This is a genomic window from Flavobacteriales bacterium (genome assembly GCA_020635795.1).
In the GTDB taxonomy this organism is placed as follows: Bacteria; Bacteroidota; Bacteroidia; order Flavobacteriales_E; family Vicingaceae; genus Vicingus.
Window position 1 is genome coordinate 57672 of the sequence record JACJZD010000002.1, and the last position, 115343, is coordinate 173014.

The 115343-nt window shown below is 33.2% G+C and carries 102 protein-coding genes, 1 tRNA gene and 3 pseudogenes (2 of these 106 cut by a window edge); 62 read left to right on the plus strand and 44 right to left on the minus strand.

What is annotated here, in order from left to right; translation table 11 throughout:
• Positions 1 to 602, plus strand: the end of a protein-coding gene (locus tag H6589_07880) for a hypothetical protein (GenBank protein ID MCB9174514.1). 670 nt of this gene lie to the left of the window's left edge; the window shows 602 of its 1272 coding nt (coding positions 671-1272); its start codon lies beyond the left edge, outside the window; it ends in the stop codon at positions 600 to 602.
• A gap of 1 nt (position 603) precedes the next feature.
• Here H6589_07880 and H6589_07885 read toward each other — a convergent pair whose 3' ends face one another.
• Positions 604 to 2460, minus strand: coding sequence for a hypothetical protein (locus H6589_07885; GenBank protein MCB9174515.1), 1857 nt, complete (start codon positions 2458 to 2460; stop codon positions 604 to 606).
• An 89-nt stretch (positions 2461 to 2549) separates the two neighbouring features.
• Positions 2550 to 3197 (minus strand): hypothetical protein, encoded by a 648-nt coding sequence (locus tag H6589_07890; GenBank protein ID MCB9174516.1) that lies wholly within the window; start codon positions 3195 to 3197, stop codon positions 2550 to 2552.
• Between the two features lie 203 nt (positions 3198 to 3400).
• On the opposite strand from H6589_07890, the gene H6589_07895 reads away from it, so the two are divergent.
• The 9 genes and pseudogenes from H6589_07895 (at position 3401) to H6589_07935 (ending at position 13567) form a co-directional block, all read left to right on the plus strand.
• The gene (locus tag H6589_07895; protein MCB9174517.1) at positions 3401 to 4090 is read left to right on the plus strand and encodes a succinate dehydrogenase cytochrome b subunit; all 690 of its coding nucleotides are present in this window, start codon (positions 3401 to 3403) and stop codon (positions 4088 to 4090) included.
• A 12-nt stretch (positions 4091 to 4102) separates the two neighbouring features.
• Entirely contained in the window at positions 4103 to 6118 is a 2016-nt protein-coding gene (locus tag H6589_07900) for a fumarate reductase/succinate dehydrogenase flavoprotein subunit (GenBank protein MCB9174518.1), read from the plus strand.
• Positions 6119 to 6143: 25 nt separating this feature from the next.
• Positions 6144 to 6523 (plus strand): annotated as a pseudogene (locus tag H6589_07905) (four helix bundle protein).
• 64 nt (positions 6524 to 6587) lie between these two features.
• Complete coding sequence (locus H6589_07910) at positions 6588 to 7340, plus strand: succinate dehydrogenase/fumarate reductase iron-sulfur subunit (GenBank protein MCB9174519.1); 753 nt, start codon at positions 6588 to 6590, stop codon at positions 7338 to 7340.
• 70 nt (positions 7341 to 7410) lie between these two features.
• On the plus strand, positions 7411 to 7773 hold the full coding sequence (locus H6589_07915) for a CoA-binding protein (GenBank protein MCB9174520.1): 363 nt from the start codon (positions 7411 to 7413) through the stop codon (positions 7771 to 7773).
• A gap of 327 nt (positions 7774 to 8100) precedes the next feature.
• A complete protein-coding gene (locus H6589_07920) occupies positions 8101 to 8736 on the plus strand; it encodes a response regulator transcription factor (GenBank protein MCB9174521.1) in 636 nt (211 codons plus the stop codon).
• A gap of 80 nt (positions 8737 to 8816) precedes the next feature.
• On the plus strand, positions 8817 to 10649 hold the full coding sequence (locus tag H6589_07925; GenBank protein ID MCB9174522.1) for a sensor histidine kinase: 1833 nt from the start codon (positions 8817 to 8819) through the stop codon (positions 10647 to 10649).
• A 94-nt stretch (positions 10650 to 10743) separates the two neighbouring features.
• On the plus strand, positions 10744 to 12078 hold the full coding sequence (locus H6589_07930; GenBank protein MCB9174523.1) for a T9SS type A sorting domain-containing protein: 1335 nt from the start codon (positions 10744 to 10746) through the stop codon (positions 12076 to 12078).
• A 166-nt stretch (positions 12079 to 12244) separates the two neighbouring features.
• Complete coding sequence (locus tag H6589_07935) at positions 12245 to 13567, plus strand: T9SS type A sorting domain-containing protein (protein MCB9174524.1); 1323 nt, start codon at positions 12245 to 12247, stop codon at positions 13565 to 13567.
• Between the two features lie 213 nt (positions 13568 to 13780).
• Here H6589_07935 and H6589_07940 read toward each other — a convergent pair whose 3' ends face one another.
• A complete protein-coding gene (locus tag H6589_07940) occupies positions 13781 to 14833 on the minus strand; it encodes an FAD-binding oxidoreductase (GenBank protein MCB9174525.1) in 1053 nt (350 codons plus the stop codon).
• Between the two features lie 227 nt (positions 14834 to 15060).
• On the opposite strand from H6589_07940, the gene H6589_07945 reads away from it, so the two are divergent.
• The 3 genes from H6589_07945 to H6589_07955 all read left to right on the plus strand — a co-directional run bounded on the left by H6589_07945 (position 15061) and on the right by H6589_07955 (position 22129).
• Positions 15061 to 16983 carry a von Willebrand factor type A domain-containing protein gene (locus H6589_07945; protein MCB9174526.1) on the plus strand — a complete coding sequence of 641 codons (1923 nt, stop codon included), beginning with the start codon at positions 15061 to 15063 and terminating at the stop codon, positions 16981 to 16983.
• Between the two features lie 101 nt (positions 16984 to 17084).
• Positions 17085 to 17573 (plus strand): hypothetical protein, encoded by a 489-nt coding sequence (locus H6589_07950; GenBank protein ID MCB9174527.1) that lies wholly within the window; start codon positions 17085 to 17087, stop codon positions 17571 to 17573.
• A gap of 311 nt (positions 17574 to 17884) precedes the next feature.
• Positions 17885 to 22129 (plus strand): gliding motility-associated C-terminal domain-containing protein, encoded by a 4245-nt coding sequence (locus H6589_07955; GenBank protein ID MCB9174528.1) that lies wholly within the window; start codon positions 17885 to 17887, stop codon positions 22127 to 22129.
• Between the two features lie 48 nt (positions 22130 to 22177).
• Here H6589_07955 and porU read toward each other — a convergent pair whose 3' ends face one another.
• Positions 22178 to 25105, minus strand: a complete 2928-nt coding sequence (gene porU, locus H6589_07960; GenBank protein ID MCB9174529.1) for a type IX secretion system sortase PorU — start codon at positions 25103 to 25105, stop codon at positions 22178 to 22180.
• A gap of 117 nt (positions 25106 to 25222) precedes the next feature.
• Positions 25223 to 25296, minus strand: a tRNA-Arg gene (locus tag H6589_07965).
• 67 nt (positions 25297 to 25363) lie between these two features.
• Between H6589_07965 and H6589_07970 the strand changes: the two genes are divergently transcribed.
• From H6589_07970 to H6589_08020, 11 genes are all read left to right on the plus strand, one after another.
• Positions 25364 to 27649 carry a T9SS type A sorting domain-containing protein gene (locus H6589_07970; protein MCB9174530.1) on the plus strand — a complete coding sequence of 762 codons (2286 nt, stop codon included), beginning with the start codon at positions 25364 to 25366 and terminating at the stop codon, positions 27647 to 27649.
• Positions 27649 to 28374, plus strand: coding sequence for a DNA repair protein RecO (recO, locus tag H6589_07975; GenBank protein MCB9174531.1), 726 nt, complete (start codon positions 27649 to 27651; stop codon positions 28372 to 28374). The genes H6589_07970 and recO overlap by 1 nt, the downstream gene beginning before the upstream one ends.
• A 102-nt stretch (positions 28375 to 28476) precedes the next feature.
• A complete protein-coding gene (locus tag H6589_07980) occupies positions 28477 to 29253 on the plus strand; it encodes an enoyl-CoA hydratase/isomerase family protein (GenBank protein MCB9174532.1) in 777 nt (258 codons plus the stop codon).
• Between the two features lie 140 nt (positions 29254 to 29393).
• On the plus strand, positions 29394 to 30884 hold the full coding sequence (locus tag H6589_07985; GenBank protein ID MCB9174533.1) for a polysaccharide biosynthesis protein: 1491 nt from the start codon (positions 29394 to 29396) through the stop codon (positions 30882 to 30884).
• 42 nt (positions 30885 to 30926) lie between these two features.
• Complete coding sequence (locus tag H6589_07990) at positions 30927 to 31289, plus strand: four helix bundle protein (protein MCB9174534.1); 363 nt, start codon at positions 30927 to 30929, stop codon at positions 31287 to 31289.
• A gap of 25 nt (positions 31290 to 31314) precedes the next feature.
• The gene (gene dut, locus H6589_07995; protein MCB9174535.1) at positions 31315 to 31749 is read left to right on the plus strand and encodes a dUTP diphosphatase; all 435 of its coding nucleotides are present in this window, start codon (positions 31315 to 31317) and stop codon (positions 31747 to 31749) included.
• 91 nt (positions 31750 to 31840) lie between these two features.
• On the plus strand, positions 31841 to 32842 hold the full coding sequence (locus H6589_08000) for an NTP transferase domain-containing protein (GenBank protein ID MCB9174536.1): 1002 nt from the start codon (positions 31841 to 31843) through the stop codon (positions 32840 to 32842).
• A gap of 66 nt (positions 32843 to 32908) precedes the next feature.
• Positions 32909 to 34657, plus strand: a complete 1749-nt coding sequence (locus H6589_08005) for a tetratricopeptide repeat protein (GenBank protein MCB9174537.1) — start codon at positions 32909 to 32911, stop codon at positions 34655 to 34657.
• Positions 34650 to 35576 (plus strand): DUF4292 domain-containing protein, encoded by a 927-nt coding sequence (locus H6589_08010; GenBank protein ID MCB9174538.1) that lies wholly within the window; start codon positions 34650 to 34652, stop codon positions 35574 to 35576. The genes H6589_08005 and H6589_08010 overlap by 8 nt, the downstream gene beginning before the upstream one ends.
• Positions 35560 to 36810, plus strand: coding sequence for a peptidoglycan DD-metalloendopeptidase family protein (locus tag H6589_08015; GenBank protein ID MCB9174539.1), 1251 nt, complete (start codon positions 35560 to 35562; stop codon positions 36808 to 36810). Before H6589_08010 ends, H6589_08015 begins: the two co-directional genes overlap by 17 nt.
• Before the next feature lie 169 nt (positions 36811 to 36979).
• Positions 36980 to 37951, plus strand: a complete 972-nt coding sequence (locus H6589_08020) for a GSCFA domain-containing protein (GenBank protein ID MCB9174540.1) — start codon at positions 36980 to 36982, stop codon at positions 37949 to 37951.
• Positions 37952 to 38099: 148 nt separating this feature from the next.
• Here the strand turns inward: H6589_08020 and H6589_08025 are convergent, their stop codons facing one another.
• Positions 38100 to 39050, minus strand: a complete 951-nt coding sequence (locus H6589_08025; GenBank protein MCB9174541.1) for a restriction endonuclease — start codon at positions 39048 to 39050, stop codon at positions 38100 to 38102.
• Positions 39051 to 39231: 181 nt separating this feature from the next.
• On the opposite strand from H6589_08025, the gene rseP reads away from it, so the two are divergent.
• From rseP to H6589_08045, 4 genes are all read left to right on the plus strand, one after another.
• On the plus strand, positions 39232 to 40566 hold the full coding sequence (gene rseP, locus H6589_08030; GenBank protein MCB9174542.1) for an RIP metalloprotease RseP: 1335 nt from the start codon (positions 39232 to 39234) through the stop codon (positions 40564 to 40566).
• A 139-nt stretch (positions 40567 to 40705) separates the two neighbouring features.
• Complete coding sequence (locus H6589_08035) at positions 40706 to 41512, plus strand: hypothetical protein (GenBank protein ID MCB9174543.1); 807 nt, start codon at positions 40706 to 40708, stop codon at positions 41510 to 41512.
• A gap of 15 nt (positions 41513 to 41527) precedes the next feature.
• Positions 41528 to 42139 (plus strand): polysaccharide deacetylase family protein, encoded by a 612-nt coding sequence (locus H6589_08040; GenBank protein ID MCB9174544.1) that lies wholly within the window; start codon positions 41528 to 41530, stop codon positions 42137 to 42139.
• Positions 42140 to 42146: 7 nt separating this feature from the next.
• Positions 42147 to 42347 (plus strand): DUF2892 domain-containing protein, encoded by a 201-nt coding sequence (locus tag H6589_08045; protein ID MCB9174545.1) that lies wholly within the window; start codon positions 42147 to 42149, stop codon positions 42345 to 42347.
• 205 nt (positions 42348 to 42552) lie between these two features.
• On the opposite strand, the gene purN is transcribed toward H6589_08045, so the two are convergent.
• Entirely contained in the window at positions 42553 to 43125 is a 573-nt protein-coding gene (gene purN, locus H6589_08050) for a phosphoribosylglycinamide formyltransferase (GenBank protein ID MCB9174546.1), read from the minus strand.
• A 40-nt stretch (positions 43126 to 43165) separates the two neighbouring features.
• Between purN and H6589_08055 the strand changes: the two genes are divergently transcribed.
• The 4 genes from H6589_08055 to rnc all read left to right on the plus strand — a co-directional run bounded on the left by H6589_08055 (position 43166) and on the right by rnc (position 46208).
• Positions 43166 to 43828 carry a nitroreductase family protein gene (locus tag H6589_08055; protein ID MCB9174547.1) on the plus strand — a complete coding sequence of 221 codons (663 nt, stop codon included), beginning with the start codon at positions 43166 to 43168 and terminating at the stop codon, positions 43826 to 43828.
• 84 nt (positions 43829 to 43912) lie between these two features.
• Positions 43913 to 44149: an acyl carrier protein gene (locus tag H6589_08060; GenBank protein MCB9174548.1), complete on the plus strand. Its 237-nt coding sequence runs from the start codon at positions 43913 to 43915 to the stop codon at positions 44147 to 44149.
• A gap of 82 nt (positions 44150 to 44231) precedes the next feature.
• Positions 44232 to 45485, plus strand: a complete 1254-nt coding sequence (gene fabF / locus H6589_08065) for a beta-ketoacyl-ACP synthase II (GenBank protein ID MCB9174549.1) — start codon at positions 44232 to 44234, stop codon at positions 45483 to 45485.
• Between the two features lie 27 nt (positions 45486 to 45512).
• Positions 45513 to 46208 (plus strand): ribonuclease III, encoded by a 696-nt coding sequence (gene rnc / locus H6589_08070; protein ID MCB9174550.1) that lies wholly within the window; start codon positions 45513 to 45515, stop codon positions 46206 to 46208.
• Here the strand turns inward: rnc and H6589_08075 are convergent.
• Positions 46205 to 46960, minus strand: coding sequence for a 1-acyl-sn-glycerol-3-phosphate acyltransferase (locus H6589_08075; GenBank protein MCB9174551.1), 756 nt, complete (start codon positions 46958 to 46960; stop codon positions 46205 to 46207). The genes rnc and H6589_08075 overlap by 4 nt on opposite strands.
• A 290-nt stretch (positions 46961 to 47250) precedes the next feature.
• Here H6589_08075 and trpS point away from each other — a divergent pair, with 290 nt between their 5' ends.
• Together trpS and H6589_08085 are read left to right on the plus strand one after the other, a co-directional pair.
• Entirely contained in the window at positions 47251 to 48219 is a 969-nt protein-coding gene (trpS, locus tag H6589_08080) for a tryptophan--tRNA ligase (GenBank protein ID MCB9174552.1), read from the plus strand.
• A 108-nt stretch (positions 48220 to 48327) separates the two neighbouring features.
• A complete protein-coding gene (locus H6589_08085; protein ID MCB9174553.1) occupies positions 48328 to 48957 on the plus strand; it encodes an NYN domain-containing protein in 630 nt (209 codons plus the stop codon).
• A gap of 10 nt (positions 48958 to 48967) precedes the next feature.
• Here H6589_08085 and H6589_08090 read toward each other — a convergent pair whose 3' ends face one another.
• The 3 genes from H6589_08090 to H6589_08100 form a co-directional block, all read right to left on the minus strand.
• Complete coding sequence (locus H6589_08090; protein ID MCB9174554.1) at positions 48968 to 49972, minus strand: M42 family metallopeptidase; 1005 nt, start codon at positions 49970 to 49972, stop codon at positions 48968 to 48970.
• A 152-nt stretch (positions 49973 to 50124) separates the two neighbouring features.
• Complete coding sequence (locus H6589_08095; GenBank protein MCB9174555.1) at positions 50125 to 50418, minus strand: GIY-YIG nuclease family protein; 294 nt, start codon at positions 50416 to 50418, stop codon at positions 50125 to 50127.
• A 122-nt stretch (positions 50419 to 50540) separates the two neighbouring features.
• Complete coding sequence (locus H6589_08100; protein MCB9174556.1) at positions 50541 to 51530, minus strand: aspartate-semialdehyde dehydrogenase; 990 nt, start codon at positions 51528 to 51530, stop codon at positions 50541 to 50543.
• A gap of 204 nt (positions 51531 to 51734) precedes the next feature.
• Here H6589_08100 and H6589_08105 point away from each other — a divergent pair, with 204 nt between their 5' ends.
• Both H6589_08105 and H6589_08110 read left to right on the plus strand, forming a co-directional pair.
• A complete protein-coding gene (locus tag H6589_08105) occupies positions 51735 to 52505 on the plus strand; it encodes a TatD family hydrolase (protein MCB9174557.1) in 771 nt (256 codons plus the stop codon).
• A gap of 15 nt (positions 52506 to 52520) precedes the next feature.
• Complete coding sequence (locus tag H6589_08110; GenBank protein MCB9174558.1) at positions 52521 to 53540, plus strand: asparaginase; 1020 nt, start codon at positions 52521 to 52523, stop codon at positions 53538 to 53540.
• A gap of 1 nt (position 53541) precedes the next feature.
• Here H6589_08110 and H6589_08115 read toward each other — a convergent pair whose 3' ends face one another.
• On the minus strand, positions 53542 to 55668 hold the full coding sequence (locus H6589_08115; protein MCB9174559.1) for an RNA-binding transcriptional accessory protein: 2127 nt from the start codon (positions 55666 to 55668) through the stop codon (positions 53542 to 53544).
• 212 nt (positions 55669 to 55880) lie between these two features.
• Here H6589_08115 and H6589_08120 point away from each other — a divergent pair, with 212 nt between their 5' ends.
• Positions 55881 to 58403 (plus strand): fibronectin type III domain-containing protein, encoded by a 2523-nt coding sequence (locus H6589_08120; GenBank protein MCB9174560.1) that lies wholly within the window; start codon positions 55881 to 55883, stop codon positions 58401 to 58403.
• Between the two features lie 427 nt (positions 58404 to 58830).
• Entirely contained in the window at positions 58831 to 60462 is a 1632-nt protein-coding gene (locus H6589_08125; protein ID MCB9174561.1) for a T9SS type A sorting domain-containing protein, read from the plus strand.
• A 14-nt stretch (positions 60463 to 60476) separates the two neighbouring features.
• On the opposite strand, the gene H6589_08130 is transcribed toward H6589_08125, so the two are convergent.
• The 8 genes from H6589_08130 to H6589_08165 all read right to left on the minus strand — a co-directional run bounded on the left by H6589_08130 (position 60477) and on the right by H6589_08165 (position 70466).
• Positions 60477 to 61823, minus strand: coding sequence for a dihydroorotase (locus tag H6589_08130; GenBank protein MCB9174562.1), 1347 nt, complete (start codon positions 61821 to 61823; stop codon positions 60477 to 60479).
• Positions 61824 to 61832: 9 nt separating this feature from the next.
• A complete protein-coding gene (gene rlmN / locus H6589_08135; GenBank protein MCB9174563.1) occupies positions 61833 to 62885 on the minus strand; it encodes a 23S rRNA (adenine(2503)-C(2))-methyltransferase RlmN in 1053 nt (350 codons plus the stop codon).
• Between the two features lie 62 nt (positions 62886 to 62947).
• Positions 62948 to 64201, minus strand: coding sequence for a peptidoglycan DD-metalloendopeptidase family protein (locus H6589_08140; protein ID MCB9174564.1), 1254 nt, complete (start codon positions 64199 to 64201; stop codon positions 62948 to 62950).
• 85 nt (positions 64202 to 64286) lie between these two features.
• Complete coding sequence (locus H6589_08145) at positions 64287 to 65105, minus strand: DUF3108 domain-containing protein (GenBank protein MCB9174565.1); 819 nt, start codon at positions 65103 to 65105, stop codon at positions 64287 to 64289.
• Between the two features lie 127 nt (positions 65106 to 65232).
• Positions 65233 to 68508, minus strand: a complete 3276-nt coding sequence (locus H6589_08150) for a proprotein convertase P-domain-containing protein (GenBank protein MCB9174566.1) — start codon at positions 68506 to 68508, stop codon at positions 65233 to 65235.
• Between the two features lie 123 nt (positions 68509 to 68631).
• Positions 68632 to 69282 (minus strand): tRNA (guanosine(46)-N7)-methyltransferase TrmB, encoded by a 651-nt coding sequence (trmB, locus tag H6589_08155; GenBank protein ID MCB9174567.1) that lies wholly within the window; start codon positions 69280 to 69282, stop codon positions 68632 to 68634.
• A gap of 39 nt (positions 69283 to 69321) precedes the next feature.
• Positions 69322 to 69768: a heme-binding domain-containing protein gene (locus H6589_08160; GenBank protein ID MCB9174568.1), complete on the minus strand. Its 447-nt coding sequence runs from the start codon at positions 69766 to 69768 to the stop codon at positions 69322 to 69324.
• A 2-nt stretch (positions 69769 to 69770) separates the two neighbouring features.
• Complete coding sequence (locus H6589_08165; protein MCB9174569.1) at positions 69771 to 70466, minus strand: SDR family NAD(P)-dependent oxidoreductase; 696 nt, start codon at positions 70464 to 70466, stop codon at positions 69771 to 69773.
• 56 nt (positions 70467 to 70522) lie between these two features.
• Between H6589_08165 and H6589_08170 the strand changes: the two genes are divergently transcribed.
• The 3 genes from H6589_08170 to H6589_08180 are packed head-to-tail and all read left to right on the plus strand — an operon-like array spanning position 70523 to position 73093.
• On the plus strand, positions 70523 to 71443 hold the full coding sequence (locus tag H6589_08170; protein MCB9174570.1) for a lysophospholipid acyltransferase family protein: 921 nt from the start codon (positions 70523 to 70525) through the stop codon (positions 71441 to 71443).
• Complete coding sequence (locus tag H6589_08175; protein ID MCB9174571.1) at positions 71440 to 71997, plus strand: DUF1697 domain-containing protein; 558 nt, start codon at positions 71440 to 71442, stop codon at positions 71995 to 71997. The genes H6589_08170 and H6589_08175 overlap by 4 nt, the downstream gene beginning before the upstream one ends.
• Complete coding sequence (locus tag H6589_08180) at positions 71990 to 73093, plus strand: glycosyltransferase (protein ID MCB9174572.1); 1104 nt, start codon at positions 71990 to 71992, stop codon at positions 73091 to 73093. The genes H6589_08175 and H6589_08180 overlap by 8 nt, the downstream gene beginning before the upstream one ends.
• On the opposite strand, the gene H6589_08185 is transcribed toward H6589_08180, so the two are convergent.
• The 10 genes from H6589_08185 to H6589_08230 all read right to left on the minus strand — a co-directional run bounded on the left by H6589_08185 (position 73036) and on the right by H6589_08230 (position 81713).
• Positions 73036 to 74259, minus strand: a complete 1224-nt coding sequence (locus tag H6589_08185) for a 1-deoxy-D-xylulose-5-phosphate reductoisomerase (protein ID MCB9174573.1) — start codon at positions 74257 to 74259, stop codon at positions 73036 to 73038. The two genes, H6589_08180 and H6589_08185, sit on opposite strands and share 58 nt — an antisense overlap.
• A gap of 81 nt (positions 74260 to 74340) precedes the next feature.
• Positions 74341 to 75666 (minus strand): VWA domain-containing protein, encoded by a 1326-nt coding sequence (locus tag H6589_08190; GenBank protein MCB9174574.1) that lies wholly within the window; start codon positions 75664 to 75666, stop codon positions 74341 to 74343.
• Between the two features lie 79 nt (positions 75667 to 75745).
• Complete coding sequence (locus H6589_08195) at positions 75746 to 77251, minus strand: GH3 auxin-responsive promoter family protein (GenBank protein ID MCB9174575.1); 1506 nt, start codon at positions 77249 to 77251, stop codon at positions 75746 to 75748.
• 92 nt (positions 77252 to 77343) lie between these two features.
• Positions 77344 to 77907: a ribosome recycling factor gene (gene frr / locus H6589_08200; GenBank protein MCB9174576.1), complete on the minus strand. Its 564-nt coding sequence runs from the start codon at positions 77905 to 77907 to the stop codon at positions 77344 to 77346.
• Positions 77908 to 77936: 29 nt separating this feature from the next.
• Positions 77937 to 78647, minus strand: a complete 711-nt coding sequence (locus H6589_08205) for a UMP kinase (GenBank protein ID MCB9174577.1) — start codon at positions 78645 to 78647, stop codon at positions 77937 to 77939.
• 64 nt (positions 78648 to 78711) lie between these two features.
• Positions 78712 to 79548, minus strand: coding sequence for an elongation factor Ts (locus H6589_08210; GenBank protein ID MCB9174578.1), 837 nt, complete (start codon positions 79546 to 79548; stop codon positions 78712 to 78714).
• 32 nt (positions 79549 to 79580) lie between these two features.
• A complete protein-coding gene (rpsB, locus tag H6589_08215; protein MCB9174579.1) occupies positions 79581 to 80354 on the minus strand; it encodes a 30S ribosomal protein S2 in 774 nt (257 codons plus the stop codon).
• Between the two features lie 121 nt (positions 80355 to 80475).
• A complete protein-coding gene (rpsI, locus tag H6589_08220; protein ID MCB9174580.1) occupies positions 80476 to 80862 on the minus strand; it encodes a 30S ribosomal protein S9 in 387 nt (128 codons plus the stop codon).
• A 5-nt stretch (positions 80863 to 80867) separates the two neighbouring features.
• Positions 80868 to 81323: a 50S ribosomal protein L13 gene (rplM, locus tag H6589_08225; protein MCB9174581.1), complete on the minus strand. Its 456-nt coding sequence runs from the start codon at positions 81321 to 81323 to the stop codon at positions 80868 to 80870.
• 210 nt (positions 81324 to 81533) lie between these two features.
• On the minus strand, positions 81534 to 81713 hold the full coding sequence (locus tag H6589_08230) for a hypothetical protein (GenBank protein ID MCB9174582.1): 180 nt from the start codon (positions 81711 to 81713) through the stop codon (positions 81534 to 81536).
• A 72-nt stretch (positions 81714 to 81785) separates the two neighbouring features.
• On the opposite strand from H6589_08230, the gene H6589_08235 reads away from it, so the two are divergent.
• The gene (locus tag H6589_08235) at positions 81786 to 82754 is read left to right on the plus strand and encodes a hypothetical protein (protein ID MCB9174583.1); all 969 of its coding nucleotides are present in this window, start codon (positions 81786 to 81788) and stop codon (positions 82752 to 82754) included.
• Here the strand turns inward: H6589_08235 and H6589_08240 are convergent.
• The 5 genes from H6589_08240 to H6589_08260 all read right to left on the minus strand — a co-directional run bounded on the left by H6589_08240 (position 82742) and on the right by H6589_08260 (position 86123).
• Entirely contained in the window at positions 82742 to 83347 is a 606-nt protein-coding gene (locus tag H6589_08240; protein ID MCB9174584.1) for a nicotinate-nucleotide adenylyltransferase, read from the minus strand. The genes H6589_08235 and H6589_08240 overlap by 13 nt on opposite strands.
• 1 nt (position 83348) lies before the next feature.
• On the minus strand, positions 83349 to 83915 hold the full coding sequence (gene gmk, locus H6589_08245) for a guanylate kinase (GenBank protein MCB9174585.1): 567 nt from the start codon (positions 83913 to 83915) through the stop codon (positions 83349 to 83351).
• Positions 83916 to 83985: 70 nt separating this feature from the next.
• Positions 83986 to 84846 carry a YicC family protein gene (locus H6589_08250; GenBank protein ID MCB9174586.1) on the minus strand — a complete coding sequence of 287 codons (861 nt, stop codon included), beginning with the start codon at positions 84844 to 84846 and terminating at the stop codon, positions 83986 to 83988.
• Positions 84847 to 84888: 42 nt separating this feature from the next.
• A complete protein-coding gene (locus tag H6589_08255; protein ID MCB9174587.1) occupies positions 84889 to 85782 on the minus strand; it encodes a DMT family transporter in 894 nt (297 codons plus the stop codon).
• Positions 85782 to 86123, minus strand: a complete 342-nt coding sequence (locus H6589_08260) for a hypothetical protein (GenBank protein MCB9174588.1) — start codon at positions 86121 to 86123, stop codon at positions 85782 to 85784. Before H6589_08260 ends, H6589_08255 begins: the two co-directional genes overlap by 1 nt.
• Positions 86124 to 86297: 174 nt before the next feature.
• On the opposite strand from H6589_08260, the gene H6589_08265 reads away from it, so the two are divergent.
• From H6589_08265 to H6589_08280, 4 genes are all read left to right on the plus strand, one after another.
• Positions 86298 to 87338, plus strand: coding sequence for a flippase-like domain-containing protein (locus H6589_08265; GenBank protein ID MCB9174589.1), 1041 nt, complete (start codon positions 86298 to 86300; stop codon positions 87336 to 87338).
• A gap of 43 nt (positions 87339 to 87381) precedes the next feature.
• Positions 87382 to 88359, plus strand: a complete 978-nt coding sequence (locus H6589_08270) for a polyprenyl synthetase family protein (protein MCB9174590.1) — start codon at positions 87382 to 87384, stop codon at positions 88357 to 88359.
• Positions 88360 to 88535: 176 nt separating this feature from the next.
• Entirely contained in the window at positions 88536 to 88955 is a 420-nt protein-coding gene (locus H6589_08275; protein ID MCB9174591.1) for a hypothetical protein, read from the plus strand.
• A 54-nt stretch (positions 88956 to 89009) separates the two neighbouring features.
• Complete coding sequence (locus tag H6589_08280; GenBank protein MCB9174592.1) at positions 89010 to 90956, plus strand: DNA primase; 1947 nt, start codon at positions 89010 to 89012, stop codon at positions 90954 to 90956.
• A 199-nt stretch (positions 90957 to 91155) separates the two neighbouring features.
• Here H6589_08280 and H6589_08285 read toward each other — a convergent pair whose 3' ends face one another.
• The 3 genes from H6589_08285 to H6589_08295 form a co-directional block, all read right to left on the minus strand.
• Positions 91156 to 91968, minus strand: coding sequence for a purine-nucleoside phosphorylase (locus tag H6589_08285; protein MCB9174593.1), 813 nt, complete (start codon positions 91966 to 91968; stop codon positions 91156 to 91158).
• Positions 91969 to 92040: 72 nt separating this feature from the next.
• On the minus strand, positions 92041 to 92589 hold the full coding sequence (locus tag H6589_08290) for a hypothetical protein (GenBank protein MCB9174594.1): 549 nt from the start codon (positions 92587 to 92589) through the stop codon (positions 92041 to 92043).
• Between the two features lie 63 nt (positions 92590 to 92652).
• Entirely contained in the window at positions 92653 to 93627 is a 975-nt protein-coding gene (locus tag H6589_08295; protein ID MCB9174595.1) for an acyl transferase, read from the minus strand.
• A gap of 25 nt (positions 93628 to 93652) precedes the next feature.
• On the opposite strand from H6589_08295, the gene H6589_08300 reads away from it, so the two are divergent.
• Positions 93653 to 94147, plus strand: a complete 495-nt coding sequence (locus tag H6589_08300) for a hypothetical protein (GenBank protein MCB9174596.1) — start codon at positions 93653 to 93655, stop codon at positions 94145 to 94147.
• 1 nt (position 94148) lies between these two features.
• On the opposite strand, the gene H6589_08305 is transcribed toward H6589_08300, so the two are convergent.
• Together H6589_08305 and H6589_08310 are read right to left on the minus strand one after the other, a co-directional pair.
• On the minus strand, positions 94149 to 94964 hold the full coding sequence (locus H6589_08305; GenBank protein ID MCB9174597.1) for a DUF4249 domain-containing protein: 816 nt from the start codon (positions 94962 to 94964) through the stop codon (positions 94149 to 94151).
• Positions 94965 to 94968: 4 nt separating this feature from the next.
• Positions 94969 to 97326: a TonB-dependent receptor gene (locus tag H6589_08310; protein MCB9174598.1), complete on the minus strand. Its 2358-nt coding sequence runs from the start codon at positions 97324 to 97326 to the stop codon at positions 94969 to 94971.
• Between the two features lie 152 nt (positions 97327 to 97478).
• Between H6589_08310 and H6589_08315 the strand changes: the two genes are divergently transcribed.
• From H6589_08315 to H6589_08365, 11 genes and pseudogenes are all read left to right on the plus strand, one after another.
• Positions 97479 to 101099, plus strand: a complete 3621-nt coding sequence (locus tag H6589_08315) for a GHKL domain-containing protein (GenBank protein MCB9174599.1) — start codon at positions 97479 to 97481, stop codon at positions 101097 to 101099.
• Between the two features lie 46 nt (positions 101100 to 101145).
• Positions 101146 to 102330 carry a radical SAM protein gene (locus H6589_08320; GenBank protein ID MCB9174600.1) on the plus strand — a complete coding sequence of 395 codons (1185 nt, stop codon included), beginning with the start codon at positions 101146 to 101148 and terminating at the stop codon, positions 102328 to 102330.
• Between the two features lie 144 nt (positions 102331 to 102474).
• A pseudogene (locus H6589_08325) lies at positions 102475 to 102759 on the plus strand (helix-turn-helix transcriptional regulator).
• Positions 102760 to 103563, plus strand: a pseudogene (locus tag H6589_08330) (sulfite exporter TauE/SafE family protein).
• 17 nt (positions 103564 to 103580) lie between these two features.
• A complete protein-coding gene (locus H6589_08335; protein MCB9174601.1) occupies positions 103581 to 104984 on the plus strand; it encodes an MBL fold metallo-hydrolase in 1404 nt (467 codons plus the stop codon).
• 22 nt (positions 104985 to 105006) lie between these two features.
• Complete coding sequence (locus H6589_08340) at positions 105007 to 105282, plus strand: rhodanese-like domain-containing protein (GenBank protein MCB9174602.1); 276 nt, start codon at positions 105007 to 105009, stop codon at positions 105280 to 105282.
• Between the two features lie 74 nt (positions 105283 to 105356).
• Entirely contained in the window at positions 105357 to 105659 is a 303-nt protein-coding gene (locus H6589_08345; GenBank protein ID MCB9174603.1) for a rhodanese-like domain-containing protein, read from the plus strand.
• On the plus strand, positions 105659 to 105886 hold the full coding sequence (locus H6589_08350; GenBank protein MCB9174604.1) for a hypothetical protein: 228 nt from the start codon (positions 105659 to 105661) through the stop codon (positions 105884 to 105886). Before H6589_08345 ends, H6589_08350 begins: the two co-directional genes overlap by 1 nt.
• Positions 105876 to 106910: a cytochrome-c peroxidase gene (locus H6589_08355; protein ID MCB9174605.1), complete on the plus strand. Its 1035-nt coding sequence runs from the start codon at positions 105876 to 105878 to the stop codon at positions 106908 to 106910. The genes H6589_08350 and H6589_08355 overlap by 11 nt, the downstream gene beginning before the upstream one ends.
• 4 nt (positions 106911 to 106914) lie before the next feature.
• Complete coding sequence (trxA, locus tag H6589_08360) at positions 106915 to 107211, plus strand: thioredoxin (protein ID MCB9174606.1); 297 nt, start codon at positions 106915 to 106917, stop codon at positions 107209 to 107211.
• A gap of 12 nt (positions 107212 to 107223) precedes the next feature.
• Positions 107224 to 107649: a rhodanese-like domain-containing protein gene (locus tag H6589_08365; protein ID MCB9174607.1), complete on the plus strand. Its 426-nt coding sequence runs from the start codon at positions 107224 to 107226 to the stop codon at positions 107647 to 107649.
• 514 nt (positions 107650 to 108163) lie between these two features.
• Here the strand turns inward: H6589_08365 and H6589_08370 are convergent.
• A complete protein-coding gene (locus H6589_08370) occupies positions 108164 to 108553 on the minus strand; it encodes a hypothetical protein (protein ID MCB9174608.1) in 390 nt (129 codons plus the stop codon).
• Positions 108554 to 108736: 183 nt separating this feature from the next.
• On the opposite strand from H6589_08370, the gene H6589_08375 reads away from it, so the two are divergent.
• Together H6589_08375 and corA are read left to right on the plus strand one after the other, a co-directional pair.
• Positions 108737 to 109633 (plus strand): mechanosensitive ion channel family protein, encoded by an 897-nt coding sequence (locus H6589_08375; protein ID MCB9174609.1) that lies wholly within the window; start codon positions 108737 to 108739, stop codon positions 109631 to 109633.
• A gap of 25 nt (positions 109634 to 109658) precedes the next feature.
• Positions 109659 to 110681, plus strand: a complete 1023-nt coding sequence (corA, locus tag H6589_08380; GenBank protein ID MCB9174610.1) for a magnesium/cobalt transporter CorA — start codon at positions 109659 to 109661, stop codon at positions 110679 to 110681.
• Here corA and H6589_08385 read toward each other — a convergent pair.
• Positions 110678 to 111514 (minus strand): SPOR domain-containing protein, encoded by an 837-nt coding sequence (locus tag H6589_08385; GenBank protein MCB9174611.1) that lies wholly within the window; start codon positions 111512 to 111514, stop codon positions 110678 to 110680. The genes corA and H6589_08385 overlap by 4 nt on opposite strands.
• 115 nt (positions 111515 to 111629) lie before the next feature.
• Here H6589_08385 and H6589_08390 point away from each other — a divergent pair, with 115 nt between their 5' ends.
• Complete coding sequence (locus H6589_08390; GenBank protein ID MCB9174612.1) at positions 111630 to 112466, plus strand: gliding motility-associated C-terminal domain-containing protein; 837 nt, start codon at positions 111630 to 111632, stop codon at positions 112464 to 112466.
• Positions 112467 to 113402, plus strand: a complete 936-nt coding sequence (locus H6589_08395; GenBank protein MCB9174613.1) for a PorP/SprF family type IX secretion system membrane protein — start codon at positions 112467 to 112469, stop codon at positions 113400 to 113402.
• Here the strand turns inward: H6589_08395 and H6589_08400 are convergent, their stop codons facing one another.
• Together H6589_08400 and H6589_08405 are read right to left on the minus strand one after the other, a co-directional pair.
• Positions 113403 to 113573 carry a hypothetical protein gene (locus tag H6589_08400; GenBank protein MCB9174614.1) on the minus strand — a complete coding sequence of 57 codons (171 nt, stop codon included), beginning with the start codon at positions 113571 to 113573 and terminating at the stop codon, positions 113403 to 113405.
• Positions 113570 to 115343 carry the 3' portion of a YgiQ family radical SAM protein gene (locus H6589_08405; GenBank protein ID MCB9174615.1) on the minus strand. The gene runs 143 nt beyond the window's last position, so only the last 1774 of its 1917 coding nucleotides appear in the window; its start codon lies beyond the right edge, outside the window; its stop codon occupies positions 113570 to 113572. The genes H6589_08400 and H6589_08405 overlap by 4 nt, the downstream gene beginning before the upstream one ends.

Below are 115343 nucleotides of genomic sequence, written 5' to 3' on the forward strand. Positions count from 1 at the left end.
TTAACCGAAACAATTCTTGGAAAAATTTTATTGTGGTAACCGATGTAACAGGGAGTATGTCGCCATACATTGCTCAAGTTTTTGTTTGGTTAAAAGAACAAGCTGAAAACAATGAGGCAAAATATTTTGTGTTTTTTAACGATGGTGATGCTAAATCGTCAAGAGAAAAGAAGCCTTTAAAAACAGAAGGAATTTATGGAGGTTCAAACAGAGGGCTGGATGCGGTAATGCAAAAAGCGGCGTTGTGTATGAAAAATGGTTCTGGTGGTGGTGAAGGTTTAGAAAATGATGTGGAAGCAATTTTATTTGGACAAGAGGCTTATGAAAGTGCTGATGAAATCATTTTAATTGCCGATAATTTTGAAAGTATGCGCGATTACAAGTTTTTAGACCAAATTAAAAAACCAGTTAGAATAATTATTTGTGGTGCAAAAACAAGAGTAAATATTGAATATTTAGACTTAGCGAGAATCACTAAGGGGTCTATTCACACCTCCAAATCAGATGTATTTGATTTATATTCAGTCAAAAAAAATCAAACCATTACCATTGATGGACGAAGTTATTTGTTTTATAACGATAGGTTTAATTTTGTGTATTGAATTAATTAATTTGCTTTATCAATTGTCCAGGATAGTAGTCTCCAGAGCCTTTAAACACAGTGTATTGTTGTTCAGTAAGTCTGCCTTGTTGTCTTAATGCTTCGGTTTCTTCGGGGCTTAAACTGTTATCCCAAATTTGTGAGCCATCAACTGTAATTATACCAACTCGTTTATAAAAAGTTTTACCAGTTTCTACATCTAGTACTTGTTCTAAAACCTCAAATTTATCACCAGCCTCTAAACCTTCTTTAACTCCAATTTTAGCAGCTAAAGGATTAACAGAGTATAAAGGAATTTTAGTCCTAAATTCCTCATACTGTCTTTCCAATTTAGCAATAGCTCTATCTGTTGCCTTTATTGTTGCCATTCTAATAAGATCTTCTTCACTTTTGTTGGTAAAAATAGAAGATTGCACATCAGCTCCAGCTGATTGCATACCAACAAAACGTAATTTAAAGTTTTGAGCATTATTAAAAGCTTCAACTTTGGCTGGATCATAATTGTTTTCATCCGTCCAATAATTGTTGTAGAATATGGCAGCAGCTTCTTCATCCCAAACCAATCGATACAAGTAAGAGGTAGTTTTTACCCAATAACCCTTGCCAGCGACACTAACTCCTGCTGCAGCAACAGTAGTGTAAGTACTGACATCGTACCCCATTAAAGAACTTGCACTTCCTAAGACATTTAAAACACCACTAGTTTTTTTGGCAACCTCTTCTTTGTTGGTGAATTTATAGTCATTAATTATTACAAATGTATTTCCTATTAATTCTTCACCTGCATCAGAAAGCATGGCGTCACCTCTTAAAGCTGAATTTGCTATTAGCTTGTCCATTGCAGATGCATCGTACATTCCTCGAGCAGCAATTAAATCCATATTAAAATTTCCCATACCATCTCTGTTAAACCATTTTGCAACAAGGTCTTTTGCTACATTTGTAGTAGATAAATAATTGGTGATAATATATGATTGGTCATCATAATTTGCTTGTCCGTTTATTAAATATGGCCCAATGTTGTGGTCGTTAAATTTTTGAGGAATAACAGCGTTTCCAAAAGCATCTAAAATAACGTTGGCATGAAGTCGTGATGGATCGTTTACCATCAAAGTATACAATGAACTTCTTCTATATTTTAAATCTTTTGCTAAAGAGTTATCGGTTGAGCTTTTTACTTTAACAAAATCATTATTAATAATTGTGTTATTTGCATGAGATGGAGTGTTGGTAGAAGCAAAGTCTTGATTTTCCATGTTAAGCAATGTCGTTTCTCTTAAATTACTGCCTTTTTTAAGATTTGCCATTGGATTTTCAAGTTGCTCAATTTGCTGCTTTAATTTATTAGCTAAAACCCAGTCTTGTTTTGCTTTTGCTTCATCTTTTTGTTTTTCTAACAAAGCAATTTTAGCTGCATTAGGATTTGCAGGCGGATTTTCCAGTCGCTCGATTTGTTGTTTTAACTTATTTGCAAGCGCCCAATCTTGTTTTTCGATAGCGATAGTTTTTTGTTTTTCTAGGGCTTCAATTTTTTCTGTGTTTTGATTGGTACTAGGATTTTCTAATCGTTCAATTTGCTGTTTTAATGTATTAGCTAAAGCCCAGTCTTGTTTTTCAACAGCAACAGCCTTTTGTTTTTCCAAGGCTTCAATTTTCGCAGCATTTGGGTTCGCCTTGGGGTTTTGAAGTTGTTCAATTTGCTGTTTAACTTTGTTTGCAAGCGCCCAATCTTGTTTTTCGACAGCGATAGCTTTTTGTTTTTCTAATGCTTTAATTTTATCGGTATTCGCATCAATATTTTGTGCTTGAATATTCCAAACAAACAGAGCCAAAAATAAGAATAGTGCTGTTTTTTTCATCTTTTTTTAAAGTGTAAGGGTTCACTTGTAAAGGGTTGGCTGTTAAGTTATTCTAGATTAGAAAAAACGATGTCTCTTAACCGATTTGATTATAATTCATCGAGAACAAGTAATAACACTAATACCGCAGCTATAGGAATTAATATCGCCGCTACAATTGCTCCACCTTTAGATTTTTTCTTTGAATCGTTTTTGGTTGATGGATTTTGAACAGAAGACATTAACGACCCAATTGAAGCATTGTTGGTTGGTGGAGATTGATTAGTATATGCAGTTGTGGTGGCTGGGGTTGTTGTATTTGCAGAACGTTGAGTAGTTGTTATTTGCTCAGTCTTTTTATCACTTTTTAAATCTGCAATTTGTTTTTCTAATGCTAAAACTTTTTCAAAATCTTCAATTTGAATAGCTGCCTTTTTCTCTTCTTCTAACCTAGCTATGGTTACTTTTTTCTCCTCTAACCTGTTAATCTCTTTTTGTAATCTTTCAGCTTCGGTAAAATCTTCTTTTGCGGCTGCAATTTTTAGGTTTTCTTTATGTTCTTTTATCAAGTCATCAATACTTACTCTCGACTTTTGTTCAGCGCTTATTTTACCAGCCAATTCAAAATTGTCAGTTTTAATAGCTTCTTTTTTCATTTGCTCTAATTCTTCATTTGATTTACTTGTTAACGACTGAGCAAAGGAAGTAAATGAAATTAAACTGATTATTATAAGTAGCACTATTTTAGATAGTTTCATAGTTTTGGTGTAAATTTTATTTCTAGCGAAATTATATAATATTTAGTTTGAAAGAGTTGTTCGTTAACTATTTTTTATTTCAATTAACCGAACCCCTTATTAAGAATCATTCTAAATAAAAAATCAACCATTTTTTAAGTTGCTTCATCGCCAACAATGTATAAATTTGTGTTTTCAAAAAATTAATCTTTTAAACTAACATTATGAGTCAAGGATTTTCAAAATCTTCAGTGGGAAGAAAAATTTTGATGGCCCTTTCTGGGTTTTTCTTGTTGTTCTTTTTATTCCAACATTTTATCATCAATTTTCTTTCAGTAATTAGCCCGAACGCTTTTAACGAAGCATCTTATTTTATGGGAACTAACCCGCTAATTCAGTATTTAATGCAGCCAGTTTTGTTGTTTGGTGTAATCTTCCATTTAATTATGGGAATTACGTTAGAGCTTAAAAACAAAAGTGCTCGACCAATACAATATGCCATGAGCAAGCCAAGCGAAAATGCTTCATGGATGAGCAGAAACATGATTGTTACTGGAGTAATGGTAATGTTGTTTTTAGCACTTCATTTTTATGATTTTTGGATTCCAGAAATCAAAACCAAATTTATTGAAGGCAACATGAGCGGGTTAAATGCAAATGGTGAGTTACGTTTTCACGAAGAGTTGGTTCACAAATTTGTTAGTCCAGTTCGTGTAGGAATTTATGTGTTAGCATTTGTGTTTCTATCGTTGCACTTGTTGCACGGGTTTCAATCGGCATTTCAATCGGTTGGATTTAACCACAAAAAATATACACCAACAATAAAAAAATTAGGAACAATTTACGCCATTGTAATTCCAGCAGGATTTATTTTTATTGCATTGTTTCATCATTTTATCAATCACGCGCATTAATCTATTTTAATTATGTCAAAATTAGATTCAAAAATACCTGAAGGTCCAATAGCTGAAAAATGGACCAATTATAAAAACCACATTGAGTTAGTAAATCCAGCAAACAAACGTTCAATCGATGTTATCATTGTTGGAACAGGATTAGCAGGAGGTTCTGCTGCGGCTTCATTGGCTGAGATGGGATATAATGTAAAAGCATTTGCTTATCAAGATTCACCTCGTAGGGCTCACTCTATTGCTGCACAAGGAGGTATTAACGCTGCAAAAAATTACATGAATGATGGCGATTCAACCTATCGTTTGTTTTATGATACCGTAAAAGGTGGTGATTACCGTTCGAGAGAAGCTAACGTTTATCGTTTAGCAGAAGTTTCGGCAAACATTATCGACCAATGTGTTGCTCAAGGAGTACCGTTTGCAAGAGATTATGGTGGTTTGTTAGACAATCGTTCGTTTGGTGGAGTGTTGGTTTCAAGAACATTTTATGCAAAAGGACAAACCGGACAACAATTGTTGTTAGGAGCTTATTCTGCAATGAATCGTCAAATTGCTAAAGGAAAAATTACCATGTACAACCGTCATGAAATGATGGATTTAGTTGTAGTTGATGGTAAAGCAAGAGGAATTATTGCTCGTAACATGATTACTGGCGAAATTGAAAAACATTCTGCACATGCGGTTGTTATTGCTTCGGGTGGTTACGGTAATGTGTTCTTTTTATCTACCAACGCAATGGGCTCTAATGTTAGTGCTGCATGGAAAATTCACAAAAAAGGTGCATTCTTCGCAAATCCTTGCTATACGCAAATTCACCCTACTTGTGTGCCTCGTTCAGGTGAACACCAATCTAAATTGACCTTGATGTCAGAATCGTTAAGAAACGATGGTAGAATTTGGGTGCCTAAAAAGATGGAAGACGTGATGGCGATTAGAGAAGGAAGAAAAAAACCTACTGATTTAAGTGAAGAAGAAAGAGATTATTATTTAGAAAGAAGATATCCTGCCTTTGGAAATTTAGTTCCAAGAGACGTAGCTTCACGTGCAGCAAAAGAAAGATGTGATGCTGGTTTTGGGGTTAATGCAACGGGAGAAGCTGTTTATCTAGATTTTAAATCTGCTATACACCGATATGGTTCACAAAAAGCCAAAATATTAGGGATGGAAAATCCTACACAAGAACAAATTATCGAGTTAGGCGAGGCAGTAGTGGAAGAGAAATACGGCAATTTATTCCAGATGTATGAGAAAATTGTTGACCAAAATCCATACAAAACACCAATGATGATTTACCCTGCGGTACATTATACCATGGGTGGAATTTGGGTTGATTACAATTTAATGACCACAATTCCTGGTTGTTACGCTGCTGGTGAAGCAAACTTCTCAGACCACGGTGCAAACAGATTAGGAGCTTCTGCATTAATGCAGGGGTTAGCTGACGGTTACTTTGTATTGCCTTACACCATTGGCGATTATTTATCTCACGACATTAGAACAGGAAAAATACCTACTGATTCTCCTGAATTTAATGCTGCTGAAAAAGAAGTAAAAGATCGTTTAGAAAAATTGATTAACATTAAAGGTTCTAAATCAGTTGATTATTTCCATAAACGTTTAGGAAAAGTAATGTGGGATAAAGTTGGAATGGCAAGAAACGAAAAAGGGTTGAAAGAAGCCATGGACGAAATCAAGCAAATTCGTGAAGAATTTTGGAAAGATGTTCGTGTGCCAGGTGGAATGAATGAATTAAATCCTGAATTGGAAAAAGCAACAAGAGTAGCAGATTTCTTAGAATTGGGAGAATTGTTTGCAAAAGATGCTTTACACAGAAACGAATCTTGTGGAGGTCACTTTAGAGAAGAATCGGTTGAGATGGACGGTGAACAAGAAGGAGAAGCTAAAAGAGATGATAAAAACTTTGCTTATGTAGCTGCTTGGGAATATACAGGCGACCCAAGAGAAGCTGTTTTACACAAAGAAGAATTAACATTTAATGATATAGAGTTAAAACAAAGAAGTTATAAGTAGTTAATCGTTATTGGTTAATTGTTTTATGGATAATAAAATAAGGAGTTTTGAAGATTTAGAATGTTGGAAAACTTGTACAGAGTTGAGACGATATGATTCTAAACTTATCAAGAAATTCCCTAAAAACGAACAGTACGAGTTAATTTCTCAAATGAAAAGAGCATCAAGGTCGGTAACACACAATATTGCAGAAGGTTATGGTAGATTCATCATCAAGAAAACATTCAGTATTGTAGACAATCAAGAGGTTCTTTATATGAACTTATAGACCAATTTATAGTTGCATTTGATGAAGATTATATTACGGATGATGAATTAACAACAGGTAGAGAACAAATTAATAAATGTTTAGCATTGTTAAATGGTTATATAAAATATTTAATAAAGGCAAAAGACAATAAATAAAAATACAACTAACGGTTAAGAGACTATCAACTAATAACTTTTAACCATTAACAAATAACAAACTATGAACTTAACATTAAAAGTTTGGCGTCAAAAAGATGCAAAGGCTAAAGGTGGTTTAGAAACTTACCAAATTAAAGACGTATCAGAACATTCTTCGTTTTTAGAAATGTTAGATATGTTAAACGAACAGTTGATTAACGAGGGTAAAGAACCGGTTGCATTCGACCACGATTGTAGAGAAGGTATTTGCGGGATGTGTTCGTTATACATTAACGGAGAAGCACATGGACCCGACAGAGCAGTTACCACTTGTCAATTACACATGCGTATGTTTAAAGATGGTGATACCATTTTTATTGAACCATTTAGATCGAAAGCATTTCCAGTATTAAAAGATTTAATTGTTGATAGAGGTTCGTTTGAAAGAATTCAACAAGCTGGTGGATTTATTTCGGTAAATACTTCAGGAAATACTCAAGATGCGAATGCATTGCCAATTCCAAAACCAGATGCTGATAAAGCAATGGATGCGGCAACTTGTATTGGTTGTGGAGCTTGTGTAGCTACTTGTAAAAACTCTTCTGCAATGTTGTTTGTGGCGGCTAAAGTTTCACAATATTCATATTTGCCGCAAGGACAAGTTGAACGTAAAGAACGTGTGTTAAACATGGTAGAGCAAATGGATAAAGAGGGTTTTGGTAACTGTACCAATACTGGAGCTTGTGAGGTAGAATGTCCGAAAGGAATTTCATTAGAGTTTATTGCTCGTATGAATCGAGAATATTTTGGAGCCTCAATAAAATCTGAAAATTAACAGTAGAGACGCACAATTGTGCGTCTAAATAACTGTATAAAACAAGACGCACAATTGTGCGTCTCTACGGATGAAAAAAACATTAATACTTGGAGCAAGTTCAAATCCAGAACGATATGCATACAAGGCTACCGTTAAGTTAGCTCAACATGGTCATGAAGTTTGTCCTGTTGGGCTTAGAGTTGGAAATATTGAGGGACATGAAATCTTGATAAACAACCCTATAATTAAAGATATTGATACTGTTACACTTTATGTTGGGCCGCAAAATCAGCCAGTATATTACGATTACATCTTAAATCAAATCAAACCAAAACGTATTATTTTTAATCCTGGAACCGAAAACCCTGAATTGGAAAAGTTGGCGAAAGAACAAGGAATAGTAACAGAAATTGCTTGTACCTTGGTGTTGTTGTCTCTTGATAGCTATTAATCAGTTAGTTTGTTTTAAAATCTTGTTTAACACTATTTAATTGATAATCAAATAAAGCAATATCACCAAGTTCATAAAAGGTTATCAATTCAACCACATTTACTTTTAATCTAAAAACCACTGTCCATGCTTTTAAAATGAATGGACAATTTTAATTTTGAAAAATTTATTGGAAAAGCAATAAAAATATTTAAAACACACACATTATTTTTTTAAAAAAAGGAAGGTGGCATGAGATATATTATAGCTTTAATTTTTTTGCTGAAAAAAATGCTTTAATATTGCAAGAGAGGATTAAGATTCAATACAAAAGAATAATTGAAAACAATGTTAAAAGTATATCTTGCTGACGACCATAACATTGTAGCACAAGGGCTAGCTTCATTAATTCGTCAAATTTCTACTGTTGACGAATTAAAAGTTTTTCAGAATGGAAAAAATTTGTTCGATGCTTGTTTGCATGAACAACCAGATGTAGTTTTTTTAGATATTGAAATGCCCATTTGGGATGGCAGAAAAACACTTGTTGAATTAAGAAACAAGTTTCCAATTATACGCTGCAATATGCTTTCGATGAACAACGAAAAAGCAATTATTGACGATTGTATTAGTAAAGGAGCATTAGGTTATTTAAGTAAAGATTGTACTATAGATGAACTAAAAGAAGCAATACTTAATACCTCAGAAGTTTATTTTTCGAAAGACGTACTAAAGCATCTTAGTGGTTATGGAAAAACAAGAGAAGATCAAAAATTTTTATTGAACGAACCTTTAACAGAAAGAGAAGTTGAAGTGCTTACACTTTTGTGTGATGGCTTATCTCCAAAAGAAATTGCCAATAAAATCCATTTAAGTCCTAGAACTGTAGAAACACACAAAACAGCCATTATGCAAAAATTTGAAGTTAATTCGGTTGGCAAGCTAATTAGTGTAGCAATAAAAAACAAAGTGATTTCAATTTAACAGGTGTGGTAAAAGGTTTTTTTCTAATAGTATCTATTTTTATTTTTTCTGGTGTTAATGGTCAGAAAATAGACAGTTTAATGAGTCTATTGCCAAACTCAAAGGGCATCGAAAAAATTGAAATCTATAATGAATTAGCGTTTTTAACCAATAAAATTGAGCCAGCAAAATCAATTGATTGGAGTTATAAATCCTTAGCATTATCCAAAAAACAACACCATGATAAAGGATTGTTTGATGCTTATACCAATCTTGGTATCGTTTACATAAATTTAGGTAAATACGATAGCTCGGTTGTCTTTTTAAATCACGCTTTAGTAAAGGCTAAAAAATTAAACGATGAGGTATTAAAGGCATCTACTTTTCATAATCTTAGCTCAAATTATATTGCAATGGGCGATTATACGTTGGCTTTAAACTATTTAACACAAGCTGCAACCATTTTTGAGAAAGAGCATAATCAACAAAAATTTGCAAAGACTTGTATCAACTTAGGCGATTTATACCAGAAAATTGGAGATAAAAAATCTGCAGAGAAATTTCTGTTGAAAGCAATTAAAATAGCTGAAGATTCAAAAGACAAGTCGTTATTTGCTGCAGCACAAAACACTTACGGTATCTATTTAGCAGGAGAAGGCAGTTTTGATAGTGCTTTGGTTTACTTTTCAAACTCAGCCATTATTAGAGAAGAAATAAAACAGTTTTCGGAGTTATATTGGAACTATAATAACATGGGAGGTATTTATTACTATCTAAATCAACTTGATAAGGCTCTTTATTACTTTAATAAAAGTTTAGAAATTGCAAAAATTATGAATTCAGATGCGGTAATTGCTACTGTTTACAATAATATAGGTTCTGTATTAAATCAAATGAAACAGTTTGACAAGGCAATTGAGCAACATTCATTGGCATTAGATTTATCCGATAAAATAAACAACAGTACTGTTAAAAAAGATGCTTTAGAAAACCTATACCTAGCCTATCAAAATAAAGGAGATTATAAAAAAGCACTAGAATATCATGAACAATTTACCAACTATTCAGATAGTATTTTTTCAATAGAAAAAACGGAGCAATTGGCGAATATTCAAACAAAATATGAAACAGAATATAAAGTAAAAGAGATAGAGCAAGAAAGAGAAGTTGCTAAAGCAAATGCTGTAGCAGAAGGACAGAAAAAAAGGATGTTGCTGCTTGTTTTAATTGCAGTGATATTAATTGCGGTTTTTGTATTAGTACTAATTGCATTAAATAACAAAAAGAAGAAAGCAGAGTTAGAGATTACTGCACAGAAAAAAATAGTTGAGGCTATTTTTGAAGCTGAGGAAAAGGAACGAACTCGAATTGCTAAAGATTTACATGATGGTATTGTGCAAAATTTAACCGCACTAAAATTAGCAGTGAATAATGCTGCCAAAAATAGCCCAACACAATTTGTTGAATTGGAAAATATTGGTGGAGATTTAGAAAAAACCACTAAAGAAGTTCGTGAAATTTCTTACCAAATGATGCCTGTTACCTTAAAAGAATTGGGTTTAATAAAAGCTTTGGAGGAGTTGCTACAACGAAACTTAACCAATGTTGATATTCAGTTTGAGTTTAATCATTTTGGATTAGAGCACCGATTGCCTGAAAAAATAGAAGTGAATGTTTATAGAATATGTCAAGAATTAATTAATAACTCTATTAAGCACAGTCGCGCCACCAATATATCCATTTTGTTACAAATACGAAACAACATACTTCAGCTTACTTATGAAGACAATGGGGTAGGTTTTGATTCCAATAAAGTAAGAAAAGGTATTGGATTAAACAGTCTTAACAGTAGAGTAGAAATGGTAAAAGGTTCATTAGAATTTAACGAAACAGAAGTTTCGGGTACCACCGCTTACATTAGGATTCCGCTTTAAACTACGAAAATTTACGTAGTTAATTTCAGTTAATTTACGCTTTTACAACAATTGTATTTCATGGAATTTAGCCTAAAATTTAAAACAAAATACTATGAAAAGAATTATTACTCAATTTATTGCAATTGCATTATTTCCAACACTGGGAAATGCACAAATTACCATAACGCAGAGCGATCTTCCTGTCCTTTTTAGCACTTGGGTAGAACACGAAGATACTACAACACATGCTGCTATTACTCCAGCTGGGCCTAGTCAAACATGGGATTACTCAAATTTTACAATTGTTGAAACAGAGGTGTCAAATTTACAACCGTTAACAGCTACCAACTCCAATTGGAATGCTAATTTTCCAACTGCACAAATGGTGCATTACGATTACATGGATAGTACTGCAGTTTACTATTCTAGTAATTCAACGGGATTTTATTTGGATGGATTTTATGATAATCGATCAGAAGCAGACATCAATGCATTTAGTTACCAGAATAAACGATTGTTGTTCCCTGTTCCTTTTACATATTTAAACACCACATCCAATCTTGCTTCTTTTTCTATTGAAGTTAACCAAGGTTTTATGGTAAAAGTGGCGAGTTATACGCATACTGATTTTACCTGTGATGCATATGGAAGTATAACAACTCCCGCGGGAACTTTTTCTAATACCATAAGAATTAAGTCGATTTCATATAATTATGACTCAACATTTGCTGATTTTGGTACAGGTTATCAACTCCTTGATTTTTCAGAGCCTAATGATACTTCTATAACCTATACGTGGATGCAAAATGGATCTAACTCAATTGTTTTTACAGCTGACGAATTGATGAATGGTCCTACACCAACTGGAATAATAGAAGATGCATCATATTATGATGTTACACCACCAGCAGCACCAAACCCACCAACAAACCTTACAGTGAATCCAACTACGCTTAAAACCACATTTGATAAAATGCAATTGAATTGGTCCGACAACTCTAACAATGAGTTAGGGTTTAATATTGAAAGAAGTATAGATAGCACCAACTGGTCGGTAATTACAACTGTTGGCGCAGATGAGACTTCATATTTAGATATGGGATTAAGTCCGATGACAATTTATTACTACAGAGTTTCAGCCTATAATGGTGTAGGAACCTCTATCTATTCAAATACTGTTTCTGGTAATACCGATGGGTCAACTTCAATTAACAATGATTTAGCTGAGGAAAAATTACAAGTGTATCCAAATCCTACCAATGGAATAGTTTCTATTCAGCTTACAAATAATAATTCTACAACCATTGAACTGTATAATGTAATAGGAGAGCGTTTAATGTCAGAGCAAATCAATCAATCAAAACATACCATTGATATAAGTAATTATCCGAATGGAGTATATTTCCTAAAAGCTGATGGAAGTATTGCAAAGATTATCAAACAATAAACTAAAAACAAAACAATTGCTTAAACCGTCTTTGGCATTGCTAAAGGCGGTTTTTGTTTTACAAAAGTTCTAAGTAATTTTTCGTAGATAAAATACGAAATATGTCGTATTCATTTTTTTTAACTGTTTGATATTTTTGTGCTGTTAAACAATAAAAAAATGACTTATGATTAAAAATTACAAATTAGCATTAGCTGCACTATTTTTATCGGGTAGCTTAACATTAAACGCCCAAACATGGGAGCCTGTAGGACCAGGAAATTATACATCATCGGTAAGTAGCATTGTTTTTGATGGAACAGACATTTATGCAAATGGAAACTATCAAAATGGTTCTGATGTTTTTTCATACGGAAAATTCTCAGGAGGTCAGTGGCATGCACTAGGAAGTTGGAAAGGAGTTCCTGGAGGAATAGGAGTTGTAAACTGTGCTTTAAAAGTAGGTGATGATATTTATGTAGGTGGGGTTTTTACTGATGGAGCTGGAAATCCTAATATGGATAGAATTGCAAGATGGAACATCTCCACTCAAACTTGGCATCCTTTAGGAACTGGTCTAAATCAATATGTAAATAGTATTGTTCAAATGGGTTCAGACATTATTGTTGGAGGAAAATTTACAAATGCTGGTGGAGATCCCAATGCTGATTTTATTGCAAAATGGGATGGTGTTTCTTGGAGTGCGATTAGTCCAGTAGTTATCAGCACAAGCTCTTTTACTTCTGTGAATGCTTTAGCAGTAAATGGAAATGATTTATACATTGGAGGAAACTTCGAAAACGCTGCCGGTAACCCTGCAATTGATTACTTAACAAGATGGGATGGAAATTCGTTTAATAATGTAGGAGGTTGGGCTGGTCAAGTTGGTGCAGTGTTTTCAATGGATATTGCAAGCAATGGAGATTTATATATTGGAGGAGAGTTTCCTTTAAAAGCAGCCAAGTTTGATGGTGCCAATTGGACTTCTTTGGGAAGTCCAACAGCAATCAACCAATTGGTAAGAGAAATTAAGGTTATTGGTTCTGATGTTTATATAGGCGGAAATTTTACTGATGTTGAAGGTATCGCAACAGCAGACTACATAGCTAAATTTGATGGGACAAATTGGAGTGATGTTGGAGGCGGTTTAAATGCATATGTTTCTAAAATTGTTTCATATTCTGGTAATTTATACGTAGGCGGTAACTTTACAGATGCTGGTGGAGATGTCACAGCAGATAAATTCGTAAAGTTGGGAATATCTACCTCTATACTAGAAGAACAAAATAAAACCAACACCATTATATATCCAAACCCAACCAACGGAATAGTTTCTATTCAGTTTACAAATAATAGTTCTACAACTATTGAATTGTATAATGTAATAGGAGAACGTTTAATATCAAATCAAACCAATCAATCAAAACATAGCATTGATATAAGTAATTATCCGAATGGAGTATATTTCTTAAAAGTTGATGGAAATATTACAAAGATTATCAAACAGTAAACTAAAAAAAACAATTGCTTAAACCGTCTTTGGCATTGCTAAAGGCGGTTTTTGTTTTTAATAATTTTTATTCAGCTTTATTTTTTATTTGATGTTTTAGTATATCGTAAATTTGCATGTTTAATAACATAAGTATAATGTCAGAAAATATAGCAGAATTAGATAGTGTAGTCATCAGTTTTGTTGGATTCCTTCTTTCTAAGGAATGAGTAATTAAAAGTGATAAAACCGATTAATGTCAACCTCTTTTGAAAGCGGTTTGTTTTCTAACAAGTGTTTCGCAAGAATTTTAGCAAAATAAGGAGCAATTATTACTCCTTTAGTACCCATACCATTAAATACTGCTAGTTGTTTATGTTTAGGATGTATTCCCAATAACGGTCTTCTATCTGAAACGGTGGGGCGAATTCCGGCTTTGTGCGATTTTACTACAATTTCATCTTTAATAAATGCACTAGCTTTTTTTAATAATTCGGCTTTGCCTATTTCAGTTGTTTCTTCGTTTAAATGATCCCAATCGTAGGTAGCCCCGAGTTTGTATTCGTTGCTGTAAGGTAAAACAAAAACACCTTTGTTAATTGCTGAGCTTAATTGCAAACGTTTAAAATCAACCGTTAAAACTTCACCTTTAGTAAGTTTTAACGATAGCCAATTAAAATAAGGGTTGTGTATGGTTTGATAGCCTTCGCAGAAGATGATTTTTTTGGCTTGAATTTTATTCCAAGTAATACCATCACGTTCAAAAGTGATGTTGTTATAATCAAATTTTTCTCCCAAAAATGAATCGTTGTTTTTCAAATAAGTTTTAAAAGCATCTAACCATTTGGCAGTTTGCAGAAAGCCAGATTGTAAAGTACTCGCTGCTCCAAAAGGATAATCAACCAATGTTTTGTCAAAAGGAAATTCTACTTTGTGACTAACCCAATCCATTATTTCCGGTTCGTTACATCGTTGTCGCCAAAATTCCTTTTCTTCTTCGCCAACAAACAATTTGTAAATGGGTAAAGGATAATAAAATTGATTTTGTAATAATTTTTCTTGATGTTGATAAAACGCTAAAGCAGTTGGCATCAACTCATCAACCATCCAACTTTTGGTAAGCCTTTTAAACACAACAGGATTGCATAAGCCAGCAGCTATTTTAGATGAAGTATTTTCCTTTTCTTCATCCACAACCAAAACACTTTGTTGGTGCTGCATTAAGGTATAAGCCAAAACCGAACCAGCTATTCCTTGCCCTACAATGATGTAATCTACTTTTTTCACACTTCGAAATTAAGCAAATGTCTGTTCGAGTAGTTTTTGTGTATTGAAAAGAAACTTAAATACATTTTTCTGTTCTCGATATTTTCCGAGATTCTTCGGAAAACTCGAACGGACAAAATTTATTTAATCGGTTTTATGGAATTAGTTTTCACTTCACATCAATTAAACAAAAACGAACTATTCACATAAAAATTGATAAAATGAAAACAGCCACAAAAAAATCCAAAATGATAACCCTACTATTAGGCGTTATTTTCATGAGTATAATTAATCTAGCTCATGCACAACAAACCACAAAAGCATCTTTAAAAGGAATGGTTACCGATAAGGTTTCTAAACGTAGCATTCCCTCGGCAGATATTAAAATAAAAACCACCGAAGGGAAAATAATTAAAACCGCTACTACCGATGTTAATGGTAAATTTTTGATTACAGATATTGTAGCTGGAAAATATAATATTTCGGTTGATATGATTGGCTACAAAACATTTACAAAAACCAATATCGTTTTCGCAAATGCGGAGGTTAAAACTTTAATGGTGGAGCTGGAAAAACCAGTGTTGCACAAAAATTTAGAAACAAAAGCAGAAGAAACCATTCTGCGATCGCCTATGCCAGTAGAAAAGGAAAGAGCAAAAAAGGACTATACATCACAAGATTATAAAGCTGCATGTGGTTCAGTAATGAACATGAGTTATAATTCACAAGATAATTTTAATACGGAAGCTTATAGTCCAATTACGGAAAACGATTTTAAAAATGCACTGATGAATCCTTTGTCTACGTTTTCGATTGATGTAGATGCAGCTTCGTATTCGAACATGAGAAGGTTTATCAATAGCGGACAAAACCCTCCAGCCGATGCAGTAAGAATTGAGGAAATGATTAACTACTTTACTTACGATTATCCTCAACCAAAAGGCGAGCATCCATTTTCGATTACTACCGAAGTAAGTGATTGCCCTTGGAATAAAAACAACAAATTGGTACACATCGGTTTGCAAGGTAAAAATATTGACATGAGTGAATTACCAGCAAGTAACTTGGTTTTTTTGTTAGATGTTTCAGGGTCGATGAGTTCGCCAAACAAATTGCCCTTACTTAAAAAATCGTTTAACCTTTTAATCGATAATTTAAGAGAAGATGATAGAGTAGCTATTGTTGTTTATGCTGGCGCTGCAGGGTTGGTATTACCATCAACATCGGGAGCCGATAAAAACAAAATTTTAGAAGCCTTAAACAATTTAAATGCAGGAGGTTCAACAGCTGGTGGAGCAGGGATTAAGTTGGCATACAAAGTGGCTCAAGATAACTTTATAAAAGGCGGTAACAATCGAATTATTTTAGCCACCGATGGCGATTTTAACATTGGAGCAAGTAGCGATGGAGAGATGACGAGATTGATTGAGGAAAAAAGAAAAACGGGGGTTTATTTAACATGTTTGGGTTTTGGAATGGGCAACTACAAAGATTCTAAAATGGAAACGCTTGCCGATAAGGGGAATGGTAATTATGCTTACATCGATAATATTTTAGAAGCTAAAAAAGTATTGGTTACTGAAATGGGGGGAACACTTTTTACCATTGCTAAAGATGTGAAATTGCAATTGGAATTTAATCCAAACAAAGTAGAATCGTACAAATTAATTGGCTATGAAAACCGTTTATTAAACTCCGAAGATTTTAATGATGATACTAAAGATGCCGGCGAATTGGGTGCAGGACATACGGTTACGGCTTTGTACGAAATAGTTTTAAAAGGAAACGGTTCAGCGCCAGCTATCGACCCATTGCGTTACCAAAATTTAACGGAACTAATACCAAAAAACAACTCTGACGAATTGTTAACGGTAAAATTCAGGTATAAAAAACCAGAGGAAGAAACCAGTAAATTAATTGTAAACCATTTAATGGATAAATCGGTTTCGTTAAGCAAGTCGAGTGATAATTTTAGGTTCTCAGCAGCAGTTGCAGAGTTTGGAATGTTGTTGCGTAACTCTAAACATAAAGCCAATGCCAATTTTAAACAAGTGATAGAGTTAGCAAAAGCAAGCAAAGGAAAAGATGAAAATGGCTACAGAGCCGAATTTATAAGGTTAGTAGAAATGAGTGAGATGCAAGCAAGTGCGTTTTTAAAAGAAGAAGAGTAATTTAAAACCACATCACTTACTAACTTTTAAGCCTCCATTTTAATTAATGGGGGTTTTTCTATTTTAAGATTGTGTAATTTAGGTTTTTAATTTTGTTAATAATGAAAACTCTGATATCAGCTATTTGTACTATTTTGTTTCTAAGTTCTTTTTACTCAAAGAATGAATTACTAGATTGTCCAACATATATATTTAAGGGAGTTTTTCTTTATGAAATTTCTGAAGAAGCAAGGAGTTTAGACGATATGATTTTTAGAAAAAGAGGTATTGTTTTTCAGTATGATAATGAACCATTATATAGACAAGGTCTATTCTTATTTGAAGAAAATAAGGATTCAATGATAAAAGAAATTTATGGAGATTGTAAGAAATTAGATTATTACTCTACTTTTTTATCAGATAGTGTACATACATTTTTAGATGCTATACATGGACCAATTGTAGAATATAATAAAATCCTTTATAAAAAATTAAGCTTAAGTATAGAGGCAATTCCTCTTGGACATCAAAAAGTATATTTTTATCAAAATAGTTGTATAAGGGAAGAGTTAATTCCCAATTTTATCGTTAAAAAAATCACGGTTGATTGACTATATATTTTGTCAATAAAGGCATAATGATTTAATTTTTTATTTTTCAAAAATAAATTTAATCGAAACTATATTTTGAATAATTCATATTATTATTACTATAAATATTGATTTGTCATATTTTATCAACATTTTAGAAACCTTGTTAAATTTTTATCCGTAAGAATATACAGGTTTACACCAACAATGTTCTTTGCCTTATTTACAAATACCTGAAGCCATGAAATGCCGATAAGTAAATTGGTCGTTAATCAAAATTGAACATCAGGCATTCCATCTGACAGATTTAATAATCATTAAAACTTAAACAGATGAAACAAATTTCCTATTTCACTCAGCTAAAGTATCTAGTAGTTATTTTAGCTTTTTCCCTACTAAGTGGCAATTTATTTGCTACACACGCCCAAAGTGCTGATATTACTTACCAATGCCTTGGCGGTAATCAATATAGAATAAATGTATCGTTCTATAGAGATTGTGCTGGTGTTGCTGCCCCAAACACTGTTGGTGTAAATCTTTCTTCAGCTTCTTGTAATCAAAATTCAAATGTTACCTTAACACGTGTTGCAGGAACTGGGCAAGACGTTACCCAAGTTTGTAATACCATCACTACCCAATGTAATGGCGGTAATTATCCGGGAGTACAAGAATATAAATATTCAACGGTTGTTACTTTAGCTGCACAATGCACCGATTGGGTGTTTAGTTTTTCACTATGTTGTAGAAACAACGCTATTAACACCATTAATAACCCAGGAGGTGAAAACATTTATGTTCAAGCTCAACTTAATAACTTAAATTTCCCGTGTAATAATTCCCCAAGTTTTACTATTCCTCCAGTTTCTTACCCATGCATTGGACAAACCTCTTGTTTTAATCATGGTGTTATCGAACCTGATGGCGATTCATTGTATTATTCATTACAAAGTCCAGCAACAGGTCCAACAACAGCGGTTACGTATGTAAACGGATATTCAGCTGCTCAACCATTAATTTCTAGCCCTGCAGTTTCTTTTAACCCTTATACTGGAGATATTTGTATGACTCCTTCAATGCTTGAAGTAACTGTTTTAGCGGTTCGCGTTGAAGAATGGCGAAATGGAGTTTTTGTAGGAAGTGTTGTTCGCGATATTCAATTGAGAACGGTTTTGTGCAATAACAATGTTCCTACCGTTTCTGGTATAAATGGAACAGGACAATTTTCTACAACGGCTTGTGTTGGGTCAAATTTATCGTTTACTATTCCTGCTCAAGATATAAACGCTGGTCAAACTGTTACCATAACTTGGAATAACGGTATTCCTGGTGCAACTTTCACATCAAACAACCAACAAATACCAACAGCTACATTTAATTGGACTCCAACCCAAGCAGATGCAGGTTCAATTCCTCATTGTTTTACAGCTACTGTTCGTGATAATAATTGTCCATTAAATGGAGTGCAAGTCTATTCGTTTTGTATAACGGTTAATGCATTAAATATTAGTACAACGTCTTCATCTGCAAATTGTGGTGCTTCAAATGGTTCGGCTACGGTTTCTGTTTTAAACGGAGTCCCTCCTTATACATATCAATGGTTACCAAATGGAGGGAATAACGCAAATGCCAACGGCTTACAAGCAGGTGTTTATACGGTAAATGTTACCGATGCTTCGGGATGTACAGCTTCTCAAAATGTAACCATAGGTAGCGGAGCTGCTCCAGGTAATATCAATATGTTAAGTACTAATGTTTCTTGTTTTAATGGATCAAACGGTACAGCAACAGTGAATGCAAATGGTGGTCAACAACCTTATACTTATTTGTGGTCGAACGGAACAACTACTCAAACCATTCAAAATTTAACTGCAGGAACATACCAAGTTACGGTTACTACTGCTAACGGTTGCGTGTCTAATGGTTCTGTAACATTAACACAGCCGCAAACACCAATATCATTGGTTTCTAGTGGAACAAACGTAAGTTGTTTTGGTGGAAACAATGGTACTACCAATGTTGTTGCAACAGGCGGTACTATGCCTTATTCATATAGTTGGAACGTAGCGCCAATTCAAACTACAGCAACAGCCACAGGTTTAACAGCAAACAGTTATATTGTTACGGTTACCGATAACAACGGATGTGCGGCAACCGATGAGGTTACTATTACTCAACCAAACCAATTGTCGATTACTTTAGCCAATCAACAACAAGTAACTTGTAATGGATTTACAAATGGTAGTTTAACTGTAAACGCAACAGGAGGGACTATTCCTTACAATTTTAATTGGAACAATGGGGTATTGCCAAATTCATCATCTCAAAATAATTTAGGTGCAGGTACTTATAATTTAATGGTTACGGATGCTAATGGATGTAGTCAAAATTCAACCTATACAATAAGTGAACCTACTGCCTTAAATTTAACCATTAGCAATCAGAACAATGTTTCGTGTTATGGATTATTAAACGGAAGTATAACAACTAATACAACAGGCGGAACTTTACCTTACACTTACCAATGGAATAATGGAGCAAATACAGCTAATCTTAATAATGTAGGTCAAGGTTCTTATGCTTTAAATGTTACTGATGGAAATGGGTGTTTAGCCACAATTTCAACAACTATAGCTCAACCTTCAGCACCGTTGAGCTCAAGAATTAATTCAAATCAAGTTAATTGTTTTGGAGGTACAAACGGACAAATTACTGCAACTCCATCAGGAGGAACAGCACCATATACTTATCAATGGAGTAATGGAGCTAACACAGCTACTATAAATAACTTATCCGCAAATACATATAATGTTACTATTACTGATGCAAATGGATGCACAACAAACAATACAACAACCATTTCTCAACCCAATTTGTTACAAATTAATTTAAATAATTTGCAAAATATAACGTGCAACGGATTAGCTAATGGTTCAATATCTCTTGCTACTATTGGAGGAACTCAACCCTATCAATACCAATGGAGTAATGGCGCTTCAACGAGTAACTTATCCAATCTAAATACAGGAAATTACAATTTGACAGTTACTGATGCTAATGGATGTAGTCAAACTTCTAATTATACCATTATCGAACCTGTACAGTTAAGTTCTTCAATTACCAATCAAATCAATATTACTTGTTATGGATTAACGAATGGTGCAATTACAACCAATTCTCAGGGCGGAACAGCGCCGTATAGTTACCAATGGAGTAATGGAGCTTCAACGGCTAGTATAGCTAATTTAAGTCAAGGTAATTATTCGTTAAATGTTACAGATGCTAATGGTTGTCAAACAACGCTAAATAGTATTATAACACAACCCCAAGCTATTACCACAACAATTATGGGTAGTTCAATGGTTTGTCCTAATGAAAGCGTTGTATTAACTGCTAATTCAACTGGTGGTACAGGAAACATTACTTACCATTGGAGCAATGGAGTTACAACTTCTACAAATACCATTTCTACCAATGTAAATACATCGTATCAAGTTTATAGTATTGATGCAAATGGTTGTCAAGGTCCAACAATCAATCATAACATTACAGTTAATGATATTAATTTAGCTCAGTTAAATGTTTTTGGAGATGATGAAATTTGTGAAGGTGAAACGGCTGAAATTTTTGCCACCTTTAAAGCAGGGGTGGGTACCTATACATTTAATTGGAACAATGGTTTGGGAACGGCGTTAATCCCTCCCGCTATAACTCCAAATACAACCACAAATTATATGATAACCGTTACTGACAATTGTGGAAACACACTTGCAGATGATATCACTGTTCAAGTAAATCCATTACCAGAAGTGGCGTTAACTCCACAAAATGGAATTGGTTGTGGAGAGGTTGGGTTTAACTTTCAAAACAATTTTAGTAATCCTACAGGGGCAACTTACAATTGGAATTTTGGTGACAATACCTTCTCTACAACAGAAACACCTACGAAAGCCTACAGTCAATCAGGAACATATACGGTAATGTTAGTGGTAACCAATCCTTTTGGATGTACAGAATTATCTACAACAACAATTAATGCAATTGTTAATCCTGTTGCTACAGCAAGTTTTGATTTTTCTCCAAACGAAGATATTACCACAAATAATGCAACACTTTATTTTTATAACAGTTCATCAAACACCACATCATACCGATGGAGTTTTGGAGATGGAGAAACATCAATAGAAATAGAACCTGTTCATACTTATCAAGATAAAGGAAACTATGACATTACTTTAATTACCAACAATAATTTTAATTGTGCAGATACATTAGTAAAAGAGGTAAAAGTTGACCCAGCTTACAATTTTTATATTCCAAATGCTTTTACTCCAGATAATGATGGGTTAAATGAGGTGTTTACTGCAGTTGGAGAAGAAATAAAAGAATTCAGCATGAAAATATTTAACCGTTGGGGAGAAAAAATATTTGAAACCAACGATTTACAAAGGGGTTGGAATGGTAAGGATAAAAATGGTAATGAAATTGTTCAGCAAGATGTGTTTGTGTACGACATCAGATTAAAAGATTTTACTGGAAAATTACACACCATGCAAGGTAAAGTAACATTGATTAAGTAATACAAGTCTGTATCAAACTATAACATAGTTTGATACAGACTTACAAAATTAGTGTTGCACAACCAGTTTGCCAGACGTTAACTTGTTTGTATTGTTTGACAATTGGTAAAAATATATACCATTTTTAAAGTTTTCAACAGAGAATGTAAAGGTGTTGTTTGTCGATAATTTTTCTTCAAAAACTAACTGACCAACATTGTTATATATGCTAAAATGATAAGTTTCATTTTCTTCTTCTCTAAAAGAAATAGACACCTTACCTGAGCTTGGATTTGGGAAAACAGTAGCATTAACTTCTGTTGCTTTAACGGCATTAATTCCAGCTAAAATATCGTTAACAAAAACATTGTCTTTACAGCCTGTAGCATCAGCATTAGCATTAAAAGCATAGTAGTTAATTATAGCATCGCCTACAATATGTTGTTGTGCGTTGGTGAGGTTTAAATTGTAATTAAACAACCCATTAATAACCGAAACAGTATCATAAATAACTGTATCTCTTCTATCATAGAACGTAAAAGGAGCACCTCCATCATTTGCTAGTGTTATTATCGTGTCCTTTTTACCTTGAACAAATACAATTAAATTACCATTAAACCATGTTTGAATAGCTCCGTTCTCATCTTCAATTTGTCCTGTAATAAAATTAGAAGTGTTTGATGATAGGGTATCAGGATGAATGGCATTAATTACAAATTCTGGAAAATTTAATGTAAGAGCTGGGTCTCCTAATAAGGTGAAATTTCTATTGTTAGAGTTTGTGGCATTAAGATTTTTTACTTTTCGAAAAACTTCGCCTAAAGTTTGATGTTTTCCGTTTATCTTATCAAAAATAGTATTGTATACACTTTGATTTAACGCAAAATTTGGGCTTGAAAAAGATAGCCGAGTTGTAGCAAATGTTGCAATACTACCTGCGTTTGGGGTTAATAAAAATTTCTCGCCTAGAGAAGTAAAACTAGGCTCGTCAAATCGGCTAGATTCACTTGATGCTAAAATCATTAATGGATAGTTGGTGTTATTTAATGTGTCGATTGAACTTGCATTAAATACATTTTCATGAGCTAACACTGAATTTCCACCATGCCCAGTATAGTTAATAATTAAAGAGCCTCTTCTAAATGAATTTACAATTTTTTGCTCAACTTCTGGATAGCTTTGTTGAGTTCCAATTACGACTTGTTGATATTCATCAAAATAAATCTTCTCGATCAAAGACTCACAAGAAGTGGTATCTACAATCTTTGTAAGATAATCGGTTTGTGCCATATGATTATTACCATCTTCGTCATCACCAATAAATGTGAGGGTTTTCCGCCAATTACCAAACGAGCTTAAATTTGTTTTGTAATAGATTATTTTATTTACCACATCGGTTGCTTCTTGTGTTGTTTTTACTGGCAATCTACCAACAGCAATATCTAAAAACTCTGTTCCAGCCCACGTCCCTTCATTTGAATCTAGCAAAGCATAGTAATCATCAGAAACTATTGAGCCAATAACATCAAGAGAGTTTTTGGTTTGATATGATGGAACAAAATTGGTGTTTGGATTAATCCTATTTTTATAATCGTAACTGGCATCACCAAACAATAACAAATACTTTAATGATGAACTAGGCTGATGATACAGATATTCCATAAAATCGTTAATGGCAGTGATATCTTGAACACCAGATGAAAATTCGTTGTACACTTGTTCAGTTGTAACTATTTCGGTAGTTAATCCATCATTTGTGAGGTGAAAATTTGCAAGTGAATTTGCTGCAGCTATAAAGTTTGGATGCGTAACAATAACCATGTCTGGAGCTGAAATCCCATGTAAATTTTGGTTTGGAACTTGTCCTTCGAAAGTTGGAATTAACAAATTAGACAAATCAAACACAACAAATTCTTTTAAAGAGTCTGTGTTTAGAATAAATTCGGTTATACCTGCGTTAAATGTTTTGTTTTGTTCAACCACATTGTTCTGGTTGGATATTTCCCAAATAATATCTGACGACAAGGTGTTGCCGATTTGGAATTTGGTAATATTTCCATTTCCAACAGAATTTTTATCTCTAAATAATAATTGATTATTGTTTTTTGATAAATTGTTTCGAGTAATCAATTCAAAGTAATCGAGCCAGGCAACTGAAGTAGAATTGGGTTTTGTATAAGATAAATCAATTGAAATAGTTGTTGAACTTGGGATAAAATTTATTGAGGTTGTTCCTTCATTAGCATATTTACATGAGTAACAACTTGCAACAATTGAGTTAATATTAAGAGAGGAAGTGTTGCCGTCAACAACAACATTAATTTGACTTGAAGATGATGAACGAGCTGTTCCAAAAACACTTAAATTGGCTAAAGCACTTAAATCGACATTAGGAAGGTTATAAGTAAAATTTAATGGATTGTCGATTACTTCTCCCAACCATTTTCTACCAGATTGAATAAGATTAATGCTGTCCAACTCATGAAAAATTAACATGTCGAATTTGTCAGTTGTATGAGTAATTGTAGATGAAGATGAGTTTTGGTTGACGATTCTTTTTCCATTTGTACTTCCAACGGTTATAAAATAGCTGACGTTATTGGTGTATATATTTTTTTTATGAGAATAAGTTTGAGTGGTGTTATCGAAATTCCATTTATCGGGTGATTGCCCATAAAACAAAATATAATCTGATGGATCAAATACGCCATCGTTTTCACCAATTATTTTAATTGCAATTTCTTGTAAGTCGTTTGTTTTTGGAGCATTGTTCGCTTCGGGCAACATGCCATTACCGTTTCCAAACAGTTTTATGTTTCTTGGGTCAATTCCTGAAGGATTTATGCCATAACTCTGCAAATCTGTATACGATATTTTATAAACACCATTACTTGTAGTGTTAATTTTATACCAATTACCTGTAGTTAAAACAGAATTTTGAGATAAAGCATTTAGCGTTACCGTGAACAATAAGATACCAAAAACAGAATTTTTCATAATGTGGTTAAATAAATTTTTGCAGAATAACGGTATGATTTGCAGAATATTGTAGCTAGAGTGGTTTTCTCAGAAATATCAAATATGAGTGAGATAAAGACATATTTGATTAAAAAGTGACCTCGGAGGGGTTCGAACCCCCAACCATCAGAGCCGAAATCTGATATTCTATCCAGTTGAACTACGAGGCCATTTAATTTGTCGCAAATATATCATATTTTTACACAATAAACATTGCCCAATAGAGTTTAGAGCATCATGAAATTTATTTCTCGATTTCTTATAGTTGTTTCAATTAATTTGTCATTAGGAGTGTTTGCACAAGAAATCCCTATAGGCACTTGGCGTGATCATCTTTCTTATAACAACAGTACAGCTGTTACCTACGGTAACGGAAAGGTTTATTGTTCCTCGGAATCAGCATTATTTAGTTACGATACACAAGAAAAAACCATAGAAAGAATGACGTTAATAACTGGTTTATCAGATATTGAGGTTGTTCAAGTAAAATTTAACCCTTATAACAATAAATTAATTATTGCTTATAAAAATGGAAATATTGATATTATAGATGATAATAATAACATTACTAATTTATCCTTCATAAAAAACAATACCAGTCTTACGGGTAGTAAGTCGGTAAATCATATTTATTTAGTTAATCAGTTTGCCTATCTTTCAACAGGTTTTGGTATTGTTGTTTTAAATACGGATAAAAATGAAGTAGCAGACACTTATTTTTATGGTTTATTAGGAGCTTCTATAAATACTAATGCTGTTGCATTTGATAATACAAACATTTATGCCGCTGCTGATGATGGGATATATTTTGCAGATAAAAACAACACAAATCTTGCCGATTATAATCAGTGGACAAAACGCTCGGATTTACCCTCGGCTAAATATTCTAATATTGTTTATTATAGCAACACATTAGTTGTTAGTAAAGATTTACCTGTTTGGGAATCTGATAGTGTATTTTATTTTAATGGATCAAGTTGGCAAAATCTTCTTCCGCAAGGATTGAATATTAATAAGTTGGAAGTATATAATAATAAGTTGATTGTGGCAGGGTCTGGTTTAAATATTGTTGATAATAGTTTTAATGTTATCGACCAAATCTATACTCATGCCGGGGCATTTGGACTAGATGTAAAAGGAGTACATTTAGACCCTAATGGAATATATTGGATTGCTGAAGCATCAAATGGATTATTAAAACAGTATGATAATTGGAGCGTAAGTAAAATATTACCAAATGGTCCGAATACGTCGAGTGCATTTGCTCTAGATGTTATAGATGGAAATATTTGGATAACTTCTGGTGGATATGGAAATTATAGAAGTAATAGACCCTACAATTATAGAGTAAAAGGTGAATGGAAAACAGTTCCAACAGAAGTTAGTAATCCAGTTGGTGGAGGTAATTTGTATAGTTTTGTTTCAGTTGCTATTAATCCAACAAACGTTAATCAAGTATACGTAGGTAGTTGGGGTAATGGATTATTGGAGTTTAATAATGCTTCAGTATCTACTGTTTATAACGCCCAGAATTCAGTTTTAGATAGTACTTTTTTTGGAACAACGAATATTTCAGGAATGGATTTTGATCAAAACAATAATTTTTGGGTTTCGAGCTCTTATGGTAATGATATTTTAGCGGTAAAAACACCTACTAACAATTGGTATAATTTTAGTCTTCCTGGATTTTCTACTGGTACATCTGAATATACAAAACTCCTAGTAGATAAAAATGATTTTGTTTGGATACTAGACTCAAAACACTTGAAAATATCGGTTTTTGATTATAATAAAACCTTAGGAACAACTACTGATGATAGGTTTATAACGTTTCAGAATGGTGGAGGTGAAATTGTTACATTTCAAGAGGATTTGGATGGAGAAATATGGTTTGGAGCAAATCCAGGGGTTGGTGTTATTTATAACCCAGTAAATGTTTTTTCTGGAAATGAACAAATACAACCTGTTTACATTCAACAAGATGGGCAAACTCAGTTACTACTTGAAACCGAAACGGTTAAATGTATTGCAATTGATGGTGCCAACAGAAAATGGTTTGGAACAGAAAACTCTGGTGTGTATTTAATGAGTGAAGATGGAACTGAAGAAATTGAACATTTTACAACCGATAATAGCCCGTTGTTTTCTAATAATATATACGACATCAAGATAGATGGAAAAACAGGAGAAGTATATATTGCCACCGAAAAAGGGTTGATTTCATACAAAGGAACTGCAACCGATGCTGAAGATGATTTTAGTAATGTATTTGTTTATCCTAATCCAGTTCGTGAGACCTATCATGGAGTAATTGCCATAAGGGGCTTGGTAGAAGATACAGATGTTAGAATTACAGACATAAGTGGTAACTTGGTTTCTCAAACAAAATCGTTGGGTGGTCAAGCCATTTGGGACGGTAAAGATTTAAATGGTAATAGAGTTCAAACAGGTGTTTACATGGTTTTTAATGCTAGACAAGATGGGGAGCTTAAACAAGCAGCAAAAATTTTATTTATTCACTAATGTTACACGTAACAAAAGGGATTGTTTTACATTATTTTAAATATTCCGATAACAGTGTAATCATTAAAATTTTCACAAAGCATTTTGGTATTCAATCCTTTATTTTAAAAGGAATTCATTCAAAAAAAAATAAAGCGCAAAAAGCGTATCTCCAACCCTTATCAATTGTTGAAGTTGAATCCACTCAAAAAGAAAACAAAACACTTCACACATTAAAATCGATAAAAATTGACGCCCCATTTCAATCTATTCCATTTAATGTATATAAATCGGCAATGGCATTTTTTATTGCAGAGTTTCTGTACAAGGTAATCAAAGAAGAAGAATCGAACCAAAACTTGTTCAACTTTGTAAAATCTTCGTTGTTATTTTTTGATGAAAAACCAGAAAAATTCTCCAATTTTCATTTGATATTTCTTGCTCAGTTAACTGGATATTTTGGGTTTCAACCACAGTTAGAAACATATCAACCAAATAGTTATTTTAACTTGCAAGACGGTGATTTTTCAACCATTCAACCCAACCATCCTTTTTACATTGGTGTTTTTAATTCCGCATTACTTAACGAAGTTTTTGAGTTAGATTTTGAACAAATAGACAAATTGGTGATTACTAAATCACAACGAAAAGAGGTGTTATCAGCGTTAATTGATTATTATTCTATCCATGTAAATAATTTATCCAATTTAAAATCCAGACAAATTTTAGAAGAAATTTTTTCATAAAAAATAATTTACTCTAACTTCTGTCTTCCGACCTCCAACTTCTGTCTTTCCAACTTCCAACTTTATAATTACATTTGCTACATAATCAGTAAAACTTTAAAAATGAACTACAACAACATCTTAATTGAGCAAAAAGATACCATTGCAATAATTACAATTAACAGACCTAATCAATTAAATGCTTTAAACAAAGAAACCATTTTAGAATTAAGTGATGTGTTTAAAAGTATTGAGGGCAATAAATCGGTTCGAGCAATTATATTAACAGGTTCTGGCGAAAAAGCCTTTGTAGCAGGTGCAGACATTAAAGAATTTTTTGAGTTTGATGTTGATCAAGGTAAACAATTGAGTGCTCACGGACATAAAATTTTATTTGATTTAGTAGAAAAATCAACTACTCCTGTTATTGCAGCTGTTAATGGCTTTGCTTTAGGGGGAGGATTAGAATTGGCTATGAGTTGTCATTTTAGAGTGGTTTCTGATAATGCAAAACTTGGCTTGCCAGAAGTAACGTTAGGTGTAATTCCTGGTTATGGAGGTACACAACGTTTGGCTCAATTGGTAGGAAAAGGTCGTGCCATGGAAATGATTATGACTGCCAAAATGATTTCTGCTCAGGAAGCTGTAAGTTATGGTTTAGCTAATCATGTAGTACCTCAAGATCAATTGCTTTCAACTTGTTTAGATATTGCTACAAAAATTGCAAGAAATTCATCAACAGCTATAGCAGGAGCAATAAATGCTGTTAATGCAGGATTTAAACATGGTGTTAATGGTTTCGAAACAGAAATAAATGAATTTGGTAAATGCTTTGGTACTCCCGATTTTGTTGAAGGAACAACGGCATTTATTGAAAAACGCAAACCAGCTTTTAAGTAGCCCCCTAAATCCACGAAGGGGGACGAATGTTAAATGGTTAAAAAAATTAAAAAAGTACTCATAAAGCCAATATTGTTATGCTATGGATGTAGCTGGCGAGTTGGAAGCTCCTCCCCTTCGGGGAGGTTGGGAGGGACTATATGAGTAACCCTTTAAAAAAATTAGCCGGTCAAACTGCCATTTATGGTCTTACCACTATTATTGGGAGATTACTCACGTGGTTTTTAGTTCCAATTTATATTGGGGCTGCAAAATTTACAACCGACCAATACGGAATTATTACTGAAATGTATTCCTATGTTGCCTTTTTGGTGGTGTTTCTAACCTATGGTATGGAAACCGCTTATTTTCGGTTTTCCACCCAAAAAGATGAAGACAAAAAAAAGGTTTATACTACTATAGTTAGTGCTCTTTTGGCAACATCCTTTCTTTTTATCACGACAGCTTTTTTATTTAATCAACCAATAGCCGATTGGTTAAAATATCCAAACAACAAGGAGTTTGTTACTTGGTTTGCCATAATTGTTGGGTTAGATGCTGTTTCATCTATTCCTTTAGCAAAATTAAGAGCAGAGAATAAGTCGGCTAAATTTGTCTTTGTAAACTTTGCAAACATTATTGTATTTGTTGGGTTAAACTTATTTTTTTTAGCGTATTGTCGCCCCCTACATGCTTCTGGGAAAACCAACTGGATAATAGAAACTTTTTATAATCCTCACATTGGTGTTGGGTATGTTTTTATTTCAAATTTAATAGCCAGTATAGTTAAGTTTATTCTTTTGTTGCCAGAAATGATAAGCACACGGTATTCGTTTGAGATAGCTTTACTTAAAAAAATGTTTGTTTATGCATTGCCTCTTTTAGTGTTTGGGTTGGCCGGTATTGTAAACGAAACCATCGACAGAATAATGTTAAAAAGAATGTTGTTTGATGTTTTAGGCGAAAAAGAAACACTTTCACAAATTGGAATTTATGGAGCTTGTTATAAAGTTTCAATCATAATTACCTTATTTATACAGGCCTTTCGTTATGCTGCAGAACCCTTCTTTTTTGCTCAAGAAAAAGAGGTGGATGCAAAAGAAACTTACTCTAAAGTAATGACTTATTTTGTTATTGTTTGTGCAACAATATTTTTGGGAGTAATGTTATTTATTGATGTGGTAAAATATTTTATCCCAAATAAAGCATTTTGGGAGGGATTAACAGTGGTTCCAATTTTAATGTTTGCAAACATCAGTTTAGGTATTTACTACAATCAATCCATTTGGTATAAGTTAAGCGGAAAAACAAAATACGGGGCGTATATTGGCATTTTTGGTGCAATTATTACCGTGCTTTTAAACTTTATTTGGATACCAATTTATGGGTATGTTGGTTCGGCTTGGGCAACATTAATTTGCTATACCTCAATGATGGTTTTATCGTTTGTTTTGAGCAGAAAACATTATCCCATAAAATACGATTTGTATAAAGTGTTTTTATATCTTGGATTAGCGTTCATCATATATTTGGGAAGTAGCTATTTAATGTTCGATTCAATGGTTGTTAAGTATGCTACTCATAGTATAATTATGATGGCATATTTGGCGATAATTTACTTTTTAGAAAGACCGAAAAAAGTGGTAATTTAGTAAGCTAGTTTAAATGGTTTATAAGGTTAAAAGTTTATGTAGATGAAAATTTATTCATTTGAAAAATTAATTGTTTGGAAGGAATCAAGGAAACTAACAAAAGAAGTGTACCTGCTTTCTAAAAAATTCCCAAAAGAAGAACAATTCGGGCTAACCAGTCAAGTAAGAAGAGCAGCTGTTTCTGTTTGCTCAAACATAGCAGAAGGAAGTTCAAGAAGTAATTCAAAGGATAAAGCCAGATTTACAGAAATATCTTTTGGAAGTCTTTTAGAAGTTTTAAATCAGTTAATTTTGGCAGTTGATTTAGAATTTATTTCAATGGAAGAATTAAACAAATTAAGACCTCAAATTGATGAAATAGCAATGATGCTTAATGGGCTAAAAAAGAGCCAACTAAACTCATAAACTATTAATCTTATAATCTAGATATATGAAAATTAAAATTGTAAATCAATCAAAACATGCTTTGCCAGAGTATGCTACTGAAGCATCTGCAGGGTTAGATTTAAGAGCTAATATTGACTCACCAATAACACTTAACTCGTTAGAAAGAGTTTTAGTAAAAACAGGGTTATTGATTGAATTACCTATTGGGTACGAGGCTCAAGTCCGTCCTCGTAGTGGCTTGGCGTATAAAAATGGTGTAACCGTATTAAATACGCCTGGTACAATTGATGCTGATTACCGAGGTGAAATAGGAGTGATATTAGTAAACTTATCCAACACGCCATTTGTAATTGAAGATGGAGAAAGAGTTGCTCAATTGGTAATAGCTAAACACGAACAAGCTGAATGGAGCTTGGTTGAAGAATTAGGAACAACCGAAAGAGGTGCTGGAGGGTTTGGAAGTACAGGAAAGAAATAAAAGCCTCCCCAACCCCTCCGAAGGAGGGGCTAAATTCCCCTCTTGAGAGGGTTTAGGGGTGTGTAGATTGTTAAATTAAGAAGTCGAAATAATGAAAATAATAGTACCAATGGCAGGAAGAGGTTCTCGATTAAGACCTCACACGCTAACCATACCAAAACCATTATTGCCAGTTGGAGGAAAACCAATTGTACAACGATTAGTTGAAGACATTACTAAAGTTTGTGGCGAACCCGTTGATGAAATTGCTTTTATTATTGGCGATTTTGGTGTTGAAGTAGAAAAAAACTTAGTGGCTGTTGCCGAAAGTTTAGGGGCAAAAGGGAGTATATATTACCAAGAAGAAGCGTTGGGAACAGCTCACGCTATTTTGTGCGCAAAAGACAGTTTAAAAGGTAACGTTGTTGTTGCTTTTGCCGACACACTTTTTAGAGCCGATTTTACTTTAGATAGCAGTGCTGATGGAATAATTTGGGTAAATCAAATTGACGACCCAAGTGCTTTTGGTGTGGTAAAATTAAATAGCGACAATGTGATAACAGATTTTGTAGAAAAACCAACAGAATTTGTATCGGATTTGGCAATTATTGGAATTTATTATTTTAAAGATGGTGCTTACCTTAAAGATGAGCTACAATATTTAATAGATAATAACATCAAAGAAAAAGGCGAGTTTCAATTGACCAATGCTTTGGAGAACATGAAACAAAAAGGCACAAAATTTGTCCCTGGTAAAGTAGATGAATGGTTAGATTGTGGCAATTATAAGGCGACTGTTTATACTAATCAACGTGTTTTGGAGTTTATTAAGAATGATTTAAAGCATGATTCATCACTTGTTAAAGACAATAGTGTGATAATTGAGCCATGTTACATCGGTAAAAATGTGAAATTAAAAAATGCGGTAGTTGGTCCACACGTTTCTATTGGCGATAATGTTGAAATTAGTCATTCTGTAATTGAAAACACCATTATACAATCGAATACTAAAATCAAAAATGCTAACATTGCAGCTTCGATGATAGGAAACCATGTAAAAGTGGAACAAAAACAACAAGAAATTAGTATTGGCGATTATACAGAGTTGTATTAGTTGATAGTGTTAAGTAAATAAGAAAAAACTTGCGAACTTTGCGGCTTTGCGAGAAAAAACAAATAAATGAAATTACAATCCATAATAATAGTTGTCATCAGCATTGCGTTGTTTGGATGTAGTTCATCTAAAAATACCGAAAAATCGGTTACTCAACACCCAAAAACAAAAAAAACAAGCACTTTATCGGAGCAAGATAAAATGAAATACGATTTTATGTATTTCAATGCCAATAAAGAACGAATGATTGGTAATTATCAGTTGTCAGCTGGGTTGTTTTTGCAGTGTGCAGAGTTAGACCCAACACAACCAGCAGCTTATTACGAATTGGCTAATATTTTTGATTTAACCAATCAAACTACCGAAGCAATTGCTTATGCACAAAAAGCGGTTAGTTTGAATGATGATAATTACTGGTACCGATTTTTATACGCACATCTTTTGCAAAAAAGCAATAGAATTGATGAAGCAGTAAAACAATATCAAATTCTAATACAGAAAAACCCACACAATCCAGAATTGTTGTACAACTTGGCGGGCACACAATTGTATTCGGGTAAATACGAAGAAGCCTTAAAAACCTACAATAAATTAGAATCAGAAATTGGAGTAAATGAAGAAATTTCGCTTCAGAAACAAAAAATTTACATCAAATTAAATAACATTGATAAAGCTGGTGAAGAGATTCAGAAATTAATAAAAGCATTTCCTGAAGAAACCAAGTATCAAGGTTATTTAGCCGATATGTATTTGGCGAATAACATGCCCGATAAAGCCTTTGAAATTTATCAACGAATTTTAGAAAAAGACCCTACCGATGCTTTTTCGCACTTAGCACTTTACGAATATTATCGTAATAAAGGAGAAAAGGATAAAGCATTATCCGAATTGAAATTGGTATTTGAAAATCCTGATTTTAATATCGATACTAAAATGCAAATTTTGTTGTCGTATTATGCTGATTCGGAAAAGAAACCAGAACTAAAACAAGATGCTTATGATTTAAGCAGACTGTTAATTGCAACTCATCCAAAAGATGCAAAATCGTACACCATTTATGCCGATTTTTTATATCGCGACAAGAAGAATGACGGAGCAAAAGAAAACTATTTAAAAGCGATTGAATTAGATAGCTCTAAGTTTGCAATTTGGAGTCAAGTGGTTTTTATTGAATCAGAAATGCAAGATTTTGATGGGATGTTGATACATAGTAAAATGGCATTAGAGCTTTTCCCAAATCAAGCCCTATTTTATTTCTTTTATGGAGTGGCAAACATTCAAAAACAAAAATTCCAAGAAGCGGTTGACTACTTAACAATAGGTAAAGATTTTGTAGTGAAAAATCCACCTTTATTATCGCAGTTTTATGCCAATTTGGGCGACAGTTATTACCGCTTAAAAGACCATAAAAATTCTGATAAATACTACGAAAAAGCGTTGGAAATAGAGCCGAACAATATTTATGTGTTGAACAACTATAGTTATTATCTGTCGTTGAGAAACGAAAACCTCGAAAGAGCAGAAAAATTATCGGCTAAAGCAAATGAAATTGAGCCTAACCAACCAAACTATGAAGATACTTACGCGTGGATTTTGTACAAACAAGGAAAATACATTGCCGCGAAAGAATGGTTAGAAAAAGCACTAGAAAATGGAGGGAAATCTAATGCTGTTATTGTAGAGCATTTAGGCGATGTGCATGCCAAATTAGGTAACATTGATAAAGCACTTGAGTTGTGGAATCAAGCTAAAACTTTAGGAGAAACCTCCGAATTTATTGATAAGAAAATTGCAGACAAACAACTCTATGAATAATCCAGTTGGAAGTTGGAAGTTGGAAGTTGGAAGTTTTCTGATTTCTGTTCGTTGGTACTTGTTCGGGCAGTTTTTCAAATTTCGGACTTCTAGTTTCGGTCTCCTAACTTCAGTCTTTCTCCTGTTTTTATTTTCTTGTAAAGCTCCAAAAGAAGTTGAAAAAATTAAGTTAGATCATTATTCCACTAAAGAGTTATTACAAAAATTAGAAACCAACGAATTTCAATTTGAATCGCTTTCTACAAAAGCTGATATTACCTTTACCGACGAAAAATCGACCTCATTTAAAGCCAACCTTCGTATTAGAAAAGATAGCGCAATTTGGCTATCCATAACACCAGCTCTTGGTATTGAAATGGCGAGAGTGTTGATTACAACCGACAGTGTATTGTTTATGGATAGAATACACAACAAGTATTTTATGGGCGATTTTGCTTTTATTAATAAAATGTTTGATGTTGATTTAGACTACAACATGCTTGAAGCCTTATTGGTTGGTAATAGTATTGAATTTGAAAAAGACGAAAAAATACGCACATCAATTGACCGAAAAAAAGACTATTATTATATTGGAACAGAGAAAAAGCGTAAAGTAAAAAAAGACATCAAAAAAGAAAAAGAAGTAATTAAAAGCCAATCTCAAATTTTATGGATTTATCCCGAAACCTTTAAAATTGCTGAATTACTGCTGTTCGACCCTGAAAAAGACCAATCTTTAACTGGATTGTTTTCAAATCATAAATTGGTATCAGGAAAAGATGAGGTTGATGAGAATGGACAATTATTCCCTTTTAATTTAAATTTTAAGGTAGAATCAAAGAAAAACCTTAAAATTGATGTGGAATATGGTAAGGTAACATTAAACAAGGAACTAAATCTTTCATTTAAAATACCTGAAAAGTATGAGCAAATACAGTAAAACAAGCTATTTGTTTTTAGTGTTGATGTTGTTTTTTACAGCATCACAAACTGGCTTTGCTCAAAATAAAAACGAACTTGAGGAAAAGAAAAAAGAACTCCAAAAAGAGATTTCGTTAACCAATAAGCTATTAAACGAAACCAAGAAAAATAAAGAACTTACGCTTGATGAGGTTTTAAAACTAAAAAGTAAAATTTCGTTACGGGTGGAGTTAATATCTGCCATTGACCAAGAAATACGGTTTGTAAACAAGCAAATTAATCGTAATCAAGATGTGATTTTATCCTTACAAAAGGATTTGGAAAAATTAAAGCAAGAATATGCTAAAATGATTTATTATGCTTTTAAAAACAAAAGCACGTACAACAAAATCATGTTTGTATTCTCATCGAGTAGCTTTAACCAGGCTTACAAGCGTTTAAAATACATTCAACAATATTCCGAATACCGTAAAAAACAAGGTGCCGCTATTGTTGAAACACAGCGAGAATTGATTGCTAAAATAGCGGAGCTGGAAAAATCAAAACAAGAAAAATCGGCCCTACTTTCGTTAGAACAACAAGAAAAGCAAAAGCTAGCTGTAGAACAAGCAGAGCAAGAAACCAATGTTAAAAAATTGCAATCGAAAGAACAAGAATTACGTTCGGATTTAAATAAAAAACAAGAAGCTGAACGTAAATTACAAAAGGCGATTGAGCGTATAATTGAAGAGGAGATAAGAAAAGCACGAGAAGCCGCTGCTAAAGCAAACAAAGGTTCTTCTACTACTTCTGAGTCAAAAACAAGTTTCCCGATGACTCCAGAAGCCTTAAAGTTGTCGAATTCGTTTGCATCTAACAAAGGGAGCTTGCCTTGGCCAGTTGCTGAAGGTATTATCACCGACCGATTTGGTCAACATCCTCACCCAGTATTAAGCGGAATTATAATCAATAACAACGGGATTGACATTAGTACTACAAAAGGCGCAATTGCTAGAGCTATTTTTGATGGAGAGGTGAGTTCTGTGGCAATAATTCCTGGAGGTGGTAAAGTGGTAATGATTAGACACGGAGAATATTTATCGGTGTATTCGTATTTGAGTGAGGTTTATGTAAACAAAGGCGATAAAATTTCTACCAAACAACATTTAGGCACATTAATTAGTGAGCCCGACAAAGCCAAAACCAATGTCCATTTAGAAATTTGGAAAGGCATGACCAAGCTAAATCCTGAATATTGGATTTTTAGAAAATAATTACTTATCATTTTCTTAAAACCACATAGATACATAGATAAAATATTTAAAGAGAGTGATAGAAATAAATTTTTAACATAGTATTTCTATATTGTAAGCAAGGCGCCTATGAATTTCTTTAAAAAAGAAACTATGTTCCTATGTGGTTAAAAAAATAGTGAAATAAAAAATGAACTCCTTTTTCTTAAATAACCCAGTTTTTAAATCTGATGTGTCTATCTCGCACCAAGAACAGGTGCTTTTATTAGGCTCTTGTTTTACCGAAAACATTGGTGAGAAACTAACCAACCATAAATTTAAAGCAACCACCAACCCTTTTGGGATTATTTACAACCCAATTTCGTTGGCTAATGCGTTACATAAAATTATTGAGGGCAACACCTATACCGAAAACGATTTAACTCAACACCAAACCAAGTATGTTAGTTTCGACCACCACGGTAGCTTTTCGTCGTTTGATAAAACAGAGTGTCTGGATAAGATAAATAAGGAACTAAAATCGGCTCACAAACAATTACCGAACACTAAAACCATAATAATTACATTGGGTACAGCTTGGGTGTATGAATTAATTGGAAGCAATAAAATTGTAGCCAATTGCCATAAAATACCAGCAAAACAGTTTAATAAAAGATTGTTGTCGGTTGATGAGGTGGTGTTTGCTTTTGACAAAATAATTGATCAATTAAAAAATGTAAATGTTGTTTTTACCGTAAGCCCAGTTCGGCACATTAGCGATGGTTTATACGAAAACAACATCAGTAAATCGGTATTGCATTTGACCATTCATCAGTTAACCAATAAACACAACAATTGCCATTATTTTGGTGCTTACGAAATGGTAATGGACGAATTACGCGATTACCGCTTTTTTAAAGAAGACATGATACACCCCACCAGCCAAGCCATTGATTATGTTTGGGAAAAGTTTGCTGACACTTATTTCTCTACCGAAACAAAAACCTTAAACCAAAAAATTGAGAAAATTATAAGCGCAGCAAAACACAAACCCTTTGATTTTAAAAGCGAAGCCCACCAAAAATTTATTACCGACCAACTCAACCAAATGGATGAATTAACCAAGAACCATTCATTTTTGAATTTTGAGAAAGAAAAAGAGGTGATTCAACTGTTGAAATAATTTTTTATTCTTAAAATAACCGTTGAGGTACGAATGGGTTGTTTTAAAGCTAAGTCATCCGAAACGAAGTGAGAAATATTTTATTATTAACGGTTTGGCTATGCGCAGTGTCCCGAAGGGCATTGCGTATAGGTGTTGTTGTGGCCAGTTATTTTATTAATTCAAATATTGGTTCAGTCGGATTGGTTTTGTTTCTATCTGGATCAGTTAGGCACAAGTGGTATCTGTGGGTCGAATTGTTTTTAACTACGTTTTCTATCAATTCTTCTTTTGATTCATAATTCCCCTTTGTCGGAGACATCAAAACCTTAGTCAAAACATCACCTAGACTTCCCTGCAAGTTGACATATCGGATTTCGTCAGTGTTTAAATGTCTTAAAACGCCCGTTGGCAAAAATTCATAGAAATAATCCCAGGTAAGCTCTATATCAACCTTGAAGTCTCCATTGTATTTATATCCTTCTTTTTGCTTTAATTCATATAGTACATTGCTGTCTGTGACTTGAGTCTTGGATAAGTCTGTGTCTAAAGTAATTCCAGGGGTGCTTTTCAGATTTGCAGCTACATGTCTTTTCATGTTCTGTTGAAAACTGATTTGCTCTTCACCTTTTAGAATTACATAGTCTTCAACATTTATTGCCATTAAATTTTGTTGAGGACTTTTGTGAGAGACTTTAACTATCATTTGTCCCAAGTACCCCACTCCAACAATATGTGGTATTTTTTGAATTGGATTTCCTAAGTCCGCAGGTTCTAAAAGTTCAATTCCTAGCGTTTTGGCTCTTGTTATGGCTGGTTCCGTAAAACCCTGAATTGAAAAGCAAATTACTTTATTCGCTCGAATTTCTCCAGAAAGATACTTTCCGACTAATCCATCAATAGTTTCGCTACCGACCTTATTGGACCAATTCTTCGCTTCTCCGCAAATCAAAATATCTGAAACACCAAGTTTTCCAGAGATCTTTGTGTCGATTTGTCTCTTGTTCTCACTTTCACCGCCAACATCCTTAATATCGTGTTCAACCTTGAAAGTCGGTGGTAAATCTTGTTGACAAAACTGACACAGCAATATTTCAAATTCTTCAGCAGATATATCCATCGTTTATTTTAATTGGCCACAAACATGCGAATAAACACAATTGTACTTATTCGCAATATACGTTTAACCAAATATACAATAATTCGACATTATTATATGTTTTTTAAGCTCTTGTAAAACCACCAATTTATTTCAATCGTCTATTCAAACAAAAAAAGTAACTTCGCTAAAAAATAAATAAATGGATTACGTTATACAGGCAGGACAATTATTATTAAGTATATCAATATTGGTGGTATTGCACGAAGGAGGTCACTTTTTTGCTGCAAAACTGTTTAAAACAAGAGTAGAAAGTTTCTATTTGTTTTTTAATCCTTGGTTTTCGGTTTTTAAAAAGAAAATTGGTGAAACCGAATACGGTATTGGTTGGTTGCCATTAGGGGGTTATGTAAAAATATCGGGAATGATAGATGAGAGCATGGACAAAGAGCAAATGAAATTACCTGCTCAACCATGGGAATTTAGAGCAAAACCAACTTGGCAACGTTTAATCATCATGCTGGGTGGTATTATTGTAAATGTAATTGTTGGGTTTTTAATTTACAGCTTTGTGTTAATGGGCTATGGTGAAAAGTATCTGCCAGCCAGCGAATTAAAAAATGGAGTTTGGTGTGTAAATGATGTGGTTACCGATAACATTGGCTTAAAAACTGGCGATAAAATCGTAACCATTAATGGTGTTGCCCCTGCTACTTTCGAAGAAATGCAAGAGCAGATTTTTTATGCTACAAAACTAGAAGTAGATAGAAATGGAGAGAAAATTAGTTTAGACATCCCTACCGATTTAATTGGCAAATTAATTGAAGGTTCAAGAGGGCCAATGTTTTTACCTCGTATTCCGTTTACTGTTGGCGGTATTAAAGATGATTACGTTGCAGGAAAATCTGATTTAAAACTGAAAGATCAAATTGTTGGTATCAACAACCAAGAAGTTAAATATTACGACGAGTACAAAACGGCTTTAATGGCTGTTGCCAATCAAAATGTAGAATTAAATGTAATTAGAGATGGACAAAAAATAACTGTACCCATTTTTGTTCCCGATTCGGCAATTTTAGGTGTTGCACCTTATGCGTATTCGGTGTTAGAACTAGAAAAAGCAGGTATATATCAAACCAAAACAGTTACTTATTCGTTTTTTGCAGCTTTCCCACGTGGTGTTGAAATTGCTACCGAAAAATTGGTGAATTACTATAAACAATTTAAGTTAATGCTTAACCCAGAAACGGGTGCTTACAAAGGTATGGGTGGTTTTGCAACCATCAGTAAATTGTTTGGTTCGGAATGGATTTGGCAAAATTTCTGGGAAAAAACAGCGTGGATTTCATTGGTATTAGCTTTTATGAACTTGTTGCCAATACCAGCTTTAGATGGTGGGCACGTAATGTTTTTAATGTACGAAATGATTACCCGTAGAAAACCAAACGAAAAAGCCATGGAATATGCTCAAATGGCTGGTATGATTTTATTGTTGGCGTTTATGATTTATGCCAATACCGATTTCTTGAGGTTTTAGTGCTGGTTACTTAGTTCTTGTTTTTGAAGACAGAAGACTGAGAACTGAAGACTGTTAACTCCCTCTTGTTCAAAAACACTTTTTTTTGGCGTATTTCTTGATTCTTAATTGAATAGTTTTACGTTAAAGAACAGCAATTATGACCATTCGAATACTATTTTTTGTAGCAATATTTTCCATTTCATTCAACTCCTTTTCGCAAGAAACCACTACTGGAGATGCTCCAGCAAAGAATGTAAGCAACAAGGGCAGTGTATTAATAGTCCCTTTCGAGCCACGTTTGTACATTTCTGATATCGATAATCAGATAGCGGTAAAGAATGAAATGAATTATCAGGATATTAAAGCAAAGTTTAGAGCAGCTTTAGATCAAAATTTGTTTATTACCCTAAAACCTTATTTTTCTCCGTTGTCGTTTTATACTTTGCAGGAAGAAGAGGCGAGAATGGAACTTTCGTACATCTACAATTCGATTGGATACAAGTATGAAGTGTTGCCAATGGAAGAAGAGGAAGAAACTAAAGGCAACAAACTCTTAAACAAGTTTAAGAAAAAAGAGAAAAACGACGAATACACTGAGGCAGGCATCAACAACGGACAAATTGTTAGCCAAGTGGATAACCGAGAAAAATACATGAAAACAGTTATTTCGAACGATGAACTGTTAGCTACCTTAAACAAAAAATACCAAGCCCAATATTACATCTTTATTAATGAGTTAGACATCAAACGTGGAATGGAGTTTCAATACGTAAATTCGAGTAAAGTGGAAGACCGAACCATAAAAGTGCACTACACCATTTTTAACAACAAAGAAGAAGTTAGCTCTGGAGCCATTATTACAACTTTTGAAGGTAACGAAAACGACATCAACAAAATCATCAAATCTCAATTTGGGGTAATTGCCGAGAAAATTGTAAATAAAATAATTCCCATCGAAAAATAAATATTGTTGGTTGCTATGTACGTAGTTAAAACACCTAAAATTCTAAAACGAACCTATCCAAAATACGTTTGGGATATTCCTACAGTAGAAAAAGTAATTTATTTAACATTTGATGATGGTCCAACGCCAACAATAACCGATTGGGTGTTGGATGAATTAAAAAAGTACCATGCTAAAGCTACTTTCTTTTGTATTGGTAAAAACGTAGTTGAAAACCAAGTGTTGTTTAATCGAATTGTTGGCGAAGGACATGCCGTAGGCAATCACACCTATAACCATTTAAACGGTTGGGAAAACAAACCGTATACGTATTTAAAAAATGTGTTGCAATGTCAACAAGTGTTCCATTCAACATTGTTCCGACCTCCTTATGGTAAACTTACTAGGCAACAAGCCAAAGCAATTGGTAAACATTATGATATTATTATGTGGGATGTATTGAGTGCCGATTTTGACGCTAACAATACCGTTGAAAAGTGTTACGAAAACGTGATTAAAAACACTAAAAAAGGTTCAATCATTGTTTTTCACGACAGTAAAAAAGCAGAGAAAAATTTAAGATATGTTTTGCCTAAAGTATTGGCTAATTTTGCTGAGCAAGGCTATCAGTTTAAATCAATTAAATAAAAAGGTTATGAAAAAAAATATGGGTAACATCGACAGAATTGTTAGAATTATTTTAGCAATCGCATTTTCAGTAGCATACTTTACCAAAGCTGTTGAAGGTACATTAGGGTATGTGTTGTTAGGTTTAGGAGCAATATTTTTAATAACGAGTATTATTAGTTTTTGCCCGCTTTACACCATTTTTGGCATCAATACTTGCAAAAAATAACTAGCATTACTTCAATTGGTATCATTCTATACACTACTCTATTTTACCACATAGGTACATAGGTCTTAGCAAATCAAAAACTTTTAATTAACTAGCTACACAATAGTTATTTCTCCGATATATCGGAGAAAGCTGTGTGTAACTTATGATTTCCTTAAATGAAATAATAAGACTATGTATCTATGTGGTTTAAATCGAGTTAACTTTACAAATCTTTTAAAACTTGTTCTACTATTTTAGGAAAGTGTTCATACTCTAAAGCATGAATTTTGTTGGCTAAATCTTCGTAATTATCGGTTGGTAAAATAGTACATTTTGCTTGGAAGATAATTTTACCTTCGTCGTACTTTTCATTTACAAAGTGAATCGTAATACCCGATCCAGCTTCTTTGTTTTCTATAACAGCTTTATGTACGTTGTCGCCATACATGCCTTTTCCACCATATTTGGGCAATAAAGCTGGGTGAATGTTGATGATTTTATTAGGATATGCCTTGATTAAGTTTTCAGGAATCATCCATAAAAAACCAGCCAATACCACCAAGTCAATTTGTTTAGCTTTTAAATAATCTACAATTTCTGATGTGTTATAAAAGCTTGTTCGGTCAAAGACTTTGCAGTCAATGTTTAATCGGTTAGCACGTTCAATAACCTTTGCATTAGGGTTGTTGGTTAAAATAGAAGCAATTTCAACAGTTTTATTAGAGCCAAAATATTGATGAATATTTTCAGCGTTAGAACCACTCCCTGATGCAAATATGGCTATTCGTTTTGTCATGATAAATTATTAATTTTCCTAAAAATCAAAAGTAACTATTATGGCAGAGAAATTTATTCCTTACCAAAGAAAAGAGTACTCACCCGAAGAACAATTAAAAAGAAGCCAAGAGTATTTTTTGTGGTCGAACGAAAGAAGAACTGTTCGAGAGTTTTCTGATAGACCAGTTGATATTAAAGTAATAGAAAACATTATAAAAGCAGCATCAACAGCTCCTTCAGGAGCAAACAAACAACCTTGGACGTTTTGTGTGGTATCGAGCCCAGAAATGAAGAAAAAAATACGCGAAGCTGCTGAAATTGAAGAAAAAGAAAATTATTCGGGACGAATGAGTGAGCGTTGGATAAAGGATTTAGAGCACTTTGATACCAATTGGGAAAAACCTTTTTTGGAAACAGCTCCATACCTAATAGTGGTGTGTAAAAGAGCTTACGAAATGGAAGAAGGAGAAAAGGTAAACAACTATTACGTAACAGAATCGGTAGGGTTGGCAGCAGGAATGTTGTTAAGTGCCATCCATCATGCAGGATTGGTTTCGTTAACACACACGCCAAGTCCAATGAATTTTTTAACAAAAGTGTTAAATAGACCCGAAAATGAGCGTCCATTTTTACTTATTCCCGTTGGATATGCTGCCGAAAATGCAAAAGTTCCTAATATTGGTCGTAAAGAACTGAATGAAGTGATGATTAAGTACGAATAATCGTAAAAATATTTGATTATATTGATAGAAATAATTTTCTTTGCAGACTTAAATAAGAAATAAAACAATTTAAAATTAAATAACATGTCAGATATTAAAGGAAGAGTAGTATCAATCATCGTTGACAAATTAGGCGTTGATGAAAAAGAAGTAACAGCTGAAGCTAGTTTTACAAACGATTTAGGAGCAGATTCTCTTGATACTGTGGAATTAATTATGGAATTCGAAAAAGAATTTAACATTGCTATTCCAGACGATCAGGCAGAAAAAATTGCTACTGTTGGAGATGCTGTAAAATACATCGAAAGCAACGCAAAGTAAAAATCTTTACAATTTAATTGAAATTGCTTTGGATAAAATTCAAAGCTTTTTCTGTTTATATTCATATTGTTAATCCGCTTATATGGAATTAAAAAGAGTTGTTGTTACAGGGATTGGAGCTATCACTCCACTTGGAAAAACATTTCCTGAAACATGGGAAAATTTGAAGAATGGCGTGAGCGGTTGTGCTCCAATTACAAGATTTGATGCTTCAAAATTTAAGACTCAGTTCGCCTGCGAAGTAAAAGACTATAATGCTGAAGACTATTTTGACAGAAAAGAAGGTCGTAAAATTGACCCATATACTCAGTTTGCACTTATCGCTGCTCGAGAAGCAGTTAAAGATGCGAACCTTGACGTGCAAAAGTTAAATTTAGACCGAATTGGAGTGATTTGGGGTTCAGGTATTGGAGGTTTAAAAACCTTTCAAGATGAAGTAACTGGCTTTGCTCAAGGCGATGGTACTCCTCGATTTAATCCATTCTTTATTCCTAAAATGATTGCTGATATTGCATCAGGAATGATTTCGATGGAATATGGTTTTAGAGGGCCTAACTTTACTACAGTTGCTGCTTGTGCCTCATCTACTAATGCTTTAATTGATGCATTTAACTACATCAGATTAGGCAAGGCAGATGTTTTTGTTTCGGGTGGTTCAGAAGCTTCTATTGCAGAAGCAGGTATGGGTGGTTTTAATGCCATGCATGCACTTTCAACAAGAAACGATTCACCAGAAACAGCTTCTCGTCCGTTTGATAAAGAACGTGATGGATTTGTGATGGGTGAAGGTGGAGTTTCGGTAATATTAGAAGAATACAATTACGCCATAAAAAGAGGGGCTAAAATTTATGCTGAAGTAGTTGGTGGTGGAATGTCTGCCGATGCTCATCACATGACAGCTCCACATCCAGAAGGCTTAGGTGCTAAAAATGTAATGATTTCGGCATTGGATGATGCTGGGTTAAAACCTGAAGATATTGATTACATCAATGTACACGGAACATCTACTCCGTTGGGAGATATTGCAGAATCGCAAGCCATTATGAATGTGTTTGGCGACCACGCATTTAAATTAAACATCAGTTCAACAAAATCAATGACAGGGCATTTATTGGGTGCTGCTGGTGCTTTAGAAGCAGTAGCAACATTAATGGCTGTTAAAGAAGATATTGTACCTCCAACCATTAACCATTTTACTGATGATGAAGCTTTTGACCCAAGGTTAAACTTCACTTTTAACAAAGCTCAAAAACGCGAAGTTAGAGCAGCGTTAAGTAATACTTTTGGTTTTGGTGGTCATAATGCATCGGTGGTATTTAAAAAATACAAAGGGTAACTTCAATTGTTGGAGTTATAATACACCATGGCACTAAAAATTTTTCGTAAAAAATCTGAGTATGCGTTCAAACTTGAACGCATACTCGGTTTTAAACCCGACCGAATTTCGTTGTATGAACAAGCTTTTACCCACAAATCGATGTTGTTGGGAACCGAAAAACAAGCTTACGAAAGCAATGAACGATTAGAGTTTCTGGGTGATTCAATTCTTGGTACAATTACTTCAGTTTATATTTTTAAAAAATTTCCGTTTAAGGATGAAGGATTTTTAACGCAGTTGCGTTCTAAATTAGTGAGTCGTCAATTTTTAAATAATTTAGCCTATAAAATTGGTATTGACACCTTTGTTCAGTCGAATATAGATAGAGAATCCAAAACCATCATGGGCGACGCTCTAGAAGCTTTAATTGGAGCTATCTATTTGGATAAAGGATTTAAAAAAACGGAAAAATTTGTTTTGCAACAATTGTTTGAGCACCATGTGGTTATTGAAGATGTGTTGGATAAAGAAACAGACTTTAAAAGTAGAACCATTGAGTATGCTCAAAAAGGTAAACACAAAATTGAGTTTGAAACTGAAGAATTAGGCGAAGTAAACAAGAGGTTTTATAAAACTAAATTGTTTATCGACAATCAATTGGTTGGAGTGGGTGAAGCGGCTAACAAAAAAACCTCCGAGCAAATTGCTTGCGAGCAGTTTTTTAAAGAGAGAGAGAACTAAGATTTTTTCTTGTTGTGTTTCTCAACTTCTTTATTAATAATATCAAACACTTTTTCTGATAAAGGAATTAAATCAGCCTCAGTTAACCCTACTGTTGGAATGGGTTCGTGAATAATGGCTTTTGCCATTCCTGGACCCGCTTTACCTGAAAACAAACCACTCATTTCCAATCTTCTATAATTACTTAAAAAAGTGATGGGCACAACAGGTATTTGTTTTTCTATGGCTAATTTAAATGCGCCTAATTTGAATTTCCCAAGTTCAGGACAAGATTTAGGTATAGTACCTTCTGGAAACAACACAACAGAATTTCCTTTGTCTAACTCCCTCCCACAACGTTCTAGGGCAAGTTTTCCTGATGTTGCACTTTTTCTATTTACGCCAATGTTCATGTCTTTAAAAAAGATGTTGAACAGCGGAATTTTTTTCAATTCTTCTTTTCCTAAAAACACAAAATAATTGGGAACGATATGATATAAAATTAAAATATCAGCATAAGAAGTATGGTTGGGAGTAATAATGTAAGCTTTGTTTTTATCCATTAAATGACGATTTTTAACAATCAGCTTAATCCCGGTAACAACCATTAATAAACGAGTATGCCATTTTAAAAGCATCATGGCTTTACGGAAGTTTTTTTCTTTCTTTAACCATATTTTATAAACTGGATATAAAATAACGAGTAAACCTGTAAACCAAAGGGCAGCATAAATTTTCCATAAGCCACCTAATATTTCTCTTGTTTTTTTCATGTTGTTCAACAAAGGTATAAAAAAGCGTTGTTCTAAGGCGGATTAAAATTTAACATTACCAACTAAATTCAAAAAAATAATAAACCACACAGATACATAGCTATTTTATCGAATAAAGACCGACATAAATTAGCATAGTTTTCACGCAAAGCGTGAAATAACTATTGTGATACTATTTCGTATGTTTTTAGAATTAGCCGTGTAATTATATCTCCTATTTATCTATGTGGTTAGTTGGTTAGATATTTCTTTTTTCGTATAATTCGTGCCAAAAAAATTACTTTTGTATTATGGCAAGAATTTTAACAGGAGTACAAAGTACAGGAACTCCACATTTAGGAAATTTATTAGGGGCAATTTTGCCTGCAATAGAAATGGCAAACGATCCTAAAAACGACGCTTTTCTGTTTATTGCAGATTTGCACTCGTTAACACAAATTAAGGATGCAAAAACCTTACGTGAAAACACCAACAATACTGCTGCAGTTTGGTTAGCTTGCGGATTAAATCCTGCTTCAACAGTTTTTTATCGCCAATCTGATGTCGCTGAAGTTGCAGAATTATCGTGGTATTTGAGTTGTTTTTTCCCTTACCAACGACTAATGTTAGCTCATTCGTTTAAAGATAAAGCAGACAGACTAGAAGATATTAATGCTGGACTATTTACTTATCCCATGTTAATGGCTGCTGATATCTTATTGTACGATGCTGAATTGGTTCCTGTAGGAAAAGATCAATTACAACATTTAGAAATGGCTAGAGATGTCGCTAATCGATTTAATCACCAAATGGGAGATACCTTGGTGCCGCCACAAGCCAAAATACAGGAAGATACCATGTTGATACCTGGAACTGATGGGGATAAAATGAGTAAATCGAAAAACAATACCATTAATATTTTCTTGTCGGACAAAGAGTTGAAAAAGCAAATAATGGGAATAGAAACCGATAGCACACCACTTGAAGAACCAAAAAATCCAGACACATGTAATGTATTTGCGTTGTATAAATTGGTTGCTAAACCAGAACAAACAGAAGAATTGAGAAAAAAATATTTAGCTGGAAACTTTGGTTATGGTCATGCAAAAACGGCCTTGTTTGAATTGTTGTTAGAACGTTTTTCAAAAGAACGAGAGAAGTTTAATTATTATACACAAAACTTACCTGAACTAGAAAAAGAATTACAAATTGGAGCAGAAAAAGCAAGAAAAGTGGCTCAACCTGTTTTGCAACGAGTGAGAGAAAAGTTGGGGTATTAAAATGAAAATTACTTAAAAAAGAAACGTCCCAATTACTCGGGACGTCAGACCAAGGATACTATCCTTAGTGTTGTTCATGAGTACAAATGTAAACAAAGTAAAATATTTATGCAAATAGAAAATAAAAATTATGAACGTGTAATTGTTTATATTGATGGCTTTAATCTTTATTTTGGAATACGAGAGGCAGGATTCGATAATTGTAGATGGTTAAATTTAAAAGTGTTGATAGAGAATTTATTACAATCCAATCAAAAACTTGTTCAAATAAAATATTTTACCAGTAGAGTAAGTAATAATTTAGACAAACAAAAAAGGCAATCCACTTATATTGATGCTATAGAGACAATTGATGTAAAGGTGATTTATGGAAATTATCAGGATGGATCTGAAGAATGTAAACGATGTGGAAATATTTGGCGAACTGCTAAAGAAAAGATGACTGATGTTAATATTGCAACATCAATGATTATAGATGCTTACAAAGATGAGTTTGATATGGCAATGTTAATTTCAGGAGATAGTGATTTAGTTCCTCCGATTAAGTCTATTCATGAGAATTTTAAAAATAAAAGAGTGTTTATTGCATTTCCTCCCAAAAGACATAATTCATCAATGGCGTTAGTTGCAAAAGGATCGATGACTATTGGACGCAAGAAACTTGTTGATAGTCAATTTGATGAAGAAGTAATTAGTAAGACTGGATTTAAATTAAAAATACCTAGTACTTGGCGATAGTATACGAACTTCAATCATTGATATAAGCCAAACACAAATCAATAGTGGCTTCTATACCTTTAACATGTGTTCGTTCTGTACCATGTGATGCTGCAACACCCATACCGATTAATGCTACTCTAAAATCGTTTCCTGCACGTAAAGCAGCAGAACCATCAGAGCCATAAAAAGGGTAAACGTCAACTTTGTACGGTATTTTGTTTTTTTGTGCTAAATCAACCAGTTTTTTTCTAAAATTATAATCGTAAGGACCAGAGCTGTCTTTTGCACAAATGGAGCAACTTACTTCGTTCCCTTGGCAATCATCTCCCAAGACACCCATGTCTATAACCAACAATTCTTCAATGGTTTCAGAGTAACCAACTGTTCCACCGTGCCCAACTTCTTCGTAGTTTGAAAAGAAAATTTCTACTGGCACTTCTTTCTTTTGTTCTTTTAATCGGCGAGCCAATTCAAACAATACATAGCAACCCGCTTTATTGTCTAAGAAACGAGATTTAATGAAACCACTTTTTAACTCTTGGTATTTAACATCAACACAAATAATATCGCCCACTTCAATACCCAGTTTGCTTACATCTTCCTTAGAATAGACTTCTTCGTCTAGGCGAATGTGCATACTTTTTATGGTACGGTCGGTTTTTTCTTTTTCGTTGTTAGCATGTACTGAAGGGTTGTTCAATAAAATAGTACCCGTAAAGGTTTTATTGTTGTGCGTAATAATTTTAACATATTCACCCTCTGCACCTGTTAACGATAAACCTCCTAATAGTGAAAAAGATAATGTTCCGTTTGGTTTTATACCCGAAACGATAGCACCTAAAGTATCAACGTGGGCAGCAATGGCTAGTGTAGGTTTTTTACCTAACGCACATTTAACAGCACCTTTATTGGTGTATTCTGGCTGATATCCGTAACTTTTTAATAAATCGAAAATATATTTAGAAGCATTATCGGTGTAACCCGATGGAGAATCAATTGCAATGAGTTCTTTTAATGTTTTGTATTTGCTCATGGTATTAAATTAAAAAATAAATGTAGTACTTTTCTCTTTGTCATTCAGAGCAAAATTTTACATAAAATTTATTTTATTGTAAAATGTAGCGAAGAATCTCTTTTTCTTTTATAACTAGATTCATCACTTCAATTTGTAGTTCCTAATGACAATTAATCTATCTTATCATTTAAGAAATCCCAATTGGGATTAAATGAATTTATCAATTGCTCTTTTTTATTTCTCGACCACCCTTTTATTCTTTTCTCTTGTTCAATTGCATGATTCACATTTTGAAATCGTTCAAAATAAATCAAATAACAACAGTTGTATTTTGAAGTAAAAGCTAGGCTTTTTACTTTTTCCTGATGTTCAAATAATCGTCTTTTCAAATCATTTGTAACCCCAGTATAAATTACAGTTTTATTGATGTTTGTAAGAACATAAACAAAATAATTATGTTGCATTTAAGGTCTTTTGTCTCTAAAATAAACTAAAAACTTTAAGAATATAGAACAAAACAGATTCATCACTTCAATTTGTAGGGAAAATTAATTTTCCACAAATTATTGTTCTGAATGACAAGAAACTAAACCAGTTTGTTTTTAATTAAATATTCGCCAATTTGTATAGCGTTGGTGGCTGCTCCTTTGCGTAAATTATCTGCAACAATCCATAAATTTAAGGTATTTGGATTTGATTCATCTCTACGAATACGACCAACAAAAACATCGTCTTTATCAGCAGCATAAATAGGCATTGGGTAAGTATTGGTGTCGGGATTATCTTGCAAAGTTACTCCTGGAGTTTCGTGTAAAATTTTACGAACATCCGACAAATCAAAATCGTTTTCGAATTCAATATTTACCGTTTCTGAATGCCCTCCAACAACAGGAACACGAACGGCGGTTGCAGTAATTCTTAAACTGTCGTCACCCATAATTTTTTTAGGTTCGTTTACCAACTTCATTTCTTCTTTGGTATAACCGTTGTCTGTAAACACGTCGCATTGTGGCAAACAGTTTTTATCAATCGGGTAAGGGTAAGCCATTTCGCCTTTTACTCCTGCTTGTTCGTTTTTTAGTTGCTCAACAGCTTTTACGCCAGTACCAGTAATTGATTGGTAAGTAGAAACAATTACTCGTTTTACTTTATATTTTTTGTGTAAAGGATTCAATACCATTACCATTTGTATGGTTGAACAATTTGGGTTGGCAATAATTTTATCAGATGCAGTTAATTCGTGCGCATTAATTTCAGGAACAATTAACTTGTTGTTGGGGTTCATTCTCCAAGCCGAAGAGTTATCTATAACAGTTGTTCCAGCTTCAGCGAATTTTGGAGCCCAATCTAACGATGTTCCGCCACCAGCTGAAAATATAGCGATATCAGCTTTCATGTCAACAGCAGTTTGTAAACCAACAATCTTATACTTCTTACCTTGGTATTCCACTTCTTTTCCTACTGATTTTTCTGATGCAACAGGAATTAATTCTGTTATCGGAAAATTTCTTTCTGCTAAAACTTTTAGCATAACATTGCCTACCATTCCGGTAGCGCCTACAACTGCAACTTTCATTAGTATTGATTTAAGTTTTGAACGACAAAAGTATAATAAAAAATAATGGTCGTTTTAAATTTATCGTCAAAGTTGAAGAGTTTATTCTTTTTTTACATTTAAAGTTAGCTTCATCCCGTGCTTGACACGGGAACTAGTTTTTGGTTGTTTAGCTGGATTCCTTGCTTCGCAGGAATGGAATCTCTTTTTATGTATTTTTGCCACATGATTTTTACTGATACCCATACTCATTTATATAGCGAACAATTTGATGAGGATAGAACAGCAATGATTCAAAAAGCTATTAGTGCTGGAGTAGAGAGGATTTTTTTGCCAAACATTGATAGCTCTTCTATAGTTGGAATGTTGGCTTTACAACAACAATTTCCAACAAATTGTTTTGCCATGATGGGTTTGCATCCAACATCGGTTAAAGAAAATTATTTAGAAGAGCTCCAAATTATTGAACAACACTTAAATCAGCAAAAATTTTGTGCCATTGGCGAAATTGGTATTGATTTGTACTGGGACAAAACTTTTTTACCCCAACAACAAGATGCTTTCCGAACCCAAATTAATTGGGCAAAAGAAAGAAACTTGCCATTCGTTATTCATTGCAGAGATTCGTTTAACGAGATTTTTGAGATTTTAGATGAACTAAACGACGAAAAAATGCGAGGTATTTTTCATTGCTTTACTGGTGATTTATCACAAGCAAATAAAGTGATTGCTTACGGAGGGTTTAAGCTTGGAATAGGAGGGGTAGTTACCTTTAAAAATTCTGGGTTGGAAGAGGTATTCAAACATATTGATATCAAACACTTGGTTTTAGAAACCGACTCTCCCTATTTAGCACCAGTTCCTTATCGTGGAAAACGTAATGAAACGAGCTACATTGTTAATATTGCCGAAAAACTTTCTGACATTTATCAACTACCAATTGAAGATGTGGCAAAAATTACCACTCAAAATTCTATTGAAGTGTTTGGTTTTTAAACTACATTTGTTATTGTGAGTTCAATTTTAATCATATACACTGGCGGAACCATAGGAATGGTGAAGGACGAAAAAACAGGAATGTTAAAGTCGTTCGATTTTGATTCGCTGTTGAAAGAAATTCCTGAAATAAAAAAGTTTGCTCATCAAATCAACATCAAATCGTTTGATGTTCCTATCGATTCTTCGAATATTCAATTGGAGAATTGGGTTCGATTAACCGAAATTATTTACGATAATTATCAAACAAACGATGGTTTTGTTATTTTACATGGTTCAGACACCATGTCGTTTACAGCTTCGGCATTAAGTTTTATGTTAGAAAACTTGAACAAACCAGTAGTGTTAACCGGCTCGCAGTTGCCAATTGGTGTGATGCGAACGGATGCTAAAGAAAACTTATTGACAGCCATAGAAATTGCTACTACACAAATTAACAACAGGCCTGCAGTACCAGAAGTTTCGGTGTATTTTGAGTACAACTTGTATCGAGGAAATCGATCAACTAAAACAAGTGCAGAAGAGTTTAAAGCATTTACATCGCCCAATTATCCTGTTTTAGCTGAAGCTGGCGTAAACCTAAAATTTAACTCCGATAAAATTCAAAACTACTCTAATAAAGAGTTGGTTAAACGAATTAATTTGAACGACAACATTGCTACATTAAAAATGTATCCAGGTATCTCGAAACAATTTATTGAATCGGTAATCAATACAAAAGGATTAAAAGCAATAGTGATGGAAACTTTTGGAGCAGGAAACGCTACTACTCAAATTTGGTTTATCGACTTATTAAGCGAAGCCATAAAGAAAGGCATCATTATTTTAAACATTAGTCAATGCCAAGGAGGCTCGGTTGAGCAAGGCAAATACGAAACCAGCTCATTTTTTAATAAAATTGGTGTTGTTAGCGGAAAAGACATGACTTTTGAAGCCGCTACCACCAAATTAATGTATGTATTGGGATTGAATTTATCGAAGGAAGAAACGATAAAATTGTTACAACAAAATTTAAGAGGGGAGTTGACAGCGTAAATCAATCTTTCAAACTCAATCCAATTCGTTTACGTTCTTTATCTACTTCCAATACTTTAACCATAACGTGTTGATGCAAACTAATCACATCAGATGGATTGGCAACATAATCGTTCGCTAAATTAGAAATGTGTATCAACCCGTTTTCTTTAATCCCGATATCTACAAAAGCTCCAAAATTGGTCACATTATTCACTATTCCAGGAATTTTCATACCAACAATTACATCGTTAATTGATTTTAAATTTTTGTCGAATTCAAAAACTTTAGCAGTTTTTCGAGGATCTCTTCCAGGTTTTAACAACTCATTTTTAATATCAGTTAATGTCAACTCTCCAATCGTTTCGCTAACATAATTGTTCCAATTAATTTGATTGATAAGCTCTTCATTCCCAATAATTTTCTCTACAGTTGTTTTGGCGTCTTTGCAAATTTGTTGTACCAATTTATAACTTTCGGGATGAACAGCACTGTTGTCGAGAGGGTTTTTGGCGTTTGCCAATCGTAAAAAACCAGCAGCTTGTTCAAAAGCTTTTGGACCAAGTTTGGCTACTTTTTTTAATTCTTCTCTACTTGTAAAACCACCGTGTTCTTTTCTATAATTTACGATATTTTCAGCCAATTGAGGTCCAATTCCTGAAATGTAAGTCAATAAATATTTACTGGCTACATTCAAATCTACGCCAACTTTATTTACACAGCTTATTACTACATTGTCTAGTTGTTGTTGTAACAACTTTTGGTCAACATCGTGTTGATATTGTCCTACACCAATACTCTTAGGGTCAATTTTTACCAATTCAGCTAAAGGGTCCATCAATCGACGACCAATTGAAACAGAGCCTCGCACAGTTACGTCGTAATTTGGAAATTCTTCGCGAGCAATGCTAGAAGCAGAATAAATAGAAGCACCAGCTTCATTAACTACAAACACTTTTACCTCTGTAGAAAAAGGCGTGTATTTGATAAAATTTTCAGTCTCGCGACTAGCTGTTCCATTGCCAATTGCTATGGCTTCAATTTTATATTGATTGGCAAGTGTTGCAATTTTATTTTGTGCTTTTTTGGTTTCGTTTTGTGGTGCATGTGGATAAATGGTTTCATTATGCAACAAATCTCCATTTTCGTTTAAACAAACCACTTTACAGCCCGTTCTAAATCCAGGGTCAATAGCTAAAACTCTTTTTCCTCCTAAAGGCGATTGTAGTAAAAGTTGACGTAAATTATCGGCAAAAACATTGATGGCTTCTTCATCCGCTTTTGTTTTCAGTTCGTTTCGTATTTCTGTTTCAATAGAAGTTTTAATAAGTCTTGTGTAAGAGTCTTTAATACAATCTTTCAATTCTTCTTCGAAAGGTGAATTGGGTTTAATTACGTTTTGTTCTATTATCGAAAGAGCCGTTTTTTTGTCGGGTTCAATATTTACTTTTAGTAAACTGTCGTTTTGAGCACGAAATAGTGCCAAAATTCGGTGCGATTTTATTTTTTTGATGGATTCCTCAAAATCAAAATAGTCTTTGTATTTCTCGGCTTCATCCTCTTTTCCTTTTACCAATTTTGACGAGATGAATCCCGAATTCCAAAACAATGCTCTCATTTTTTGACGAATAATTTGTCTTTCAGCAATCCATTGTGAAGCGATGTCTTTAGCCCCAGAAATGGCTGTTTCAACATCAGTAACTTTTGAGTTTACATATTTTTGAGCTATCGAATCAAAATCATAACCAATTTGCGACATTAAGATTTTTGCTAAAGGTTCTAAACCTAAGGCAACGGCTTTGTCAGCTTTGGTTTCTCTACGTGGTTTAAAAGGCAAATAAATATCTTCCAATTCTTGAATTTCGGTACAAGAATCAATTTTCAGTTTGATGTCGGCACTTAACTTTCCTTGTTCGGTAATTGAAGCAATGATAAACTCTTTTCGTTTTTCAAAATCCAACATTTTCTGGTAGTTGATAGCAATAGCCTCAATTTGTACTTCGTCCAAATTATTTGTAGCTTCTTTTCGATACCTTGATATAAATGGAATTGTAGCTCCATTATTGAGTAACTCAAGTGTGTTTTTTACTTGTTTTGAAGTTAAGTTTAACTTTTTTGCAAGATCATTTATTTTAATAATTTCTTCCATTTATGCTATTTATGTTAAAATCTACGCATTTTCACGCAACCAATTTAGGTATAAATACGTATTAGTACCTACTAAAAATTAAGTATTTTCGCTAAAAACCATAGGTTAATCTACGGTATTAAGCTGTTTATCTAAATATTAAAATTTAACAATTAAATAGAATTAAATTTGATTTTGTAACAATTACCATTGTTTAACTTAAAAAAAATCCTATGCGAACAAAATTACTTTCTTTATTTCTAATATTTTCTTTAGGAATTCAAACTGTTGTTATTGCACAAAGTTGTGCTAATTATGCTCCGGTAACTCGTCAAACGGGAATATCATACAATTCAATTGCAGCAAGTAGTCCATCTTATTTTATTTGGAGAAATACATCATCTAATCAAAATGATGATAACAGAAGCTACCAAGTTCCTATTGGGTTTGATTTTTGGTATTTAGGTGTTCGATATTCAAATTTCAGTGTTAGTTTAAATGGTGTAATTGATTTTTCTGCCTCAACCTCACAAGGAAATACGCCTTCGGGATCCTCACCTTATGGTTCTCATTGGAGTAATCAATTTTCAACTGCAAATAGTACAATGCTAGCTTTAGCACCTCTTTACGGAGACTTATGGACAGGAAATGGTGGTACAAATCCTATTGCAACAAGTATCTTTTATAATGTTACAGGAACTGCTCCAAACCGAGTGTTAACTGTAGAGTGGTTAAACTTTGACCATTGGAACTCACCAACAAATACTCCAAATGCTAATTATAATTTTCAAGTAAAACTGTATGAAACTACTGGAGTTATTGAATTTGTTTATGGTGCCATGACAGGCGTTGCAGGAGGAAGTTATCCTTTACGTTATGCTTGTGGAATAAACAACAATTGGACATCAGGTGGTGCAAATGCAACTAGATTGTTAACTCAACAAACAGCAAATACTACAACATTTAGTAGCACTGCAAAAAATAATTTAACAACAGTTCCTACATCAAATTCAAAACTAGCGTTTACACCTCCTACCCCCAATGGAACTCCACCAGCCGCTCTTTCATTTTCAGGAATTTCTTCTTCTGGAATGACTGTAAATTGGGCAAACTGGTGTTCTAACGAAGTAGGATATGTATTATATAATTCGACCGACAATATAAATTTTAATTTTATTACTCAAACTGGTGCAAATACAACTAGCTATGCTTCAACAGGTTTGCTACCCGGAACAACGTATTATTGGAAAGTTTATGCCGTAAGTGATGGTAGGTTAAGTTCTGCTGTTTTAGGCAACCAAGCGACTAATGCTGCTGGCAATAAAATTTCTGTGAGCTCAGGTAATTGGAATCAAGCATCTCGTTGGTCGCCATCTGGTGTTCCGACAGCTGGAGATAATGTTATTATTGCCAATGGGCATACTGTAACCATTAATGCGAATGCAACTTGTAATAATTTAACAGTAGGGCAAGGAACCTCAGGGATTTTACGAATAGGTAATAATAATACAGCAAGAACTGTAACTGTAAATAACGATTTAGCTATAAATAGTGGTGCCCAATTTATTGCAAATACTGGCTCAAACACATCACATAATGTTACGCTAAAAGGAAATATTACCAATAACGGAACTCTCAACTTTGCTTCTGATGGAAATAGTTTTGCTAATACCACATTTAACAAAAATGGTAATCAAACTATTTCTGGAACAGGAGGGATGCTTCGTTTTAATAATATAAATGTAAACATGGGGACTGTAAGTAGTAATACATTGGATATTACGGCTTCAAATTTTACGGTAGCCTCATCTAATTTTCTAACGCTGACCAACGGGACATTTAAACTATCAAGTGCAGCCAATATCACACCTTTTACAGGAGGCGTAACATTGCCATTATCAACAGGTTTATGGGTAAACAATGCTTCGGCTATCATTAATACAACTGGAGGCACACTAACATTGTACGGAGTGATTAGAGTAAATTCTGGAACATTAAACATTGGAAATGCTACAAACAATAATTTAACCTCAATAGGAGGAAAAGTATATTTTAATGGTGGGAATATTAATATAGCTGGAAGGTTAGATAAAGCTGGAACTCCAGTAATTTCGTTTTACAATATGACTGGAGGAACATTAACATTGAACACTGTTGGTTCTACTACTGCTGGAGCAGCTCCATTTAGAATGGATGAAGTTGGTTCAACTTTTAACATGAGTGGTGGAACAATTATCATTAGACGTTCTGGAGCTGGAAATTTGGGATATTTGAATACTGGGTCAACAGGGAGTGTAACAGGAGGTGTTTTACAAATTGGAGATGCCTCTACCCCAGCAGGACAAACCATGCAAATTAATTCTACAAAAGAAATAGGTGGATTGGTTGTGAATAATGGAGCAACAGCCCTTTTAAACACCAATCCATTAATAATTGCAAACGGAGTTACTGTTAATTCAGGAGTTTTAAATGCAAACAATTTAAACATTACATTAGGAGGTAACTGGCTGAATGCAGGAACATTTACCCCAGGAACAGCTACGGTAAATTTTAATGGAGTTAATCAAAGCATTACAAAAACTACTGGTGAAACCTTTAACCATTTAATGCTAAGTGGTTCTGGCACAAAAACATTAGGAGGAGCAATTACTACCAATGGTAATTTAACGATAGGTTCTGGCGTAACACTTGATGTTACCACAAATAATTATGGGGTGAACGTAAAAAGAAACTGGACAAATAATGGTACTTTTTAGCTCAAAATGGAACCGTAACATTTAATGGATCTGCAACTCAAACTATTGGAGGATCAGCAGTTACTAATTTTAGAAACATCACTTTAAGTAATACAGCTGGGGCATCTTTATCTCAAGCACAAAATTTAATTGGAACGTTAACACTTACATCAGGGACTTTTAATACCAACAGTCAAGTATTTACTTTGATTTCAGATATTAGTGGTACTGCAAGAATTGCCACTATTCCTAGGGATCAGATATTATAGGAAACATTACCATGCAGCGTTATATTGGTGCTGGTGCAACCAATTGGAGATTTTTAACTACAGCACAAGCGGTACAACTATCGCCGATTGGAAGATGATTTTATTATGAGTGGATTTACTGGTAGCCAATATCCAAATTACCTAACAGCGCAAACCTATAGTAAGTATTTATTTTTATAATGAATCCAAACCGATTATTCAAGATAGCGGATATGTTGCTGCAACAAATATTACAAATACAATTAGTAGGTCAAGGATTATGGGTATGGAGTGGGGATACCATTACAGGAACACAAGCTTTTACAGTTGATGTAACAGGACCATCTAATAAAGGAAATATTAATTTGCCTGTAACATTTACAAGTAGTGCCGGTGCTGCAAATGATGGTTGGAATATGGTTGGAAATCCTTATCCAAGCACTATAGATTGGAATTCTGCAAATTGGACGAAAACAAGAATAAATAATGCCATTTATATTTGGAATCCTCAAAACCAACAATTTTCGTCATACGTTTCAGGAATTGGAACAAATGGAGGTTCTAGATACATAGCTTCTTCACAAGCCTTTTGGGTGCAATCAAATGCAGCATCACCAGTTTTAACTGTTAGAGAAACTTGTAAATCAGCAGTTGACCAAGCTTTTATAAGAGATGCCATTGCTAATCAACAACTATTAACTTTTGGTGTTCAAAAAGGATCAAAGCATGATGAATCTGTATTACGATTTATTGAAGGATCTACCGATAGTTTTGATGCAGATTTTGATGCATACAAATTAGCAAGCGCCGATGTAGATATGCCTTATATAGCATTAATAAACAACAATGATGAGTTATCTGTAAATAGTTATGAATTAGGAACAAGTCTTACTATGCCAGTAAAAGTGTTGGCATCTTCAAATGGGTTGATTACAATGACGTTTGACAAAAACAATTTAACAGATTTATCGTGTGCAATATTAGAGGATTTACAAACAGGAACTAAAACAAATGTTATAACAAGTAGTTCATATACGTTTTACCACACTAGTGCAACCGACTCAGCAAGATTTTTATTACACATTTGGAATAATAAAACAAAGGAGGTAATTAATCCAACCTGTTTTGAATCAACTGACGCACAAATAATTGCACAAACCTCTGGAAATGGTCCTTGGAATTTTAACCTATCAAATAACAACGGAACAATTTCAACTTTTAATACTACGATAGATAGTAATGCAATAACTAGTTTAGGTGCGGACACCTATTATTTGCAAATTACCGACCAATCGTCTACTTGTGGTGCAACAATGGATACAATTGTTATTACAAACCCACCATTACTTACAACCAGTTATACCGTAACTACTCCTAGTTCAGCTTTAGTTAATGATGGAGAAATAGATTATACTGTTTCTGGAGGTGTTGCACCTTATACTTACTATTGGTCAACTACTGACACTACTGAAGATTTATCGAGCATTAATTCAGGAACATATACAGTAACAGTAACTGATGCAAACGGTTGTAGTTTGAATGAAACCATTGTTCTTGATATTTCTACTGGAGTTGTTTCAGTTCTTAATGATGGAGCCTTTTTAATCTATCCTAATCCAGCAAAAGATTGGATAACAATTGAAAGTAAAAACTTAAACAACACTATTTTCACAATTACTACAATTAATGGGCAATTGTTGATGTCAGAGAAGTTGAGTTCAACTAAATCAACATTCAATATTAGCTCATTAAGTTCAGGAATTTATTTCTATGAGATTAGTAATGAGAATGAATCAACCTTTAAGGGAAAACTGATTATCGTAAATAAATAATAAAGAGAAAGCGATTAATGATTAAAAGTTAATCGTTTTCCTCTATAATTTTCATTGAATTTACCGTTAGTATAAACAACCGAACCGTTGATAATGGTTGTTAAAACCTTGCTTTTAAAAGTAGTTCCTTCAAAAGGAGACCAACCACATTTGTATAAAAGATTGTCTTTGTTAACAGTCCAAGGATTATTTAAATCAACTACAACAAAATCAGCAAAATAACCTTCTCGGATAAAACCACGGTTTTCAATTTTAAAACAATCAGCAACAGCGTGGCTCATTTTTTCAACCATTTTTTCTAAACTAATTTTTCCATTGTGGTAGTGTTCTAACATTGCAACTAAGGCATGTTGAACCAACGGACCACCCGATGGAGCAGAAAAATAGGTATTGTTTTTTTCTTCTAACGTATGAGGAGCATGGTCGGTAGCTATTACATCAATAGTTCCATCAATAACAGCTTGTAAAATAGCATCTCTGTCGGTAGCTTTTTTAACTGCAGGGTTCCATTTAATAAAGTTGCCTTTGGTTTTATAATCTTCATCACTGAACCACATGTGATGCACACAAGCTTCAGCTGTTATTCGTTTTTCTTTTAAAGGTGTTTTGTTTTCTAACAACCCAAGCTCTTTGGCTGTAGAGAGGTGAAATAAATGAAAGCGAGTATTGTGTTTTTTAGCTAATTGAATGGCAAGTGAAGATGACTTGTAACAAGCTTCTTCATTACGTATTTCTGGATGACAAGTAACAGGAACGTCTTCTCCGTATTTTTCTTTGTAAATAGCCATGTTTTTTTTGATGGTATCTTCATCTTCACAATGCGCAGCTATTAGCAATTTACATTTTGAGAACAATTCTTCTAATGTTTCAGGATTGTCGACCAACATATTGCCTGTTGATGAACCCATAAACACTTTTACTCCACAAACCGTTTTCGGGTCAGTTTTTAAAACCTCATCAATATTATCGTTCGATGCACCCATGTAAAAGGAGTAATTTGCATAAGATGTTTTCTCGGCAATATTATATTTATCTTGTAGTAATTCTTGAGTAAGTGTATTTGGAAAGGTGTTTGGCATTTCCATAAAAGAAGTAATTCCACCAGCAACAGCTGCCCTTGATTCTGTTTGTATGGTTGCTTTATGAGTTAATCCCGGTTCACGGAAATGCACTTGATCATCAATTACGCCTGGTAATAAATACTTTCCATTAATATCAATGACTTGATTCATTTTTTCAAATGCAGTGATATTAGAATCTTCATTAAAAATTTTAGCAATCAATTCTTTTTCAATCAAAACATGACCTTTAAAAATTTTGCCTTCGTTAACAATAGTGGCATTTTTAATTAAGATACCCATAAGTATAATTTAGTTTATTGCTTTGTTTTTATTTGCTAACTGACCGCAAGCTGCATCAATATCTTTTCCTCTACTTCGTCTAACGTTGACTACCAACTTGCATTTCTCTTCTAAATATTTGGCAAAATCATCCGTTTTTTTGCTGTCAGCCTTCTGAAATTCTGCATCATCAATAGGGTTGTATTCAATAATGTTGATTTTACAAGGTACTTGTTTGCAAAATTTAGCTAATTGTTGAGCATCTTCAATACCATCGTTAAAATCTTTAAAGATAATGTATTCAAAGGTTATTCTAGAGCCTGTTTTTTCATGAAAATATTGAATAGCCTCACCCAAAACTTCCAAATTATTTTGGTCGTTTATGGGCATAATTTGACTTCTTTTTTCATCGGTAGCTGCGTGTAAAGAAAGAGCAAGGTTGAATTTCACTTGGTCATCACCTAATTTTTTAATCATTTTAGCAATACCTGCTGTAGATATAGTTATTCTTTTTGGCGACATCCCTAATCCTTCATCTGCACAAATTAAGTCAACAGATTGAAGTACGTTTTTGTAGTTCAACAACGGTTCACCCATACCCATATAAACAATATTGGTTAAAGGTGTTTGATACTTTTCTTCTGCTTGTTTTTTAATTAAAGCAACTTGATCAAAAATTTCGTCGGCATCAATGTTCCTTAAACGCTCCAGTTTACCAGTTGCACAAAATTTACAGGTTAAACTACATCCCACTTGCGATGAAATACAGGCTGTCATTCTTGTTTTTGTTGGAATTAAAACACCTTCGGTAATTTTACCATCATGTAACCGAAAAGCATTTTTTATGGTTTTATCGGAGCTTATTTGAGACTCGGCAATGGTTACATGGTTTAAGGTAAAATGGCTTTTTAATAGCTCTCGAATGGATAGAGATAAACTTGTCATTTCATCGAAGTTAGTAGCTGTTTTTTTCCACAACCATTCGTAAACTTGATTTGCTCTAAAAGGTTTTTCATGGTGCTGTATGAAAAAGTCTTTGATTTCCTCTTTGCTTAAACTTTTTATGTTTTTAAGTGCCGACATTCGTCTGCAAAGGTAGTTAAAGAACTCCGATTTAGTTGTTCACCAGTTAAATAAACCAGAACTTATTTTTTCTTTTTAACGGTTATTGCATCAAGTTTTTTGATGTTTTCTTTCATCACCAAGTTGAAGCTATCTTTATAGTTTGGCTTAATAGGGTCAGATGTTGGAAATTCTTCAGCTAAATGATTGGTTTGTTTTCCATTTTTCCAGAAACGGTAACATACGTGAGGTCCAGTAGCTAAACCTGTACTGCCTACATAGCCAATTACATCTCCTTGCTTAACACTTTGTCCTTTATTAACCCCTCTTTTACTCATGTGTAAATATTGAGTGGTATAGGTACTGTTGTGCTTTATTTTTACATAATTACCATTAAAAACGCCATAAGCAGATTCGATAACAGTTCCGTTTCCAGTTGCTAAAATTGGAGTGCCTTTTGGAGCTGCGTAATCAGTTCCTAAATGTGCTTTGTTAATTTTTTGAACAGGATGAAAACGTTTCATGGTAAATCCAGATGTTAAACGCCCAAATTTAAGGGGCGATTTTAAAAACGCTTTACGTAAGCTTTTGGCTTTTTCATCGAAATAATCAGGAATGCCATCTTGATTAAATAAATGAGCATAAAAATCTTTACCACCATGATTAAATTGAGCTGAAATAATTCGACCTATGCCAATTGATTTTCCTTCAACCGATTTTTCTTCATACACCACTTTAAACCAATCGTTTTTTTGAATACGATAAAAATCAATTGCCCAAGCATAAACATTTGATAATTCTATGGCTAGAACTGGCGAAATGTTTGCATCTTGTAAAGTTTTGTACAAAGAGGATGTAATGACTCCAGAGGCTGTTTTTATCTCTTTTTTTATCTCTTTTTTTTTCTTGTAAACTTGAATAGAATCTCTTAAATCAAAAACAACATATTCAATGGCATTAGGTTCGTAAATAAAACACTGCGCCTTTCCGAGCGAATCTTTTGAGCAAAAAACGGTATATTTTTTTCCTGCAATTAAGTTTCTTTCAATATCAAAAATTGGTTTTGATTGATTAACCAATTGGTAGATTTGTTCTTGCGGAATTTTATATTTCAGCAATAAGTTTGAGATAATTTCATTGGTTTCAATTTTACTTTTATGAACAGTGAAAGTATCTGTCCTCATGCCGTATTCAAAGGTTTCTTTAGGCAAAGTGTCTTTTGCTTCTTTAGCAACTTCTTTTGGTTTAAAGAAAATGTTGGTTTGATTAATAATTATTATACCTAGAAGTACAGCTATAATTAAAGAGATGAAGATGAATTTTTTATTTTTAAACATGCCACAAATTTGGATGCATAAAAATAAGGCGTTGAATTGCTTCAACGCCCAATAAAATATAATGTTTTAAACAAATTAATGTGAACTAATCTACTTTAGATATTGGTCCAACCAAGCCTTTGTAACTGGTTAACTCCATTTTTACAGAACCCACCAAAACTTTGCCTTCAGCTAATAATGGAATTTTATTGATGTCGTCTGAAATCCAAACACTCACATCGGTTTCGTTTTTGAATAATCGACCAGTTTGTATAACTGGGTGAAATTTTAACGCTCTGTATTTTTTACCTTCAACTTTAACAGTTTCTTTTCCTGCAAATTTTATTTTTAGAGGCCAAATTTCATCATCCACAAACGACCATATCGTAAATATTTCTCCTTCTTTTGCTTTGCTAAAATCAATAGTTCTTGCATAATAGAATGATGATAGCATATCTTGAATTCCTTCCGGAGCTTTAAATTCTACGCCTTTTTCATTAATAACCTTATTTTGTTTTTGAATAAACTTATAGTCTTGTTTTATTTTATAACCACCTTCATTCACGTCTCTTTTAAATACCCAAGGGAAAGCTCCTTCTGCATCAAAAACGGTTTCATATCTATCTCGTACTTTAAAAAACCAGTCAAAAGCACCTTTCGATTGTCCTGTTCCAACAATATGAAACACTTCTCTTCCTTCTACTTTTTTATCTAACTTGTTTACTTCTAACTTGGCTGTTCCAGCGTTAATTACACCGTAATGCAAACGATACTCTAAAACTTCGCCAGGCTTAAATGCGTTAACTTCAACATTTCTTAAGGTGTTAGTTTCTGTAATTTGTGCGGTTGCTTCTTGCTCCATTGAACTAAAAGCAGAGAAGATTACCGTTAAAATTAGACCTGTTATTAAAATTTTTGTTTTCATTGTAATTTGATTTGACATAGATATTTCAAACATTGTGCCAGTTATCATAAAACGAATATAATTTGTTTTTGTTGCAAAAAAATAGCCCGAACTAAGTTCGGGCTATTCTATAATCTATACGATTATTTTATTGTTTTAAAACTTTAAAAACATTGTTTAAGTCTTTCCCTTGAACTTGTAACATATAAAATCCATTACCAAATTGAGATAAATCAATTTTCATTATGTTAGTATTGATGCTTCTATTTTGAAGCAATACTTTTCCTTGTAAATCAGTTAAAGTAATGGTTTCAATGTTTTCTAAAGTTCCTAAATCAACAGTTAATATGTTTGAAGTAGGGTTAGGGTAAATTCTAACTTCAGTTGAATTAGCATAGGTAGTAACTCCCGTTGGAGCTACATCCGAACAAATATTTAATCCCCAACTTGTTAATGATCCTCCATCAGCATTTGCCATATCAGAAACAGTTAATGTCCAAGTACCTTGTTGGTTTTGACCGTTAAATGCACTTAATGCTTGATTTGGCTGGTAAGTTCCACCACCTACTGGTGGGCAAGGCAATGCACCTGGTGTAGCCGCATCATCAAAATTAACATCAAAATTGTCTTCACTATTACAGATTCTTGTCCATAATGTAACCGTTGTATTTGCAGGGCTTTTTAATGTTACTATTAAATCATTAATCCATGTATGTGTACCAATTAAATCAACAACATTTAAATCACTAATTGTTCCTGCAGTTGGGATATTGATTGTTGAAGTTACAACAGGTGTTCCAGATGTTGATATTGCAACAGGTACGTTTGGACTCATTGTTACTGAACAACTTGAAGTAGTAAAACTAAACACTGAAGAACTAGGAGCTACTCCACAATTGTTAGATGTTGTAACTCTCCAATAATAAGTAGTAGAGTTTAACAACGAAGAAGAAACATAACTGTTTGTAGTTAACCCTGTAGCGGCATCAATAATTGTTGAAAAAGCGGCATCAGTAGCTATGTCAATATTATACATTGCCCCTGCACCACCACTTGACCACGTAAATGTTGTTCCTGGATCAATTCCAGTCGCAACATCAGCAGGTAACGTAAGATTTGCAGCAGTTGGGTTTGGATTCAATACATCCAATGTGATTGTAGCAAGTTTTGTCACCGAAGTAGCTGTTCCTGTAATATCAATTGAATATGAACCCGCCATTGGGGCAGTTAAACCACTAATAGTAACTTGAACAGGTGTTCCATCAGTACTCGCTGAAGTTGGATTAAAAGTTACAATTGATCCTGCTGGTTGTCCTGTAGCACTAAAAGTTGTTGTTTCGCTAAATCCTAAAAACGTGTTGTAAGTGAAATCATATACAGCATCAACAGCTGGGCAATTTGATGAAGTTGTGTTAGAGAAATTCATTACAAATTCTGCATCTTGTATAGCAAAGTTTTTACTGTTAATTGCGTAGAAAATATTTCCAGCACCTCTAACCATTATTCTTCCTTGAGTTGTAACATTACCAGAAGGTATAACAACATTTGCTGACCCGTTGTTAGGAACTCCCGTTGCTAAAGTTACGGGATAAGTTAAACCACCATCTTTTGATAGGAAGATATCTACGTTTGGAGTACTTACAGGTGACGCAGTAGTACCAGCAACATTCCAAGTAACTGGAGTTGAAGCACCTGAGTTCAATGTGATTCCTGTAGTATTTTGAGAAGTAACAACAAAAGGACCAGCAGTTCCGTTAACTGTAACCGTCATTAAATCTGAAGCAACTTGACCTCCAAGTGGATCATTATCTCTAACCAGAAACGAAAAATTTAATGTTCTTCCAACAGATGGAGTAACTTCCCAAGTTGGTGTTAAGTTTCCTGCAATTACATCTTGTATACGTGGCATATATCTATTTGGAGATGTTGTAGGATATTTAGCTCTATAAAGTGGACCAACAGTCCAAGTTGAAACTGGAGCACTAGTCCCTGGAGTTTGAGCAGGATCGTTTTGGCACCATTCGTAAGTTAAAGAACCATTTCCATCTGGATCATTTCCAATACCTTCTAAAATAAAAGCAGTACTTTTTGGTATGGTATAATTGCTTCCTGCGTTTGCAGTTGGAGGATTGTTGGTCAAACTAGTAATAGCACCACAAGTACTATTTCCAGTTTGAACATTAGATGAAATATCTCTAATGTTGTTGTAAATAAAATGTGCATCACTATTGTTTTGAACATTTACAGAACAAATACCAGCATATCCCATCACCGAACTACCACTACATGGCTCAACCTCTGTTTGACCATTTCCACTTCTGCTACATGTATTCATAGTATGATATCCGCCAAATTGATGTCCCATTTCATGAGCAACATAATCAATATCGAAAGGGTCTCCTGTAGGATTTGAACTACCAGTGTAGCCTCTTCCTTTATGTGTTCCAGACTGAGAAGTACTTAAACAAACACACGATAGACAGCCTGCATTACCACCTCCTGTAGTATTAAAATTGTGACCAATATCATAATTAGCAACACCCACATTTGCGTCAATTGTCTGTGCAGTTTTTGTATTCCATTCATTGGTCCAAGGGTCTGATGCGGCTAGTAAATAAATTAAGGTATCATTATTTGGAATGAACTCCATCGTAATTGCTAAATCTCTTTCATAAACACCATTAACTCGAGCCATGGTAATAACCATTTGAGCTTGAACGTTAGCTTTTTGTTGTGCAGTTGTTCCAGTTCCTTTAAAAATTGTACCATATTCACCAGTACAAGATTGTGCTAAACGGAATTTTCTAAGCTTTTGGTCATTAACATCGGCTTTCATAGTAGAGCCCCCAGTTTTTAAAGATGGTAGATTTACATCATCATCTGTTAAGCATTCAAAAGCAGAAGTGCTTTCTCCTAACGATGCTTTGTCGTAAACAATATAGCTTACTAAATCAGTTGTAAAAGGATCAATATAACTAGGCGTTCTTGTTCCTGATAAAGTTTGAGTGTGTAAACCAAATTCGGTTACAGAAAAACGCATTGTTGCTGTAGGGTCTTGAATACCTTGGGCTACATATGTTTTAATTGTTGGAAACTTAGCCGCTAAATCAGGATGCATAATTGACGCTTCCCATACTCTAAAATGCTCTAAAGTACCTTCCGGAGTAGGAAATTCTACAATTACATTAGATTTTCCAGTAAAATTTTCTTTGTTTGGGGCAGTTGCTAAAACATTTTTTAATTGATTTAAATCAAGGTTAAAATATTGAGCATCTTTAGGATAAGCAGCTCTTCTTACCTCATTTTTGTTTGTTAATGTTGACTTGTCAACTTTTGTCCATAACGAACTTGAGTTTTGAGCAAAAGCAGTCGTTGAAATGACTAGCATAAATGCTGAAAACAAAGATGTAATTGTAGTTTTCATAAGCTTTTTGTGTTAATGAATAGTTTAGTGTGAATAATTCAGCAAGGTGAATTTAAGATTATTTATTCAACTATTTGTTCAATAGTTGAATAAATATAGGAATCTTAAACTTAAAAATTACGCTTAAAACGAAAATTTTAGATAATGTATTTTGTGCCCTTTTTGGGAAAAGAGGTTTTCGTAATATGTCTTGATAGACAAGATATCTTGTGTTTTTGAATCTAAATTTTTTAAATCTTCGTTGTAAAGGTTAAAAGTATGTTCAATCAAGTTGAATTTGTTTCGTTGAATTTCTTCTAAAGTATACCTAAAAAACCCTTCATTATCGGTTTTTAAATGAATAATACCATTTGGTTTTAGTAGCTTTTTATATCTTTCAATAAACATAGGAGAGGTTAATCGTTTTCGAGCTCTCGTTTTTTGTGGTTGTGGGTCGGGAAAAGTTATCCAAATTTCATCAACTTCATTTGGAGCAAAATAGGAAGTAATTAAATCAATGTGTGTTCGTATAAAAAAAATGTTATTTAGCTTTTGATCTAAAGCTTGTTTTGCTCCTTTCCAAATTCTTGCACCCTTAATATCCAAACCAATAAAATTTTTGTTAGGGTAGTGTTTCCCCAGTCCAACTGAATACTCACCCCTACCACAGCCCAATTCTAAAACAATCGGATTGTTGTTTTTAAAAACCTCTTGTTGCCACTTTCCTTTGTAATTATGGTCTTTTTCAAAAACGTCGTAAAATTTTGGTTCAATTACATTTGGAAAGGTTTCCATTTCTTTCCATCTCGATATTTTTTTTCCTTCGCCTAACACTTATTTCCCTTTTTGTTCCTTAAACCATTCTAGTAAAAAACCTTTATCATCAGCAGTTAATTTTGCATCGCTATGAGTAATTAGGTAGCTTGATAATGGCATTTCATCTTCGTCAATTAACTCTATACATTCCTCTAGTTTATGGTTTTTACGTTTTTCTTTAAATGTTCCCCATTCAGAAAAGTTTAGTTCCTCCCTACCTTCATTAATGTGGTGTTTTATCCACCACGATAATGGAGAAATATTGGTGTACCAAGGGTATTTAGTTTCGTTAGAATGGCAATCGTAGCAACTTGTTTTTAATATTGCAGCGACGTTTTCAGGTGGGTTGGTGATGGTAATAAAATCATTTTCTTGAATTATTGCTGGATTGGTTTTGTCAATTCTAAAAAACTGAATAATAACTAGTAGTAGGGCTATTAAGCCTATTGATATTTTTTTAATCATACTTAATAATTTTTATCTAAAGGTTTTATTACTACTTCCTCTATATTAGCATGTTTGGAAGTTTTTAAACAAGCTTTAATAATGTTAACAATATCGTCGGTTTGAACAAACTTTTCTTTTGGAGCAAAAATACCTTCCCATGATGAAGTATTAATTGAGCCTGGATAAATAGCGGTAACTTTTACGCCATACTCCCGCATTTCTTCGCGTAAAACATCATTAAAACCTTTTAAGGCATGTTTTGAAATGGTGTACGATGCTGCATTTACTCTTGGAGCTAAACTCAATACCGAACAAATATTAAAAATGTGTCCATTTTCGTTAATACACATTTTAGCAGCAATTTCCTTGGATAGAAAATAAGCAGAATTTACGTTAGCATTCATCATCCCTTCAAAATCAACATCGTCATCTGTAATTTTATCAGTGTCGTATTTACCAACATTATTAATCAACACATCAATATTTTTGAATTTAGCTAAAACCAATTTCGAAAACGTTAAGGTTTGCGTTTTATCAGCTAAATCGGCAGCATAAATTAGCACATCAGAACTATAATTTCTATTAATTTCGGCTTCTAAAGCTTGTAAATCGGTAATATTTCTAGCTGTTAACGCCAAAGAATAACCCTCTTTAGCAAATGCCAAAGCCAATGCCTTTCCTAATCCTCTTGTTGCTCCTGATATTACCGCTACCATATTTCAAAAATAGTTAACTTTATCTGATTTTTTAATGTTGTATATCAGTTAATTCTATGGTTAATCGTATTGTATATTATTTGTTGATTTTACCCATTTCGTATTTGCCTTATTTTTTGCTTTATCGATTGTCTGATTTTGCTTTTTTTATGATGTTCCATGTTTTGGGATACCGCAAAAAAGTGGTTTATGGTAATATAAAAAATTCATTCCCTAACAAAGCACCAAAAGAACATCACCAAATTGCAAAAAAATTCTATGCTCATTTTTGTGATGTTATTGTGGAAAGTTTAAAAGGATTTACAATTTCTGAAAAACAACTAAACAAACGATTTAAAGTTAGAGATAGAGCGTTAGTTGATAAACTTTACGACGAAGGTAAAGATGTGATTTTTGTTGGAGGGCATTATAATAATTGGGAGATATTGGCGCTTGGTGTTTCGATGCAAATGAGGCATTTGTTAATAGGGATTTACAAACCGCTATCGAATAAATATTTTGATAACAAGATGCAAACTTCCCGTCAACGGTTTGGGATGAAGTTGTGCCCGATGAGCCAAACTAAAAAATATTTTGAAAAAGATTTTGGCAAACCAAAAGGGATAATATTTGGAATGGACCAAAGCCCTTCAAATCCGGATAAAGCATATTGGATGACGTTTTTAAATCAAGACACTGCTGTTTTTTATGGTGCTGAAAAATATGCCAAAGAATATAATTTACCAGTTGTTTATGGTGTTATTCACAAACCAAAAAGAGGTTATTATGAGGCAGAATTTAAATTGGTAACTGAACACCCGAATGAGATGAAACAAGGTGGAATTATTGAAAAGGCACATCGTTTTTTAGAAGAAAACATTAATGAATTGCCTCAATATTGGCTTTGGACTCATCGAAGATGGAAACATAAAAAGCCTCCCCTAACCCCTCCGAAGGAGGGGGAGAATCTCCGTAGTGAAATCCAAGTTAAAAAATGAAAGAAATAAAAACCTACATAGCTTTATTGAGAGGGATTAATGTAAGCGGTCAGAAATTAATAAAAATGACTGAACTAAAAACCATGTTTGAAGCCATTGGATTTAGCAATGTAACTACTTATATTCAAAGCGGAAATGTAGTTTTTTCATCAACAAAAAAAGAAGTAGAGGAAATACAAAACGAAATAAAAAAAGCCATTTTAAAACAGTTCGGATTCGATGTGGATGTTCAAGTTTTAGAATCCTCTCAATTAAAAAAAATTAGTGAAGGACATTCATTTTTGTATGGAAATGAAGATAAGCTAAAAGCGATTTATTATACTTTATTAGCTGAAGAACCTAATAAAGACTTCGTTGCCGAATTGAATAAATTAGAACAAACTGTAGAGTTTTTCAACATAACGGATGATGTTGTATATTGTTTTTATCCCAATGGGTATGGAAATGCTAAGTGGCACAATGTGTTTTTTGAAAAAAAATTAAAAGTTAGTTGTACCACACGTAACTTCAATACCATGCAAAAACTTATTGAATTAAGTGAAAAAATTGGATAAACAAAAAACCATATTTGTTTGTCCTCTTGATTGGGGATTGGGTCATGCAGCTCGATGCATTCCAATTATCCACTCTTTTATAAAACAACACCATAAGGTTATTGTTGGTTCATCGGGCAATCAATTGGCATTGTTAAAAAACGAATTTCCTGATATAACGTTTATTGATTTGAAAGGGTACGAAATTGAATACCCTAAAGGAGATTCGATGGTAACTAAAATGATAACTCAACTTCCAAAAATAAAAAGAGCAATTAACGATGAACAGAAGTGGTTGGAGCATATTATAGATGAGCTTGGTATTGATATGGTGGTTTCTGATAATCGTTACGGTTTATGGAGCAAAAGGGTGAAATCGGTTTTGATAACGCATCAAATTTTTATAAAAGCACCAACTGGAGAGTGGTTGATTGAGAAATTATTAAAAAGCTACTTGGATAATTTTGATGAGGTATGGATTCCAGATGTGGAAGGTGAGCAGAATTTAAGCGGAGACTTGTCGCATAAAAAACCCTTACCAAGCAATTACAAATTTATTGGAATTCAGTCAAGATTCTCGTCATTGCGAGTGGAACGAAGCAATCTTATAGAAGAATACGATTTCATGGTCATCATTTCTGGTCCAGAGCCACAACGAACCATTTTCGAAAATTTGATTTTAAAACAAGTTGAAAATAGCAACTTAAAAGGTGTTTTAGTTCGAGGACTACCACAAAACACTTGTCATTCTGAGCTCGTCGAAGAAGACAAAAATACACTTCGACAAGCTCAGTGTGACAATAAATTATTAACTATTTTCAATCACCTTGATACAAGCCAATTTATAGATTATATTCAAAAAAGTAAAGTGGTAATTAGTCGCTCGGGTTATAGTACCATTATGGATTTAGCTACTTTAGGAAAAAAAGCCATTTTAGTTCCAACGCCAGGGCAAACCGAGCAAGAATATTTGGCAAAATACCATCACAAAAAAGGACATTTTTATACTCAAACACAAAGTGAGTTTGATTTAGAAAAATGTTTGAAAGAATTGGAAAATTATGAAGGGATTAGACTTTCTGCAAACGACCTTGTTTCTATATCTGTATTCACATAATCTTCATACGTAGGGTTTTTGATAAAAGTGATAGACTCCATACACTTTTCGTTGATGACGGCAATATCCAAGAACTTGATTTTATCTTTTAAAAAGGCTTCTACAGCAATCTCATTTGCAGCATTTAAAATACAAGCTAAATTACCTCCTTTTTCAAGAGCCAAATAAGCGAGTTTTAAATTTTTAAAAGTCTCCAAATCTGGTTTTTCGAAGGTTAAATTTGGATAATCCATAAAATTAAAACGCGGCGATTTTGAAGGAAATCGATAGGGATAGGTTAAAGCATATTGAATGGGTAGCTTCATATCAGGTAAACCCATTTGAGCTTTCATACTTCCATCGGTAAACTGAACTAAAGAGTGCACAATGGATTGTGGATGGACAATTACGTCAATTTGTTCAGGCTTTAAATTAAACAACCATTTTGCTTCAATCACTTCTAAACCTTTGTTCATGAGTGTAGCAGAATCGATGGTGATTTTTGCTCCCATGGTCCAGTTGGGGTGTTTTAAAGCTTGTTCTTTGGTGATGTTTTGCAAGTCTGCTCTTTTTTTACCTCTAAAAGGGCCACCAGAAGCAGTTAGGTATATTTTTTCAATAGGGTTTAATATTTCCCCAACCAAACATTGAAAAATTGCCGAATGTTCTGAGTCTACAGGATAAATATGAACGCCATTCTCTGTTGCTAATTTGGTGATTAGTTCCCCGGCTACAACTAGCGTTTCTTTATTTGCAAGAGCAATTGTTTTTTTTGCTTTTATAGCGTGAATGGTTGGTTTTAGTCCAGCATAACCAACAAGAGCGGTTAGAACTATATTGATATCAGCCATTTCAACAACCTGAGCAAGAGCTTCTTTTCCAGTGTAGGTTTTTATATCATGCCCCCACAATTCATCTTTTACTCTTTTGTATTGACTTTCATCAACAATAACAACTGCGTTGGGCTTAAATTTTATGGCTTGTTTTATAAGTAAATCAGCGTTGGTGTTTGAGGTAAGAACCTCTACCTGAAATTGGTCGGCATGTTCTTCGATAACTTCTAAAGCCTGAGTTCCAATGGAACCAGTAGAACCAAGAATTGCTATTTTTTTTTTAGCCTCACCCCCAAACCCTCTCCGAAGGAAGGGGGAGTTGGAAGCATCATTATTTATAATATTTTCAGACATTTTTTAGTTCTCAGTTTAGATATCTCAGTCTTTCTTCGCTCATCTTCGAAAGCCCCTCCTTCGGAGGGGTTGGGGAGGCATTTACTTTTTTCTCGATTTAGCTTTAATCTCGTTCATTAACACTTGTTGTGCTTGAGCAAAGGATTCGATGTGTAAATAGTTTCCACCACCCGCTTCAGCAATTGCCGTCATTGATGAGATGGTCCATTTTTCGTTTTTAACACCTAAAACCGAAATTGCAACGCCTTTTTTGTAGTTGGCTGAAACATCATTTAATATTGTTTTATCGCTTTTTTCTAGGTTAAATGCACCATCTGTAGCTATAATTACTTGATTGTTACCATCGGTAATAAAGTTCTCTCTAGCTACTTGGTAGGCTTTTTTTATTCCTTTCGCTCCAGCGGTATAACCACCAGCCGTTAAATCTTGAATTAATTGGGTGATTTTTGCTTTATCAGTAACGTATTCTGATTCTAAAACTACATCGGTAGAAGAGGCATAAGTTACAATGGCTAATTTATCGATAGGTCGTAGTCCATTTAATAATTCAATCATCGATGCTTTTAACACGTCCATTCTTCCTTTTTGTTTCATTGAAACTGATACGTCGATTAAGAAAACCACATTGTTAGGTGCATATAAATTTACAGGAAGTTCTTTTGTTGAGATGGTATCGGTTGGCTCAGGAATTATTTCAGGCTCAACGATTATAGGTTCTTCTTTAGCTAAAATTTCTTCTTTGGTAGGTTCTCCCAATTCAAATTGAATAAAATTATTTGTATTATCTAATACAAAATCAGATTCTTTGCTACCATAACCTTCAGCATTTACTACCAAGTAATAATTATCTAATTTCAAATTTTGTAGTACTTCTCCAAGCTTATCGGTACTTACTTTTTTATACACCAAACCATCCCAAATAATTTCTACTGTAGCATTTTTTATGGGTTTTTTAGTGTTGATGTCAACTACATTTATTTTTAAATCTGCTCGTTCCTCAATTGGTTTTTGAATTATTGAAAAATCAGGACAATCTAATTTTTCATTTACATCAAAAGTTAATGCGTTTCCTTCTAAAGTTAAAGTAATAGGTTCGTTGTTAACGCTAACCCATATAGGCACATCTTGTTTAAAAGCACCTTTTCGTTTTGGCGTGTATTTTATTCGAACGGTAATGGTACTATCAGGTTCAATTACTTTTTTTGAAAATCTAGAACTTATTCCATAAGGTTCCTCAATTTTTATAATGTTGGCAGGAACCTTTCCAGCATTAGTTAAAGTAAAATCAAAGTACTTTTTATCCTCTTTATTGATGTCGCCTAAATTGTGGTAGGAAGTATTAAATATAACTTGTGAAAAAAGCGAATTTGCAGAAATGATGAGCAATAATGTAATGATTCGAAACATGTAAAGTCTATAGTTTGATGATGTTGTAGCTTTTATCAAAATTACTGCCAAAGGTAAATGAAATAACTACTTTATGGAATTAAAAATCAATTTTAAATTTATAAAGTTCCTCTGCAATAGTTCTATCATTTGCTAAACGAGGTAATTTATTTTGACCACCTAGTTTTCCTTTTTCTTTCATGTAAGCATTAAATGCGCCGATTTTTAAAGGAGTTATTTTTATAATATCGAGCATTTCACCTTTACGTAAATCTTTGTAATAAGAATTTTTTCCTTGAAGTTGATTATCTAATTCCTCAGCAAATTCTAAAGTTTTGGTTGGAGATGCAGAAAATTCTATAAACCATTCATGATAAGCAATACCGCCTTCTTTAGGCATCACTTGTGGGGCGACATGGTATTCGGTTACATCTAAATTTAATACTTTACAAGCTTGTTCAATGGCATAATCCACTTCTTCGCCAATAACATGTTCGCCAAAAGCTGAAGTAAAATGCTTTATCCTACCTGAAACTATAATACGATAAGGTTTAAGCGAAACAAATTTTATGGTGTCGCCAATGCTGTAACCCCATAAACCTGCATTGGTATTTAAGATAATTGCGTAGTTCTTATTTAATTCGACATCTTTTAACGATAACCTTGTAGGGTTTTCGTTGTAATATTCGTCAGCGGGAATAAATTCAAAAAATATACCTGCGTTGATGTTTAGTAATAAGCCAGGTTCTGTTTGGGTGTCTTGAAAAGCAATAAAGCCTTCTGATGCTGGATAGGTTTCTATGCTGTCGATTTTTTTACCAATGGTCTGCTCAAATTTGGCTCGGTAAGGCTCAAAATTTACGCCTCCATAAATAAACAACGAAAAATCAGGGAAAATGTCTTTAATGTTTTTCTTTCCTGTTTTTTCTACTAATCTATCAAAATACATTTGAACCCATGGTGGAATACCTGAAATCAACGTCATTTTTTCGGGAAGTGTTTCGTCAATTATGGCATCTATTTTTGTCTCCCAATCTTCAATACAATTGGTTTTATAGGAAGGCAATCTATTTTTTTGTAAATACTTTGGCACATGGTGAGCCACAATGCCCGACAACCTACCAACAGGAACTTTTAAAGAATGATCCAATTCGGGGCTACCTTGTAAAAAAATCATTTTACCATTAATAAAATCGGTTTTTTTGGTTTCGTGTATGTAACACAAAATAGCATTACGAGCTGCCTCAACTTGATAATTAAGTGAAGCTGCTGTGTTAGGAATGTATTTAGCTCCAGATGTTGTTCCTGAAGTTTTAGAAAAATAGGTGGGTAAGCCAGGCCACAATACATTTTCTTCCCCTTTTTTTACTCGTTCGATATAGGGTTTAATGTCTTCGTAATCTTTTACAGGGACATTATTTTTAAACGATTCGTAATTGTTAATGGAGCTAAAATGATGGTCTTTGCCAAATGCAGTATTTTTTGCCGTTTGAATTAAATCTTGAAAAACTTTTTCTTGAGTTTCAATAGGATTGGAACTCCACTTCTTTATTTTTTTATAAATAAGTTTAGCAAATACGACACCTAACGAAGCTTTAACACCCATTTTATCAATTTTTAGCTAAGGTAAGACAAATTTAAAAACAAAAAATCCCGTTTAAAACTAAACGGGATTTTTAAATAATGTTTTTGGAAGTATTAAACTTTCATAATATCTTTTTCTTTTGCATCAATTAAACCATCAATTTTTGCAATATAAGTATCGGTAAATTTTTGGACGTCTGCTTCAGCTCCTTTGGCTAAATCTTCGCTTAAACCATCATTTTTTAGTTTTTTAATTTCATCATTGGCATCTTTACGAGCATTTCTTACACCCACTTTAGCATGTTCACCTTCTGCTTTTGCTTGCTTGGTTAAGTCTTTTCTACGTTCTTCGGTTAACATCGGAACGTTTATCATAATGGTCTCGCCATTATTTTGAGGGTTTAAACCCAAGTTGGCATTAATAATTGCTGTTTCGATAGGTTGCATCATGTTTTTTTCCCACGGTTGCACAGTCAATGTTCTTCCATCTAAGGTGTTTACGTTAGCAATTTGAGATAGAGGAGTCATGCTACCATAATAATCTACCATTACACCAGCTAACATCATCGGGCTGGCTTTTCCTGCTCTAATTTTTTGTAATTGTTTTTCTAAATGGTCGTATGCAGCTTGCATAGATTCTTTAGCACTGTCGAAAATAAATTGTAATTCTTCGTTCATATCAATGTTTTTGTCAAAGATAAATAATTTTATCCTTCCACTAAAGTACCGATTTCTGCTTCTTGATTCACTACTTTTTTCAGGTTTCCAGGCTTGTTCATGTCAAATACAATAATTGGCAATTGATTTTCTTTGCACAAAGTAAAGGCTGTCATGTCCATTACATTTAAACCTTTTTGGTACACTTCGTCAAACGAAATGGTTTGGTATTTTTTTGCTGAAGCATCTTTTTCAGGGTCGGCGGTATAAATACCATCTACTCTAGTCCCTTTTAAAATTACATCTGCTTCAATCTCGATGGCTCGTAAACTTGCTGCGGTGTCAGTTGTAAAATAAGGGTTTCCAGTTCCTGCACCAAAAATAACCACTCTTCCTTTTTCTAAATGACGAACGGCTCTGCGCTTAATAAATGGTTCGGCAATTTCTTTCATTTCTATGGCGGTTTGTAAGCGGGTTTTTACATCGGCAGCCTCCAAAGCTGATTGTAAAGCCATACTGTTAATTACAGTCGCCAACATTCCCATATAATCGCCTTGAGTTCTTTCCATTCCACCTTCTTCGGCTTGAATTCCTCTAAAGATGTTTCCTCCACCAATAACTATGGCAACTTCAACTCCTTGCTGAACAATTTCTTTAATTTCTTTGGCGTATATATTTAATCGGTCGTTGTCGATACCAAATTGCTTGTTACCCATTAAGGATTCGCCGCTAAGTTTTAATAATATTCGTTTAAATGCCATAGTTAAAAAATTTAAAGCAAAAAAAAAGAGAAGTTAACTTCTCTTTTTTTTCATTATCGTTATGTTATCCTAACATTATTCGTTTAAAGTTTACAACGGTTAAACCGTTTTCAACCTCTTGTAATGTTTGGCTTACAGTTTTTTTGTTGTCTTTAATTGAAGGTTGGTTCAATAAAGTGTTTTCTTTTAAGAATTTCTTTACTTTCCCTTCCGCAATTTTATCTACCATCTCAGCAGGCTTACCTTCTTGTAAAGCTTGTTCTCTACCTACTTCCATTTCTCTTGCAATAACTGCTTCAGAAACTTGAGATTCGTCAATAGCAACTGGATCCATAGCAGCAATTTGCATAGCTACTTGTTTTCCTGCATCAGCTACTGAGCCTCCTGCTTTGTTTAATGCTACAATAGCCGCTAATTTATTTCCTGGGTGATTGTAAGCTACAGCAAATTCAGCTTCAACAACTTCGTATCCAGAAACATCAATTTTTTCGCCAATAACACCAGTTTGCTCAGTAATTTTATCTGCAACAGTTAAACCATTACCATTAAAACTTAACGCTTTTAACTCATCGATGTTAGCTGGGTTTTTTTCCATTGCTAAATCAAGAATTTTTGTAGCAAATGCATTGAAATCATCATTTTTTGCAACGAAATCAGTTTCACAGTTAACTACAACCATAACAGCTTTTTTACCATCAGTAGTAGTTTTTGCTAAAACTAAACCTTCTTTAGCATCTCTATCGCTTCTGTTTGCTGCTACTTTTTGTCCTTTTTTTCTAAGGATATCAATTGCTTTTTCAAAATCGCCTTCAGCTTCAACTAAAGCTTTTTTGCAATCCATCATTCCTGCACCTGTTGTTTGACGTAGTTTGTTTACGTCTGCTGCTGTAATGTTTGACATGTTATATAATTTAATGTGTTATAAAATCGAAATTATTCCTCTACAGTTTCTTCTTTTTTAGAAGATTCTTTTTTCCCTTCTTTCGGATCTTTTACGTCTTTGATTTTTTCTCTTTCTTGTTTTCTTTCTGATAATCCTTCAGCAATTGAAACACATAAAATATCCATGATTTTTTCGATAGATTTTGATGCATCATCGTTTGCTGGAATTGGGAAATCAACTAAAGTAGGGTCAGAGTTAGTATCAACGATAGCGAAAGTTGGTATGCCTAATTTTTTTGCTTCAGCAATAGCAATGTGTTCTTTCATAATATCTACTACAAAAATTGCAGCAGGTAATCTTGTTAAATCAGCAATAGAACCTAAGTTTAATTCTAATTTTTCTCTTTGACGAGCAATTTGTAAACGCTCTCTTTTAGATAACGTTAACATTGTTCCGTCTTCTAACATTTTATCAATCGAAGCCATTTTTCTTACAGCTTTTCTGATCGTTACGAAGTTGGTTAACATACCACCTGGCCATCTTTCAGTAACATAAGGCATGTTAATGTTTTTTACTTTTTCAGATACGATGTCTTTTGCTTGTTTTTTTGTAGCAACAAACATTATTTTTTTACCTGATTTTGCAATTTGCTGTAAGGCTTGAGAAGCCTCATCTAATTTTACAATGGTTTTGTGTAAGTCGATAATGTGAATACCGTTACGCTCCATAAAAATGTAAGGAGCCATTTTAGGATTCCATTTTCTTCTAAGGTGACCAAAGTGTACACCTGCATCTAATAATTCTTGAAAAGTTACTTTTGACATTTTCTTATTGTTTACATTCTTTAATAACTCAATTTTTAAGTAGTTGGCAAAGCCAAGTCTTAATAATTTAGATACTAAACAATAGGTTTATAATAGATTTGGATTTATTCCAAAAAATATACTAACGTTTACTAAACTGGAATTTTTTACGAGCTTTAGGCTGTCCTGGTTTTTTACGTTCAACCATTCTAGGGTCTCTAGTTAATAAGCTAGTTACTTTTAACAAAGGTTTGTTATCAGCATTTACTTTAACTAATGCTCTTGAAATAGCATGTCTTACAGCTTCTGCTTGACCAGTGATTCCACCACCATATACATTTACTTTTACATCAAATGTATCTACCAATTCTGTTGCAACAAATGCTTGTTGAACTTTTCCTTGTAATACAGTTGTTGGGAAAAATACTTTATAATCTTTCTTATTTACAGTAATGTTGCCTTTACCTTTTGTTAAGTAAACTCTAGCTACAGCTGTTTTTCTTCTTCCGGTTGCGTTAACTAATTCCATGCTTATTATTTAATCTCAGTTAATTTTAATTGTTGTGGTTTTTGTGCTTCGTGTGGGTGTTCTGCTCCTGCGTAAACATATAAGTTACGATACATTGCACTCCCTAATCTGTTTTTAGGCAACATTCCTTTAACTGCATGTTCTAACATGTAAGTAGGTTTTTTAGCCATCAAACGAGTTGGATTGGTTGTTTTTTGTCCTCCAGGATAACCAGTATGAGAAATGTACTCTTTTGCTTCCCACTTGTTACCAGTTAAGGTAATCTTATCAGCGTTTATAACAATAACATGATCTCCACAATCCACATGAGGAGTGAAGTTAGTTTTGTGTTTCCCTCTTATTAGGTTAGCAATTTTACTTGATAATCTTCCTAATGTTTCGTTTTCAGCATCGATAAGTACCCAGTTTTTGTTTACTGTAGCGCTGTTTGCCGAGATTGTTTTGTAACTTAATGTGTTCACGTTATTATGCTTTTAATCAATATATTAAATATAATGTCCCTTAAATTGGGGCTGCGAATTTAGGACTATTTTTTAAATACAACAACATTATCAACAATTTATTTGTTAATAAATTGATTTTTTTTCATGTTGAGTTTAAGAAAAGTAATAAATCACGAAAATACCAAAGCAGATTTACTTTAGTAAAATATTAAACAACAGTTTAGGTAGTTACTTTAAACTTCCTTGTTCTTGTGCTTTTTTGTTGTACTTTTTTTGCATGTTTAACCAAATAAACAAACCTGCAAACCCTAATGCAATAAATGCGTAGTTAGGAATATTACCTAATTTCTCCAACAATCCGAAAATTGCATAAAAAACATCGCCTAACCAGTAAATAAAATCAGTCATAATATTATTTTTGAAGAGCAAATGTAAAATATATCTTTAATTTTTAAAAGCTTAATTGATTAATATTACAGAATGATTGTAAAAATTTTTAAAACCAACCAAATCATAGCCAATATTTTTATTGTTTTGCTGTCGGTTTTATTGTGGATTCCTGCCTATTACATTGATGTTGAGCTAAATTTCGAAAATCATTCATTATTTAATTTATTTGGGAAATGGTTTGTGGAGCATAGGTGGCTTAATGTTCTTTTTACTTCTTTATTGATAGGATTTCAGGCCGTTTTTTTGAATTTTATTATTAATCAAGAGAAGTTAATTAAAGGAAACACCCATTTAATTGGTCTTTTTTATGTGGTTTTAAATGGAGCATTTGCTTTATTGTTTACTATTAATCCAGTAGTTATTACGAATACCTTTCTAATTACCATGCTGTTTTTGATGTTTAAACTATATTCTCGAAGTGATGTTAAATCGCCGTTGTTTAATGTTAGTTTTTTGCTTTCGTTAGCAACGTTGTTTTACACACCGATTTTTTGTTTATTTCCGCTAATTTGGATTGTTTTATCGTATGTTCGAACGCCTAGTTTTAGAGATTATTTTATTTCGTTGATAGGGTTTTTGTTGCCATTTGTATACTTGATATCTTATTTATATATAACTGATGGGTTATATCAATCAAACATTATTGATTGGATTTATTATCCAGCAATTTTTTCTCAAAACGTATTGAATCAACCTTTTTTGTATTACGTTTTGGTGTTATTAGGCTTTGTGGTATTATCTGGAGCTAGTTTAATTTTACAACTTTCTAGAGATGTAGTGAAAGATAGAAAATTGTTTGTTGTGCTGATATTACTGACTATTTTTATTGTAGTAACGGTATTATTTAATACGAACGATTATATATCATTGTATATTTTACTTACCATACCTATTTCGGTGGTGTTAGCTAATTATTTTAATAAGCTCAAAAAAGAATGGTTAGCCGAAGTCTTTTTTATAGTACTCGTATTAGGAGTGTTGGCGGGTTACTTTTTGTAAAAGTTCATTTCTTGAACATATTTGTAAACGGGCTCTGTTAAAAGATATCGTACATCTTTTTTTTGTTTAATAGCATTTCGTATAAAACTTGCTGAAACTCGCATTACTGGGGCATCACAAATTACGATGTTGGTCGAATTGGTTTTACCTACTTTTTTAGTTGATAGTGTATCTATTTGTTCCTGTTCGGTTAGCGCTCTTGGATAAACGTATATTTTATGATTTTGGATGATTTCTTCGTAATTCTTCCACTTGTTTAATGTGCGGAGATTATCCTCTCCCATAATTAGAGAAAACTCATGTTTAGGGTGTTTTTCTTTTAAATAAGTTAAGGTGTTTATGGTGTAAGAAGGCTGTGGTAATTTAAATTCGATGTTCGAAGGTTTTAGTTTTGGATTGTCTTGAACCGCAATTTCAACCATGGCATACCGATGGTAATCGGCCAATAACGATGATTTTTGTTTCAAAGGGTTTTGCGGACTAACAATTAACCATACTTCATCAAGGGCGGTGTAATCAGCCATGTAGTTGGCAATAATTAAATGCCCAACGTGAATAGGGTTGTAGGTTCCGAAATATAAACCAACTTTCATTTTAATTATTTATAAAAGTTTTAATAATAGAATAAGCTTCTTGTTGAGCATCTTCTAATTTATTGTTTAAAACAATTTTATCAAAAAACATAGCAAATTCTAATTCGTGTGATGCTTTTGAAATTCTTCGTTGAACGGTTTCTTCACTTTCGGTGCCCCTTGCACGCAAACGTTTTTCCAATTCTTCGAGTGATGGTGGTTTTATAAAAATAGCTAAGGCTTTATCACCGAAATACTTGGTTAAGCTTAAACCTCCTTTTACATCAACATCAAAAATTACATTTTTTCCGCTTTTCCAAATACGCTCAATTTCCGATTTTAAAGTGCCATAAAACATGTTGTCGTAAACTTCTTCCCACTCTACAAATTCATTGTTTTTGATTTTACTTTTAAATTCTTTAGTAGTTAAAAAGTGATAGTCAACGCCGTTTGTTTCATTAGGTCGTTTTGATCTGTTACAAGCAGAAATAGAAAACTCTAGATTTAAGTCTTTACCCAATAAAAACTTTGTAATTGAAGTTTTTCCAGCTCCAGATGGTGCACATAATATGATACATTTACCGTTCATTAGTTCTCAGTTATCAGTATTCAGTTCACAATATACAATCTCTAATCCAAAATCGTAAATCTCTAATTTGTTACAATATGTTTAATGTTTGTTCTTTAATTTTTTCCAACTCATCTTTCATTTGAACAACCAATTTTTGAATATCAGCATTGTTTGCTTTCGACCCTAAGGTATTTATTTCTCTTCCCATTTCTTGGGTAATAAAACCAAGTTTTCTTCCTTCCGATAAATCGTTGTTAATGGTTTCAATAAAATAATTACAATGGGTGGTTAGTCTTGTTTTTTCTTCAGTAATGTCAAATTTTTCGATGTAAAAAATAAGCTCCTGCTCAAATCGGTCGTTATTGATGTTTTCTTTTCCAACTGCTTCTGCTAAGTGAGTTTCAATTCGTTCTTTTATAATAGGCACACGTTTTTCTTCATGGATGGTAACCTCACTTAAAAGAGAAAGAATATTATTAACCCTTTGTAATAATTCCGTTTGAAGCGTACCACCTTCTGTTACTCTAAAATTGTTTGTAGCTGAAATAGCTTCAACAATTAGTTCGTTTACTTTTAACCATTCAGTTTCTTCCAATTCTTGTTTGTCGGTTTTAAATACATCGGGCATTCGAGATACGATGGTAAAAATATCTGTATTCGTCTGACCAATTTCGTTTGCCATACCAGACAATTCGTTGTAGTATTTTTTGAATAAATCTTTGTTTATCGAAAAGTTGTTGGTTTCTCCAAGCGTTTCAAATCCTAAGCTAAAATCAATTTTACCACGCTCTAATTCTTGATTTATTAAAGAACGGATAGCAAATTCTTTCTCTTTAAAAAGCGAAGGAATACGAACCGAAATATCGGCTTGTTTACTGTTTAAGGTTTTAATTTCTACACTAAATTTTTTCCCATTTATTTCGGCAGTTGCTTTGCCAAAACCAGTCATTGATTTTATCATAAATTTATTTTAGGCAACAAAGGTAATAATCTATTTGTTGTATGAAGGAAATTTTTGTGGTTTGCTCACCAAATAAACTCCGGTAAAAATTAAAACAGCAGCGGTTAATTTAATCCATGTAAAGCTGTCTTTGCCTACCCAAATAGCAAACAAAGCAGCGATTAATGGCTGCAAGTATATGTAGGTAGAAACGATGGAAGGGTTTAATCGCTTTAAGCCATAAATGTTGAACAAGTAAGCTAAAAAAGTTGTGGCGACAATTACAAAAGCAAATTTTAACCAAATATCTCCAGTAAAACTGGTCCAGTTAATTTCTGTAAACTGATTAAAACCAAAAGGAAGAACATACAGGAATCCAAAAGTAAACACCCATTTAATAACTGTTATAGGGCTGTATTTGTGCATTAGTGGTTTAACTAAAACCAAATAAATGGCATACGAAGTAGCGTTTAGAAATATGAATAAATCACCAACCCAAGTTTCTGAACCGAATGAAAAACCTTTTTTAAATAGGAGTATCATTAATGCGCCAGAAATACCCAAAACGAGCCCTATAATTTTCAAATAAGTTATTCGAGTGTTTAATATAAATGCTGACGCCAGAAGTACCATAATTGGATTAGCAGTCATTATTATTCCAGCATTAATGGGGTTAGTTAAATTTAATCCGTAAAAAAACATCAGTTGGTTGGCTGCAACCCCAAAAAATCCACAAATGGCTAAACGTCCAAAATCTTTTTTTTCAATTTTCTCTTTAAAAAAGGAACTCACTAATGTGAACAATATTAAAGCACCTAAAACCCTACAAAATATAAATCCAAAAGGTTTAATAAATGTTGGCATTACATCTTTTGCAATAGAATAATTAACCCCATAAATAAGGTTAGCGCCTAAAATTGCAAGGTGAGGTTTAATGTTACTCATTAAAGTGCTTTTGCAGCTTTTTCAATTTCTGCTTTTGAGTTGCCTACAAAAATTTGAGTGCCAATGATAATTACTGGTCGTTTTAAAAAAGTGTATTCTTCTAAAATCAGTTTTTTGATTTCAGCTTCAGAAGGATTTTTATTTGCTAAATCTTTGTATTTCATTGATCGTCTACTGAATAAACTCTCAAATGAGCCACTCATTTTAGCCATTTCGTTTAGTTGAGCTTCGGTTATTTTAGTAGATTTGATATCTTGGAATTCAAAATCGTTACCAAGATTCAACTCTTTAATAATACGATTACAAGTAGAGCAAGTAGATAGGTAGTAAATCTTTTTCATATTTAAATACAATTATAAAACCACATAGGTACATAGCAAAATGTAAAACAACAGCGTTTCATAGGCATTGTATTAAGCATAGTAGATTATGTGTAAAGCAAAGCTTCTATGTTTACTTTTTATTGTAAAAACTATGTAACTATGTGGTTAAAGATTTTTTAAAATTAGTTTATAATGTCCAAAAGTAATAAAGTAAGCAATGTGTTTTCTGTAAAAAAGGTTGTTATTCCAATTTTTATTGGATTGCTAGTTGCTGGATATTTTCTTTGGAAGAAAACGGATTGGGAAACTTTTAAGCAAATAGTTTGGAGTTATAAAGTTTTTGGTTGGTTATTGGTAGCTATTGTTATGATGGTGATAAGAGATTTTGCTTATATGATTCGTATTCGAATTTTAACCGACAACCATTTATCATGGCGAAACAGTTTTAATGTAATCATGTTGTGGGAATTTGCTTCAGCCATAACTCCTTCGGTTGTTGGGGGGAGTGGAGTAGCCATGTTTATTTTAAACAAAGAAGGGATTAGTTTAGGAAAAAGTACTGCAGTTGTAATGATATCAGCATTTTTAGATGAGCTTTTTTACATTGTAACTGTGCCGATTGTAATTCTGATGATAGGAACAGAATATTTGTTTCCTGTAGAATTAACCAAAGAGATTTTTGGTTTTACGCTTTCTACCAAAGAGATTTTTTATGTTGGTTATGGCTTTATTGTGTTGTTAACTTCATTAATACTTTATGGGGTTTTTGTAAATCCAAAAGGGATAAAAATAGCTTTGTTTAAGCTGTTCTCTTTTAAACTTTTAAAGCGTTGGAAAAGAGTAGTGGTTCGGTTAGGTAATGACATGATTACAACTTCGTTGGAATTAAAAAACAAGTCAATGGTGTTTTGGTTTAAAGCATTTGCTGCAACTGTTTTATCGTGGACGGCTCGTTTTTGGGTAGTTAACTTTATTCTTATGGCGTTTACCAATGTCGAAAATCATTTTATAATTTATGGCAGGCAACTCGTTATGTGGGTTATAATGCTCATTAGCCCCACTCCTGGTGGAGTTGGAATTGCAGAATTTGCTTTTAATGGATTTTTAAAAGATTTTATTCCACTTGGATTAGCAGGCTTACTAATTGTTTTATGGCGATTAATAAGCTATTACCCGTATTTGTTTATTGGTGTTTTGGTGTTTCCAAATTGGTTAAAAAGAGACAGGGATTAATTCTATATATTGATGGTTTAATTATTAATTTTGAACCGTTCAAATGGCAACAATCAAAGAAATACAACAACCTATTGCAGAAGAAATGGAAAAATTTGAATCGTGGTTCCGCGATTCAATGAAAAGCCGTGTTTCGTTGTTGGATAACATTATGCATTATATCATCAAGCGAAAAGGAAAACAAATGCGTCCAATGTTTGTTTTTTTATCGTCGAAAGTTTTTGCACCAACTACCGATTCTACCTATATCGCCGCATCTATGATAGAGTTGTTGCATACTGCAACATTGGTACATGATGATGTGGTAGATGATGCTAACAAACGTAGAGGATTCTGGAGTATTAATGCCATTTGGAAAAACAAAATTGCTGTATTGGTGGGTGATTATTTATTGTCGAAAGGCTTGTTGTTGGCGGTTGATAACAAAGAGTTTGAGTTGTTGCAAATTATGTCGAATTCGGTACGGGAAATGAGCGAAGGAGAGTTGTTGCAAATTGAAAAAGCTCGACGATTAGATATTACAGAAGACATTTATTTCGACATTATCCGACAAAAAACCGCCACGTTGATAGCTGCTTGTTGTGCTGCTGGTGCAAGTTCGGCAAAAGCAAATCCCGATGATGTTGCAAAAATGCGATTGTTTGGAGAATACACTGGTATTGCTTTTCAGATAAAAGACGATTTGTTTGATTACGGAAGTGATGGGGAAAAAATTGGAAAACCAACGGGAATAGACATAAAAGAAAAGAAAATGACATTGCCTTTAATTTATGCCTTAAATCGAGCTAATTATTTTGAAAAAAGACGAATCATTAGCATCATTAAAAATCACAATCAAAACACTAAAAAAGTAAAAGAAGTAATTGATTTTGTGATTGCTAGTGGTGGGTTAGAATATGCACATAAAGCCATGTTGGAGTATAAAAATAAAGCTTTAGCTATATTAAAAGAGTTTGATCAGAATGAAGCCAACATTGCCTTGAGCAATTTGGTTATTTATACTACCGAACGAACAAAGTAGAAAATTTGTCAATTCGAGTGAATTTCACGATTAAAATGAGTGAAATTAGTATCGAGAATAAAAATTTTCAAAACAAAAGTGTGTTCTCGATACTTTTTCTTTCAGAAAAAACTCGAACGGACACTTTTTATTGAAAATAAATTTCTATTCTTATTTTTGAATTAAAGTTAAATAATATGAAACCAGTATTAGTTGTAATTAGTTTAGTTGTTTTTTTAGTGTCGTGTGGCGACAAAATAGTTGAAAAGGTGGAAGAAACATACCCAAACGATAAACCCAAAATAGTTGGTTATTTTAAAATGGAAGGTGATACACAAGTTATTGTGAAGGAAAAAGAACTTTATGAAAATGGAAATGTGAAGATGAAAGGTGAGTTTAAAGACGGAAAAAGAACAGGAATTTGGAAAGCTTATTACGAAGATGGAACCTTATGGAGTGAAGGAGAATTTGTTGATGGAAAGCGAAATGGATATGGTTTAAATTATTATCCAAACGGGAAATTAAGAATGGAAGGGAACTATAAAGACGACAAACAAGTAGATAAGTGGAAATTTTACAATGAAGAAGGCATTTTAGTTGAAGAAGTAGAGAGATAGTTTTCAGTCTTCAGTTCACAGTTAACCAGAAACAAATAACGAGTAACCAGTAAATTGATACCAAAACATACCATAGACCAGATTTTTGAAGCCGCCATCATTGAAGATGTTGTAGGGGAGTTTGTGGTGTTAAAAAAACGGGGTGTTAATTTACTTGGTAATTGTCCTTTTCATAACGAAAAAACACCTTCATTTACGGTGTCGCCTGCAAAAGGTATTTACAAATGTTTTGGTTGTGGTAAAGCTGGCAACTCCATCAATTTTATTATGGATCATGAGCATTATACCTACCCAGAGGCGTTGAGGTATTTGGCTAACAAGTATCAAATTGAAATTGAAGAATTAGAAGAAACCGACGAACAAAAACAAGCAGCAAATGAAAAGGAAAGTTTGTTTATTGTTTCCAATTTTGCTGCTAGTTATTTCCAAAAACAATTGCACGAAACCCAAGAGGGTAAAAGTATTGGGTTGAGTTATTTTGTTGAAAGAGGTTTCCGTGAAGATATCATCAAAAAATTTCAGTTGGGTTATAATCCCGATTCGTGGGAAGCATTTACAGGCGAGGCTTTACAACAAGGGTATAAACTTGAGTTTTTAGAAAAATCTGGGTTAACCATTGTAAAAGAAGAAAAACACTTCGATAGGTTTAAAGGTAGAGTAATGTTCCCTATTCATAACCTTTCGGGCAGGGTGCTTGGTTTTGGGGGTAGAATTTTAAAAACCGACCCTAAGGCTGCAAAATATGTTAACTCACCTGAGTCGGAAATATACCACAAAAGCAATGTGCTTTACGGTATTTATTTTGCTAAAAAAGACATTATTGCTAAAGACAATTGCTATTTAGTCGAAGGTTATACCGATGTGATTTCTTTACACCAAGCAGGAGTAGAAAATGTAGTGGCATCATCAGGAACTTCTTTAACTGAAGGTCAAATAAGACTAATTAGTCGATTTACGAATAACATTACCATTTTGTATGATGGTGATGCTGCTGGGTTAAAAGCTTCGTTTAGAGGTATTGACATGATTTTGCAGGAAGGGTTAAATGTTCGAGTGGTACTGTTTCCCGAAGGAGAAGATCCAGACTCGTTTGCAAAAAATAATTCGTCAGCTGACCTAACAAAATACATTACTGATCAAGCACAAGATTTTATTCGATTCAAAACATCGGTTTTATTAAAAGAAGTAGGAACCGACCCAATAAAAAGAGCCGAATTAATTAAAGATATTGTTGCAAGTATTTCAATAATCCCTGACCAAATAAAACGGTCGGTTTATATAAAGGAATGCAGTAGTTTGCTCGATATTCAGGAGAATGCTTTAATAAATGAAACGAATAAATTACTTCGTAAAAAATTCAGCAAAAACAACAATGAGGAGTTACCTATAGTTGAGGATAATTATACTTCGTTTAGCGACGAACAAAAACATGAAGACGAAGGACTTGAGATTGAACATTGGGAAGATGAAATTATTCGATTATTGATTACTTATGGTGAGCAAACAATTGAGTTGGAGGTTTTTGATGAAGAGAATAATCCTCAAAAACATCATGTTTTAATCAGTGCTTATATTGTGTCAAATATTATTGAGGATGAGTTGTCGTTTGAAAACGCTACCTACCAAACAATTATAGAAGAATATGTGAAATGGATGAATGAAGATAAAGTTCCAACACATCAAGATTTTATTTCATTTCCAAATCCAGCAATCAATGCTGTTGTTATTGATGTGTTATCTGATAAACATCAAATTAGCGAAAACTGGGAACGTCATAATATCTTTGTTACTAAAGAGGAAAATCAATTGAATCTAGCGGTGCTTAATTCTATTTATGCATTTAAATTGAGTAAGCTGAATAAGCTGTCGGATAAACTCCAAACCGAAATTAAAGAATCTAAAAACGACGATGATACTTTGATTTTACTTTCTCAATTGTTGGGATATCAAAATGCTAAAAAACAGTTGGCAGCGAAGCTTGGAAGAATAATTTTAAAGTAACTGTCAGTTAGACAAAACTATTTAACCACATAGGTGCATAGTTTATTTACTCCGTCAGCAAACATAAATCAAACATAGTTTCTCCGATATATCGGAGAAATGACTACTGTGTAGCTATCTAAAAATGAGTATTGGTAAAAAATCGAGAAAAGCTATGTGCCTATGTGGTAAAATAAATACTGAAAGTTTTTAAAGTAAATTAAAGTCGGGCAATCAATTCGGTATAAAGCATGGTTAATTGTGGCTCAGCAACTGCTGCAGCTTCTAAAATTTCTGCTAACGAAACGGGAGCTAAATTATCTGGGTCGCATTCGTCCGTTAAAACAGAAATAGCACAACATGGTAATCCCATGTGATTTGCCACAATTACTTCTGGCACCGTACTCATTCCAACAGCATCACCACCAAGTTTTCCTATCATTCGGTATTCGGCAGGGGTTTCTAAGTTTGGACCAGTAACAGGTACATAAACGCCTTCGTTTAACAAAATTCCTTTTTCTTTAGCAATAGAGCGTAAGGTATTATTTAGATGATTGTTGTAAGGTTCACTCATATCAGGAAAACGAGGACCTAATTCGTTAAAATTTTTGCCAATTAATGGATTTGAAGGAAACAAGTTGATGTGGTCGGTAATTAACATCAATGTACTTTTTTTGTAGTTGGTGTTTAATGCTCCTGCTGCATTAGAAATCAATAAATTTTTAATGCCAAGTGCATTCATTACACGAATAGGAAAAGTAATTTGTTGCATATCATACCCTTCGTAATAATGAAAACGACCTTGCATCGCTAATACTTTTTTGCCCTTAACTATTCCATAAATTAATCTGCCGTGGTGCGATTCTACTGTTGAAACTGGGAAATGAGGTATTTTATCGTAATCAATTGCCGTAATTATTTCTATTTCTTTAACCAAACCACCAAGTCCAGTTCCTAAAACAATTCCTACTTGTGGGCTTTCAATTCCTTGAGAAAGGATATAATTAACGGTTTCTTTTATTTTATTCAGCATAATCAAACAGTTGGAAGGTAGAAGACCGAAGCCAGAAGCAATCTACAACTTCCAACTTCGGTCTTCCAACTTCTAGTTTACTTTTCTACCTTTTACTTTTGTGCTCGATTCCTTAAAGTTTTTAACATTTTTCATTTGGAATTTTAGGTAAGCTCCTGCACCACCTGGCATTACATAATAAACTTTATCGCCATAGTTAATTTTACCTTTGCCATTGTTCCATTCAGCACCCATCAAATTATAACGACCTCTGTTGTTTGGGTCTCCGAAAACCAGATATTTATTATCGTCAGCATCAAAACTTACCGCAATTTTGTTGTCGTCAATTACTTTTACACATACACCAGGAGTTTTTCCTGTAATTAAAATATTGTCAACACTCGCAGAGCTTGCAATAACCAATTTTCCGTCTTTATCTAATTCTTGAGATTGATTAGAACGCTCTCCTCTTTGTAAAGTAACATCGGTAGAGATATAAAACTGCATTTTTTTCAATTTAGCTTCATCTAAATTGTATTTCAATCTATCTTCGTTAGTAAAGGGTTGATAGCTTCCACAAGAGCTTAAAAATCCAGCAACAGCTATTATTGCAATAAATGATAATGATTGTAATTTTTTCATTGTTTTAATTTTTTTATTTACTCGGTTTTATCAAAAACTGAACCAAAACAAAATTAGTTTTTTTTATTGGATTAATAAATTGCAACCTCGTAAATCACTGTTATCGAATCTGCCTAAAACCTCGAAAGAATTATTAGTGAACGTTTTACCTAAATCTTGTGTGGCAATAAACGAGCAGGAGTTGTAGTTGGCTAAATCAATTACGTTAATGCCTCCTGTTTGATTATTGTCGAGCAAGTGAAATGGGTCGTTGGTGTCTCTAATTAATATTTTCATCCAAGGTGGAGTTTCAAAAAGCCCATTTCCTTTTGAATAGGCTTGTGATAAAAGCTCTGTCATGCCATATTCCGAATGAATTTGATTGACATTAAAACTATCGTTATAAATTTGATGTAGTTCGGTTCGGGTCATTTCCTTCCTGCGTCCTTTCATACCGCCCGTTTCCATAATAATGATGTTGCTCAAATCCAATTGGTGTTTTTCTGCAAGGTCAAGCAGCGCAAACGAAACACCAATTAAAATGGTTTTTTGAGCGTTTAACTTTTTGAGCGTGTCAATTAAATCATTGTAATTGTTGAGGTAAAAACCGCTTAATGGATTGTTGGAATGTTTTATCAAGTATTCCGTCATGTAAATGAGTGAAGATCCTTCTCTTTCCATGTAAGATGGCAATAAAGCTAAGAAGCAATAATCGCTGATGTTTCCATAAAACAATTCGAACCCTTTTACAAAACTTTGTTCGTAAACTTTTAAGTTTTTTACGTAGTGCTTGCTTTGATTTTCGCCTGTTGTTCCACTACTTAAAAATACTTGCTCATAATTATTGTCACCGCAAATTACTTGTTGAGTTTTAAAAAATTCGATAGGTAAAAATGGTATTTTTTCGAGCTGTGTAACTTCTGATGGAGTTACTTTTAATAGCTTACAAAAGTTTTGATAAATGGTATTGTTTTGATATTGGTAGTTAAAAATATCAATAGCCATATTATTAAACTCGCTGCTGGAAGTGATATTAAAAATACGATTGGCGAAGTTCATTCAAAAATATTGCTAATTTTATGGTATGCAAAGGTTAACAAACTTCGTCATATTATTTGTCTTTATTTTTCTTTTTGCTTGTAAGAAAGATGACCCAACACCTATGCCGCCAGTAATAAAGTTTATTGAAGGAGGACTTTCTGATGATGGTTCATATGCAGTAGTTAAGTTTGAATTTTTTGATAATGACGGCGATTTGGGCTTAAAACAAGAAGAAAGCCAAGGCGAACAACAATACAATTTGTTTATTGATTATTACGAAAAACAAAATGGAGTATGGTTATTAAAATCGCCAGTAGTAACCTATAATACTGGAACGAATACATACGATACCACTGTTTTTCATTTACGTGTTCCTTTTATTCAAAATAAAGAAAAGCAATCGTTAAAAGGAGAGACCTATGTAAAGCTGATTTACAATCCGTTTTCTACCAATGATACCATTAAATATGAAATGGTTTTAAAGGATAGAGCGTTACATTCCAGCAATAAAATAGAAACAACTGAGATTTACAAGTGATTTATGGTAAAGGAGTTACAATAAACTTACGTTCGCTTTTTGCGTAAGCTGCAAAAAAACCAACTACATTTTCTGCTCCATTTAAGTTTGTTTCTGGGTTTCCAGGCACTTCACCACCTTGCGAAGAAGCCAGTGCGTTAAAGTATCGATAGTTTACTTCATCAATTGATAACAATTGAACTGAAACAGTATCATTTTCTTCAAACTCGGTTTGAAAAATTGGAAAAACTACATTGTCGCCATCAATTAAATTGTCACTTAAAACTAACACTCCTTTTTGTTTTACTGTTCTACTGGAAGCTTTTATTCTATAATAATTATTGAAATTAGGGGTATCATAAAAATGAGTGTAAATTCGATATTGTTGTGGGTCATTTGGGTCGCTAAAAGGTCTATTTATTTTTTGATGTGATAGTGAATCTAAATTAATTTTTGGAGGCATGGTAGATTGAGCGGTAATAGATTTTCCATCGGCATAAACCGACAACACATAAGTCCTGCCCTCTATGCCTTTTAAAGTTGGACTATTGTAAACACCTGCTAATACTTCAATAAAACTAAAACTGTTCCCAAAATTATCGGTAACAACAACGGTTGCACCAGAAACGGTTTCGAAAGTACCCGTGTTTTCGTTAAACGGTTTCGATTTAGAAATAATTACGTAATTGTCTCCAATCGAATCATGAAGTAATGCCTCAATAACCAATGCTTGAGGTGCATCATCTAAATCTAAATCAACCACCTTTTCGCACGAGGTAAAAACTAATGCAAAGCATATCGATATAATTGTAAGTATGTTAAGTTTTAATTTATTCATCATCTTAAAAACTAAAATTGTAACTAATGGAAGGAATAATTTTAAAAAGGGAAAGTTGAACAATCTCTGTTTGTACTGGGTTATCTTCTTTTGGTCTAAATGTAAATGAGTAAGCATTTTCACGTGCATAAACATTGTATACTGAAAAATTCCAACTCGATTGAAATTTACGCTGAACTTTTTCTTTTTCGCCAGTTTCAGGATTGGTAACCATTTTATAATTTTTCCCATCTAAGGTTAACCCTATATCCATTCTGTGGTAGTTTGGCATTCTTGCACCATTCCTTGCTGAATATAAGTTTATGATTTGTCCGTCAATAACATATTTTCCTGTTGGAAATGTAACAGCATTACCTGTATAAAAAACGAAAGTAGAAGAAATTTTAAGGCGTTCAGTTATAGCAAACATACCAACAACAGAAATATCATGTGTTCTATCTTGTTTTGCTGGATACCATGCTCCTTTATTAATTTGGTCAAATTGGACTTCGGTTCGAGCTAAGGTATAACTAACCCATCCAGTAAATTTTCCTTTTCGTTTTTTCAAAAAGAACTCCAAACCATAGGCTCTACCTTTACCATTTAAAATCTCGCCCTCAACGGTTGGGTTTAATGTAATTTCTGCTCCAGTTCTGTAATCAATAGTGTTCTGCATTACTTTGTAATAGGTTTCCACCGAAAATTCAAAAGAATTGTCTCTCAAATTTTTAAAATAACCTAATGCTACTTGGTCAGCAATTTCTGGTTTAATATTGTTGCTACTTGGTAGCCAAGTATCGGTAGGGTTGTTGCCTGATGAGTTTGATAAAAGATGCAAGTATTGATACATTCTGTTGTATGATGTTTTTAACGAACTGGTTTCGTTTAAAATGTAATTAATTCCAATACGAGGTTCAAAGCCATGATAAGTTTTTATGGCATTGTTTTCTCTGTATTTTGTTGTATCAGTTATATCGCCTTTATTGTTATAAGTATAAATTTCGCCTGGACCAATTTGTGTGAAATTTGAATACCTGAATCCATACGTTGCCGACCACAATTCATTAAATTTATGTTCATTGCTAACATAAGCCGACGATTCTACTGAATACCTATTTTCAATTTTTGTATTTCCTATTGCTTCTCCAGTAGAAGCAATTTCTCCTGGGTCGAAGGTGTGATGTATGACATTTGCACCAAACTTTAATTTGTTGTTTTCGTTCCAAAAGAAATCCAAGTCTTGCTTAAAATTAAAATCACGAATTTGTGAATTAATAGAAAACCCTGCAGCAGCAATATCGATTTTGTAGTTATAATCGGAATAAATGAATGAAGTATTGCTAAACAATTTATCGTTAAATAAATGATTCCAACGAACTGTTGCTGTTGTGTTTCCCCAAGTAAAACTAAATCTATTTGCAAACCCAAAATTGTCTCTACCAAAATAACCAGAAACAAATAAGCGGTCTTTCTCTGTAAGTTGATAATTGGCTTTTAAATTCAAATCGTAGAAATACAATTTGGTATTTTTTTGGTCTTCATCGTTTGATAGTTTCAAAAATAAATCTGCATAAGTTCTTCTTCCACTTATTAAAAATGACCCTTTATCCTTAACAATTGGAACTTCAACAGTTAATTTAGATGAAATTAAACCAATACCACCTGTAGCTGCAATTTTTTTTGAATTTCCTTCTTTCATTTTTATATCCATTACAGAAGATAGTCGACCACCGTATTCAGCAGGGATGCCACCTTTATAAAGCTTTAAATCTTTAATAGCATCAGAATTAAAAACAGAGAAAAAACCTAATAAATGAGAAGCATTATAAACGGGTGCTTCATCCAATAGAATTAAGTTTTGATCAGAGCTTCCTCCTCGAACAAAAAAACCAGCATTTCCCTCACCTGCCGATTTTACACCGGGCAATAATTGTATGGTTTTTAAAATGTCACGTTCTCCGAACAATACTGGAATACTCTCTATTTCTTTGATGTCAATTTTTGACACACTCATCTCGGTAGAACGTATGTTCTCATCCTCACGCTCGGCACTTACTTCAAAAACGCCCAAATCAGTAGAGTTAGACGAAATTTGAATATTATTTTTAATGTTTTTGGTTAAATCTGCTTTAAACTCTACTGTTTTATAACCGACATAAGAATATTGAATAGTGTATTGTCCCTTAGGTAAGGTTAAAGAATAAAAACCATAAACATTAGTAACAGTTCCAGTTCCTGGTAGTTCCTTTACAAATATGGTAACACCAATTAAATCCTCGCCGTTAGATTCGTCTTTTATACTGCCACTGATGGTGTATTTTTCTTGAGCAACTAGTTGTATTGATAGTAAGAGCGAGAAAAGAATTAAGAAATATTTATGCATTCAGTATTTTTTTACAAAAGTACGCTCATCATTTATAAAAAAATTACCGCTCATCAAAAAAATGGTTTTATTGTTGTGGAGAGGAATATGTTATAAATAATAAAGCATATCTTATTTTTATGCCTTAATTTTAAATTCTTTTAATCAATTAAATGAATCATTCAAAAAATAAGAATTACATCTTTTTAATACTGGGATTAGTCTTGTTTTTTTACAATCCTTTTGTTACAGTTATTACTAGCAATACGGATGTTGTAGCTACTTTTAATGAAATATTGAATGAAAAAGAAAAATCAGTAAATCAACAATTACAGAGATTAGTCAAAACGGATAGTGTTGTCAATGTATTTAACCAAATACAGCATCAAAAAGATATAGAAGGTATTAGCTATTATGGTTTCGACAAAAACAAACTTGTTTTTTGGAGTAATTCAACGGTTTCGTTTAACAATTTATCCGATTTTAACGATACGAATGGTGTAGTTTTATTAAAAGATGGACTTTATCAATATGTAAAAAAACAACTCAATCAGCACACTTTTTTAGGGTTAATTTTAATAAAAAGTGAATATACTATTCAAAATAACTATCTAAAAACAGGGCTTCACCCAAGTTATGGAATTAAAGATGATGTTGAAATTTTGATAGATGATAAAACAAATAAATCGGTTATAAAAGACATAAACGGCAATCCTTTATTTTCATTAAAAGTAAACTCAAGCAATTATAAATCGAGCAATTGGTTGTCGATTATCTTGTATTTATTAGGTGTTGTTTTGCTGGTGATGTTTGTTTATGCTGAATTGAAAAAACATAGAAAAATCAAAAAATATGCTTCACTTTTTAGTATCGGGATTGTCTTAATGTTTTATTTCATTACCGCAGGTTTATCAATTCCTGAAGTAATTTTTCATCAAAAAATATTTAGTCCAACCATTTTTGGACATTCTGGCTTATTGCCTTCGTTGGGACATTTTTTAATTGTTTCGATTGTAATAATGACCATCACTATTTTATGGGTAAAACGTGGCAAAGAAAAAAGTAGTTATGCTTTGCTAAAAGCGACACTATCAATGGTTTTTGTTGTTTGTTTAAATATGGTGTTTACCAACTGGTTTGCTGGTTTAATTAACAATTCTAACATTAATTTCGATATTAATAATTTACTCGATTTAACAGCATATAGTTTTATTGGAATTCTTATTGTTATTATTTTGTACACTTGTTTGACTGTGTTGGTAAATTCAATTATAAACGATTATGCAGCCCGAACAAAAATCAAGAAAAATCAGTTGTTGGCTTTGTTTTGGTTGTTATCGTTACTATCCATTCTAATTGGACACTTAGCTTTTGAAATTGATTGGAAAATTGCATCTTGGATTCTTGTAGCCATTCTAATTCTAGCCACAGGTAACACTATTAAAACCAAATTTTACCAAAGTATTTTATTGGTAATTTTAATAGCTACATCAATAACAGTAGGATTTGTAAAACTTACCAAACAAAAAGAACAACTAAATCAAGAGTTTTTACTAAAAAAGCTAGCTAAAGAAGCCGACCCAGTTACAGAATATTTATTTACCGATTTAAAAACTAAGATTGAAGCCGATACTCTTTTAGTTAACCAAGTCAAAAATTATTGGGAAAACAAAGACGATGTTGACGGCTATGTACTTGAAAAATATTTTACGGGTTATTGGAATAAATACGATGTATTTTTATTTATGTGTTTACCCGAAGATACCTTAGTAGTTCAGCCTGAAAATGTAGAAGCTAGTTGTTTTGATTTTTTCACTGAAAAGGTTGAACGAGAAGCGGTGTCGAGATATAATTTTAACGATAACATCCATTTTTTATACAATAAAGATGGTGTTGGGAGTTACTTGGGAAACATCAGTATTAATGCTGCTGACACGCTTTCTAATAAGGCTGTTTTATATATTGAAATGTTGCCTAAACTGTTGTCCAATAACGAAGGATACCCTGAGCTTTTGCTTAATGAGAAAGAGATTGATGTGTCGGCTTCACTTACCAAATATTCATTTGCCAAGTACAAAAAAAGCCGCTTGGTACACAATAGTGGAGATTGTAACTACAACTTAGAATTAACCCCAAAGTTACCATTTAGCGAAGAAGGGTTTTTTACGCAATCATCAAGCAATTACCAACATTTGTATTACCAAAGTGATAAAAATACAGTGGTGGTGTTAAGTGCATTACAAAAAACCGACTTTAATTACATAACCACTTTTTCATATTTCTTTATATGTTGTAGTTTGTTTATTTTAATTGCTGGTTTATTATTTAACGTGGAGCCATTTAATTGGCGAATAGGTTTTTCTGAGTTCAGTACAAAAATTCAACTTTTTATTATTGTTTCTACTTTTTTATCGTTTGTACTGTTTGGTTTAGGAACATCTTATTACATAAAAAAACAATACGAGGACAAAAACACCAAAAGCATACAAGAAAAGGTACATTCGGTAGTTACAGAACTTAATACCGAATTTGCAAATGAAAAATCGATGGAAGAAATAAATATCGATTTCATCACCAATCAATTGATAAAATACTCAAACATCTTTTTTGCAGATATTAATTTATATGGTTTAAGTGGGCAACTCATTGCAACATCACGCCCAGAAATAATAGAACGTGGACTGATTAGTAATAGAATGAATCCTTTAGCATTTCATTCTCTTAAGGAACATAAAAAATCTTCGTTTATTCACGATGAAGAAATAGGTGAAATGAACTACCTTTCGGCTTATGTGCCTTTTAGAAACAACGAAAACAAAGTAATAGCTTATTTAAACGTACCTTATTTTGCCAAACAAAATCAGTTAGAAAATGAATTATCGCAGTTTTTTACCGCATTAATAAACATTTATGCCTTATTGTTTTTGGTGTCAATTTTTATTGCGGTACTGTTTGCCAATTATATTTCGGAGCCTGTACGATTAATAAAAGAAAAAATAAGGGCTCTTCAGTTAGGTAAATCGAATGAGTTTATCGATTGGAAATCGAACGATGAAATAGGTTCATTGGTTAAAGAATACAATCAAAAAGTATTGGAGTTGGAGAAAAGTGCCAAATTATTGGCGCAATCGGAACGTGAAAGTGCTTGGCGGGAAATGGCAAAACAAGTAGCACATGAAATAAAAAATCCGCTTACACCAATGAAGTTGAGCATACAGCATTTAGAACGCTCAATTGCCGATAATCCTGCAGATTTACCTGAACGTATTAAACGTACTGCTAAAACATTAGTAGAGCAGATAGATACCTTAACCAATATTGCCAATGAGTTTTCGAGCTTTGCAAAAATGCCTAAAGCCAACGAGCAGCAGCTTAATTTAGTAGAGATTTTAGAAACTGTTGTTGATTTGTATAGAAAAGAACAGGTTGAAATTGTTTTCGACAATCAATTAGAAAAAGAATCGCTATTAGTAGCAGATAAAGACCAATTGAATAGAATGTTCTCAAATTTGATTAAAAATGCCATACAAGCCATTCCTGAAAACCAAAAAGGTAAAATTGTTATATCTGCTTGTGTTAAGAATAATTTCTATACCATAACCATTACTGATAATGGTGCTGGAATACCTGAAGACTTACAAGAAAAAATATTCACCCCAAATTTTACTACAAAAACTACAGGCATGGGTCTTGGTTTAGCTATGGTAAAAAACATGGTAAAAAATTTAAACGGAACTATTGATTTTACTACTTCAAACAAAGGGACTTCTTTTAAGATTGAGATTCCATTTTAACTAAACCTTTTTTAATTAACTTTGGCGTTTATCTTTTTAAAAAAATATGTACGGAGTTAAAGATTACGTAAGCAGAGCAAAGAAATTTGTAAATAATAAATCGAATGTTGGTCCACGTAAGTTGGCAACTTTAATGATATATGCTACCGACTTGTGTGATTCGCGTTGTAAGCATTGTAATATTTGGGCAAAACGTCCTGTAAAATACCTTTCTTTCGAAAAAATCAAAGAAATAATGAAAAGCAAAGCAGTTTCTAAAGATACTGCTATTGGATTGGAAGGAGGAGAGTTTTTGTTGCATCCCGAGGCATTACAAATTATGGAATGGTTTACTAAAAACCACCCTAACTTTGATTTGTTGTCGAACTGTTTAAAGCCAGATAGTTTGATTGAGGCGGTAAAGAAATTTCCGCCAAAACGATTGTATATTTCTTTAGATGGAGATAAAGATGCCTATTTACACATGCGAGGTAAAGATGGTTACGAAAAAGTAATTCAAGTAATTCAGGCATTGAAAGATGTTGTGCCAATTTCTACTATGTTTACTTTGAGTCCTTACAATAACTTTAACGATATGCGACATGTAGCTGAGGTTTGTAAGCGTGAAGGAGTTGATATGCGTGTTGGAGTTTATAACGACATGAGTTTTTTCGATACAGATGATAAAGCGCACGAAACAGGTATTGCTTCAAAAACTGCAAAGGTACAAGTTCCAAACTATGTAGATAAAGATGCTGAAACGGAAGTAATTGTTGAAACACACAAAGAAATTTCTACAGAATTAAAAGATGATAATTTTAAAGAAAAAATCCCTGCAATTATTAAGGAATTTAAAGAGAACTATGACTTTTTGGTTTTGTATGATGAGTGGAGAAAAGGCGATTTAAAAATGAGTTGTAATTCTATTATCGATTCGCTTTGTATATTGCCAAACGGTGATGTGCCTTTGTGTCAGAATTTAGATGTTAAGATTGGTAATTTGTTTAACAACACATTAGATGAAATTATTAATAGTAATGAAACTAAAAAAACACAAAAACATTACCAACACAATTGCAATGGCTGTTGGGTAAATTTTCACAGAAAGTACGATGTAGTTTTACACCGTATGTTCGAAAAGTATTTTGGTAAAGGGATTACTCAAAAAATGTTTGGTAACTACCAATGGGAAGCTGACAAGAAAAAAACGTATGCTCAGTACATGAAAGAAACCGAGGCGAAATACGCTTAACGACAATAGGAGAATAAAAAAAAGGCGGTAATTTTTACCGCCTTTTTCTATTCTCAAATAATTTTTATCAGATTTTTTTGAAGAAATATTACATATATAAAAAATTATATATAACTTTGTATTGAATTATATACATAATTATATATGATAGAATTAAAAAAATTAGAAAACGCATCAGAAATGCTAAAAGCAATAGCTCATCCAATGCGAATTGCAATAGTAGATATGCTTTCAGATGATAAGAGCTTAACTGTTACAGAAATCCATGAAGCATTAAACATAGAACAAGCTGTCGCGTCGCATCACTTAAGTATTTTAAAAAATAAAGGAGTATTGTTGAGTGAGCGTAACGGCAAAAACTGTAATTATAAATTGAAACACCCTCGATTATCACAAATAATTACGTGTATCGATAAGTGTCAAAATGAATTGTAAAACGTGGAAATAATAGGTTACATATTAGCGGTTTTGGTAGGCATTTCTTCTGGTTTGATAGGTGCTGGAGGCTCTATTTTGGCAATTCCAATATTGGTTTACTTAATGGGGGTTGAGGCAGCAGTTACTGCTCCAGCGTATTCGCTTTTTGTTGTTGGGTCTGCCAGTTTAATAGGTACAATTATAAAGTCACGAAAACAACAAGTTAATTTTAAAACAGCATTATTATTTGGAATTCCCACCATTATTTCAATTTTTTTAACCAGAAAATTTTTGGTGCCACTTATCCCTGAATCTCTTTTTTTTATTGGAGATTTTGAGTTAACAAATCGCATTTTAATATTGGTATTGTTATCAATTATCATGATTGGTTCAGCACTAATAATGATAAAAGGTAATGCTGAATTTAGTGAAGTTATTGTAAAGAAAAATAACCGAGTACTAAACTTTGTAAGTGGTTTGTGTATCGGCTGTTTAACTGGTATAGTTGGTGCAGGGGGTGGTTTTATTATAATACCAGCATTAACAAAGCTTAACAATCTTAAAATGAAAGTTGCAGTAGGCACTTCGTTAGCAATTATATCAATGAATTCATTTTTTGGATTCTTAGGAAGTATTAATACAATAACCATAGATTGGAAGCTTCTAATACCATTTACATTGTTGGCAGTTGGAGGTATATTTATAGGTCAAAAAATGTCATCTAAAGTTAATGGAGACCAATTGAAAAAAGGATTCGGCTGGTTTGTTTTAATTATGGGGGGATACATTTTTATAAAAGAACTTTTTTTTAACTAATATAAAAACAATTATATATGTACGTAGAACAATTATACACAGGATGTTTAGCCGAAGCGGCTTATTACATCGAGTCTAATGGCGAAGCAGCCATTATTGATCCATTAAGAGAAACATTTCCTTACACCGAATTAGCTGAAAAACGAGGGGCAAAAATCAAGTATGTTTTCGAAACACACTTTCATGCCGATTTTGTTTCTGGGCATGTTGATTTAGCAAAGAAAACAGGAGCAACCATAGTGTATGGTCCAACAGCTACTGCTGGATACAAAATACATGTCGGTAAAGACAATGAAGAGTTTAAAATAGGCAACATTAAAATAAAACTGTTGCATACGCCTGGACACACCCCTGAATCATCAACTTATTTGTTGATAGATGAGCACGGTGAGAATCACGCTATATTTTCTGGCGACACTTTGTTTTTGGGTGATGTTGGTCGTCCTGATTTGGCAATAAAATCGGATGTAACCGAAAAAGATTTAGCAGGCATGTTGTTTGATTCGTTACGCAATAAAATAATGCCTTTGGCAGACGAGGTAATTGTATATCCCGGTCATGGAGCAGGATCGGCTTGTGGAAAAAACATGAGCAAAGAAACCGTAGGAACAATTGGTGAGCAGAAAAAAACCAATTATGCCTTGAGAGAGACCATGACAAAAGATGAGTTTGTTAAAGAATTATTACACGGTATTTTACCTCCACCACAGTATTTTCCTAAAAATGCGATGATGAACAAAAATGGCTACAAGAGTATTGATGAAGTTATGGCGGCAGGCTTAAAGCCATTGAGTGTTGACGAATTTGAAAAAGAAAAAAACGACGCTATAATTATTGACACCAGAACTCAAGGAGAGTTTAAAGACGGCTTTATTCCTTCGTCAATTTTTATTGGATTAAATGGTCAGTTTGCGGTTTGGGTAGGTGCTTTGATTACTAACTTAAATCAAAAAATTATTATTGTTTCTGATGAAGGTAAAGAAGAAGAATCTGTGTTGCGTTTGGCAAGAGTTGGTTACGATAATTGTGTTGGATATTTGAAGGGAGGATTTAAGGCTTGGGCTAATGCTGGAAAACCTGTCGAAACCATTACGTCAATTTCTGCACTAGAACTAGAAAAAATTGCGAATGCTAAACCAGTTCATATTATAGACGTGCGAAAACCTACTGAATACCAATCGGAAAGATTAGAACAAGCAGAATCGTTTCCATTAGACAACATCAACAATTGGTTAAATCATCTAGATAAGAACGAAACCAAGTATTTGCATTGTGCAGGAGGTTATCGTTCAATGATTGCAATATCTATGTTAAGAAAAGAAGGTTACCAAAATATTATTGATGTTGCAGGTGGTTCTAATGCTATATTTAATAACACAACGTTGAGTAAGACAGCTTATGTTTGTCCTTCAACACTTTAATAACAACTAAAATTTATAAAAAATGAGTTACGAAAATGTAAATTTAAACGAAGCTACAATTGTAGATGTAAGAGAGCCATTTGAATACGAAATGGGAAGAGTAGAAGGTTCAGTTAACATCCCGCTTGGCGAAGTTCCAGGAAGAGTGGATGAATTTAAAAACATGAAAAAGCCTTTGGTACTTTGTTGTGCTTCAGGCGGAAGAAGTGGACAAGCAACCAGTTTTTTAGCACAAAACGGAGTAGAAGAGGTTTATAATGGTGGTGGCTGGAACATGGTTGCTATGAGAAAAGGATAATATGAATCGTTATGAGTATTTAGTGTTGAGTTTTATCTCATCACTAAATACTCGTTACCTAAAATGTAAAAAAAATGAGTATAATTAGAAAAATATTTGGATTAGGCCCGAAGGTAGATTGCCACGAATTAATAAGAAATGGAGCGGTATTAATTGATGTTCGAACTCCTTCCGAATACAGTGCAGGTCATGCTAAGGGGTCGACCAATATTCCATTAGATAAAATCAAAACCAAAGTTGATAAAATAAAACAGCTGAAAAAACCTGTTGTGTTGTGTTGTAAATCTGGGATGCGTAGTGCTCAAGCCACTTCAATTTTAAGGGGTGCTGGAATTAACGACGCACACAATGGTGGTCCATGGAATAATTTTGCATAATGGAGAAAGTTAAAAACTGGATATTAACCCATAAAAAGAATATTATTTTAGCGATTATTGGTGCAATTGCGGGGTATCTTTATTGGTATTATGTAGGATGTGAAAGCGGCTCATGTGCCATTACATCAGTATGGTACAGAACTACCATTTATGGAGCTTTAATGGGTTGGTTATTGAGTGATGTGTCATTTAAACAAACTAAAAAAGAAAAGACAAATGAAGAATAAATCAATTTTTATTTATGTTCTACCATTCATTATTTTAACTGGCTGTGGAGGTGAATCTTTACAAGAAGTTGAGGTAGAAAAAATAACTGAACCTAGTGAGTTGTTGCAAAAAGCAAAAACACTTTTTGGAGAATTACCTGATGTTGCACTTAATCCTGAAAACAGTATTACTGATGAAAAAGTAGCGTTAGGTAAAACGCTTTATTTCGATAAACGCTTATCAAAAGACAATACGATTAGTTGTAATAGTTGTCATAATTTAGATACTTATGGCGTAGATAATCTAAGTTTTTCTCCAGGTAATGATGGTGGTTTAGGAGGGAGAAATTCGCCTACGGTATTAAATGCAGCTTTACATATTTCTCAGTTTTGGGATGGACGTGCAAAAGATGTAGAGGAGCAGGCAGGGGGTCCAATTTTAAACCCTGTGGAGATGGCTATGCCAAATGAAAAAGCGGTAATAGATAGATTGTCTAAAATTGAGGAGTACAACAATTTGTTTGCTAAAGCATTTCCAAATGAAAAAGATCCAATTACATATATAAATATTCAAAAAGCAATTGGAGCATTCGAACGCAAGTTAATTGTTCCATCAAAGTTCGACGATTATTTAGCAGGCAATGAAAACGCTTTAAATCAACAAGAGAAAGATGGATTAGAAACGTTCACTTCTGTAGGTTGTACAGCTTGCCATTCAGGCAATTTATTAGGAGGTCAGTTGTTTCAAAAATTTGGTTTAATGAGTAATTATTGGGAACATACTAAAAGTAAAAAAATAGACGAGGGTAAATTTGAAGTGACTAAAAATGAAGCGGATAAATATGTGTTTAAAACACCATCATTAAGAAATATAGAGAAAACTTATCCATATTTTCATGATGGAAGTGTTGATAGATTAGAGGATGCTGTAAATATTATGGCGAAAACGCAACTAAACAAAGAGCTCACACAGAAAGAAACTACAGATATCGTTGCATTTTTAAAAACCTTAACGGGCGAAGTTCCTCAACATTTAAAACAATAATAAAATGTCAAAATTTACTGATTTAATAAAAGGAGAAACACCTGTATTAGTCGATTTTTACGCCACTTGGTGCGGACCATGCAAAATGATGTCGCCAATTTTGGAAGACGTTTCTAGTCAAATAAAGGGAAAGGCAAAAGTGTTAAAGATAGACATTGATAAAAACCCTCAGGCAGCTTCTTATTATAATGTAAGGAGTGTTCCAACATTAATATTATTTAAAAAAGGGAAGCAAGTTTGGCGTCAATCTGGCGTTGTTCAATCCAAACAATTAGTTCAAATTATTAATCAAAACATATAAAACAAAAAAACCATGAGTAAAAAACTTATTTTAATTTCTACAGTTGTTGTATCGTTGTTTACAGTATCGTGTGGTAATAGTCAAAATCAAACCTCTGAAACTGCTATAGCAAGCACAGAGGTAATTGTAAATGTTGATGCAAAAACGTTTGGTGAATTAAGTGCATCGCAACCAGGAACTATTTTAGATGTGAGAACCCCTGAAGAATGGGCTGAAGGAACATTAAAAGATGCAGTTAAAATAGATTATCAAGGAAATAATTTTGAGACAGAAATAGAAAATTTAGATAAAAACGCTCCTGTATATGTGTATTGTAAAAGAGGAGGTAGAAGCTCTAGTGCTGCTGATATTTTAAAAGAAAAAGGTTTTACCAAAGTATATAACTTAGATGGAGGAATTACCTCTTGGCAAGAAAATGGGTTTGAAGTAGTAAAATAATTTTATTGGTAGCTAAGTGTAATTCTTGAATTTTTAAGTTGACGTGATTTAATGATTCGATTAAAAAAGCGTTCTCCCTGAAGTGTGAAGTTTATTTCTTCGATAGATTTAATTGTTATGTTGCATGGGAGATCGTTTCTTTTATCTATTTTTTTAATTGTTTTTACAATTTCTTTTACTTTCTGAATAGTGATGTATTCACTATTTGAGCAGTTTACCATTATCTTATCTTGATTTTTTAATACTGATATCATAACTATTTCATTGAATTAATTAAGTACAATAACTTCATTTGCTTGCTCAAATATAGTTTGTATTAATGGTGTAAAAAAATTAATAATCAATAAATAATTAGTATTCTAACATTTGCTATAAACAGGTAAATAGCTGAAATACAATTGGCTTTATCAAATTTTTATTTGAATAATTAGGGGTTTATTATGGGTTGAAATTTGACGAAAGAATTGTGCTATTTTGATAAAAAAAAACCCAACATGCGTTGGGTTTTTTTTATTTATCTATCATCATCGTCGCTGTCATCTTCTTCATCAGCAATCTCATCGTCGTCGCTATCGTCATCATCAAAATCATCCTCTACATCGTCATCTTTAAAGTCATCATCATCTGCATCAACCCCTTTTAAATCTTCTCCAACTGCATCATCAAAATCGTCATCATCTTCATCGTCATCATCTTCAGTAGGTTTGTATTTGGTTTTCTTCTCAGTATCTAAAATTACTAAGTAATTTACTTCGTCACCTGGAGTTTCATATAAAAACCCTTCCTCCATACCACCTTGATATGGAAAGCTAAAAAATTTCACATCTTCTTCTTCTAATTTCTGACGAATGGCTTTTTTTAGTTCGACAGAAAGTTTTGAATATTTTACTACAATTTTTTTCATTTATTCGTTGTTGATAACGGGGTCAAATATAAATTTTATATTAAAATAAAAAACTTTTTTTTGAAAAAAAATAAAGCACTAAAAATTGTGTGGTTTATCGAAAAATATAGGTGATTTATAGAGTTTTTTGTAAAAAACTTAAGGTTTGGTTAAAACTTAATACCTTTACTAAAAAATAATTTTATGCTTAAATTAGAAGAAGCCGTGTCAAATATTAGCTTTGTTTACCTTCGACATGGAATTTTAATTCTTTCTACAATTGCTGTTGCATTTGTGATTTCAACTATACTTAGGAGGATTGCACACATTGCCATAAATAGTTATGCTGAAAGGATAAAGGTTGATCCAACAAACTATTCTTTTCTTAAAAATTCGTTGAGCATTATTATTTTTTCTATTGCGTTGTTTTTTATTTTTTCGAAAATCCCATTTTTTAGGTCGCTCGGAAATGCTTTGTTTGCTGGGGCAGGAGTATTTGCTGCCATTTTGGGTTTTGCTGCTCAAAAGGCATTTGCAAATATTGTGAGCGGTATCTTTATTTTAATTTTTAAACCTTTCAGGGTTGGTGACACAATCGAATTTTCATCACAAAAAGGTGTTGTTGAAGAAATTACATTACGTCATACGGCAATAAAAGATTATGAAAACAGAAGAATAGTTGTTCCAAACAGTATAATTAGTGAGGATGTTATTGTAAATAGTGATATAATTGATGATAGAATTCGGCAACATATTGTGTTTGGGATAAGTTACGATTCTAATATTGACAAAGCTATCGCTATAATTCAACAAGAAGCTGAAAAGCATCCTTTATTGCTCGACCATAGAAGTGAAGAAGATATTAAGTCGGGCGAGCCAAAAGTGTTGGTTAGAGTTATTGGACTAGAAGACTTTTCGGTTCAGTTAAAAGCTTATGTTTGGTGTTATGGTAATGATAATGCATTTGTGTTGAAGTGTGATTTGCTTAAATCAGTGAAAGAACAATTTGACAAAAATGGAGTAGAAATTCCGTTTCCTTATCGTACAATTGTATATAAGAACGACCTTATAAAAAACAAACTTGAAAAAGAAGAAAACTAATAACAAATCGGCTATAAAAAAGGGTATGCCACCAGGTAATTTAGATTATCATGGAGAAGTATATTCGCAAAATAAAGATGTAGAGTTAATTAGTTACTCACAAGAAAATATTAAAAGAGTTACCTCTGATGATGTAAAAACTTTGTTGAGCTCAATATCCACAAAAGAAGAATGTTGGATAAATTTGGTTGGGTTGCACAATGTGGATCACATTAAATCAATTGGAAGCCATTTCAATATTCATCATTTGGTTTTAGAAGATGTGCTGAATACTGATCATCGACCGAAAACTGAATTGCACGATGGTTATTTGTTTTTTATAGCTAAAATGTTCACTTCTTCAGAAGAAAATAATTATCAATTTGAGCAGGTTAGTTTTATTGTAGGCAAAGAGTATTTAATCACTTTTCAGGAGAAAGAAGGAGATGTTTTTAATACCATAAGAGAACGACTTAACGATAAGGAGTCGAGACTACGAACTCGAAAAGCGGATTACCTGTTTTATAGATTAGTTGATACTATTGTTGACGGTTATTATTATACCTTAGAGAGTATTGGCGACAAAATAGAATTGCTTGAAGATAATTTGCAAGAAAACCCAACCAAAGAAGATTACAAAGAAATCCAACAACTTAAACGAGATTTGATTTTTTTACGGAAATCAGTTTATCCGCTTCGTGAGGCTATTGCTAAATTGACTAAAGAAAGTAACAATCTCATTGAACAAGAAAACATTACCTATTTTAATGATGTTTACGATCATTGTATTCATATTATTGATAGCATTGAAACATTTAGGGATTTAACATCAAGCTTAATGGATTTATACATGACTTCGATGAGTAATAAAATGAATGAGGTAATGAAGGTTTTAACAGTAATTTCCACCATTTTTATTCCTATTACTTTTGTTGCAGGGGTTTATGGCATGAATTTTCAATATATGCCTGAATTAACTCATAAATGGGGATACCCTATAACCATGGTAGTAATGGCTGTTTTGGTAATTGTAATGATTGTCTATTTTAAAGTAAAGAAGTGGTTTTAATAGCTAACCACAAACGAATCGGTAAGGTTGTTTTGTTTGATTAGTTTTTCTTTTAAAGCTTTTGCTTCCTCGTAAGTTTTAAATTTACCAGTATAAATCTTAACCATGCCATTTACTTCTTTTTTAAATGTTTCTGAAGCTTTAAGCTTGTAAACGTTTAAAAACTCATTTAATCTTTTTTCATTATAAAATTGTAAAGATAAAATTTGAACCGAATAAGATTTGTTTGAACCAGATAGACCGCTTTTTGTTGAAGAATTGTATCCTTCAGGCATTGAAGTTAAATCTTCTTTGGAGTTTTTATTTTCGGTTGTAGTTGAGGGTAAATTTTTCATTTTAGCCAAAGCTATAGCATCTTTATTCTCGTTTTGTTTAGAAATTTCTTCTAAATGATGAGATAAGCTATCCATTTTTTCGGAGGTAATTATCTCATGGTCTGAAAGAATAATTTCTTTATCTAAAACAATCAAATTACCATTGAGTGAATACTCTAAATGTATCGGAATTGAGGCTTCACTTTCGTCCATATCTTTTTTAGAAAGTTTACAGTTAATTTCAACCTGATTGCCTGAATCAAAGTTTGAATAAAACTTTATTAATTGCCCTCTTGTGTCAATTAGTAAATTTGAATTATTGTAAACATCTATAGTGTATTCGTCAGGAATAGATACCGTAAGTTTAAAAATTCCAGGGCTTTCTTTACCTACAATTTTTATAGATATTTGGTAAGAATTATTAGTCGATTTTAATACGGTGTTTTTTATTTCAATTTCGTTTGCCTTTGTAAACAAGCAAAGAAGAGTGAATAGAGATAATACAATAATTTTCTTCATATAATGCATTAAAAACGAGCCAATATTAGCTAAAATTGAGGTAGTAAGCAAATAATTTTAATCAGCATTAAAGTAAATTTAAGGTAGAAATAAAATATATAGTTAAATTAGCCGAATGAATAAAAAAGAAATTGCATTTCTTGTTTTTTTATTAATTAATACTGGATTGTTTTCTCAGTGTCCAGTTAGTGTTGGAATCATCCCCAATCCAAGTGGTGCTACTTGTAAAAATACTACTATAAATTTCACTCCATCGCCTACAAATGGAGGAACAAATCCCAGTTATTTCTGGATGGTAAATGGTGATACGGTGAGTACTTCTACTAATTTTTCCACATCAGTTAATGGTGCACATGTAGAATTAATTATGATTTCAAATAGTGGATGCGCTCAAGATTCAGCTTATTCAAGTTATTATATTAATTCTATTGTTTTAGAAGCTTCGTATAATGTAATAATAGAAGAGTGCAATCAGCCCACCGCAGATGTTCAAATAACAAATGTTACTGGAGGAACCCCCCCATATACTTATGTGTTACATACCGATGATGGAGATTTGTCAGGAAGTGATCTTTTTACTGATGTAGGAGCGAGTAGTTATCCTTTAGTAATAACTGATTCAGAAAACTGTAAAGATACTTCTTGGGTTCATGTTGTTCCAGTAGAATGCCCGCCAATTATTCCTCAAGAAGTTTTTACTCCTAATGAGGATGGGTTTAATGATACTTGGAAGATTAATTTTATTGATCTCTATCCCAAAAATAAAGTCTATGTTTTTGATAGATGGGGGCAGCGGGTTTATTATAAGAGTGGGTATGATAATAAAGATGGTTGGGATGCAAAATATTTAGCAACCGACATGCCTGTATCAACTTATTATTACGTCATTGAGTTGGAATTTGAAAAACAAGATAAGCAAGTGTTTAAAGGACCTGTTTCGATTTTAAGATAGATGAAAAAATATTTGAGCATATGGTTTGTTATAGTTGGACTATCGACGTCTGCTCAACAGTCTGTTCATTATACTCAATATTCTTTTAATAACTTGGGTTATAACCCAGCATTTATTGGCACAACAAAATGTGTTGAGTTTAAAGCAGGGTCTAGATTACAATGGTTAGGATTTAAAGGTGCGCCAAGAAGTTCTTTTGCAAGTTTGCAACATACTTTTAAGGCTAAAAACTTCCATCAAAACGGAAAGCATGGAATTGGTTTATATGTTGAGCAAGACGAAATTCATATTACAACAAGGTCTTATGTTAAGTTAGGGTATGCATATCACAAAAAACTTTCTAGTAATTTTACAGGAGCTGTAGGTGTTTTTGCTGGTATACAGCAGTATGCAATCAATACAGCTTTTGCACCAAATGATCCTGATCCAGTTCTAGCAAATGCCTCAGGTTCTGAACTAAAGTATCCTGATATTATGCCTGGTTTATTAATATATAATAGTAAAGTGTATTATAGCTTTTCTATAAATCAATTGTATTTTAAGAATGTTGGGCTTGGTGGAGATGAAAACAAACAAATTAATCAGTATTATTTTGGTTGGGGGCATAAATCGCCTGCTGGTAATTGGACATGGTTTAAGTCATTTCTGTTAAAGGCTGATGTAATGGGCCCTCCAGCTTTAGATCTAAACTCTCATTGGGATTATCAGAACAATTTAGGTTTTGGGATAGGATATAGAGTTGGTGAAGCAGTGAACGCACAATTAAAACTTAGAATTTTTGAATCGATTGCTATTGGATATGCTTTTGATTTTCCGTTGAATAAAATCTACGGAAACTATACTCATGAATTTATGATAAGTTTTAGTAGATGTGGGGGTGGAGGAATTGGTGATGGTGGAAGTAATAAGCAACACGCTTGTCCAGCGTATAATTAGTTATAAAGTTTTAACCAATTTTTTTACTTTAGAATAATCCATTTCAACATAAATGTTGTTACCGTGTATTTTTTCAATAATGGTAAATTTTCCACTTTTACTTATTGAACGGATGTTATCCTCATCAATAAACAAATCACCAAGCTTTATCCATGTTTTAATTTTTTTCATCGCACATTTCTTTTTTTATTCTTTTTATGATGAGGAACAAAGTTAGGTTTTTGTGTATTATTTTCTTGGTTAATTGAAATTTGTGGCAATAGTTTTTTCAATAAATCAGGTTTGCCAACTTTGAGCAAAGTATTTTTTATCCACCCTTGATTTTCTTTTTTGTACCAAAAAAAGAAGCGGTGTTGATTCTGTTTTTCTTCTTTCGTTTTTGGCGTGTAAACAGGTTTTAATGTGTATGGATGATAACCCGAATAATAAATAACTGTTGCTACCGTCATTGGGGTTGGGGTGAAATCTTGCACTTGTTCCAATTGAAACCCCATATCTTTGGTTTCAGCAGCTAAATTGGCCATGTCTTCAACTTGGCAAGCCGGATGGCTAGAAATAAAATAAGGGATTAGTTTTTGATTTAAATCGTGTTTTTTATTGATTCGATCAAACGTCTTTTTAAATAAATGGAAGTTTGAAAAAGATGGTTTTCGCATTATTTTTAATACCGCATCCGAAGTGTGTTCGGGAGCAACTTTTAACCTACCCGAAACATGGCTTGTAATAACTTGTTCGGTATATGCCTCCAAATCATTTTTATCAGCAGTTTTATTAAATTCAGGAACCAATAAATCGTAACGAATTCCACTTCCAATAAAAGCCTTTTTTACTTTTGGGTGGGCATCAGCAGCTTTGTATATTTCAGTTAATGGTTTATGTGTAGTATCTAAATTATGGCAAATAACAGGGTTGATACAAGAAGGACTTATGCATTTATCGCAAATCGATTGTATCTTTCCTTTCATTTTATACATGTTTGCCGAAGGCCCTCCTAAATCACTAATGTAACCTTTGAAATCAGGCATTTGAGTTACTTTGTCAACCTCTTCTAAAATGGATTTCTCTGACCTGCTTGCAATAAACTTTCCTTGATGTGCAGAAATTGTACAAAAACTACATCCTCCAAAACAACCTCGATGCATATTGATAGAAAACTTAATCATTTCAAATGCTGGAATTGTACCCCGTTTTTCATATTTAGGATGAGGCAATCGTGTATAAGGCAAATCAAAAGAGGCATCAATTTCCTCTTCTGTCATAGTTAGAAAAGGTGGGTTTATAACCAATGTTCTGTTTTCAATTCTTTGTAATAATCTATCGGCATATAATCTGTTAGATTCCTGTTCAACATGTTTAAAATTTGCTGCATATAATTTTTTATCCTTTAAACAAGCTTCGTGCGAATTCAATTCTTTGTCTTCCCAGTTTTTGTTTTTTGGAAGGGGTTCTTCTTTATCGAGAAGAAAAGCAGTTTGTTTAACCGTTTTTAACGAATTAAAGGGAACTCCTTTTTGAAGAAGTGAAACAATTTCTCGTAATGCTTGTTCGCCCATTCCATAAACCAACATATCGGCTTTTGAATCTTGTAAAATAGAAGGTTTTAATTGATTGCTCCAATAATCATAATGAGTAACACGACGAAGAGAAGCTTCAATTCCACCAATTACAACAGGAATGTCAGGATAAATTTCTTTTAAAATGTTTGAATAAATAGTAGTTGCATAATCTGGTCTAAAACCAATTTGTCCACCAGGCGTGTAGGCATCGTCAGAGCGAAGCCTTTTATTGGCGGTGTAATGGTTAATCATGGGATCCATACAGCCACCTGTTACACCAAAAAATAAATTGGGTTTGCCAAGTTTTTTAAAATCTCTTAAGTCGTCTTTCCAATTGGGTTGTGGAATAATGGCAACTTTCAGTCCCATGCTTTCAATAATTCTC

Coding starts and splice junctions, on each gene's coding strand:
- H6589_07885 (MCB9174515.1), bottom strand. CDS start 2,460: ATGAAAAAAACAGCACTATTCTTATTTTTGGCTCTGTTTGTTTGGAAT.
- H6589_07890 (MCB9174516.1), bottom strand. CDS start 3,197: ATGAAACTATCTAAAATAGTGCTACTTATAATAATCAGTTTAATTTCA.
- H6589_07895 (MCB9174517.1), top strand. CDS start 3,401: ATGAGTCAAGGATTTTCAAAATCTTCAGTGGGAAGAAAAATTTTGATG.
- H6589_07900 (MCB9174518.1), top strand. CDS start 4,103: ATGTCAAAATTAGATTCAAAAATACCTGAAGGTCCAATAGCTGAAAAA.
- H6589_07910 (MCB9174519.1), top strand. CDS start 6,588: ATGAACTTAACATTAAAAGTTTGGCGTCAAAAAGATGCAAAGGCTAAA.
- H6589_07915 (MCB9174520.1), top strand. CDS start 7,411: ATGAAAAAAACATTAATACTTGGAGCAAGTTCAAATCCAGAACGATAT.
- H6589_07920 (MCB9174521.1), top strand. CDS start 8,101: ATGTTAAAAGTATATCTTGCTGACGACCATAACATTGTAGCACAAGGG.
- H6589_07925 (MCB9174522.1), top strand. CDS start 8,817: ATGAGTCTATTGCCAAACTCAAAGGGCATCGAAAAAATTGAAATCTAT.
- H6589_07930 (MCB9174523.1), top strand. CDS start 10,744: ATGAAAAGAATTATTACTCAATTTATTGCAATTGCATTATTTCCAACA.
- H6589_07935 (MCB9174524.1), top strand. CDS start 12,245: ATGATTAAAAATTACAAATTAGCATTAGCTGCACTATTTTTATCGGGT.
- H6589_07945 (MCB9174526.1), top strand. CDS start 15,061: ATGATAACCCTACTATTAGGCGTTATTTTCATGAGTATAATTAATCTA.
- H6589_07950 (MCB9174527.1), top strand. CDS start 17,085: ATGAAAACTCTGATATCAGCTATTTGTACTATTTTGTTTCTAAGTTCT.
- H6589_07955 (MCB9174528.1), top strand. CDS start 17,885: ATGAAACAAATTTCCTATTTCACTCAGCTAAAGTATCTAGTAGTTATT.
- porU (MCB9174529.1), bottom strand. CDS start 25,105: ATGAAAAATTCTGTTTTTGGTATCTTATTGTTCACGGTAACGCTAAAT.
- H6589_07970 (MCB9174530.1), top strand. CDS start 25,364: ATGAAATTTATTTCTCGATTTCTTATAGTTGTTTCAATTAATTTGTCA.
- recO (MCB9174531.1), top strand. CDS start 27,649: ATGTTACACGTAACAAAAGGGATTGTTTTACATTATTTTAAATATTCC.
- H6589_07980 (MCB9174532.1), top strand. CDS start 28,477: ATGAACTACAACAACATCTTAATTGAGCAAAAAGATACCATTGCAATA.
- H6589_07985 (MCB9174533.1), top strand. CDS start 29,394: ATGAGTAACCCTTTAAAAAAATTAGCCGGTCAAACTGCCATTTATGGT.
- H6589_07990 (MCB9174534.1), top strand. CDS start 30,927: ATGAAAATTTATTCATTTGAAAAATTAATTGTTTGGAAGGAATCAAGG.
- dut (MCB9174535.1), top strand. CDS start 31,315: ATGAAAATTAAAATTGTAAATCAATCAAAACATGCTTTGCCAGAGTAT.
- H6589_08000 (MCB9174536.1), top strand. CDS start 31,841: ATGAAAATAATAGTACCAATGGCAGGAAGAGGTTCTCGATTAAGACCT.
- H6589_08005 (MCB9174537.1), top strand. CDS start 32,909: ATGAAATTACAATCCATAATAATAGTTGTCATCAGCATTGCGTTGTTT.
- H6589_08010 (MCB9174538.1), top strand. CDS start 34,650: ATGAATAATCCAGTTGGAAGTTGGAAGTTGGAAGTTGGAAGTTTTCTG.
- H6589_08015 (MCB9174539.1), top strand. CDS start 35,560: ATGAGCAAATACAGTAAAACAAGCTATTTGTTTTTAGTGTTGATGTTG.
- H6589_08020 (MCB9174540.1), top strand. CDS start 36,980: ATGAACTCCTTTTTCTTAAATAACCCAGTTTTTAAATCTGATGTGTCT.
- H6589_08025 (MCB9174541.1), bottom strand. CDS start 39,050: ATGGATATATCTGCTGAAGAATTTGAAATATTGCTGTGTCAGTTTTGT.
- rseP (MCB9174542.1), top strand. CDS start 39,232: ATGGATTACGTTATACAGGCAGGACAATTATTATTAAGTATATCAATA.
- H6589_08035 (MCB9174543.1), top strand. CDS start 40,706: ATGACCATTCGAATACTATTTTTTGTAGCAATATTTTCCATTTCATTC.
- H6589_08040 (MCB9174544.1), top strand. CDS start 41,528: ATGTACGTAGTTAAAACACCTAAAATTCTAAAACGAACCTATCCAAAA.
- H6589_08045 (MCB9174545.1), top strand. CDS start 42,147: ATGAAAAAAAATATGGGTAACATCGACAGAATTGTTAGAATTATTTTA.
- purN (MCB9174546.1), bottom strand. CDS start 43,125: ATGACAAAACGAATAGCCATATTTGCATCAGGGAGTGGTTCTAACGCT.
- H6589_08055 (MCB9174547.1), top strand. CDS start 43,166: ATGGCAGAGAAATTTATTCCTTACCAAAGAAAAGAGTACTCACCCGAA.
- H6589_08060 (MCB9174548.1), top strand. CDS start 43,913: ATGTCAGATATTAAAGGAAGAGTAGTATCAATCATCGTTGACAAATTA.
- fabF (MCB9174549.1), top strand. CDS start 44,232: ATGGAATTAAAAAGAGTTGTTGTTACAGGGATTGGAGCTATCACTCCA.
- rnc (MCB9174550.1), top strand. CDS start 45,513: ATGGCACTAAAAATTTTTCGTAAAAAATCTGAGTATGCGTTCAAACTT.
- H6589_08075 (MCB9174551.1), bottom strand. CDS start 46,960: ATGAAAAAAACAAGAGAAATATTAGGTGGCTTATGGAAAATTTATGCT.
- trpS (MCB9174552.1), top strand. CDS start 47,251: ATGGCAAGAATTTTAACAGGAGTACAAAGTACAGGAACTCCACATTTA.
- H6589_08085 (MCB9174553.1), top strand. CDS start 48,328: ATGCAAATAGAAAATAAAAATTATGAACGTGTAATTGTTTATATTGAT.
- H6589_08090 (MCB9174554.1), bottom strand. CDS start 49,972: ATGAGCAAATACAAAACATTAAAAGAACTCATTGCAATTGATTCTCCA.
- H6589_08095 (MCB9174555.1), bottom strand. CDS start 50,418: ATGCAACATAATTATTTTGTTTATGTTCTTACAAACATCAATAAAACT.
- H6589_08100 (MCB9174556.1), bottom strand. CDS start 51,530: ATGAAAGTTGCAGTTGTAGGCGCTACCGGAATGGTAGGCAATGTTATG.
- H6589_08105 (MCB9174557.1), top strand. CDS start 51,735: ATGATTTTTACTGATACCCATACTCATTTATATAGCGAACAATTTGAT.
- H6589_08115 (MCB9174559.1), bottom strand. CDS start 55,668: ATGGAAGAAATTATTAAAATAAATGATCTTGCAAAAAAGTTAAACTTA.
- H6589_08120 (MCB9174560.1), top strand. CDS start 55,881: ATGCGAACAAAATTACTTTCTTTATTTCTAATATTTTCTTTAGGAATT.
- H6589_08125 (MCB9174561.1), top strand. CDS start 58,831: ATGAATCCAAACCGATTATTCAAGATAGCGGATATGTTGCTGCAACAA.
- H6589_08130 (MCB9174562.1), bottom strand. CDS start 61,823: ATGGGTATCTTAATTAAAAATGCCACTATTGTTAACGAAGGCAAAATT.
- rlmN (MCB9174563.1), bottom strand. CDS start 62,885: ATGTCGGCACTTAAAAACATAAAAAGTTTAAGCAAAGAGGAAATCAAA.
- H6589_08140 (MCB9174564.1), bottom strand. CDS start 64,201: ATGTTTAAAAATAAAAAATTCATCTTCATCTCTTTAATTATAGCTGTA.
- H6589_08145 (MCB9174565.1), bottom strand. CDS start 65,105: ATGAAAACAAAAATTTTAATAACAGGTCTAATTTTAACGGTAATCTTC.
- H6589_08150 (MCB9174566.1), bottom strand. CDS start 68,508: ATGAAAACTACAATTACATCTTTGTTTTCAGCATTTATGCTAGTCATT.
- trmB (MCB9174567.1), bottom strand. CDS start 69,282: ATGGAAACCTTTCCAAATGTAATTGAACCAAAATTTTACGACGTTTTT.
- H6589_08160 (MCB9174568.1), bottom strand. CDS start 69,768: ATGATTAAAAAAATATCAATAGGCTTAATAGCCCTACTACTAGTTATT.
- H6589_08165 (MCB9174569.1), bottom strand. CDS start 70,466: ATGGTAGCGGTAATATCAGGAGCAACAAGAGGATTAGGAAAGGCATTG.
- H6589_08170 (MCB9174570.1), top strand. CDS start 70,523: ATGGTTAATCGTATTGTATATTATTTGTTGATTTTACCCATTTCGTAT.
- H6589_08175 (MCB9174571.1), top strand. CDS start 71,440: ATGAAAGAAATAAAAACCTACATAGCTTTATTGAGAGGGATTAATGTA.
- H6589_08185 (MCB9174573.1), bottom strand. CDS start 74,259: ATGTCTGAAAATATTATAAATAATGATGCTTCCAACTCCCCCTTCCTT.
- H6589_08190 (MCB9174574.1), bottom strand. CDS start 75,666: ATGTTTCGAATCATTACATTATTGCTCATCATTTCTGCAAATTCGCTT.
- H6589_08195 (MCB9174575.1), bottom strand. CDS start 77,251: ATGGGTGTTAAAGCTTCGTTAGGTGTCGTATTTGCTAAACTTATTTAT.
- frr (MCB9174576.1), bottom strand. CDS start 77,907: ATGAACGAAGAATTACAATTTATTTTCGACAGTGCTAAAGAATCTATG.
- H6589_08205 (MCB9174577.1), bottom strand. CDS start 78,647: ATGGCATTTAAACGAATATTATTAAAACTTAGCGGCGAATCCTTAATG.
- H6589_08210 (MCB9174578.1), bottom strand. CDS start 79,548: ATGTCAAACATTACAGCAGCAGACGTAAACAAACTACGTCAAACAACA.
- rpsB (MCB9174579.1), bottom strand. CDS start 80,354: ATGTCAAAAGTAACTTTTCAAGAATTATTAGATGCAGGTGTACACTTT.
- rpsI (MCB9174580.1), bottom strand. CDS start 80,862: ATGGAATTAGTTAACGCAACCGGAAGAAGAAAAACAGCTGTAGCTAGA.
- H6589_08230 (MCB9174582.1), bottom strand. CDS start 81,713: ATGACTGATTTTATTTACTGGTTAGGCGATGTTTTTTATGCAATTTTC.
- H6589_08235 (MCB9174583.1), top strand. CDS start 81,786: ATGATTGTAAAAATTTTTAAAACCAACCAAATCATAGCCAATATTTTT.
- H6589_08240 (MCB9174584.1), bottom strand. CDS start 83,347: ATGAAAGTTGGTTTATATTTCGGAACCTACAACCCTATTCACGTTGGG.
- gmk (MCB9174585.1), bottom strand. CDS start 83,915: ATGAACGGTAAATGTATCATATTATGTGCACCATCTGGAGCTGGAAAA.
- H6589_08250 (MCB9174586.1), bottom strand. CDS start 84,846: ATGACTGGTTTTGGCAAAGCAACTGCCGAAATAAATGGGAAAAAATTT.
- H6589_08255 (MCB9174587.1), bottom strand. CDS start 85,782: ATGAGTAACATTAAACCTCACCTTGCAATTTTAGGCGCTAACCTTATT.
- H6589_08260 (MCB9174588.1), bottom strand. CDS start 86,123: ATGAAAAAGATTTACTACCTATCTACTTGCTCTACTTGTAATCGTATT.
- H6589_08265 (MCB9174589.1), top strand. CDS start 86,298: ATGTCCAAAAGTAATAAAGTAAGCAATGTGTTTTCTGTAAAAAAGGTT.
- H6589_08270 (MCB9174590.1), top strand. CDS start 87,382: ATGGCAACAATCAAAGAAATACAACAACCTATTGCAGAAGAAATGGAA.
- H6589_08275 (MCB9174591.1), top strand. CDS start 88,536: ATGAAACCAGTATTAGTTGTAATTAGTTTAGTTGTTTTTTTAGTGTCG.
- H6589_08285 (MCB9174593.1), bottom strand. CDS start 91,968: ATGCTGAATAAAATAAAAGAAACCGTTAATTATATCCTTTCTCAAGGA.
- H6589_08290 (MCB9174594.1), bottom strand. CDS start 92,589: ATGAAAAAATTACAATCATTATCATTTATTGCAATAATAGCTGTTGCT.
- H6589_08295 (MCB9174595.1), bottom strand. CDS start 93,627: ATGAACTTCGCCAATCGTATTTTTAATATCACTTCCAGCAGCGAGTTT.
- H6589_08300 (MCB9174596.1), top strand. CDS start 93,653: ATGCAAAGGTTAACAAACTTCGTCATATTATTTGTCTTTATTTTTCTT.
- H6589_08305 (MCB9174597.1), bottom strand. CDS start 94,964: ATGAATAAATTAAAACTTAACATACTTACAATTATATCGATATGCTTT.
- H6589_08310 (MCB9174598.1), bottom strand. CDS start 97,326: ATGCATAAATATTTCTTAATTCTTTTCTCGCTCTTACTATCAATACAA.
- H6589_08315 (MCB9174599.1), top strand. CDS start 97,479: ATGAATCATTCAAAAAATAAGAATTACATCTTTTTAATACTGGGATTA.
- H6589_08320 (MCB9174600.1), top strand. CDS start 101,146: ATGTACGGAGTTAAAGATTACGTAAGCAGAGCAAAGAAATTTGTAAAT.
- H6589_08335 (MCB9174601.1), top strand. CDS start 103,581: ATGTACGTAGAACAATTATACACAGGATGTTTAGCCGAAGCGGCTTAT.
- H6589_08340 (MCB9174602.1), top strand. CDS start 105,007: ATGAGTTACGAAAATGTAAATTTAAACGAAGCTACAATTGTAGATGTA.
- H6589_08345 (MCB9174603.1), top strand. CDS start 105,357: ATGAGTATAATTAGAAAAATATTTGGATTAGGCCCGAAGGTAGATTGC.
- H6589_08350 (MCB9174604.1), top strand. CDS start 105,659: ATGGAGAAAGTTAAAAACTGGATATTAACCCATAAAAAGAATATTATT.
- H6589_08355 (MCB9174605.1), top strand. CDS start 105,876: ATGAAGAATAAATCAATTTTTATTTATGTTCTACCATTCATTATTTTA.
- trxA (MCB9174606.1), top strand. CDS start 106,915: ATGTCAAAATTTACTGATTTAATAAAAGGAGAAACACCTGTATTAGTC.
- H6589_08365 (MCB9174607.1), top strand. CDS start 107,224: ATGAGTAAAAAACTTATTTTAATTTCTACAGTTGTTGTATCGTTGTTT.
- H6589_08370 (MCB9174608.1), bottom strand. CDS start 108,553: ATGAAAAAAATTGTAGTAAAATATTCAAAACTTTCTGTCGAACTAAAA.
- H6589_08375 (MCB9174609.1), top strand. CDS start 108,737: ATGCTTAAATTAGAAGAAGCCGTGTCAAATATTAGCTTTGTTTACCTT.
- corA (MCB9174610.1), top strand. CDS start 109,659: ATGCCACCAGGTAATTTAGATTATCATGGAGAAGTATATTCGCAAAAT.
- H6589_08385 (MCB9174611.1), bottom strand. CDS start 111,514: ATGAAGAAAATTATTGTATTATCTCTATTCACTCTTCTTTGCTTGTTT.
- H6589_08390 (MCB9174612.1), top strand. CDS start 111,630: ATGAATAAAAAAGAAATTGCATTTCTTGTTTTTTTATTAATTAATACT.
- H6589_08395 (MCB9174613.1), top strand. CDS start 112,467: ATGAAAAAATATTTGAGCATATGGTTTGTTATAGTTGGACTATCGACG.
- H6589_08400 (MCB9174614.1), bottom strand. CDS start 113,573: ATGAAAAAAATTAAAACATGGATAAAGCTTGGTGATTTGTTTATTGAT.